Below are 111,946 nucleotides of genomic sequence, written 5' to 3'. Positions count from 1 at the left end.
GCACCCTGCCGCCAGCAGCGGGACCAGTGCCAGTCCGGCGATCGTTCGGGTCAGATCCACGTCGTCCACCCCCGGGAGAGTTCAAGCCGAATCGCTCTGTCGCTGAAAGTAGCTACCCGGATGCGGCGAGCGACACGCGGGCGGTCCCGTGCGGGGCGGCGGACGTGCCGCCTAGCCGGAAGCCGCCGCAGTGCGGGCCGACGGGGCGGGGAACGGGTGCCGGAAGGTGAAGGCCTCGGGGGTGGGGCCGTCCGCCGTCAGCCGGGCCAGCCGCTCACCGCCCTCGGCCAGTGTCGGCAGCACGCCGGCGGGGACCCACCACAGCACGAGGCCGGGCCGCCCCAGCGGGGTGAACCACTCGCGCCGCCGGCGCATGTAGTCCAGGTGGCCGTCGTCCCGGTAGGTGAAGGCGCGCAGCGATTCCAGGTCCTGCCATACCGAGAGGTTGACGATCACGTCCGGGCCGAACGGCCGGCTGGCGGTGGCGTCGTCGGTGTCCTCGTCGGTGTAGCGCCAGACGAAGCCGGGGGAGGCGTCGGCGAGGGCGTTGATCGGGGCGAGGCCGGCGACGAAGTCCGCCAGCAGGGGGGAGTCGATCGGGGCCTTGAGGGCGGCGATGTTCAGCTGGGCGAGGTGGTGGGAGGTCATGACGGACAGCAGAGCACGCCCCGATTTCTAAGTCAAGAATTATTGTTTTTAGAGATGGCGACGCAGCACCCTCCCTCCGACGGGGCCATCCGGGCGCTGAACCCGCCCCACTCCTCGACCATCCCCCGCACCAGTTCCAGGTTCATCCCGCAGGTCAGCGGAGGAAATTCGGCGGCGAGCGAGCGGAAGGGGCAGTTGCGGAACCGGACCTGGCCGTCCCCGGGCGCCGTGGTCGGCTCGTACCCGCAGGCCGCGATCGCCCCGGCCAGCTCGTCGAGCGTCCGGGGAGCCCCGCCGCCGTTCCCGCCCGCCGCCGCGCGCCGGCGGCCCTCCCCTCGTGCGGCCGCGTACAGCGCCTCCTCGGCCCCCGCGCGCTCGACCGCTTCGGCCAGCAGCCGCGCCGCCGCCTCGTACTCGCGCGGCGGGAGGTGCAGGCTGACCTCCCGGTCGGCGCGGCGGTACACCTTCGCCGGGCGCCCCGCCCCCGGCCCCTGACGCCCGGAGAGCCGCCGCCGCTCCACCTCCAGCAGGCCGGCGCCGGCCAGCCGGTCCAGGTGGAAGGCGGCCAGGGTGCGGGTCAGGTCCAGGGCCTCGGCGGCCTCGGCCCGGCCGGCCTCGCCCCGCTCGCACACGAACCGGTACAGGCGGCGGCGCACCGGGTCGGCCAGCGCCCCCGCCGCGCCGATCGCCTGGTCGCCGGATGCATCATCGGCCGTCTGTCGCGCGCGGCCGTCCGCGGAGTCCTCGGTCACCCCTCCATTGTGCGGCGCACCGCGTCGTCGGCCAGGGCGCGGCCCGCCTCCCCGTAGAGGTGGTGCACCTCGTCGGCGCCGCGCGCGTAGAGCTCGTCGATCTCCTCGGCGTGGGTGACCACCCCCGCCACCACCGGACGGTGGCCGTCGGCGCCCAGGCTCTCCAGCGCGGCGAGGTTGCCCCGCTGGTGGGGCATGGCCAGCACGACGAGGTCGACCTCGTCGGACAGGGTGAGCCGGTCCCAGAAGTCGGAGTCGGTGGCGTCGCCCTCCACGACCCGGTAGCCCGCCGCGCGCAGCCGCTCCACGGTGGCCGGGTCGTGCTCGATACCGACCGCGGCGATCCCGTACGCCTCGTGCAGCCGGTCGTAGGCGCCCCGCCCGACCCGGCCCATTCCCAGCACGACGGCCCGCGCCCCGTCCAGGTCGATGGGCCGGTCGCTCGGCAGCAGGTCCGCGCGCTCCCGCCGGCGCAGCCACGGCGCGACGGCGCGGTAGACCTCCTCCCCGCGCGTGTTCAGCGGGGCCGAGGCCAGGAAGCTCAGCGCCACGGCCAGCGCCAGCGCCACCAGCCAGTCGTCGCTCAGCCACCCCTGCTCCCCCGCCAGCGCGCCCACGATCAGCCCGAACTCCGAGTAGGTGGCCAGCGCGATCCCCGTCAGCAGGGCGGTGCGCCCGCGCAGCCGGAAGCGCAGGAACAGCGCGGCGAACAGCGCCCCCTTGACCGGTACCAGGAGCAGCAGGGCGATCGCCAGGAGCACCGTCTCCCAGGTCGGCATCCCGGTCAGGCCGATGCTCAGGAAGAACCCGACCAGGAACAGCTCCTTCAGCGAGAACAGCGTCTTGGCCAGCGGCGGGGCGTTGGCGGCGGGGGCCAGCAGGACGCCGAGGGCCAGCGCGCCGAGGTCGCCCTTGACGCCCACCAGGTCGAACAGGGCGTAGCCGAGCACGAGCGCGGCCGCCACCCCGAACAGCACCTGCATCTCGCCGTGGCCGATCCGGTCCAGCAGCCGCCGCAGCAGCGGGGCCGCGGGCACCAGCAGCGGCAGCAGCAGCGCCCACGGGGAGGGCAGGCCGCCGCCGGAGGCGGTGAGGAAGACGACCGCGAAGACGTCCTGCATGACCAGCACGCTGATGGCCAGGCGACCGTACAGCGACCCCATCTCGCTGCGCCCCTCCAGTACCTTGACCGCGAACACGGTGCTGGAGAAGGACAGGGCGAACCCGAGCACCAGCAGCCCGGTCCAGTCCGTGCCCTGGAGCAGGGACAGGCCGGTCAGCTTGATCGCTCCGAGGGCGAGCGCGCCCAGCGGCGCCGAGAGCGCCATGTGGGCGGTCGCCGAGCCCCACACCTCGGCCCTGAGCAGGCTGCGCACGTCGAGCTTGAGGCCGATGGTGAACAGCAGCAGCGTCACGCCCAGGTCGGCGACGGCGTCCAGCTCCGGGGTGAGCGTGTAGCCCATCCCGTTGAGCACGAACCCGGCGATGAGGAACCCCGCGAGCGGAGGCAGCCGCACCGCCGTGGCGGCGAGCCCGCCGGCGAATGCGGCGGCGATGAATGCGGGTTCCATGGTCCCCCTCGCTTCCGGGCGTTGCGCGTCCCGGTCGGCGCGCCGGGGGCCTGCGGTCCGGCGGTCCGGCCGATGCCGCGCGGTCTGCGGACGGGCGTCACGAGTGTTAAGAAATCGTATGGAGTCGCATCCGCCGCGTACACAGGCGGGTCCCCCGTGTACCATCCGCCGACCGAAAAGCGCGGCCGCCGGCGCCCGGTGTCCCCTCCGCGGACGCGTACGATCGGTGCCGCCTATGAGAACGATCAGCCGCGGTGGCGAGCACGAACTCGACATCAAGAAGTCCCGGTTCATCTGCGCGATGGCGCGCGTCGGCTCGGAGGACGAGGCGCGCGCCTTCATCGCCGAGCGGCGCAAGGCCCACTGGAGCGCCAACCACAACTGCAGCGCCTACGTCCTCGGCGACGACGGCGGAGTGCAGCGCTCCAGCGACGACGGCGAGCCCTCCGGCACCGCCGGGGTGCCCATGCTGGAGGTGCTGCGCCACCGCGGCGTGACCGACACGGTCGCCGTGGTCACCCGCTACTTCGGCGGCGTCAAGCTCGGGGCGGGCGGGCTGATCCGCGCCTACGGCGGCGCCGTCTCCGCCGCGCTCGACGCGTTCGGGCTGCTGGAGCGCCGCACCCTGCTCGTCGTCGCGGTGGTGGCCGACTACCTGCAGGCCGGGCGGCTGGAGAGCGAGCTGCGCTCCTCCGCCTACACCGTTCGGGAGGTGGAGTACGGGGCCGACGTGCGCATCGACGTCGCCCTGAGCGAGGACGAACTGGAGGGCTTCCGCGCCTGGCTGGCCGAGGCCACGGCGGGCCAGGCCGTCTGTGAGGTGCAGGGCAGCACCGTGGTCGAGGTGCCCCCGGAGCCCGGCGAAGGGTGAGCCCGGCAAAGGGGCGTATCCGGCCGGCGCCCGGCGTTCTAGGATGCGCCTACGGAACGTCGTCCAAGGGAGTGGGCAATGTGCACCACGCGGCGGGCCCAGGGCGCCGTGCTCCTCGCGGGAGTCGTGGCCCTCGCGAGTGCCGCGTGCACGCCTGAGGGGCCGGAGCCGCCCGACCCCTCGCCCAGCCCGCTGCCCACCGCCTTCGGCGGTGAACGGCCGCCCGGGGTCGAGGGGGATCCGGTGCGCCACCTGCACGGGTCCGGTTCCGACGGTCCCGACATCCTCGACGACGACATGGGCGTGCGCATCCAGGGCGTCGGCGGCTCCTTCCTCATCAGCTCCAACAGCGAGGAGCGCCACCTGCTCCAGCGCGCTTCGGACGGCGAGACCCTCTGGCGGGGCGGAGAACGGGTGGCCGGCTTCACCCGCGCGCCCGACGGCGGACCCGCGCTGCGCCTCGCCGGCGCCGAGGGCGACGGCGCGAGCGTGATCGACGACGAGGGCGCGACCGTCTGGGAGGGCGGTGGCCGCGACGTCTACGTGCCCGGCTTCTCGGTGCGCCGCCCTGAGGGGTGGACGCCCGAGGAGCCGTACGGGGAGTTCACGGTGACCGGCCCCGAGGGGGACGGCCCCCGATGGGAGTACGCGTTCGAGGCGCCCCCGGGGGAGCAGGAGGAGGGCGCCGGTCCGCCGGACTCCGACGTCGGACGGCTCGGTGTGCCCGTCGGTGCCGACGACGGGGTCCTGCTCCTCGACGACGGCGCGGGGCTGCTCCAGGCCCGCGACCCCGGCGACCCCGACGAGCCGCTGTGGAGCACCGCCGGGGACGCCTCCGGACTCCTCGGCGACGGTGCCGTCCCGCGCCCGGTCCCGCAGATCATCGGCCACTACCGCCTCCCCGAGCCGGACGGCCTGGACGACCCGGACGCCTCTGAAGACGCTGAGGGCACCGAGGACACCGAGGACACCGAGGACACCGAGGGCACCGAGGGCGGAACCGAGGACGGCGACGGAGACGGGGCCGCCCCTTCGGCCCCTGAGGACACGGAGGGCGCGGACGCTGAGGAGGGCGCCGAGGAGGACACCGTCCCCGCCGTGCTCGTGCGCTGGATGCGCCCTGAGGAGCCCTCCCTGCTGTCCATGCACGACCTGCACACGGGCGAGGTCGCCTGGACCCTCTCCGAGCCCGGCACCAACCCCGCCGATCCCGGCTTCTCCCCGGACCCGGTCGCCGGGACCGTCCACGACTCCGAGACCGGAACCCTCCTGCTTCCCCAGGCCGGAGGTGCGACGCCGGTGATGGCCGTGGACACCGCCACGGGGGAGCGGCTCTGGGAGTTCGAGGGCGAGGAGGAGCGGGCGCTCGCCCCGGCGTTCGCCGCGCAGGGGTTCGTCTACGGTGACGCGCGCGGCGCCGACGACACCGACAGCGCGCAGGTCGTCCTGGAGGCGCGCACCAAGGACGCCGTCGCCGAGGGCATGGACGCCTATGTCGAGGCCGTCAGCGCAGACGGGTACGCGGTGGTCGTGTACGACCGCCAGCGCTTCGTCTTCCCACCCTCCGGCGGGGGCTGACCGCCTGGGCCGGAGCGCGCCCCGCCCGGCCCCCGGATACCGGGGGCGAAGACTGAACGTGCCGCCATCGGGCACGTGGTCTCCGACACTTTCTGCGCACCCCGCTCGGTTCCTCGCAGAACCCCGTTCTATAGCATCTCGGAGTATGGACATGCCGGACAGTCAGACGGGCGGCGACCCGGTCCCGGGCTCCGCGTTCCCCCGCGCTTCCCGCGAGCAGTGGCGGTCGCTCGTGGCCGGGGTGCTGAAGAAGAGCGGTGTCGAGGTGGGCCCCGACGCCTCGGAGCCCGAGGCCCTGCTGGCTTCGGCGACCTATGACGGCATCACCCTCAGCCCGCTCTACACCCCCGAGGACGGCCTCGACTCCGGCTTCCCCGGCCTCTCCCCCTTCACCCGCGGCGGGCGCCCCGACGGCGCGGCGGCCGCCTCCGGGTGGCAGGTCCGCCAGCTGCACGCCGACCCCGACCCCGCGCGCACCCGCCGCGCCGTGCTGGCCGACCTGGAGAACGGGGTCGGCGCACTGTGGCTGCGGGTCGGCGAGGGCGGGCTGCCCCCCTCCGGCCTGCGCGAGGCGCTGACCGACGTGTACCTGGACATGGCCCCGGTCCACCTGGAGCCCGGCGCCGACCACCGCGCCGCCGCCGACGCGCTGCTCCAGGTCTGGGCCGACTCCGGCGCCCCCGGCGGCTCGGCCGTCGGCGGCCTGGGCATCGACCCGCTCGCCGCCCGGATGCGCGGGCAGGACGCCGACCCGGCCGACGCGGCCGCAACCGCCCGGGACCTCGCCGCCCGCCACCCCCGCCTGCTGCTGATGGCCGCCGACGCCACCCCCGTCCACGACGCGGGCGGCTCGGAGGCCCAGGAGCTGGGCACCGCCATGGCGGTCGGCGCCACCTACCTGCGCCTGCTCACCGAGGCCGGCCTCGGCCTGGCCGAGGCGGCCGCCCGCATCGAGTTCCGCCTGGCGGCCTCGGCCGACCAGTTCCTGACCATCGCCAAGCTGCGCGCCGCCCGCGCCATGTGGGCGCGGGTCTGCGAGGCGTGCGGGCTGGGCGAGGAGCACCGGTCGATGCGGCTGCACACGGTGACCTCGGACGCGATGATGACCCGCCGCGACCCGTACGTGAACATGCTCCGCACCACCCTGGCCTGCTTCGGCGCCGGGGTCGGCGGGGCCGACGCGGTCACCGTGCGCCCCTTCGACTCCGCGCTGGGCCTGCCCGACGGCTTCGCCCGGCGCATCGCCCGCAACACCCAGACGCTGCTGGTGGAGGAGGCGCACCTGGCGCAGGTCATCGACCCGGCCGGGGGCGCCTTCTTCGTGGAGCGGCTCACCGCCGACCTGTACGCCCAGGGGTGGGCGTTCTTCCAGGAGCTGGAGGCCGCCGGCGGCCTGCCCCGGGCGCTCGACTCCGGCCTGCTGCGCGACCGGGTCGACGAGGTGTGGGAGCGCCGCCGGGACGCCGTCGCGCACCGCACCGACCCGGTGACCGGGGTCAGCGAGTTCCCGCTGCTCTCCGAGGAGCTGCTGGAGCGCACGCCGGCCCCGGCCCTGTACACCGGGCAGGACTCCCCCTCCCTCCTGCCGGCCCGCCGCTACGCCCAGGACTTCGAGGAGCTGCGCGAGCGCTCGGACGCCCACCGCGACGCCACCGGCGCCCGCCCCGCCGTCTTCCTGGCCACCCTGGGACCGGTCGCCGCGCACACCGCGCGCGCCTCCTTCGCGGCCAACCTGCTGCAGGCCGGGGGGATCGAGGCGCTGGGCGGCGGCACCGCCGGCGGGCCGGCCGAGGCCGCCGAGGCGTTCGCCGCCGCCGGGGCCGAGGTGGCCTGCCTGTGCTCCAGCGACGCGGTCTACGACGAGCACGCCGCCGAGGCGGTGCGCGCCCTGCGCGGCGCGGGCGCGCGCAGCGTGCTGCTGGCGGGAAAGCCGCTCGACGAGTACCGGGCGGCCGGCGCGGACGGCTTCCTGTACACCGGGGCCGACGCCCTGGACCTGCTCAAGGGACTGCACGAGACGCTGGGGGTGGGCCGATGACCACGGGTGCGGGCGGGGGCCGGGAGGCGGTCCCCGACTTCAGCACGGTTCCACCGGGCGCGGTGGGGCCGCCGCCCGGGGCGGGCGGCGCCGCCGGGGCGGAGGCCTGGCGGGCGGCGCTGGCCGAGGCCACCGGCAAGGACCCGGACGCGTTCGTGTGGGAGACCCCCGAGGGCATCGGGGTGCGGCCGCTGTACACCGCCGCCGACACCGAGGGGCTGGACTTCGTGTCCGGCTACCCGGGCATCGCCCCCTACCTCCGGGGCCCCTACCCGACCATGTACGTCAACCAGCCCTGGACGGTGCGCCAGTACGCGGGCTTCTCCACCGCCGAGGAGTCCAACGCCTTCTACCGGCGCAACCTGGCGGCGGGGCAGAAGGGCCTGTCGGTCGCCTTCGACCTGGCCACCCACCGCGGCTACGACTCCGACCACCCGCGGGTCTCCGGGGACGTGGGCATGGCCGGGGTGGCGATCGACTCCATCTACGACATGCGGCAGCTCTTCGACGGCATCCCGCTGGACCGGATGAGCGTGTCGATGACCATGAACGGCGCGGTGCTGCCGGTGATGGCGCTGTACATCGTCGCCGCCGAGGAGCAGGGGGTGGCGCCCGAGAAGCTGGCGGGGACCATCCAGAACGACATCCTCAAAGAGTTCATGGTCCGCAACACCTACATCTACCCGCCGGCGCCGTCGATGCGGATCATCTCCGACATCTTCGCCTACACCTCGAACCGGATGCCCCGGTTCAACTCCATCTCCATCTCCGGCTACCACATGCAGGAGGCGGGGGCCACCGCCGACCTGGAGCTGGCCTACACCCTGGCCGACGGCGTGGAGTACATCCGCGCCGGGCAGGGCGCCGGGCTGGACGTGGACGCGTTCGCGCCCCGGCTGTCCTTCTTCTGGGCCATCGGCATGAACTTCTTCATGGAGGTGGCCAAGCTGCGCGCCGCGCGGCTGCTCTGGGCCGACCTGGTGCACGGCTTCGGCGCGCAGAACCCCAAGTCGCTGTCGCTGCGCACCCACTCCCAGACCTCGGGCTGGTCGCTGACGGCCCAGGACGTGTTCAACAACGTGGTGCGCACCTGCGTGGAGGCGATGGCCGCCACCCAGGGGCACACCCAGTCGCTGCACACCAACGCCCTGGACGAGGCGCTGGCGCTGCCCACCGACTTCTCGGCGCGCATCGCCCGCAACACTCAGCTGGTGCTGCAGCAGGAGTCGGGCACCACCCGCAGCATCGACCCCTGGGGCGGCAGCCACTACGTCGAGCGCCTCACCGCCGAGCTGGCCCAGCGCGCCCGCGCGCACCTCCGGGAGGTGGAGGAGGCCGGGGGCATGGCCGCCGCCATCGACGCGGGGATCCCCAAGATGCGCATCGAGGAGGCGGCCGCCCGCACCCAGGCGCGCATCGACTCGGGCCGCCAGCCCGTCATCGGGGTGAACAAGTACCGGCCGGACACCCCCGACGAGATCGAAGTGCTCAGGGTCGACAACAGCCGGGTGCGGGCCGAGCAGCTGGAGAAGCTGCGGCGGCTGCGCGAGGAGCGGGACGAGGAGGCGACCCGGGCCGCCCTGGAGCGGCTGACCGACGCCGCCGCGAAGGAGCCCGGCGCCGGGACCCTGGAGAACAACCTGCTGGCGGCGGCGGTGGACGCGGCGCGGGCCAAGGCGACCGTGGGGGAGATCTCCGACGCCATGGAACGGGTGTTCGGGCGGCACTCCGGGCAGATCCGCACCATCCAGGGCGTGTACCGACAGGAGGCGTCGTCGGCGAAGGGGGCCGCTGAGGCGATGGATTCCGTCGCGGACAAGGTGGAGCGGTTCGAGGAGCAGGAGGGGCGCCGTCCCCGCATCCTGGTCGCCAAGATGGGCCAGGACGGCCACGACCGCGGGCAGAAGGTGATCGCCACCGCCTTCGCCGACCTGGGCTTCGACGTGGACGTGGGCCCGCTGTTCCAGACCCCCGGGGAGGTGGCGGTCCAGGCGGCCGAGTCCGACGTGCACGTGATCGGGGTGTCGTCGCTGGCGGCGGGGCACCTGACGCTGGTCCCGGCGCTGCGCGAGGCCCTGGCCGGGCAGGGGCGCGAGGACATCATGGTCGTGGTCGGCGGGGTGATCCCCCCGGCCGACCACGACGCGCTGGTCGAGGCCGGCGCCGCCGCGGTCTTCGGCCCCGGAACGGTGATCGCCGAGGCGGCGGCGGGCCTGATCGACCGGCTCTCCGCCGAGCTGGGGCACGCGTGAGCGGGCGGCGCTTCGACGTGGACGCCCTGGCCGAAGGGGTGCTGGCGGGCCACCGCCCCACCCTGGCCCGGGCGGTCACCCTGGTCGAGTCGCGCCGCCCCGACCACGCCGAGCGCGCCCAGGAGCTGCTGGTGCGGCTGCTCCCGCACAGCGGCAAGGCGCACCGGGTGGGCATCACCGGGGTGCCCGGGGTGGGCAAGTCGACCTTCATCGACGCGCTCGGCACCGCGCTGACCGGCCGCGGCCACCGGGTGGCCGTGCTGGCGGTGGACCCCTCCTCCACCCGCAGCGGCGGCAGCATCCTCGGTGACAAGACCCGCATGGCGCGGCTGGCGGTGGACCCCGACGCCTTCGTCCGCCCCTCGCCCACCGCCGGCACGCTGGGCGGGGTGGCCCGCGCCACCCGGGAGACCATGGTGCTCATGGAGGCCGCCGGGTTCGACGTGGTGCTGGTGGAGACCGTGGGCGTGGGCCAGTCGGAGGTGGCGGTGGCCGGGATGGTCGACTGCTTCTGCTTCTTGACCCTGGCCCGCACCGGCGACCAGCTGCAGGGCATCAAGAAGGGCGTGCTGGAGCTGGTCGACGTGGTCGCGGTGAACAAGGCCGACGGCCCGCACGCCGACGACGCCCGCACGGCCGCCCGCGAGCTGGGGCGGGCGCTGCGGATGCTGCGCCCGGTGCACGAGGTGTGGCGCCCCCGGGTGCTCACCTGCAGCGGCCTGACCGGGGAGGGCCTGGACGAGGTGTGGGGGGCGGTGCAGGACCAGCGCCGCGCCCTGGAGGAGTCGGGGGAGTTCGCCGAGCAGCGCAGCCGCCAGCAGGTGGCGTGGATGTGGGCGCAGGTGCGCGAGCGGCTGATGGACCGCCTGGAGCGCGATCCGCGGGTCGCCTCCGAGGTGCCCGGCCTGGAGGAGGCGGTGCGCACCGGGGAGCGGACCGCGACGCAGGCCGCCGACCGCATCCTGGAGGGGTTCCTGCGCGGCGTCGGGGGCGCCCCGGACGCCGGAGGATGACGCAGGCCACAGCGCACACGGGGTTCACCGCGCCGTGTGCGGACGAAAATATCTTCCGAATCGGCATTCCCGTCACGCCGATCGGCTAATACCGTGGGTGGTCAGGGATGCGCGCGCGACCGGCGAGGGGAGCCGGGCGCCCGGCCGGTGCGCCGGGGCGGGCGGCCGCGGCCGAGCCGCGGTCGGGCGGCATGGGGACCCCTCACCATCAGTGGGGCTGGGAGGAGTGAACGTGCACAGGCTTGGGCTCGGCACCCGGGTCGAGAACCACACCGTGATCGTCACGGTGGAGGGCGACCTCGACATCGCGACGGCCGGGGATCTCCAGGGGCATGTCATGGAGGCCGTGGGCGAGCACGGTCCGTGGCTGATCCTGGACCTGAGCGCGTTGGAGTTCATGGACTCCAGCGGGCTCAACGCCGTCATCCACATCTACCGCGCGGTCAAGGAGCGGGGCGGCAGCCTCGCGCTCGCCGCGCCCAACGACCGCGTCACCAAGGTGGTCCGGCTGGTCGGACTGCACCGGCAGGTCCCGGTGCACCGCACCGTGCCGGTGGCGGTCAGCGCCATGAAGGCGCTGGAGGCCAAGCAGGCCGGCTGACCCCCCGAACGAGGCTCTCCCCGTGGACCTCTCCTGGAACCACAACGCGCACTACCACGGCCTGCTGCTGAGCCGTGTGCCGCGGCCGTGCACCCGCGCCCTGGACGTGGGCTGCGGCGACGGCCGGTTCGCGCGGCGGCTGGCGGCGGTGGCCGCACAGGTGGACGCGATCGACCCCGACCCCCGCATGGTCGACGCGGCCCGCGCCCGCACCCCCGAGCGGATGGACGTGCGCTTCACCAAGGCGGCGCTGGGCGAGATCGACCTGGAGCCCGGCGCCTACGGCTTCGTGTCCGCCATCGCCAGCCTGCACCACCTGCCCGCCGCCGAGTTCGGCGACGCGCTGCGCCGTCTGGAGGCGGCGCTGGCGCCCGGCGGGGTGCTCGCCGTGCTGGGGCTGTACCGCGAGGAGACCGCGGACGACCGGGCCGCCTCGGCCGCCGCCCTGCTGCCGCAATGGACGATGGGCGCGTCGCTGGCCGCCGGCCGCGCGCTGACCGGGGTGCCGGACCCGGCCGAGCCGGGGATGCCGGTGGCCGAACCGGAGATGGGATTGCGCCGCATCGCCGCCGAGGCCGGCCGCGTGCTGCCCGGGGTCCGGGTGCGGCGGCTGCTGTTCTGGCGGTACTCGCTCTTCTACACGCGGCCCTGACCCGCCGCCGGCGCCCGGCCGTGCCCCCGCCGCGCCTCGGCCGTCCCACCCGTGCCGCGAGGTAGTGTCGCCGCATGCCCACACCCGACTTCATCCTGGCGCTGCGCAAGCACGTCGGCCACGAGAAGCTGTTCCTCACCGGCGTGACGGGGGTCGTCATCGGCGACGGCGCCACCGGGCCGCGGGACCGGGTGCTGCTGCACCGCCGGGCCGACGACGGGGGGTGGTCGCCGCCGGGCGGCATCCTGGAGCCGGGCGAGCAGCCGGCGGCCGCGCTGGTCCGCGAGGTCGAGGAGGAGACCGGCGTGCGGGTGGTCCCCGAACGCGTGGCCGGCGTGGTCACCGGTGAGCCGTTCACCTACGCCAACGGGGACGTGGTGCAGTTCATCGACATCTCCTTCCGGTGCCGCCCGGTCGGCGGCGCGGCCCGGGTCGACGGCGACGAGTCCCTGGCCGTGGACTGGTTCCCGGTCGACGCCCTGCCGCCCATGCCCGACCGCGTCCTGGACCGCATCCACCGCGCCCATGAGGACGGCGAGGCCTGGTTCGTGTCGGCCGGGTAGGCGGCGACGGGGCCCCGCGCCCGTGGACTCACACCGGGACGACCGCCACCCGCTCTCCGCAGAGCCGCCTCATGTCATCGGGATCAGAGGCGAGAAGGGCGACGGGACCCGGCTGGCGCAGCGCGACCTCTGCGACGGTGGCATCGATCGCGTGTTTGTGGCCGTGGACGCCTGCCTCCTTGAGGAGGCGCGCGGCCGACACCGCCGCCTGCTCGGTCACCGGCTCGATCTTGAGTTGGGACAGGATCCAGTGCATGCGCGCCAGGTTCGTCCGTGCGTGGCTGACTTCGATGATGGTGTTGGCGCCGATCACCAGCGCGCTCTTCGCCGAGCTGAACCTCTGCAACATCGCTACGACCTTGCGGTCGTTCTCCAGCCAGGCCGAGAGCCCCTGGGAGTCCAGTACGACGGTCGCCGGGTTCGTGGTCATGCGGCCCTGTTTCCCGACTCGCCTGTGTCCTGTCGGAACGCGGAATCGATACGCTCCTGAGCTTCGGCCAGCTCCTCCTCAGTGAACTCACCGAACTCCTCTTGATGGAGCCGCAGTTCCTCTTCAAGGCGATGATGTCGGATCTGTTGAGCGATGGCCTCTGCCGCATAGGCCGAGACGTTGTCGGTCAACTCCTTCAGCGCTTCGACCTGCTCCTTCGGGACCGTCACGGTGATGCGTGTGGTGTCGGCCATGCTCTCATCATACTCAAGTAAGCGGCTCGTGTCCGGAGAACGGCGGATCGCCGGTCGAGCGGCCGCCACCCGGCCGCGCATGACCGCCCAGTGCAGGACCGCGCCGAGTGCGGCGCCCAGGATCCAGGCGAAGCCGGAGAGGAACTCCAGGGCGGGCAGCCACACCGCCGCGATCGAGAAGACCGACGCGGCCGCGAACACCGCCATGGCGCGCAGGTTCCACCCGCGCGTGTAGTGGTAGGGGCCGTCCGGTGCGGAGGAGTACAGGGCCTGCACGTCCAGGCGCTGCCGGCGCAGCAGGTAGTAGTCGGCGACGATGATCCCGAACAGCGGCGCCAGCACCGCCCCCAGCGTGTCCACGAACGCCGCGATGCCGATGCCCTCGATGAACGCCACCCACAGGCCGCCGACCACGAAGCCCACCGCCGCGGTGACCAGGCCGCCGGTGAAGGCGGTGATGCGCGAAGGCGCCAGGTTGGCCAGCGCGTACACCGGCGGGATGAAGTTGGCGACCAGGTTGATCCCCACCGTCGCGACGAAGAAGGTCAGCGCCGCCACCACGGTGAGCGCGGTGTTGTCCACCTGCTCGACGATGTCGGAGGGGTTGGTCAGGGCCTCGCCGTACAGCACCCCGGTGCCGGCGGTGATCATCAGCGCCAGGAAGGAGAACACGGCCAGGCTCACCGGCAGCCCCAGCAGGTTGCCGAGCTTCATGGGCCGCTCCGAACGGACGAAGCGGGCGAAGTCGCCGTAGTTGACGACCACCGCCGCGAAGTAGGCCACCATCGTGCCCACGACCGCGAAGAAGGCGCTCACGCCGCCGGCCTGCTCGGAGCCGCCCTGCGAGCCGGAGAAGACGGTGCCGATCTCGGCGAGCAGTCCGCCTCCGGCACGCCACCAGATCACCGCCATCAGGGCGATCATCACCGCGTAGACCGCCGGGCCCGCCCAGTTCAGGAACGTGCCGATCCACCGCATGCCGCCCACGAACAGGGCGAGCTGGAACACCGCCACGATGGCGTAGGACAGCCACCCCACCGCCGACATCCCCAGGAACGTCGCGTCCGGGCCGGGCCCGAACAGCGCGGTGATCATCAGCGCCACCGCCGTCGAGGCGAAGTAGGTCTGCGCGCCGTACCAGAACACCGCGGTGACCGCCCGCAGCATCGTCGGGAACTGGGTGCCGTAGACCCCCAGGGAGGCGCGGGCCACCACCGCGTAGGGGATGCCGTGCCGGACGCTGGGGCGGCCGACCAGGTTGCACAGCACCATGATGATGACGCCGGCGAGCATGATGCCCGCGAACACGGCCCACCCGTTCAGGCCGTAGGAGACGAAGAGGGTGGCGGCGAGCGTGTAGCCGAACAGGCTCTGGATGTCGTTCGACCACACGTTGAAGATCTCGAAGGTGCCCCAGGTGCGCTTCTTCTGCGGGAGCGGGGCGATGTCGTCGTTGTACAGCGCCGGGTCGGCGCCCGGGACGGACGCGGGCGCGGCGGCCGCCTGGTCGGTGGCGGGGGCCGGCGCCGCTGTCGTGGGGTCGGTCATGGCGGGTCCTCGGAATCGGCGGGTGGGGATGCGGCGGAGCGCCTCAGATGTCGGAGCGGGCCCGGTCCTGGGGGAGGTCGGCGACGGACGGGCGGGAGAAGGCGTCGGTCGCCGGGTCGTAGACCCAGCTCGCCCCGACGCTGGTGGCCAGGTAGTCGTCCGGGCGCTCGGCGCCGATCTCGGCCTGCGGGTGGCGCGGCAGGATCCACGCCTTCATCAGCACGAGGTAGGCGGCGAAGGCGACCGGGAAGCCGATGACGTAGGCGTAGTCGGGCTGCCAGAGCGCGATCGCTGAGGCGGAGGACCAGGCGATCAGCGCCGCCGGGTTGAACCCGCGGGCGTACCGGTACTGCCCGTCGGGGCGGTACAGGTCGGGCACGTTCACCCGGCGGCGGCGCAGCACGTAGTAGTCGGCGATCATGATCCCGGCGATGGCCGCGATGAACCCGCCGTAGTAGCTCAGGAAGGTGAACAGGTTGTCCAGCAGCAGCCAGGGCATCACCGCGGTGCCGACGGCGCCCGCCAGCACCACGCCCATCCGGTAGGACAGCCGGGGCGCGGCCGCGTTGACGAAGTTCAGCGCCGCCGGGACCACGTTGGCGGCGGTGTTGGTGGACCACTGGGCGAGCAGCACCATCACCAGGAGCACCCCGAGCACGGCCCCCGTGCTCTGCTCGCGGATGACGTCGATGGGGTTCCAGTTCCCGGTGACGATGAAGGAGACCGCGCCGATGAAGGCGATCCAGGTCTGCATCGCCGGCAGCACCGCGAACTGGGCCACGATGACGTTGCGGTTGCGCCGGAGGAAGCCGCGGTGCCCGGACGGGGCGGCCACGAACCGGGTGATGTTGGGGATGTCCACCGCCAGCGGCGCCCACACCACCATGTTCACCAGGAACAGGGCGAGCAGGGTGGTGTCGCCGTCGCCGGCGAAGGTCCAGATGTTGCGCCCCTCCAGCTCGGCGACGCCGTCCAGGGTGAGGTACATCCACAGCGAGATGGCCAGGATGCACGGGGCCGCCAGGGAGGCCAGGCGCTCCACGGCCTTGATGCCCAGCGCCACGTTGACCACCTGCACGGCCAGGAACACCGCGTACCACACCGGCCAGGAGCTGAACCCGGTCCAGTACTCGACCAGCCCGTTGACCGCCAGGGCGCCCAGGTAGGTCTGGATGCCGAACCAGCACGCGGCGACCAGGCCGCGGGAGACCGACGGGAAGTGGGTGCCGACGGTGCCGAAGGGGGCGCGCAGGTAGACGGCGAAGGAGAGCCCGTGCTCGGTGCCGATGTCGGCGGTGAGCGTCATGACCACCGCCAGCGCCAGGGTGGCGGTGAAGACCACCGCCATCACCTGTGCGAGCGGGACGCCGCCCTCCACGCCGTTGGCGCCGTACTGGAAGGTCACGATGACCACCGCCAGCCCGACCCAGATCCAGGCGAACCCCCACACCGAGATGGGGCGCTGGGTCAGCCAGGTGGGCAGGATGGACTCTTCGAGCAGGTGGTTGACGGGGCGGTGGCCGCCGCGTGCCGGGGCGCCGCGGGCGCGGCTGCCAGGGGCCGGCGCTTCCATGGGGGATCCTCGCAATCTCCGGGCGGGCCGGGGCTCTGTCTCATGCGTGCGGGGCGGGGGCGCCGTCCAGGGCGGCGCTCAGCGGCCAGTGGGTGATCTCCTTCGGCAGGGGCGGCGCATAGGCGCCCCTGCGGCCGGTGGACAGGCCCAGCCCGACCAGGGACTCGGCCAGGGCGACCCCGGCGGCCACGCCGTCGACCACCGGGACCCCGGCGGCCTCGCGCACCGCCTCGGCGAGCCCGGCCATTCCGGCGCAGCCGAGCACGATGCTGTCCGCGCCGTCCTCCTCGACGGCGCGCTCGGCCTGGGCGGCGATCGCGCGCAGCGCGGCGCCGTGGTCGCGCTCCAGCTCCAGCACGGGCAGGCCGCTGGCCCGCACCGAGGCGCACCGGGTGTCCAGCCCGGCCAGGCGGAGCCGGGCGCGGATCTGCGGGACCGTGCGCCGCAGGCTGGTGACCACCGCGTACTCCCCGCCCACCAGGCAGGCGAGCTGGGCGGCGGCCTCGGTGATGTCGACGACCGGGACCGGGCACAGTTCCTGCAGGCCCTCCCGGCCGTGCTCGCCGAACCCGGCCTGCACCACCGCGTCGTAGGGCCCCTCGTAGGAGGCGACCCGGTCCATCACCGCCACCGCCGACAGGTAGCTCTCGAAGTTCCCCTCGACCGATTCGGGGCCGAAGCGGGGGGTCAGCGCAACGATCTCGGTCCCCGGGCGGGCGGCGGACCGGGCCTCGTCGGCCAGCGCGCGGGTCACGCGGTCGGAGGTGTTGACGTTGACCAGCAGGATGCGCATGGGGTCCTTTTCGTCCGGGGCGTGGCGGCCGGTACGGGGCGGACGGGCGGGACGTGTGATGCCCGCCACGTGATGTGAAGCTATTACTTCACGAGCCATAAAGCAATGGCTTCACGCGGGCGACATCTATACTTAACAGCGCCATGGACGACTCCCCGGAAGCCCCCAACGCCGCCACGGCCCTCGCCCGCGCGGGATTCGACGAGCAGCGCTTCGGTGAACGGATCCGCGAGCTGCGCACCGGCCGGGGCCTGTCCCTGCGGGAGCTGGCCGGGCGGCTCGGCATCAGCGCCAGCGCCCTCTCCCAGATCGAGCGCGGCAAGATGCGCCCGTCGGTCACCCGGCTGTACCAGATCCTCACCGAGCTCGACGCGCCCATGTCCTCGGCCTTCGGCGAGGAGCCGGCGGACGCCGACAGCGGCGGCGACGGGGGCGCCGACGGGGGCGATACCGCCGCGCCCGGCTTCCCGCAGTTCCCCGAGGACCCCGGAGGCGCCGGCGCACCCGACGGGGTGCAGCTCGTCCGCCGGGACGAGGCCGCCACCCTGGAGCTGGACCACGGGGTGCGCTACCGCCGGCTGTCCCCCGCGGGCGTACGCGGACTGAACTATTTCGAGTCGGTGTACCCGCCCGGGGCGTTCTCCAGCCAGAACGCCGAGTACGTGCGCCACCGCGGCCAGGAGATCGGCAACGTGGTCAGCGGCGTGCTCACCGTGGACGTGGGCTTCGAGACGCACGAGCTGCACCCGGGCGACTCGATCATGTACCCCTCCACCACGCCGCACCGGATCTCCAACCAGGGCGCCGAGACCGCCGTGGCGATCTGGCTCAACCTCGGCTGAGGCCCCGCCGCGCGCACACGAAGAAGGGCGGTGCCCGCGCGCAGGGAGGGGAGGGGCGCGCGGACACCGCCCTGGGCGGAAGGACCGGAGGGGACGGGCCTTCCGCGGTCGCCCTAGAGGGCGAAGTCCAGGACCCGGCCGGCGATCGTGTACATCACCAGCATGATCAGGGCCAGGGCGATGATGTTGAGGACGGCGCCCCCGCGCATCATCTGGCGGATGCCCACGTGGCCCGAGCCGAACACGATCGCGTTGGGCGGGGTGGCCACCGGCAGCATGAAGGCCAGCGACGCGGCCAGCACCGCGGGCACGACCAGCGTCATCACGTCGGTGCCCACGCCGGCCGCCACACCGGCCATGACCGGGACGAAGGTCGCCGCGGTGGCGGTGTTGCTGGTCAGCTCGGTCAGCAGCAGCACCACGCCGGCCACGAGGAGCACCAGCACCCACACCGGCACCGGGATGCCGCCGACCTGCTCGCCGATCCAGCCGCTCAGCCCGTTCCCGTCGAACTGCCCGGCCAGGCTCAGGCCGCCGCCGAACAGCAGCAGGATGCCCCAGGGCAGCTGCGCCGCGGTCTCCCAGTCGAGCAGCCGGGAGCCGTCGCCCCTGCCGGCGGGCAGGAGGAACAGCAGCACGGCCACGGTCATCGCGATCCCGGCGTCGCTGATGTTCGCCAGCCACGGCGCCGCCCCGCCCACGGGCGAGTCGGCCAGCAGCGGCACGCCCACCCAGGAGGCGGCGGCGAGCACGAACATGCCCAGCACCAGCTTCTCCTGGAGCGACATGGGGCCCATCGCGCGCAGCTCGTCGCGGATCAGCTCCCGACCGCCGTCGAGCTCCTTGATCTGCGGGGGGAAGACCAGGCGGGTCAGCACCAGCCAGGCCGCCACGAGGAAGACCGCGGCCAGCGGCAGGCCGACCATCATCCACTCGGCGAAGCCGACGTGGATGTCGTGGCTCTCGGCCAGGTAGCCGACCATGAACGCGTTGGGCGGGGTGCCGATGACGGTGGCCACCGAGCCGATGGAGGCCGCGTAGGCGATGCCCAGCATCAGCGCGGTCGCGAAGTTCGGGTCGGTGCGCCCGCCGCGCAGCTGGGCCACCATGCCGATCACGGCGACGCCGATCGGCAGCATCATGATGGTGGTGGAGGTGTTGCTGACCCACATCGTGATGAACCCGGTGGCCAGCATGAACCCGGCGATCAGCATGACCGGGCTGCTGCCCACGGCGGCGACGATGCTCAGGGCGATCCGCCGGTGCAGGTTCCACTTCTGCATGGCCAGGGCCAGCATGAAGCCGCCCATGAACAGGAAGATGATGTCGCTGGCATAGGGGGCGGCGACGTCGCCGATGTCCGCGCCGACCAGGACCGGGAACAGCACCAGCGGGACCAGTGCGGTCGCCGGCAGCGGGATGGCCTCGGTGGCCCACCAGACGGCCATCAGCCCGGCGATCCCGGCGGTCATCCGGCCCTCGACCGGCAGCGAGTCCGGCAACGCGAGGATGAGCAGGCCCATCACGGCCGGTCCGACGAGCAGGCCGACGGCCTTGCTCGTGAACGAGCCGTTCGGGGCCGGTCCGTCGGCCGCGGGGGCCTCGGCGGCGGGGGTGTCGGAGCCCTGGGCGCTCGACATGGTGTGCAGCCTCCTCAGGAGGTGGGGCGGGGTGGTGCGGGTGCGGGGTTTCCGCGGAATCGCCCCGTTGTCTCCGCGGTCACGGGGTGAGCCTGGTCACTGTGGTCCGGCCCACGCAAACATCGCGGCAAAACTTGGGATTTCTCTGACATTCGCCGGACCGTCCGTACCCGCGGTCCCACCTGCGGTGCGCCGTGTCTATCCTGCTCGCGTGGGAGACGAACGGAGGGCGCGGCCGCCCGGGCGGCGCGCGGTGCTGCGCGGGGCCCTGGGCGCGGCCGCCGCGGGAGCGCTGGCGTCGGCGGCCCCCGGCTGCTCCGCTCCGGCCCCCGCGCCCTATCCGCGCCTGGTGCTGGCGACCGGCCCGCCGGGCGCGGTCTACCGGGAGATCGGCGCGGCCCTGGCCGAGGAGCTGCGTGCGGCCCTGCCCGACACCGAGGTCGAGGTGCGCGGGACGCGGGCCTCCACCGACAACATGCGGCTGCTCGACGAGGGCGCGGTGCAGACCGCCATGGTCAGCCTGGACTCGGTCCCCGGCGGCGCCGGGGGGACGGCCGCGCTGTGCCGCCTGTACGACAGCTACCTGCACCTGGTGGTCCCGGCGGGCTCCGGCGTCGAGGAGCTCGCCGACCTGGAGGGCCGCCGGGTGTCCTTCGGCGCCGCCGACTCGGGGACCGAGTACACGGTGCGGCGGCTCAGCGCGCTGACCGGGGTGCGCATGGACGGGATCCTGCTGAACCAGGCCGAGTCGGCCCGGCTCATGGAGGACGGGGAGATCGAGGCGATGTTCTCCCTCACCGGCATCCCCACCCCGGCGATCACCGGGCTGGCGGGCCGGATGCGGCTGCGCGCGGTGGACCTGGGCGGGGCCGCCGACCTGCTGGCGGGCGACGAGCCCGGGGTGTACCTGCCGGCGACGCTGCCGGCCAGCGGGTACGAGGGCGTGGCGGCCACCCCGACGCTGACCGTGCCCAACATCCTGCTGGCCCGCACCGACCTGCCCGACGACGTCGCGGCCGCGGTCACCGCCACGGTCTTCACCCGCTCGGCCGAACTGGCCGCCCGCCGCCCGGAGGCGGCCCAGATCAACATCCGCACCGGCATCGCCACCGGCGAGGTCCCCCTCCACCCGGGCGCCCGGAGATGGTTCCGCGAACAGAAGCTGTAGCAGGCCCCGCCGGCCCGCAGGCGGACCTACCGCCGCCGTTCCTCCTGCTGCGGGGAGGCCGGCGCCTCGGGGAGGCGGACCTCCACGTCCAGGCCGAAGCCGCCGTCGGGTCGGGGAAGGCCCGGCAGCAGGCGCAGGCTCCCGCCGGACGACTCGACCAGGTCGGCGCAGATCGCCAGACCGAGTCCGGTGCCCTCCACGTTCTGGTGGCGCGGCCCCCGCCAGAAGCGCTGCAGGGCCTTGGCGCGCTCGTCCGCGTCCAGCCCGCTCCCGTCGTCGGCGACGTGCAGCACCACCGCCCCGTCCGCGGCCGACGCGCTCAGCCGGATCCTGCCGCCCCCCGACAGCCGGATCGCGTTGCTCATCAGCTCGTCCAGGACGCTGCCCAGCCCGCCCGGGGGCGCCAGCGCGCGCAGCCCCTCGGGCACGCGCGTCTCCAGCTCCATGTCCTGCACCTCGGCCAGGGCCCGCCACCGCGCCAGCCGGGTGGCCAGCACCTCGTCCAGCTCCACCGGCTCCGAGGCGCGGAAGCTCTCCATCCGGGTGGCGGCCGTCAGCGAGTTGAGCAGCCGGTGCATCGCCTTGGCCTCCTCGACCGCGTCGGCCTGCGCCTGGCGCGCCTGCTCGCCCTGCAGCAGCGGCTCCAGGTTCTCCACCGCCAGCCGCAGGCTCGCCAGCGGATTGCGCAGCTGGTGGGAGGCGTCCGAGACGAACGCCCGCTGCCGGTGCAGGGCCCGCTCCACCGTGTCCACCATGGCGTTGAAGGACGAGGCCAGCCGGCGCAGCTCCGGCGGCCCGCCCGCCTGGTCGGCCCGGGCCGACAGGTCGCCTTCGGCGATCGCCGCGGTCGCCTCGTCCAGCCGGCGCACCGGACGCAGCACCCACCGCGACAGCGGCCAGGCCACCGCCGACAGCCCCACGAGCGGCGCCATGGACAGCGCCGCCATCATCGCCCACGAGCGCAGGATCCGCGCGCGCAGCTCCCCGGTGGGCGCGGAGAGCACCACCGCCCCCTCCACGCCGCTGTCCCGGCCGATCGGCTCGGCGATCACCAGGTCCTCGTCGGACCAGGGCCACACCGCCGTCGGCGGCGCGGGGCGGAACCCGCCCAGCGCGCGCTGGGCCTCCGGCCGCCCCTGCGCGGTCCGGGCCGCCTCCGGGGAGGAGGCCAGCACGGAGGCACCGGAGGGGTCGACCACCGCGACCCGGGCGCCGTAGAGCTCCCCGTACCGCTCCAGCTCCCCGCGCAGCCCCGCGGTGCGGCCGGTGCGCAGGGCGGTCGCCCCCAGGGAGGCGAACCGGCCGGCGTCGTTGAGCCGGTCCACGTACATCTCCTGGGTCTGGCGCTGGGCGGTGACGGCGCCCAGCGGGACCGCCAGCGAGGCGGTGAGCAGGAAGGCGATCGGGACCAGGAGGGCCAGCAGGCGGCGCAGCACGGCGCGGCCCGCTCAGCCGTCCTCGCCGGCGGGGGCCAGCCGGTAGCCGACCCCGCGCACGGTGCGGATCAGCACCGCCCCGGCGAGCTTGCCCCGCAGCGAGGCGATGTGGGTGTCCAGGGTGCGCGAGGACGACTCCCAGGAGGTCCCCCACACCTGGTCGAGGATGGCGTCCCGGCCGACCACCGCGGGCGCCCGCGCCGCCAGCAGCGCGAGCACGTCGAACTCCTTGCGGGTGAGGGTGAGCGGCGCGCCGTCCAGGGCGGCGCGGCGCAGCCCCGGGTCGACGTCGAGCGGCCCCACCGCCAGCGGGGAGTCGGGCGCCGCGGCGGCCCGCTCGGCCCGGGTCCGGCGCAGCACCGCCTCCACCCGGGCCAGCAGCTCGGCGATGCCGAAGGGCTTGACCACGTAGTCGTCGGCCCCGGCGCGCAGCCCGCGCACCCGCTCGCGCTCCTCGGCGCGGGCGGTGACGGCGATGATCGCGGTCCCGGGGCGCTCGCGCAGCCGCCGCAGCACGTCGATGCCGTCGGCGTCGGGCAGCCCCAGGTCGAGCAGGACGACGTCGGCGGGGCCGGCCTCCACCGCCCGCTGGGCCGTCGCCGCCCGCTCGACCTCGTACCGGGCGTTGCGCAGCGCCGTCACCAGCCCGCGCGCGACCCGGTCGTCGTCTTCGACCACGAGTATGCGCATCGCCGACAATCGTAGAGCCGTTCCCGGGGAACGGCCCGGGTCAGCTCCAGTGGCGGCGCATCGTCCAGTCCTCTGTGGTGCGGTCGACCGAGATGTCGGCGATGCTGGGCTCGCCCCGGTCGGACTCGGCGGCCACGCGCACCAGGTCGACCGCGCCCTCCCAGTGGCCGATGACCCGCTGGACCCGGTAGAGGCGCCCCCTCCAGGCGAAGAGGGAGGGGCGGCCGGCAGCGGTCGTTCGGACGTCGATCCGTTCGTTGAAGAGACTCACCCGGGAAGCGTATCGAACAGGTGTTCGCATTCCCAGCGCTCCGCGCCGGTGCCCACCCTAGGACGGACGCCGCACCGTATGCGGCCCGCCGCGCACCGCCGGGGCGGCCGAGGGGGCACAGCCGCTGCTCGGCAGGGCATGAGCGGATCGGGAACGATCGCCTGCCGGGCGTGTCGCGGGGAGCGGCCCGCCCGGGGGTCACGCGTGGTCGGGCTCGTACCCGCGGAGCTCGGCGGCGAGTTCGTCGAGGAACGCGTCGACCTGCGCCGGGTCGTAGCCCGGTCGCGCCCGGGTTGTGGAGAAGCGCACCCGCTCCACGTCGGCGGCGGTCAGCAGCGCCCGGTCGGGACGCCCGTTGATCAGGGCCGAGAGGGTGACCTCGGCGCTGTCCAGGAACGCGTCGACCTCGTCCTCGTTGTAGCCGGTGGTCAGGCGCGTGGTGGCGAACCTCTTGTTCCGCACGTGCTCGGGGGACATCGCCCCCTGCGGCGCCCCGGGCGACGGCCCGGCCCCGTTCGCGCCCCCGGAGGCGGGCGCCGCCGGTTCGGCGTGGGCGCGGGGCGGCTCCGGGGGAGGCGCGGGCGCGCCCCGGTCCACCGGGGCGGACGCCCCGGGCCGGGGCCGGTCGCCGGGGCGGGCCAGCCCGTGGCCGCGCAGCTCCGCGGCGACCTGGTCGAGGAAGTCGTCGACCTCGTCCTCCTTGTAGCCGGCCGTCAGCCGGGTGCCGCGGAAGACCGAGTCCTCCACCTCGGCGGCGGTGATCACCGGCTCCTCGGCGCGGCCGCGCGCGATCGCGGCGAAGGCTTCCTCCACCCGGTCCAGGAGCGCGTCGACGTCGTCCTCGTTGTATCCGGGGCGCAGGCGCACCAGGGTGAACCGCTTGTTCCTGATCTCGGCGGGTGTCAGAGGCATGTACCCATTGTGCCGACCCATCGGTCGGTACGCCTGCTCCGCCCCCGGGGACATGGGCGCGGAGCGGCTGCTCAGCGGCCCTGCAGGCGGTTCGCGGCCTGTTCCAGGTACGCGGTCACCTGGGTGCGGTCGAAGCCGCGCAGGACCACGTCGAACTCCGTGGCGCGAAGCTCCTCGGCGGTCAGGGAGGCGTCGCCGGCCAGGTAGCGGCCGACGAGCACGGCCACCTGGCCGCGGTCGAAGCCGCGCATCACGACGTCGAACTCGGGCGGCTCCGCCGCGCCGTCGGGGGACGCGGGGGGTCCGTGGGCGGCGGTGCCGCCTTCCCGGAGGTCGACGGCCTGTTCCAGATAGGCGGCCACCTGGGTGCGGTCGTAGCCGCGCAGGACCACGTCGAACTCCGTGGCGCGAAGCTCCTCGGCGGTCAGGGCGGGGTCGTCGGCCAGGACGCGGTCGACCAGCGCGCTGACCTGGCCCCGGTGGAAGCCGCGGAGGACGGTGTCGAAGACGGGGCGCCGGGGGCCGAAGTGCTCGGAGAGGCGGGCGGGAAGATCGGACATGGGGCGATCATGCCGTAGGGCGGTTCGGCGGGGGAGGGCCGGGCCGGTCCCGGTCAGCCCCGGCCGGCGTCCCCGGAGGTGAGGAAGGCGGCGACCGCCCCGGCCGCCACTACCGCGGCCTCCTCCCGCCACTGCGGGTCCTCCAGCAGCTCGGCGTCCTCGGCGTTGCGCATGTTGCCCGCCTCCAGGAACACCTTGGGCACCGTCGACAGGTTCAGGCCGCCCAGGTCGGTGCGCTCGTCCAGGCCGTCCTCGCCCAGGTAGTCGGAGGCCGGCAGGCCGGCGTCCTCGGCGAAGGCGTCGCGCAGCTCCTCGGCCAGCCGCCGGGACGGGGCGACGATCCCCTCGGTGAAGCCCTCCACCTCGCCGGGCGCGATCACGTGGAATCCGCGCCCGGACTCCGACCCGCCGTCGGCGTGCACCGACACCGCCGCGTCGGCGCCGGCCTCGTTGCCGATCGCGGCCCGCTCGTCGATGCAGGGCCCGACGCCCTCGTCGTCCTCGCGCGTGAGCACCACCTCGGCCCCGCGCTCCTCCAGCTCCTCGCGCATGTGCAGGGAGAAGTCGAGGTTGAAGGCGTGCTCGGGGTAGCCGTCCGCGCTCTCGGCGCCGACGGTGTCGCACTCCTTCTCCCCGGGGCCGGCCGGGACGGACGCGCCGATCTCCTCCGAGGCGCCGGCGTTGCCGCCGTTGTGGCCGGGGTCGATCACCACGGTGAACCCGCTGAGCGGACCGCCGTCGCCGTCCTCGGCACCGTCGTCGCCGTCCGCCCGCCCGTCCTGTGCGTCGGGCGTCCCGGCGCCGGACCCGTCCTCCTCCGAAGCGCCGGGGCGCACCCCGGCCTGCGGGTGGGGCTCGGCGCCGTCCGCGGCCGAGGTGCACCCGGCGATCGGGACGAGCAGCGCTGCGGCGAGGGCGGCGGGGCCGAGGGGGCGCATGTGGGGCATTGGGCCAAGGTAACGGGTCCGGGGAACACCACGCGCCCCCGTCGCGTCATATCGTGAGTAGGGGGTGCGACGCCCCTGACCGGAGAACGACCGAGGGGGTCGGATGCGCAAGTCCAACCGCGCCGCTGCGGGTGCCGCCGCCTGGCAGGTGGTCCACGAGGGGATCGAGCCCGGAAAGCCGACGCTGTGGGCGCGCGCCACGGCGGTGCCCCGCATGCTGGGCGGCCGGATCACCGGCCGCTACACCCAGATGCCCGCCTCCCGGGTGCTGCTGTTCCTCGCGGCGCTCGTCTACGTGCTCAGCCCCGTCGACCTCGTCCCCGAGCTGTTCATCCCGCTCTTCGGGCTGGCCGACGACGCCGTCGTGGCGGTGTGGCTGGCCTCGGGCCTGATGGGTGAGACGGAGCGCTTCCTGGAGTGGGAGCGCAGCCAGGGGCGCGAGTACGTCCAGGGGAGGGTCGTGGACTGAGCGTCCCGCCTCCCCCTCCCCGACACAGTGCGGCCCCCGCCCAGGTCACGGGCGGGGGCCGCACTGTGTCGGGGGCGGGGCCCACCCCTGCGGGGCGACGCCGCGCACCAGGAGCGTACGGTTGTCAGTTGCAAATCGTTCGCAACTAGTGGGGAAAAATGTTCCGTTCGCGATCCCTGGCCGCCGCCGGGGCCTGCCTCGCGCTCATCGCCGCCGGGTGCTCGGCGCAGGGCGGCGCCGACGACGGCGACACGCTCACCTACGCCCTGGGCGACGAGCCCGACCAGTTCAACCCGGCCCTGGTCTCCGAGCACCTGGACCCGGTCACCGAGATGGTCTTCCGCGGGCTCACCGCGCACGACGCCGACAACGAGGTCGTGCCGGCCCTGGCCGAGAGCTGGGACGTCGCCGACGACGAGCGGACCTACACCTTCTCCCTGCGCGAGGGGGTCACCTGGCACGACGGCGAGCCCTTCACCGCCGACGACGTGGTCTTCACCGTCGAGGGCGTGCGCGACGGCGACCTGCCCACGAGCAACAAGTTCGCCAACGTCGAGGAGGTCGAGGCCGAGGACGGGCACACCGTGGTGATGCGGCTCAGCGAGCCCACCCCGGCGCTGCTGGACACCCTCTCCAACGGCATCCTGCCCGAGCACCTGCTGGCCGACAGCGGCGTCGACGACCCCGGCTTCGGGGAGAACCCGGTGGGGACCGGCCCCTTCCGCCTGGACGAGTGGAAGCACGGCGAGTACGCCACCCTGTCGGCCTTCGGTGACTACTACGGCGGCGCGCCCGGGCTGGACGGCGTCACCGTCTCCTACGTGCCCGACGCCGCCGCGCGCCTGATCAGCCTGCAGAACGGCGAGGTCGACGCGGCCTACCTGGAGCCCAGCCAGGCCGACGGCTTCGACGTCGAGGGCTACCGGACCGAGCGGTTCCCCACCGCCGACTACCGGGGGATCCTGTTCAACATGACCGATGAGCGGTTCGCCGACCCCGAGCCGCGCACGGCCATGAACTACGCCGTGGACCGCGACGCGGTCATCGACAGCGTGCTGCACGGCTACGGCTCCCCGGCCTCCGGCCCGCTCGACAAGAGCCCCTTCGGCACCGACGCCGCCGACTACTCCTTCGACCCCGACCGGGTGAAGGAGATCATGGAGGACGACGGCTACGAGCTCAACGGGGACGGCGTCTGGGAGAAGGACGGCGAGCCCTACGCCTTCGAGCTGACCACGTTCGCCGAGGACGGCGTGCGCTCGGCCATGATCGAGGTCGTGGCCACCCAGCTGCGCGAGCAGGGCTTCGACGTGACCGCCGAGCCCAAGCCGCGCGACGCGGTCGACTGGGCCGGGCTGGAGGCCTTCCTCATCGGCTGGGGCACCCCCTACGACCCGGACACCTCGCTGTTCGGCCCCTTCCACTCCAGCGAGGCGCTGGACGACGGCGGCTCCAACTACGGCGGCTACGCCGACGAGGACGTCGACGCGGCCCTGGAGGACGGGCGCAGCACCAACGACAGGGACGAGCGCGCGAAGGCCTACGCCGACTTCCAGGAGGCGATCGCCGAGAACCCGCCGTACGTGTTCGTGTCCTACCTGGACGCCGTGAACGCGGTTCCGGAGAACCTGGAGGGGCCCAAGGAGAGGGCGCTGGCCCACCACGGCTACGGGTTCTTCTGGAACGCGGAGGACTGGAGCTATTCCTCCTGACCCCGGTGCCGGCCGCTGAGGGTCCGCCACCACTGATGTAGAGAAGCCCGCTCCGCGCGCCGGCCGTCACCCGCCCCTCCGGTGACGACCGGCGGCGCGGCCAGGAGAGACGAGGAGACCGCCGTCACCGGATTCGCGCTCCGCAGGGCGGGAGCGGCACTGGCCGTGCTCGCCGCCCTGTCGGTCTTCTGCTTCCTCATGCTCGACCTGGCCCCCGGCGACCCCGCGCGGTCGGTGCTGGAGGCGCGGTCGGGCGGACGCCCGGTGCCCGACGCCGAGGTGGCGGCCCTGCGCGCGTCCATGGGCCTGGACGCCCCGCTGCCGGTCCGCTACGCCGACTGGCTGGGCGGGGTGCTCACCGGCGACCTCGGATCCTCGTACATGAACGGGCGCCCGGTCGCCGACCAGGTGGCCGACGCCCTGCCGTGGACCCTGCTGCTGGCGGCGGTCGCGACGGTGTTCAGCCTGGTCGGCGCGGTGGCCCTGGGCCTGGTCGCCGGTCTGGCCCGCTCGGCGGCGCTGCGCCGGGGCATCGGCCTGGCCGTGTTCGCCCTGGGCGGCCTGCCCGGCTTCGTCGCCGCGCTGCTCCTGCTCTTCGCCGGGTCGGTCTGGCTGGGGTGGTTCCCTTCGGGGGGCATCGGACGGCCGGGACAGCCCCTGGACGCCGCCACGGTCGCCTCCTCGGTGGTGCTCCCGGCACTCGCGCTGACGCTCGGCCACCACTTCGGCGTCTACGTGCGCCTGGTGGAGAGCGGCGTGCGCCGGGTCCGCTCGTCCCCGCACGTGACGGCGGCGCACGCGCGCGGCCTCACCCCTGGGACGGTGCGGGTCCGCCACGTCCTCAAGCCGGGACTGGTCCCCTTCGCCGCGCGCTTCGGCGTCGGCGTCGCCCAGCTCCTGGCGGGGGCGTACGCGGTGGAGGTCGTGTTCGCCTGGCCCGGGATGGGACGCCTGGCGCTGGAGGCGGCTCAGACGCAGGACTACCCGGTGCTGCTGGCGGTGGTGCTCGTGACCGGGGCGATCGTCGTGGCCGCCAACCTGGCCGCCGACATCGCCGCCGCCCGCCTCGACCCCCGGGTCCGGCTCCTGAGGGAGGCATAGATGCACGATGAATCGGCCTTGCGCACCCCTCCGGCGCCGCGCCCGGCCACCCCGGCGGCGCTGCTCGCCCCCAGGATCCGGGGGCGCGCCGGGCTCGCCGCCGGGCTGGCGGTGCTGGCCCTGATGGTCCTGGCGGCGGCGCTCGCGCCGGTGCTCTCCGGCCACGACCCGATCGCCACCGACACTTCGGCCACCGGGCTGCCGCCGGGCAGCCCCGGCCACCCCCTGGGCACCGACCGGCTCGGCCGGGACCTGCTCGCCCGGATGCTGCACGGCGCCCGCTACTCGCTCCTGGTCGGCGCGGCCGCCAGCCTGCTCACCGTCGCCGCCGGAACCGCGGTCGGCGCCGCCGCCGCGCTCGGCCCCCGGTGGCTGGACACGCTGGTCACCCGCACCGCCGACGCGCTCCTGGCGCTGCCGATGATCCTGGTCGCCCTCACCCTGGCCGCCGTGGCCGGCCCGTCCCCGGCCACCGTGGTGCTGGCGATCGCCGCCACCGGCTGGATGCCCGTCGCCCTGATCGCCCGCGCCGAGGTCCGCGCCCTGCGCGAGCGCCCGTTCGTGCGCGCCGCCCGGTCCCTGGGCCACTCGCGCACCCGGATCCTCCTGCGGCACCTGGTGCCCAACGCTCTGCCGCCGATCGCCGCGATCGCCGCCTTCGAGGTCGGCCACGCCATCCTGACCGAGTCCACCCTGAGCTTCCTCGGGCTCGGCATCCCGCCGAACATTCCCAGCTGGGGCACCATGCTCACCGACGCGCGCGCCCTGCTGCTGACCGGCCAGTGGTACACGGTGGCGCTCCCGGCCGGGGCGATCGTGGCCACCATCATCGCGGTCAATGCCGTCTCCACCGGTCTGGAGCGGCCGGGGGCCGGAGAGGGGAGGACATGGTGAGCACCGCGGGAACCGTCCTGGAGATCGCCGGACTGCGGGTCCGGGTGGGCGGCCGGTCCGTGGTCGAGGGCCTCGACCTGGAGCTGCGCGCGGGCGAGGCGACCGCCCTGGTGGGGCGGAGCGGCAGCGGCAAGAGCCTGACCGCGCGTGCTCTGGCCGGCCTGCTGCCGGAGGGCGCCGAGCGCTCGGGCACGGCCCGGTTCACCGGGGCCGACGGCGCCGTCGTCGACCTGATGGCCCTGCCGCCGGCCCGGATGCGCGCCCTGCGCGGCCCGGGCATCGGCTACGCCTTCCAGGAGGCGCAGGCCAGCCTCAACCCGACCGCGGCCGTCGGCGCGCACCTGGCCGAGACCCTCAAGGCGCACGGGGTGCCCCGGGCCGAGCGCCGGGAGCGGGGGACCGACGCCCTGCGCGCGGTCGGCCTGGAGGACCCCGAGGGCCTGTGGCGGGCCTACCCCTTCGAGCTCTCCGGCGGTCAGGCCCAGCGGGTGGCGCTCGCCCTGGCCTGCGTCCTCGGTCCGCGGCTGCTGGTGGCCGACGAGGTCACCTCGGCCCTCGACCCCGTCACCCAGGCCGGCGTGCTCGACATGCTGCGCGCCCGCACCGCGGAGGGCGGCTCCCTGCTGCTGATCACCCACGACCTGGCGGTGGCCGCGCGCTGGGCCGACCGGGTCGCGGTCCTCGACGGCGGACGCATCGCCGAGTCCGGCCCCGCCGCCGAGGTGCTGCGCTCCCCCCCGCCACCCCTTCACCCGGGAGCTGGTCCGGGCCGCGGCGCCCGCCGTCGCCACGCCCTCCCCGGCGCGCGGAGGCGCCCGGTGAGCGCCGCGATCGAACTGGCAGGGGTCTCACGCCGCCTCGGCGGCCGCCGGCGCCGCGTGGAGGCGCTGAGCGGCGTGGACCTCGCGGTGGGCGAGGGGGAGGCGGTGGCCGTCGTCGGGCCCAGCGGGTCGGGCAAGTCGACCCTGGTGGGGGTGGCCGCGCTGCTCGACCGCCCGCAGAGCGGCCGGGTCGGTGCCTTCGGCGCGTCCGACGTGTGGGCGCTGCCCGAGCGGGAGCGGCGGGCGCTGCGCCGCCGCATCGGCTGGATCCCGCAGGACGCGCTGAGCTCCTTCGACCCCCGCCACACGGCGGGCCGGGCGGTGGCCGACGCGCTGCCGGCGGGGACGCGGCGCCGCGAGGCGGCGGACCGCGTGGCCGGCCTGCTGGAGCGGGTGGGGCTGGACCCGGCGATGGCCGGGCGGCGGCCCACCGAGCTGTCGGGCGGCGAGCGCCAGCGGGTGGCGGTGGCGCGTGCCCTGGCGGTGCGGCCCTCGGTGCTGCTGGCCGACGAGCCCACCAGCGGCCTGGACGTGCTCGCCCAGGAGCGCGTGCTGGACCTGCTGGCCGCCGAGTCCCGGGGGAGGACCCTGGTCATGGTCACCCACGACCTGCGGGTGGCCCGGCGCATGGCCGGTCGGCTCCTGGTCCTGGACGGCGGTCGCTCGGTGGCCGACGTCCCCGCCGCCACGGCCCCGGCCGAGGCCGAGCGGACCGCCCCGGTCCTCGCCCGCATGATCGAGGCGACCCCTTAGCCCTGCTCCACGGGTCCGCCCCCGCTCCACGCCCTGACCGGGCCCCTCCGCCCTTCGGCAACGCGGAAGCGGGCCGCCTTAGTGGCGGCCCGCCTTGCGCCTACCGGGAGGGCGGGTGGGCCCTCCCGGGGATCGGCTGCTCCCCCCGGATGCGGCACGAACCGGGGAGATCACTCCGAGCGCTGGCTGGGGATCCCTGCCAGAAGCGCCCGCACTTCCGTCTCGCGGTATCGGCGGTGGCCGCCCAGGGTCCGAATCGAGGTCAGCTTGCCGGCCTTGGCCCAGCGCGTGACGGTCTTGGGGTCCACGCGGAACATGGTCGCGACCTCGGCAGGGGTCAACAGGGGCTCCGCCTCGGGCGTGCGAGTTGACATGTGTACGGCCTCTCCTCCTGGATCTGTGTGCCGATCCTGAGCCTTAATCCTGGCACTTGGCCCGGATGTCCAATATTGCCCTCTAGGTCTATATTGGCATCACCCGAGGTGATTGCACAGCCACTTAACGCGACTTGGTCTGATGGGAGGTCCCAAAGCCGCCCAAGTGCTGCGTCACGCTGAGTGATTCTAGCGACACGTTTAGTGGCATGTGGCGTATTCGGTCAAAACTTCGTTCTCCGGCCCTGTTTTTCTCGATCCGGCAGACCGAAAGTGCTACGGCGGACCGGGCGCTAACCCCTCCGCGTCGGCGGGCTGCGCGGGATGTCCGCAGGTCGCGGCCGCGAGGGCGGTTCGGACCGGAGGCGGGTCCGGCGACCGCCGTATAGGTCTACTCCCATCGACCTCTCCCTCGCGGCATGCCCGGATCGTCGGCGTGGCACGGATTCCCGGTTACCGAGAGTGCGCTCGGTGACCGATTGGACACAGTCTATGTGGTTGTCTATCGACTGGTATGCCCAATTTCGTCAACGATGATGCCGGGATGCGTGCCTCGTCCCGGCTTCACCCGTCCTGACGTGCGAAGAAATTAGTGGCGCTGCGTGAGAAACCTGGTACACCAGGTTGTCGCCGGGCGTGGCGCGGGGTGCCGGACGTGAGGGAATCTCATGTCGGACCGCGCCGGAACCGGACCGGGACCGTGCCGACACGTGACCCTGTATTGGTCCTCCGCATGCCCGCGGCCGGTAGCGGGGGCGGTGTCAGTTGGCGTGCTCCAGCGCCTGGACGGCCTTCCAGCGCCCGGTCACCCGCTGGTACATCGCCACCGCCAGCTCCTCCTGCCCGGTGTCCAGCCCGCGCACGGCGGCGTCGATCTCGGCCACCGACTCGTCCTCGCGCAGCGCCTCGTCGTCCAGCAGGTACGCCAGCCCGCCGTAGTCCAGCTCCAGCAGCGCGGACGGGTGCGCCACCGCCGCCAGCCAGTCCTCCAGCCGCTCGGCCCCGGCCAGCGGGGCGCTGTCGCCCACGTGCTCCTGCAGGACGCCCACCACGCGCTCCAGCCGTTCGCGGGCCTGCGCCACCTCGGTCACGTACAGCAGCACCCGCGGCGGCGCGGCCACCGAGTCCGCCCCGCGCTCCAGCATCAGGCAGCGCTCCTCGGGGGCGAAGGGGGCGAACCACGGCAGCGGCACCGTCCAGGTGCTGGTCAGGATCCGGGTGCGCAGCGGTTCACCGCGCTCGCGCCAGCGGCGGAACGCCTCGTCGGCCCGCTCGCACGCCTCGTCGGGCAGGTAGGCCGGGCGCAGCCGGGCCGGGGTCTCCTCGCGGAACTCGCGCAGCCCCAGCCAGGAGCGCAGCCGCGTCTGCCACGGGCAGACATAGGTGCGCCCGCCCATCCGCCGCACGTAGGCGTCGCCGCTCTCGGCCGCCGGAGCGGGCTCGGGCGGCGACGCGACCAGGCGCCGCAGGCTGTCCCGGTGCTCAGCGGCCAGCGCCTCGACCCGGCGCGGCCGCTCCGCGGATTCGGCGTACTCCTTCCAGTACGCGCGCTCTGCGCTGGGAAACGCCTCCAAGGGCTGGTATACGCGGAGATAGGCGGTGTAGGGGAGCACGATCGCATCCTGGCACACAACCCGGCGCGGGGGCACCCGTCCCCCGGGCGGGCCGTGTGCGGTATCGCGCCCGTTAGGCGTGGGCGGCGTAGGCAGGTCGGTTGTAAACCGGGTACGGTTGTATCCGTACGTAAGCTGGCGCCAGTCGTCAGTGCGCTGACGGTCGTCAGCCCGGCATTGCGGTTTTGCTAGTGATCTGGGGTTTCGCCAAACCCAATCGTTGAGGGGGTCGAGCCAATGGGGCGCGGCCGAGCAAAGGCCAAGCAGCAGAAGGTCGCTCGGAGGCTGAAGTACAGCACCGGCGGGACCGACCTCGATCGGCTGCGGGCGGAGCTGGGTGTCGCTGAGGATGAGAACGGGGCGCCGTCGGATTCGGCGGGGGGCCCGGATCATGACCCTTACGACGACCTGGTCGAGCGCTACGCGGACCTAGCGGAGCAGTACGCCTCGCCCGACGGTCCCTCGGATGAGGAACCCGACCGCTCGGGGGACGTCCGCTAGCACCCCGCCCGAACGGGCGTCCGGACGAGCAGACAGGCATAGCCGGGCCGAACCACTCCGGTGGGTCGTTCCGGCCATGCCTGTCTGCGGAAGCGCAGGAGGGGCGCTCCCCGAGGGGAGCGCCCCTCACGCGTGCCCCCGGTAGGAGCCGAGCATGCGCACCCGGCCCGAGCCCTCGACCACGGTGCCGGCGCGCCAGGCGGGAACGCCCCGCTCGGCCAGCACCCGCAGCGCCTCGTCGGCGTCGCCGCCCTCGACCAGCGCGACCATGCCCACGCCCATGTTGAAGGCGGACTCCATGTCCGCGCGCTCCACCCCGCCCTGCTCGGCGATCAGGCCGAACACCGGCTGCGGGGCCCAGGTCGACCGGTCCACCTCGGCGTCGGCGCCGGCCGGCAGCGAGCGCTCCAGGTTGGCGGCCAGCCCGCCCCCGGTGATGTGGGAGAAGGCGTGCACCTGCACCCGCTCGGCCAGCTCCAGGCAGTCCTTGGCGTAGATCCGGGTGGGCTCCAGCAGCTCCTCGCCCAGGGTGCGCCCGAACGCGGGCACCTGCGCGCGCAGGTCCAGCCCGGCGCCCTCGACCACCCGGCGGATCAGCGAGTAGCCGTTGGAGTGCGGTCCGGACGAGGCCATCGCGATCACCGCGTCGCCGGGGCGCACCCGGTCCGGGCCCAGGACGCCGTCGGCCTCGACCACGCCGGTCGCGGCGCCGGCCAGGTCGTACTCGCCCGGGCCCATCGCCCCGGGGTGCTCGGCGGTCTCCCCGCCGATCAGCGCGCACCCGGCGCGGGCGCAGCCCTCGGCGATGCCGCCGACGATCTCGGCGACCCGCTCGGGGACCACCTTGCCCACCGCGATGTAGTCGGTCATGTACAGCGGCTCGGCCCCGGCGACCACCAGGTCGTCGACGACCATGGCGACCAGGTCCCGGCCGATGGTGCCGTGCACGTCCAGCTCCTGGGCGAGCATCACCTTGGTGCCCACGCCGTCGGTGGAGGTGGCCAGGACCGGGGACCGGTACTTGGACACGTCCAGCCGGAACAGCCCGGCGAAGCCGCTGGCGTCGGTCACCTGCTCGGGCCGGGCGGTGCGGGCCACGTGCCGCTTCATCAGGTCGACGGCGCGCTCGCCGGCGGCGATGTCGACGCCGGCGGCGGCGTAGGCCGACGGGGAGCCGGCGGGGTCAGCACCCTGTGCCACGCGAAATACCTCTCAAGCTCGTCAACGGGGGCGGTGCGCGCCGGGCCCGCGGGGCGCGGGCCGGGCGGGGCCGCTCAGGCCGGCGAGCCCGCCTTGGGCGCGCCGCAGGCCTTCTCCAGCAGGTACTTGCCGCGGGAGGCCTCGTCCACCTCGATCGGGTAGACCCCGTCGAAGCAGGCGCGGCAGAGCCGGTCCTTGGCCACGTCGGTGGCGGCGACCAGCTCGTCCAGGCCGATGAAGCCCAGGGAGTCGGCGCCGATCGAGGCGCGGATCTCCTCGGTGCTCAGGTTGCCCGCGATCAGCTCGGCCTTGCTGGCGAAGTCCACGCCGTAGTAGCAGGGCCACATCACCGGGGGGCTGGAGATGCGCACGTGCACCTCGGCGGCGCCGGCCTCGCGCAGCATCCGCACCAGCGCGCGCTGGGTGTTGCCGCGCACGATGGAGTCGTCCACCACGACCAGGCGCTTGCCCTCGATGACGTCGCGCAGGGGGTTGAGCTTGAGGCGGATGCCCAGCTCCCGCAGGGTCTGGCTGGGCTGGATGAAGGTGCGCCCGACGTAGGAGTTCTTCACCAGGCCCTGGGCGAAGGGGATGCCGCTGCCGCGGGCGTAGCCGACGGCGGCCGGGGTGCCCGACTCGGGCACCGGGATCACCAGGTCGGCGTCGGCGGGGTGCTCGTCGGCGAGCCGGCGCCCCACCTCCACGCGGGTGGAGTTGACGTTGCGCCCGGCGATGGTGGTGTCGGGGCGGGCCAGGTACACGTACTCGAACAGGCAGCCCTTGGGCTCGGCGGCGGCGAAGCGCATGGAGCGCACGCCCCGCTCGTCGATGGTGAGCATCTCGCCCGGCTCGATCTCGCGCACGAACGTGGCGCCGACGATGTCCAGCGCCGCGGTCTCGCTGGCCACGGCCCAGCCGCCGCCCAGGCGCCCCAGTACGAAGGGCCGGATGCCCTGCGGGTCGCGGGCGGCGTAGAGGGTGTCCTCGTCCATGAAGACGAGGGAGAAGGCGCCCTGCACCTTGGGCAGCAGGTCGAGTGCCGCCTCCTCGGTGGTGCGCCCGCCGTTCTGGGCGAGCAGGTTGGTGAGCACCTCGGTGTCGGTCGTGGCGCCGAGCCGGTCCCCGGGCAGCATCGCCGCCAGCTCGGGGGTGTTGATCAGGTTGCCGTTGTGCCCCAGGGCCAGTCCGCCCTCGCGCGCCGTGTAGAAGGTCGGCTGGGCGTTCTCCCACACGGGGGAGCCGGTGGTGGAGTACCGGCAGTGCCCGATCGCGAGGTGGCCTTTAAGGGACTCCAGGGTCGCCTCGTTGAAGACCTGGGAGACCAGGCCCATGTCCTTGTAGACGACGATGCGCTCGCCGTCGCTCAGGGCGATGCCCGCGGACTCCTGACCGCGGTGCTGGAGTGCGTAGAGGCCGAAATAGGTGAGCTTGCTGACTTCTTCGCCGGGTGCCCAGACACCGAACACACCGCATTCGTCCTGTGCGGGGCGCTCGACGGGGTCGAGGTCCATGCTGAGCCGGCCGTCGGGATGCGACACGCTTTCAGCTTAGTGCCTGCCTGGGCCCGGTGTGCCACCCGGGGCCCGATCACCGTCCCCCAGCGGCAGGAACGGCCCCAGGTCGGCGCGTTCGCCGCTGGCCGCGACCGCGTGGCCGTCCACGGCCGCGTCCCAGGACCGGCGGCCCGCGGCCAGCTCCAGCCAGGTGCGCGGATCGGTCTCGACCACCCCCGGCGGCGTTCCGCGGGTGTGCCGGGGCCCCTCGACGGCCTGCACCGCGCCGTAGGGCGGGACCCGGACCTCCAGGCTGTGCCCGGGGGCCCGGGCGGACAGCTCGTCCAGGGTGCCGCGGACCGCGGCGCGCACGGCGGCCCGCTCCGGGGCCGCGCCCCGGTCGTAGGCCTCCAGCACCGCCGCCACGCAGGCGTCGAGCAGCGCGGCGGGGCGGTCGGGTCCGTCGTAGGGCGCGAGGTCCAGGGCGGCGCGCTGGGCGCCGAGGGCCTCGCGCAGGGCGGCCAGGCGGCGCTGGGCGGCGGTCGGGCGGGAGGGCATGGGGGAAGGGTATTCCGCCGGGCCCGGGTGGTTGCCCTGGGCGGGGGCGTGCCGCGAAACTGTCCAGTGGCCGAACTCGTCGCGTCGCCTCGGTGAACGCCGGGCGCACCGCCGGTGGAGAGGGGGTGCCGGGACGTGTGTGCTCCGGTGTTCCCGTGTGATCCGTTGTGATCCGTGTCCCGTTCGCGAACCTCTGCCCGGGCGGCGGCCGCGGGGCGGCCCACCGCCTCCCCCGGCCGGGGACGAAGCGGGGCGGTTAGGATGATCGCGCATCCGGGACCGGGTCACCCGGCATGCGTCCGACGACCGTGCCCGCGCCGATAGTGCGACCTATATGTCCGAATAGTCCCCGTACCATCCACACGGACGACCCACCGCACTTCGGGAGTTGGATGTGCGCCTGCGCCTGACACCGCGTGATGACAGCTACTACGAGATGTTCGCGGACTCCGCGAACAACCTGGTCATCGGGGCGCGGCTGCTGGCCGAGCTGATCGGCGACGGTGGCGACCGCGACGCGATCGGCGAGAAGATGCGCGCCTGCGAGCACGCCGGCGATGAGCGGACCCACGCCATCATGCGGCGGCTCAACGGCCGCTCCGCCACCCCCTTCGACCGCGAGGACATCTACAAGCTCGCGTCGTCCCTGGACGACGTGATGGACGCGATGGACGCGGCGGTGGACCTCATCGGCCTCTACCGGCTGGAGCGGCTGCCCAAGGGCATCATCGACCAGGTCGAGGTGCTGGAGCGGGCGGCGGAGCTGACCGCCGAGGCGATGCCGCGGCTGCGCACGATGAAGGACCTGGCGCGGTACTGGATCGAGATCAACCAGCTGGAGAACCAGGCGGACCAGATCTACCGCCGGCTGCTGGCCCACCTGTTCAACGGCGGCTACGACGCGCTCACGGTGATGAAGCTCAAGGACGTGGTGGAGGAGCTGGAGGCGGCCGCCGACGCCTTCGAGCACGTGGCCAACACGGTGGAGACCATCGCGGTCAAGAAGTCCTAGCGGCGGCGCCCCGCGAGGGGAGGGCGGCCCGCGCCGCGCGGACGCTCCCACAGGTCCACGCGCGGCGCGGGCCGCGAGTCCCGCCGTACGGCCCGCACTCCGTGCGGCGGGACGGGACCGCCCTGGCGCCGTCCCCGCGGCCCCGGGGAGAGGGGCGCGGGTCGTCCGGTGGCGGCGCCCGGCGGTCCGTTCGGTCTCGCGCTAGCCGACCTGCGGCGGGCGCGAGACGGTGAGCGGCGCGGGGGTGTCGCCTTCGTGGAAGACGCGCACCCGGTCGCACCGGAAGTCCATGGTCACGGCCGAGCCCTCGGGCACGACGACGGTGGTCACCGCGGGGTTCTCCCGCTCGACCGTCGCGACGGCCTCGTGGACGTCGGCGCCCTCCAGCTCGGGCCAGGCCTGCTTGCCCGTGCACAGGGTCGTCGGGTGGGTGCCGGCGCCTTCGGCGGCCGCGGCCCCGGCGGTGGCCGGGAAGAGCGCGGCGACGACGGTCGCGCAGGCGAGGATGGAACCCGCGAGGGTAACGCGGTTCATTGGTGTTCCCTTCCAACTTGTGATTGCGAAGGACACTTCAGAATGTAGCAACGAATGGCCGGACATGCATTACGGGGCGATTACGCGACAGGTATCCGGGGCGGGTCGGCGGAAATTGGGGAACGTTCCAGGTGGCGGGCGTGCGGACCGTCATTGTCTACCGTATGGCATTGGATAGTTGAAGGTCGCACTAAATTAAGAATCCGTCGCGCTCCGTATACATGCTGGTCGTCGTGGGTGCAGGCGATGGCGGCCTGTCCGCTTCGGTGCGAGGGGGTACGGGTGTGTCCTTCTTCACACCGGGGGTCTCCGGTGTTCCGAGTCGGAGTTTCCCGGTCCTGTGAACTGCGGATGTTTTCCCGTCGGATGCTCCGGGAATGTATCCGGGCTTTATTTCTCGACGATAACGCGGATCCGCGTGCAGGTCCGCGCGCGGGATCCCGCCGTTTCCGGGAAGAGAAAAGGGCGGCGGGGTGTCCCCCGCCGCCCCGGCGCCCGTGCGCCCGGCCGTCAGCCGAAGCGGCCGGTGATGTAGTTCTCGGTCTCCTGCTCGTCCGGCTTGGTGAAGATCTTGTTGGTCTCGCCCATCTCGATCAGCCGGCCGGGCTTGCCGGTCCCCGCCAGGTTGAAGAAGGCCGTCCGGTCGCTCACCCGCGCCGCCTGCTGCATGTTGTGGGTGACGATGACGATCGTGTACTCCTCCTTCAGCTTGTGGATGAGGTCCTCGATCGCCAGCGTGGAGATGGGGTCCAGGGCCGAGCAGGGCTCGTCCATGAGCAGGACGCTGGGCTCCACCGCGGTGGCCCGGGCGATGCACAGCCGCTGCTGCTGGCCGCCGGACAGGCCCGCGCCGGGCTTGTTCAGCCGGTCCTTGACCTCCTCCCAGAGGTTGGCCCCGCGCAGGGACCGCTCCACCAGGTCGTCGGCCTTGGCCTTGCTCATGCGCTTGTTGTTGAGCTTGGCGCCGGCGATGACGTTGTCGTAGATGGACATCGTCGGGAAGGGGTTGGCCTTCTGGAAGACCATGCCGACCTCGCGCCGGACCTCGACCGGGTCCACGTCGGGGCCGTAGATGTCCATGTCGTCCAGCATCACCTTGCCGTCCACGCGGGCGCCGGGGGTCACCTCGTGCATGCGGTTGAGGGTGCGCAGGAACGTCGACTTGCCGCAGCCCGACGACCCGATGAAGGCCGTCACCGACCGGGGCTCGATGGTCATGGAGACGTCCTCGACGGCGAGGAAGTCGCCGTAGTAGACGTGCAGGCCGGAGACGTCGATTCGTTTGGCCACTGGTTGTCCTCAGGTGTCTCTAGCGGGTGTCCGTGGTTGGTCGAGCCGGTCAGCGGCCGAGTTTGGGGGCGAAGAGGCGGGAGACCAGGCGCGCGGTCAGGAAGAGCAGCATGACGATGACGATCAGGGTCAGCGCGGCGGCCCAGGCGCGCTCCATGTTGACCGCGCCCCCCATGCGGACCTGCGAGTAGATGAAGACCGGAAGGCTCATCATCTGCCCGTTGAACAGGTTCCAGTTGATCGCCACCGCCGAGGAGCCGGCGGTCAGCACCAGAGGCGCCGTCTCCCCGATAACGCGGGCCAGGGCGAGCATGATTCCCGTGGTCAGACCGGCCACGGCGGTGGGCAGGACCACCTTCACGATGGTCAGCCACTTGGGCACGCCCAGGGCGTAGGAGGCCTCCCGCAGCTCCTGGGGGACCAGCCGGAGCATCTCCTCACTGGATCGCACCACCACCGGGATCATCAGCACGGCCAGGGAGACGGCGCCGGCCGCCCCGTTGGTGTTGCCCGGGCCGAACAGCATCATCCACAGGGCCACGACGAACAGCCCGGCCACGATGGAGGGGATGCCGGTCATGACGTCGACGAAGAACGTGATCGCCTTGGCCAGCCGCCCGCGTCCGTACTCCACCAGGTAGACGGCGGTGAACAGGCCGATCGGGATGGAGATCACCGCGGCCATGCCGGTGATGGCGATGGTGCCGACGATGGCGTGGTAGACGCCGCCGGCGTCCATGCTCGGCGTCACGCCGTTCATCGAGACGGTCAGGAAGTAGCCGTCCAGCCGCGTGATGCCTTCCAGGAAGACCGTGGTCAGCAGCGACAGCAGCGGCAGCATGGCCGCGGCGAAGCAGAGGTAGACCACCGCGGTGACGAAGCGGTCCTTGGCCTTGCGGGGGTTCTCCACGGCGGCCGAGGCGCCGACGACGACCACCGTGTACAGCACGGCGGTGGCCAGGCCGGCGGTCACCAGGTGGAAGGAGCCCAGCGCCTGCAGGGCGGCGGAGGAGACCACGGCGGCGCCGGCGAGCACCGCCGCGGGCGCGTAGCGCGGCAGCGACCCGGTGCGCATGGAGCGCTGGGTCTGCGGCCCCTCACCGGCCGAGCCGGTGGACTTCGGTCGGGTCGTGGTGGTCATTTAGGAGAACTCCTTGCGCCGCGCGACGACGAACCGTGCGCCCATGTTGACGACCAGGGTGATGGCGAACAGCACCAGGCCGGCGGCGATCAGCGCGGAGACGCCGTACCCGGTGGCCTCGGGGTACTGCAGCGCGATGTGCGCCGCGATGGTCTGGTTGCCGCTCTGCAGCAGGAACGGCGAGATGACCAGCGAGGGGGACAGGATCATGGCCACCGCCATGGTCTCCCCGAGTGCGCGGCCCAGGCCGAGCATGGCGCCGCCGATGACGCCGGGGCGGCCGAAGGGGAGCACCGCCATGCGGATCATCTCCCAGCGGGTGGCGCCCATCGCCAGCGCGGCCTCCTGGTGGCCCTGCGGGACCTGCTTGAACACGTCGCGGGACATCGCGGTGATGATCGGCAGGATCATCACCGCCAGCACGATGCCGGCGCTGAGCATGGTGCGCCCGGTGGTCGAGACCGGGCCCGCGAACAGCGGGATCCAGCCCAGGTAGTCGGTGAGCAGCTCGTAGAAGCCCTGCATCTCGAAGACGAGGAACCCGATGCCCCACAGGCCGTAGACGACGCTGGGGATGGCGGCCAGCAGGTCGACGATGTAGCCGAGCACGGCGGCGATCCGGCGGGGCGCGTAGTAGACGATGAACAGCGCGATCCCGATCGAGATCGGGGTGGCGATCACCAGCGCGATCGCGGCGGCCAGCACGGTGCCGAAGGCGAGCGCCGCCACACCGAAGGCCGGGTTCTCGCGGACGTTGGCGTGCCAGTCCGTGGCCGTGAAGAAGTTCGCGGTGTTGGCCGAGAGCGAATCGAAGGACTGGATGAGCAGGAAGGCCGCCACGCCGGCCAGGATCGCCAGGATCAGGATCCCCGATCCGCGTGCGGTGTTGGCGAAGACGGCGTCGCCGACGCGGCGCTTCGCCCGGATCTGGGGGGGCGCCGTCGCTGACGGGTCCGTGGTGGTCATGTGAGACTCCGGTCGAAAAGGGTCACGGTTCGCGGCCGGGCGAACAGGGGTTGTGCTCGGTACATGCCATGACAGGGCCGTCTACATTCTGCGGTGCCGGTCGGGGAGGTTCGACCACATCCCGGCGCGGCGCGGCGCACACCCGGCAGGGCCGGGCCGGGTGCGCACGCACGCCAAGGGCGGGGACGGCGCCGCTGCGGCGCCCTCCCCACCCTGAGGCGGTCCTGCTCCGCGGGATCAGGACTCCGCGGAGATCGCGTCGATGGTCTCCTGGAGGCTCTCCCGGGTCCCCTCGGTCAGCGGGGCCGAGCCGGCCTCCTCGGCGACGGCCTCCTGGCCCTCCTCGCTGACCACGTAGGACAGGTAGCTCTTCACCAGGTCGGCCTCGCTCTGCTCCGGGTAGACCATGCAGGCGACCTCGTAGGAGACCAGGACGATCGGGTAGGCGCTGGTGTCGTCGGTGGTGTAGTCCAGCTCGATCGCGTGGTCGTTGTCGGAGTTGCTCTCGCGCTGCGGCGAGGCCTCGACGATCGCCGCGGCCGACTCGGGGGTGTACTCGACGAAGTCGTCACCGACGCCGACGGCCGCGGTGCCCAGCTCGCCGACGTGGGAGGCGTCGACGTAGCCGATGGTGCCCTGGCCGCCCTCGACGGCCGAGACCACGCCGGAGGAGCCCTGGGCGGCCTCGACCGGCTCGATCGGCCAGTCGCCGCTGATGTCGTGGGTCCAGGTGTCGCCGGCGGCCTCGGAGAGGTAGGCGACGAAGTTCTCGGTGGTGCCGGACTCGTCCGAGCGGTTCACCGGGACGATGTCGGTGTCGGGGAGCTCGACGTCCGGGTTGTCCTCGGCGATCGCGTCGTCGTTCCAGGTGGTGATGTCCTGGTTGAAGATGCCGGCGATGGTGTCGGGGGAGAGGTTGACCGAGTCGACGCCCTCCAGGTTGAAGACCACCGCGATGGGGGAGATGTAGGCCGGGAGGTTGACCACCTCGGCGCCGTTGCAGCGCTCGACGGCCTGCTCGGTCTCGGTCTCGTCCAGCGCGGCGTCGGAGCCGGCGAAGGAGACCGCGCCGTCGATGAACTGCGAGCGGCCCGCGCCGGAGCCGACCGAGTCGTACTGGACCGTGGTCCCGGAGCAGGCCCCCTCGTACCCGGCCTTCCAGGTGGCCATCGCGTTCTCCTGGGAGCTCGCGCCGGCGCCGGAGAGGGTACCGCCGCCGTCCACGCACTCGGCGGAGGCGCCGGACACGGCGCCGTTCTCCTCGGGGTCGACGGCCTGGTCGCTGCCGCAGGCGGCCAGGGCCATCGTGCCGGCCAGTGCGATGCCGGTGTAGCCCGCGAACCGGCGGTACTTGAAGAGCTTCACAGCCCCGGTGTCCTTCCTCTGGACGTCCGAACCAAGTTCTGTTCACGAGTCCGCGGCGGTTTGTCCGGTATAACCCTCAAAGCTCCGCTGACCTCGTTAAATGCGACGTTAGGGAGGCGAGGTGACCAGCGCTCCCAGTGAGGGTGAACGCACGGTGAACGCGGGGACGAGTCTGTCGGAAGGCCAGTGGGAAAGAGCGTGGACGTGAGGTTAACCGCGGCGCGCCCCCCTTGTGCGCGCCGCGGTGACCAGTCAGGCGATGCGCTCAGTCGTTCGGTGCGTACATCACGTCGCCGTCCCAGGCGGTGAATCCGAGCGACTCGTAGAGCCGCACCGCGGGCCGGTTGTCCTCCTCGACGTAGAGCAGCACCCAGGGCAGGCCGCGGTCGCGCAGGTACCGCACCCCGGCCAGGGTGAGCAGCCGGCCCAGGCCGGTCCCCTGCCAGGACGGGTCCACCCCGACCACGTACACCTCGCCCACCGGCTCGCCGTCGGTCAGGCCCGCGCCGTCGGCGTGCACCTTGGTCCAGTGGAAGCCGGCGATCCGGCCGTCGCCGACCCCGCCGCCCTCGCCCTTCCGCTCCTCGGCGACGAAGAACCCCTCGGCGTCGAACCAGGGCTCGGCCTGGCGCTGGCGCAGGTCCTCCAGGGCCAGCCCGCCCTGTTCGGGGTGGTCGGCGAAGGCCGCGGCGTTGGTGCGCAGCCAGGCCTGTTCGTCGCCGCCGGGCCGGAACGCCCGCACCCGCACCCCCTCGGCCACCGCCGTCGAGGGCGCCGGCTCGGGCAGGTCCACCGGGGCGCCGTCCGCGCCGCGCAGCGCCAGGCGCATCTTCAGCAGCCCGCGCGCCCGCCGCCAGCCCAGCGCCTCGGCCAGTCCCTGGGCGGCGGGCAGCCGCCCGTGCGCCCACACCCGCACACCGGCGGCCCCGGCGTCGGCGCGCAGCGACCGCGCCAGCGCGGTGCCGTGCCCGCGGCGCCGCCGCCCCGGCGCCACCACCAGCTCGGCCGAGTCGGGCTCGCCGCCGGACTTCTCGGCGAAGGCGAACCCCGCCAGGTCGCCCTCGTCCTCCAGCAGGTGGAAGCGGGCGGCGCCGTCGGGGGAGCCGTGGCGCACCCGGAGCACCGTCTGCTCGGAGAGCGCCTCGGCGCCGTCCAGGGTGCGGGCCTCCTCGGCCAGCGCGAGGACGCGCTCGGCGTCCTCCTCGTCGAGGGAGCGAACGATGCGGACCTCGTCCATCGGCCTGCCTTTCAGATGTACGGCCGGGTATACGGCTCTCGGGGCGTTCCAGCGGCTCTCAGCCGCGTGACAGCACTCGCTGCAGCTCCGGGAAGGCACGGGTGTATTCCTCCAGGAGCGTGCGGGCCGTGCCCACCGAGTCCACCAGAGGGTGGGTCGCGAACGCCCTCAGGGCCGTACTCCGGGAGCCGCTGCGCACCGCCTCGATCACGTCCCGCTCGACCGCCTTGACCGCGTGGACCAGCCCCTCCTGGTGGCCGCTCAGAGGCGCGGCCGCCACCGGGTGGGCGCCCGACCCGTCGACCACGCAGGGAAGCTCGGCCACCGCATCGGGGTCGAGCCCGGGGAGCGCGCCGCGGGCGCGGGTGTTGACGATCAGGCGGGTCGGGGCGTCACGGGCGGCGGCCCGCATGACCGCCAGAGCGACCTCCTCATAGCCCCCGCCGTCGAGATCCTCGCTCTCGCGCTCGAACCCGCCGGAGGCGCGGCGGTTGTCGGCCATATAGGTGCGCTCCCGCTCCAGGCGGGTCCGCTCCCACAGCCGGTACGCCTCCGCCGGGTGTTCCCGCGCCTCGGCGTAGAACCGCTCCTGCTGCTCGACCAGCTGCTCGCCCCGGGTGCGCGGGCTCTCCAGCGCCGCCTGCAGCGCCTCCCGCGCGAAGTAGTAGTAGTGCAGGTACTCGTTGGGCAGGGCGCCGACCGCGCGGATCCACTCCGCGCCGAACAGCCGCCCCTCCTCGAAGGACTCCAGGGCGCGGTCGTCGGCCAGCAGCTCCGGCAGCCGGTCGCGGCCGCCCGACCACAGGCCCCGCACCCACCCCAGGTGGTTGAGTCCGGCGTAGTCGATGTGCACGTCCGCCGGGTCCAGGCCCAGCGCGCGGGCGGCGCGCCGGCCCAGCCCCACAGGGGAGTCGCAGATTCCCACGACCCGGTCGCCCAGCACCCCGGCCATCGCCTCGGTCACCAGCCCGGCGGGGTTGGTGAAGTTCACCACCCACGCGTCCGGGGCGTGCTCGGCGATGTCCTGTGCGGCCGCGAGCGCTTCGGGAAGGGTGCGCAGCCCATAGGAGATCCCGCCGGCGCCGACCGTCTCCTGGCCCAGAACTCCGGCGTCGAGGGCGATGCGCTCGTCGAGGACGCGTCCCTGCATTCCGCCGACGCGGACGGCGGAGAAGACCATGCCGGCGCCGTCGAGCGCGTCGGCGCGGTCGGTGGAGGCGTGCACGGGGAGCTCGGCGCCGGACCGCTCGCGCTGGGCCGCCAGAACGGCCGCCACCGCCTCTAAGCGCCCGGCGTCGGTGTCGTGCAGCGCCACCTCGGTGACGACCGGGTCGCCCTTCAGAGCGTCGGCCAGCAGGGCGCGGTAGACGAGGGGGACGCGGAACCCTCCCCCTCCCAGGATCGTCAGACGCACCCCGCCAGCGTATCGGCGGGCCCCGGACCCCGTACCCGGTTCGGTGCCCACGCGCGACACCGGGGCGCCGAGTGCATAACCTGCTGGCACACACTCCGCATCCGGGCCGATGGGAGGCGCCGCACATGGAGGAGCAGAGCCGCGCGCTCGAATCCCTGCCGCTCGTGGGCGAGCGGAGGGACGTGCTGGCCGGGGAGCGGGGGCCCGAGGGTGAGGGGCCCGCGATCGACCTCGCGCTGAGCGGGACGGTGTTCTTCGACATCGTCCTGACGGGGCTGACCGCGCCGCCCGCCCCCGGGACCGAGGTCGGCGCGCAGGGGATGGGGTCGTGCCCCGGAGGCGTGGCCAACCTGGCGGTCGCCGCCTCGCGGCTGGGGCTGCGCACGGCCGTGGCGGCCGCCTTCGGGGAGGACGTCTACGGCGACTTCGCCTGGGAGACGCTGGAGCGCCAGGAGGAGGTGGACCTGAGCGCCTCCAAGCGCTTCCCCGACTGGCACTCGCCGTTCACGGTCTCGCTGGCCTGGAAGGGCGACCGCGGCATGGTCACCCACGAGCACCCGCCACCCGAGCCGGTCGAGCGCCTGGCCGAGGCGCTGCCCCAGGCCCGCGCCGCCTTCGTCGGGCTGCGGCCCGGCGGGCCCGTCCCGGAGTGGGCGGCGCGCCAGGCCGCGGGCGGGGCCCGGATCTTCGCCGACGTGGGCTGGGACGACAGCCAGACCTGGTGCCCCTCGGTGCTGGAGCAGCTCGACGACTGCTACGCGTTCATGCCCAACGCCATCGAGGCCATGTCCTATACCCGCACCGGCAGCCCCGGCTCGGCGCTGTCGGCGCTGGCCGACCGGGTTCCGGTGGCGGTGGTGACCGACGGCCCGCGCGGGGCGCTGGCGGTGGACCAGACCACCGGCGAGACGGCCGAGGCCGAGGGCGTGGTGCTGGAGGGGGTGGACACCACCGGCGCGGGCGACGTGTTCGGCGCCGCCTTCATCGTCGGCACCCTGGCCGGGTGGCCGCTGGAGCGGCGGCTGCGCTTCGCCAACCTGTGCGCGGCGCTGTCGGTGCAGCACACCGGCGGGTCGCTGTCCGCGCCGGGCTGGGCCGATGTGGCGGCCTGGTGGGGCGGGGTGCGCGGCGGGCCCGCGGGCGAGGGGTACGGGTTCCTGTCGGACCTGGTCCCCATGGAGTGGATGCCCACGGACCACCGCCGCGCCAGCGCCACGATCGGCCTGCGCGCCTGAGGAGGCGCGCAGGCCGACCGGGGGCCGCCCCTCAGGACGAGGAGGGCTCCTCCTCCTCGGCGGCGGCGGAGGAGATCTCCAGCTGGAAGTCGCCGTCGTGCTCCTGGGCGCCGGCCACGACCGCGGCCGTGACGACCTCCTCGGCCTTGGCCGACCGCAGCACCACCGGGTCGCGCCGCAGGTCGCGGACCAGGGCCACGCACAGCAGCAGCAGGATCACCGCGAACGGCGCCGAGACGATGATGGTGAGCGTCTGCAGCCCCGACAGCGCGTCGCTTCCGCCGGCCAGCAGCATCACCGCGGCCACGCCGCCGATCATCAGGCCCCAGAACACGGTGATCGGGCGCTTGGGCTCGATCGCGCCGCGCTGGGACATCGTGCCCATGATGATGGACGCCGAGTCGGCGCCGGTGATGAAGAAGATGCCGATCAGCACCATGACCACCAGCGCGACCGCGCCGAAGGCCGGGAACTCCCGTAGCAGGGCGAACAGCTGGGCCTCGGTGCCGCCGGCGCCGGCCAGGTCGGTGCCGTGCATCTGCAGGTACAGCGCGTTGCCGCCCATGATGGCGAACCAGACCAGGCTCAGGGCGCTGGGCACCAGGATGACGCCGCCCACGAACTCGCGGATGGTGCGGCCGCGGCTGATCCGGGCGATGAACATGCCCACGAACGGCGACCAGGAGATCCACCAGGCCCAGTAGAAGACCGTCCAGCCGGACAGCCACTCCTCGGCGCCCTGGGCGGTGTCGGCGGTGCGGCCGGCGTTGGCGAAGAAGTCCTCGAAGTAGGCGGCGATCGAGGTCGGGACCAGGTTGAACACGAACACCGTGGCCCCGGTGACCAGCAGGAAGAGCAGGACCCCCATGGCCAGGACCAGGTTGGTGTTGGACAGCCACTGGATGCCCTTGGCCACGCCGGAGGTCGCCGAGACCACGAAGCACAGCAGCAGCACGCCGATGATGCCGATCAGGATCGGGTTGGTGGGCGCGTCGATCCAGCCGATCTGGCGCAGGCCCTCGGCGATCTGCAGGGCGCCCAGGCCCAGCGAGGCGGCGGTGCCGAACAGGGTGGCGAAGAGCGCGAAGACGTCGATGAGCCGCCCGACGGCGCCGTTGGCGTGGCGCTCGCCGATCAGCGGGGTGAACGCGGCGCTGATCAGCTGCCCGCGGCCGCGGCGGAAGGTGCCGTAGGCGATGGCCAGGCCCACCACCGCGTAGGTGGCCCACGGGTGCAGGGTCCAGTGGAACAGGGTGGTGGACATCGCGTGGCCGACGGCGGCGCCGCCGCCCCCGCCCTCGGTCCCGGGCGGCGGGGTCAGGAAGTGCCCGAGCGGCTCGGCGGAGCCGTAGAACACCAGCCCGATGCCCATGCCGGCGCCGAACATCATGGAGATCCAGGAGATCGTGCGGAACTCCGGCTCCTCGTCGTCGCGGCCGAGGCGGATGTTGCCGTAGCGGCTGAAGGCCAGCCACAGCGCGAACACCACGAACACCGACGCGGCGAGGACGAAGCCCCAGCCGCCGTTGTGGATGAGGAACTCCAGCGCGCTTCCCGACAGGGAGCTGAGCGAGTCCTGGTTGACCACTCCCCAGACGAGGAAGGCCACCGACAGCACCGCGGCCACGCCGAACACGATCCGGTCCGTCTTGGGCTTCAGGTCCGCCTGGGAGCGCTCGGGCGGCTCCCAGAGCAGGTCCTCGGTGCTGATCTCCCCTGTGGAGGGGCCGTTGCCGTTGTCAATCGCCACAGTTCATTCCGACGCCCCCGTGTACAGGCGCGCCTCCTCCTCACTCTGACGGCTTCAGGGCAGGCGAACGGGCACCGCCTTCGGGGGAGGGGGGCGGTGCTGACGCCGTGTGCCGCCGCCGTCCGCGGGGGTCCCGCGGGGCGCCGGCGGTGGACACCCGTACCAGGTTAGGAGGTGAAAGGTAAATAAACGTCGCTAGGTGTCGTTTGTTACTGATCAGACAATTCTCGGGGGCGTCCCGGTGTCCCGGCCTCGGGCCGCCCCGACCGCCGCCCCGTGCCGTGGCCCTTGGTCAGCAGGCCTCCGGCCAGGTGCCGTCGATGCGGCGCCCGTGGCCCGGGCGGGTGCGGTCCAGCCACTCCTGGAGGCCGCGCGCGTGCTCCAGCGCCCAGCCCACCTGCTGCTCGTGCAGCTCGGGCAGGGCGAGCGCGGCGACCCCGGGACGCCGCGCCCCGATCTCCCGGGCCAGGGCCAGGCACGCGGCGGCGTCGCCCTCGGCGGTGTGCGCCCCGTTGAGCTCGACCCCGTAGAAGGCGCACAGGTCGCCGAGGGTGCGGCGCCCCTTGCGGTAGGGGTCGGCGCCGCGGTCGATCACCAGCGGGTCGATGATCGGGCCGACCCGGCCGGCCAGGCGCTCGGCCAGGGAGGGCAGGCCCAGGCGGCGCAGTTCGGTGGAGAGGATCCCCAGGTCGAAGGGGGCGTTGAAGACGGCCAGCCCCCGCCCGGCGGCGAGGTGGCCGGTGAGCGCGTCGGCGATCTCGGGCAGTACCTGCTCGGCGGGCCGGCCCTCGGCGCGGGCGCGCTCGGTGGTGATGCCGTGCACCTGCACCGCCTCCGGCGGGATCTCGCGTGGGCCGGGGTCGACCAGCCAGGTGCGGGCGGTCCCGTCGGGGGCGACCAGCGCCGCCGAGACCAGGAACGCGGTCCGCGGGTCGGGCGAGGAGGTCTCGCAGTCGTATCCGGCGAGGTCGCCGGAGTGCCAGCCCGGGTGGTCGCCGCGCGGCGGGGCCGTGGGCCGGGGTGCGTGCTCGGAGCAGTACACGCGCCAGCGGCCGTCCTCCTTGACCGCCTCGCCCTCCCGGGCGGAGACGGAGGCCCCGCAGGAGGTGCAGGTCCCCGCGTAGTTGTTGCGCATGGTGGGCCTCACTTTCCCCGTGAACGCAGGAAGCGTATCGCCGGGGTACGACGGTTCGTGCAGGTTCGTGCGGGAACGGCGGCCGCTCCCGGGGCGGCCGGGTCGCGGCCCCGGCCGCGGGCCGCCGGAGCCCCCGGGGACATGGAGGCCCGTGGGGCCGGGTACGCACAAGTAAGCCGAGGGGCTAATCGGGAGGACGAGATGAGCATGGAAGAAGCGCAGCGCCAGCTCGAAGCCGCGATCCACGATTCGCGCGTGGCGTTCGACTGCATCGCCCTCGAAGACCTGGAGCGTGCCCACACCAACGCCATCACGTCACGGGCCGCCGTCGACGCCGCAGAATACGCCATCCGCGTCGAACTCGAACGCCGGGCGGCGGAGAAGAACGGCCGGGAACAGGAACAGGACCAGGGCCAGAGCTAGCGCCGACCGGCACCGGAACCAGGCCTCGCCCCGCTCTCCGCCCTGGTCATGGCGGAGGGCGGGGCGGAGGCGGCGGGTCGGCCTCTTCCGGCGGTGCTGCCGGGCGACAGGCGTGCAGGCGGTCACCGGAAGGGGCGGCGACGGAGCAGTCGGCGCCCCGCTCACGCGTGCTCGCCGGGTGGCGGGCCACCGGTGGCCGGGGTGGAGGAGCGGCGACGGATCGGCAAGTACCCCGCTCGTGGCCGCTTCCCGGCCGCCGGGTCGCTGTTGGTCGGGGCAGAGGGCCCGGCGGCCGAGCGGGGCGGCCGGGAAACCACCCGGCCCCGTCGTCGCCGCCCTCCCACCTCGACTGGCGGCGGCCCGCCGCCCGGCAAGCATGCATGAGTGGGGGGCCAGCTGCTCCGTCGCTGCTCAGCGCCGGACCATCCGCACGCCCCGTCACTCGACAGCGCAACCTGAAAGACCGCGTCCCTCGTCGCCGCCCTTGGCTCGGGTCACCGGGAACTCGGCGGGCGGCCGGGGGAGTGCCCGGCTTCGTCGGCACCGCATCCACCCCCGACCGGCGGCGGCCCGCCACCCGGCAAGCAGGCATGGGCGGGGTACCCGCCGTTCCGTCGTTGCCGCCTTCTTCGTCTTCCTCGCTCGCCGCTTCTCCGACGGCTCTCCCCTGCGCATCACCAGAGCAACGCACGACCCATCGAACATGTGTTCGCACCTGCCGGGTATGCTGGAGGTATGTCCGACCAGCAGCTTCCCGCGGATTGGCCGGCGAGTGTGCACCCGCCCGGCGCCGAGTCGTTCGGGCAGACCGCCGTGGTGTGGCTGTTCGACCAGGTGCCCGCCGACTACCGGTTGCACGGGGTCTTGCGGCGGCACCCCGTCGCCCTGTCACGGCTGGCGCGGATCCACGTCGAGTCCTGCCTCGAAGGCGCGCGGCGCGGCTACCGAACGGCCCGTGTCGAACTGCGCGACCACCTGCAACCGCACGCCCTGGACCAGGTCATGAACGCCTACTTCGAGGAGGGCAAGCGCACGGCCGCGCTGTTGCGCCAGGTCGAGGCCGTGGACGCAGCGCTGCGTGCGCAGGCCTCCTCAGGCGGGGACGGCGGGAACGTGAGCAGTGGCGACGACGGGGAGGTCAGCCGCTGACCCGCACCACGACGGCCTCGTCCGGACCGGTGTTGACCAGCCACCGCCCGCCGCCGGAGCCCAGGGCCAGGGTACGGCCGACGGGAACCTCGCGCAGGGCGCGCATCCGCCCGTCCGGCGAGGTGGAGACCAGGTGGGCACGCCCCGCGACCAGGCGCAGCACAGTGCCCGCGGCCTCCGGGGAGCCCTCCTCGGGCCCGGGGAGCGCGGCGAAGCCGTTCGGGTCCAGGGTCAGCGCGCTCACCTTCATCCGCCCGGCGGCGTGGCGCCGGGCCGGGCGCGGTGCCGGCTGCCACCGCCCGCGGCGCCGCGGCCACAGGGAAGGGCGGGACAGCGCCGCCGCGGCCGCCGAGGCGGCGGTGGCCAGGCGGCCCGGCGTGGCGGTCGGACGGGAGGACGCCAGGTGCGGATAGGCGGAGCGGCGCCCCGCGTCGACGATGTCGCCGATGCCGTCCGGGCGGACGGCATCGGAGCGTCGGCGGTCGGTGGCGGAACGCGTCGATTCGGGTACGGCGAGTGCGGAAGCGGTGGAGTTCGACACCGGAGTCGGATCCTCGGTCGTGCGAAGACGTGCGGAGAGGCGCTGCGGAGCAGCGGCGCGGGCTGCGGACGGCAGCCGGGAGACGCGGCGCTCGGCGAAGGAGCGGCGTTCAGCTCGCGAAAAAGGGTGCGCTCAGCGACACGAGGAGCGCGTACACGGCGACGGACACACGACGGCGGCCGCACGGCGGGAGGCCTCACGGGCCTGGCGGGCCATGACCGGTCGGGTCGCCTGGGTACGCGGATGCATGCGCACAAGGAGACCAACCTGCGGGAACGCTGTCAAGCGATCCGGCGGATCCGGCGTGTCGCGTGCGTCACGGGGATTTCGGCCGAATCCATTGCGGTGCCGGGGGGTCCGGTGGTGGCATGAGAGGCCCCGCGAGGCGGTACGTGCGAGGGGGCAGACGCGAGGCGACCGAAAGGTGCGGTGTCCGTTGGCGGACGGATCGTTGGCCCGCCTCCTGGTCCGGGCGGCGATCACGGCCGCGGCCGGGGTCATGGGCGCGGGGTTCCTGGGGTGGCGGGCCGGGCTGCTCGTGGCCGGCCTCACCGCGCTCAGCTACCTGATCACCGCGGCCGCCGCGCCGCTGCTCGGCCCGGCCTGGGCCCGCGGCCGGGTGCTGCGCGGCCTGCGGCGCCGCGGCTACCGCCTGGTGGCCGACCCCGTCGGGCGGGTGCTGGCGGCCGGGACCGGAGGGGTCTACCTGCTCGAGGCGCGGCACCGCCGCAACGCGGTGGCGCGCGGCGGCGGGGCGTGGACGATCGGCGGGCGCCCGGCCGAACGGGTGGTGGAGCGGCACGCCGCGGCCGCGGCCCGGGCCGCCCGTGACCTGGGCGCGCCGGAGGTGGTGCCGGTGCTGCTGGTCTCGGGGCGGCTGCCGGAGCCGGTGATGCGCGCCGGCGGTGCGGTGCTGGCGCGTCCGCGCGCGGCGCTGCGCTTCATCATCGAGCGGGAGGCCCTGGAGTACGGGCAGGAACAGGAACCGGAGGGGAGGGAGGACTCGGCGGGCGCGCACGGCGCGGAAGAGGTCGGCGCCGATGCCGTCGCCGCCGAGGCACGGCGATTGTGGCGTCCGGTGCACGCGGTGCGGAGGCGGGACCGTCCGGAGGGTGCGGGAAAGTAGCGGAAATCAGGCCTTCGTGGCGTTTTTCGTCGAAAGTCTCCTCAATAGGGCGCCCGGACCGTACATTCAGGTCACATGATGGACCGGGACCTTGCCCTCGCCCTGAGATCCAGACGACCGTGCGCCTCCCGCGCCTACGCCCGGCTCTTCGATGCCTACGGAGAGGAGCTGTACCGGGCCTGCCGGGGCCTGCTGCGCGACCACGACTCCGCCCAGGCGGCCCTGCGTGACACCTTCATCGTCGCCGGGGCCCACGTCCACCGCCTCGCCGACGCCGGGCGGCTGCGCGAATGGCTGCTGGCCGTCGCGCTGGCCGAGTGCGAGCACCACCGGCGGCCGGGCGCGCCCCAGACCCCGCCGTACCCGGGGGACCCGCCCGAGGACCCGCCGCCGGGCCTGCGCCTGCGGGTGCTCAGCGGTGTCCTGGGGCCGGGCCTGGACGGGCACCGCGCCCACGTGGCCGACCGTGCCGACGCCTTCGACGACGACGGGTTCCCCGTGCCGCCCTCCCGGCGCAGGCGCCGACGGGCGCGCGCCGTTCTTCCGGGCCTGACCGTGGCCGTGTGCGCGGTTCTGCTGATGGTGCTGGCGGTCTACGTCGTCGCCCGCACCGAGCCCGAGCGCGTTCCCACCTGGATGGGGGTGCCCTCGATGGCGCTCCCCCGGTGACGCCGCCCTTCCGACCCCCGACCCGACTCCGCCCGGTGACCCCGCGCTCCGCCCCCGCGGCGGCCGCCCCGGGTCACCGGGGCCGGTCCGTCCGCGACCCGGCCCACCGCGCCCCGACGGCCCCGGAAAAGCGGCAGGGCCCGTGCGCTCGGCGCATGGGCCCCTCGACGGGTTCCTCGGGCGGTCCGCTCAGGAAGCCTCGTCTTCGAGCTCGATGTGCGAGCGGTCCCCGTGGGCGCCCTTCTCCTCGGCGCGCGTCACCGAGGAGACGACCTCCTGCTCGGCCTCGTGGCGCCCGACCCACGTCGCGCCCTCGACCGACTTGCCCGGCTCCAGGTCCTTGTAGACCGTGAAGAAGTGCTCGATCTCCAGGCGCTCGTACTCGTTGACGTGGTGAATGTCACGGATGTGCTCCATGCGCGGGTCCGTGGCCGGCACGCACAGCAGCTTGTCGTCGCCCCCGGCCTCGTCGCGCATCCGGAACATGCCGACCACGCGGCAGCGGATCAGGCAGCCGGGGAAGGTCGGCTGCTTCAGCAGGACCAGGGCGTCCAGCGGGTCGCCGTCATCGCCCAGCGTCCCCTCGATGAAACCGTAGTCGGCGGGGTAACTCGTAGAGGTGAACAGCATGCGGTCGAGACGGATTCGACCCGTCTCGTGATCCATCTCATACTTGTTGCGCTCACCCTTGGGGATCTCGATGGTGACGTCGAATTTCATGCTGTTCTCGGCTTCCCTTACGACTAGTGTCGCTTGTCTGTAGCGGCGGTCATACGGCGGCGGTGCCAGGAGGAAGGCAGGTGTGCGGGGTGCGGACGGTGCGGTCCAGAGTGCTCCTGGCCATGGCCATGCTCAACATATTCGTGCTGGTGGCGGGCTTCGCCGCGGCGGATCTGATCGCGTCGCGCCCCCTGCCCGCGGTGCCCTATCCTGTCGCGCACGCACAGCAGGAGACGGCCGCCCACCTGCCCGGCGCCGACGCGGTCGACCCCGGCCGCCTGGCGGACCACCTCGATGATCCCATGTCCGACTCGGGGGTGGGTGAGGGACTCTCCGCTTATGTCGCGGACGCCGCCAGTGCGCAGGAGCTCTACGACCGGGACGGCGACCGCGGCGCGGTCCCCGCCTCCACCACCAAGATCGCCACCGCGCTCACCGTGCTGGATTCGCCCGGCCCCGACGCGCGCATCGCCACCGAGGCGGTCCTGGACGGCGAGCGGCTGGTGCTGGTCGGCGGGGGCGACCCGACGCTGACCACGGACGCCGACCCCGGAGCCTACCCGCGCCCGGCCACCCTCGCGCTCCTGGCCGAGCGCACCGCGCGTGCCCTGGAGGACCAGGGCGTCGACGCGGTCGACCTGGGCTACGACGACTCCCTCTACCCCGGCTCGGCCACCGGTCCCGGCTGGAAGGACAACTACGTCTGGGAGGGCAGCGTCGCCCCGGTGCACGCGCTGATGATCGACGGCGGCCGCGAGGACGCCGGCGAGAAGTACGGCGACCGGGTCGACGACCCGCCGCGGACGGCCGCCGAGGCCTTCGCCGACCGGCTGCGCGACGAGGGCGTCGAGGTGCGCGGGGGGCCGGACCCGGCCACCGCCCCCGACGGCGCCGACCCCGCGGCCTCGGTCTCCTCCCCGCCCGTCTCGGCGCTGGTGGAGCAGATGCTGCTGCAGAGCGAGAACAACATCGCCGAGGCGCTGGCCCGCCAGGTGGCCCTCGCCGAAGGGGAGGACGCCTCGTTCGAGGGCGGTGCCCGCGCCATGACCGCGGTGCTGGAGCGCCTCGGCGTCGACGGGGTGCGGCTCTCCGACGCCAGCGGCCTGTCGGTGGACAACCGCATCTCGCCGCACGCCCTGGTGGAGATGCTGCTGGCCGCCGCCGACCCCGACCGGCCCGACCTGGGCTTCACCCTCAGCGGCCTGCCGACCGGCAACTTCAGCGGCACCCTCGCGGGTCGCTACGGCCCGTCGAGCCGGTCCGAGCAGGGGGCGGGCGTGGTGCGCGCCAAGACCGGCACGCTGAGCGGGGTGAGCACCCTGGCGGGGACGATCTACGACGCGGACGGCCGACTGCTCGTGTTCGCCTTCATGGCGGACGGGGACTCGGCCTTGGCGTCGAACCTGGACCTCCTGGCGTCGACCGTCGCCACCTGCGGGTGCTCCTGACGCGCACCCCGTGCCCGTGCGCCCCTGAGGTGCCCTCCCGTCCCTCCGCGCCCCGCCCTTCCCCCCTCTCCCCGTAGAGGGCCTGAGGGGACGACCCTGAGGAAACCCGGAAAATCGGCGCGCACCCCCTTGGCCCGGGCCCCCGCGGGTACGGTGAGGGCGTGACTGTGATCGACTGGGACGTAGCCGTCAACACCGGGATCCGCCTCGTGCGCCCCGGCCCCCAGGTGGACATCGCCGACGCGCGCCAGGCCGTCTCCCAGCTCCGGGAGCTGTCCGAGGAGGCCCGCGGACACGTGCGCGAGTTCACCGGCATGGACCCCCTGGAACCGGCCGGACCGGCGGTCATCGTCGACCGCCCGGGATGGATCCGGGCCAACGTCGAAGGGTTCCGCAGCGTGCTGGAACCCATGCTGGAGCGGGTCGGCGCCGAGCGCCTGGCCTCCGGAGCCGGCACGGCCGGCGCCCTGAGCACCGCCGTGGGCTCCCGGGTCACCGGGGCCCAGCTCGGCGCCGTGCTCGCCTACCTGGCCGGGCGGGTGCTGGGCCAGTACGAGCTCTTCCTGCCGCCCGACCCGGACGGCAACGCGCCCGCGGGCCGGCTGACCCTGGTGGCGCCCAACATCGTCCAGGCCGAGCGGGAGCTGGACGTGGACCCGCGCGACTTCCGGCTGTGGGTCTGCCTGCATGAGGAGACCCACCGCATGCAGTTCAGCTCCACCCCCTGGCTGCGCGGGTACGTCCAGGAGCAGATGCAGGACCTGCTGCTGTCCTCGGACATGGACGCGGCCGCCTTCCTCGACCGCCTGCGCGCCGCCGCCGAGGCGGTGGCCGAGGTCGTCCGGGGCGGTGAGGGCAGTCTCATCCAGGCCTTCCAGAACGAGGCCCAGGGCGAGGTGATGGACCGCATCACCGCGGTCATGACGCTGGCCGAGGGCCACGGCGACTACGTGATGGACGCGGTCGGGCCCGAGGTGGTGCCCTCCGTGGCCGAGATCCGCCGCCGCTTCCAGCGCCGCCGCGAGGGCGCCAACCGCATCGACCGCGTCATCCGCCAGCTGCTCGGCCTCGACCTGAAGATGAAGCAGTACGAGGAGGGCGCGGTCTTCGTGCGCAAGGTCGTCGCCCAGGTCGGCATGGAGGAGTTCAACAAGGTGTGGCGGTCGCCCGAGACGCTGCCCACCATGGCCGAGATCCGCGACCCCGAGTCCTGGATCGCGCGTGTCGCCGAGCCGGGCGCCCCGGCGCGGGAGGAGTGAGCGGGCCGCCCCCCGCGGTCGCCGAGGCCCGCCGCGCGGTCCGCCGCGCCCTGGCCGGGCTGGAGGAGGGTGCGCTCGTCCTCGTGGCCTGCAGCGGCGGGGCGGACTCCCTGGCGCTGGCCGGGGCCGCGGCGTTCGCCGTGCCGCGCATGGGTCTGCGTGCCGGAGGGGTGACCGTCGACCACGGGCTTCAGGACGGTTCCGGTGCGCGGGCCGATACGGTCGCCGCCGCCATGCGCGGCCTGGGCCTGGACCCCGTGGAGGTCGCCGCGGTCCGGGTGGGGCGCTCCGGCGGCCCCGAGGGTGCCGCGCGGGACGCGCGTTATACGGCTCTGGACGCCGCCGCCGACCGCACGGGCGCGGCGGCCGTCCTGCTCGGCCATACGGCGGACGACCAGGCGGAGACCGTGCTCCTCGGGCTGGCCCGGGGGTCGGGCGCACGCTCCCTGTCCGGCATGGCCCCGCGTTCCGGCCGCTATGCGCGCCCGTTCCTGGGCATGGAGCGCGCGCGGGTGCGCCAGGCGTGCGCCGCCATGGGGCTGGAGCACTGGGAGGATCCGCACAACGCCGATCCGGCCTTCGCCCGCGCGCGCGTCCGCCACGCCGCGCTGCCGGCGCTGGAGAAGGAGATCGGCCCCGGCATCGCGCCGGCGCTCGCCCGCACCGCCGACCTGCTCCGCGACGACGCCGACGCGCTGGACGACTGGGCCGCCGACGCCGCGCGCGCGGCCGACCTGGGCGGCGGCCGCCTGGACGTGCGTGCCCTGGAGCGCCTGCCGCGCGCGGTGCGCACGCGGGTGCTGCGGCGCGCCGCCCTGGCGGCGGGCAGCCCGGCCGGCGCGCTGACCGCGCGGCACGTGGCCGAGGTCGACCGCCTGGTCTCCGACTGGCGCGGTCAGGCCCGTGTCGACCTGCCCGGGGGCCTCAGCGCCCGGCGCGGGGGCGGCGCCTTGGAGTTCGGATGACTTCACCCGTTTATCCTGGTTGCGTTCCGAAGGACCGCGATCCGAGCAGCGAGGACGTACGAGCGTGGACGCCAAGGACATGGGTGACGCCCTGGAGAAGGTGCTGGTCACCGAAGAGGAGATCAAGGCGCGGCTGAAGGGGCTGGCGTCCGAGATCGACGCCGACTACGCCGGCAAGGACCTGCTGCTCGTCGGGGTGCTGAAGGGCGCCGTGATGGTCATGGCCGACCTGGCGCGTGAGCTCTCGCACGAGGCGGAGATGGACTGGATGGCGGTCTCCTCCTACGGGGCCGGGACCACCTCCTCGGGGGTGGTCCGCATCCTGATGGACCTCGACGTCGACATCTCCGGGCGCAACGTCCTCATCGTCGAGGACGTCATCGACTCGGGGCTGACGCTGTCGTGGCTGGTGGGCAACCTGCGCTCGCGCGGGCCGGCCTCGGTGGAGGTGTGCACCATGGTCCGCAAGCCGCTCGCCTTCGACGTCGACCTGGACGTCAAGTACATCGGGTTCGACCTGCCGAACGAGTTCATCGTCGGCTACGGGCTCGACTATGCCGAGAAGTACCGCAACCTGCCCTTCATCGGCACGCTCGCCCCGCACGTCTACGAAGGCTAGCGGGGTGCGGGCCGGGGGCCCGGGAACATCTCGGGGAGCGCAGGCGTTGCGCTCATGACGGCGCGTCGCAGCCGTGCGGTGGATCACGGGCGGGGTGTACCGTCGATCATCCCGGCATAGATATTGGGAATTACGTGTCCGATAGGTCCCGTTTCCGGCCCGGTGCCCTTACGCCGTGTCGGGGCAGAGGCCGCCTGGTCAGGAGGGACGGACCCAGCGGGGTTCCGTATAGATGAATCTCAAGCGTTTGTACCGCGGGCCGTGGCTGTACATTCTGGCCATCGGCGTCATACTCTTCGCCGTCTTCAACTTCACCGGCCTGGGCGGCGGCTCCGGTCCGGAGAAGAAGGACACCTCGACGGTGCTGCAGCTCATCGAGAGCGGCGACATCGACAACGCCAAGCTCGTCGACAAAGAGCAGCGGGTCGAGATCACCACCGACGACGGCAAGGTCTACGAGGCCTACTGGGTCGGCGACCAGGGGCGGCAGATCGCCGACCGGTTCGCCGAGCTGGAACAGGAGGGCAGCCTCGACTCCTACGACGTCGAGGTGCCCCAGGAGAGCATCTGGACCGGGCTGCTCTTCAGCTTCCTGCCGCTGGTCATCATCATCGCCATCTTCCTGTTCATCATGAACCAGATGCAGGGCGGCGGCTCGCGGGTGATGAACTTCGGCAAGTCCAAGGCCAAGCTGATCAGCAAGGACACGCCCAAGAGCACCTTCGTCGACGTCGCCGGGGCGGACGAGGCGATCGAGGAGCTGCAGGAGATCAAGGAGTTCCTGCAGACCCCCGCCAAGTTCCAGTCGATGGGCGCCAAGATCCCCAAGGGCGTGCTGCTCTTCGGCCCGCCCGGCACCGGTAAGACCCTGCTGGCCCGCGCCGTGGCCGGCGAGGCCGGGGTGCCGTTCTACTCCATCTCCGGCTCCGACTTCGTCGAGATGTTCGTCGGCGTCGGCGCCTCCCGGGTGCGCGACCTGTTCGAGCAGGCCAAGGCGAACGCCCCGGCGATCATCTTCGTCGACGAGATCGACGCCGTGGGCCGCCACCGCGGCGCCGGCATGGGCGGCGGCCACGACGAGCGGGAGCAGACCCTCAACCAGATGCTGGTGGAGATGGACGGCTTCGACGTCAAGACCGGCGTCATCCTCATCGCCGCCACCAACCGCCCGGACATCCTCGACCCGGCGCTGCTGCGCCCGGGCCGCTTCGACCGGCAGATCGTCGTGGACCGGCCGGACATGGAGGGCCGCAAGGGCATCCTCAAGGTGCACGCCAAGGGCAAGCCCATGGCCGACGACGTCGACATGGACGTGGTCGCCCGCCGCACCCCCGGGATGACCGGTGCCGACCTGCAGAACGTGGTCAACGAGGGCGCCCTGCTCTCGGCCCGCGCCGGCAGGGACACCATCGACATGGCCACCCTGGAGGAGGCCATCGACCGCGTCATGGCCGGCCCCGAGCGCAAGACCCGGGTGATGAGCGACGCGGAGAAGAAGGTCATCGCCTACCACGAGGGCGGCCACGCCCTGGTGGGCCACGCGCTGCCCAACGCCGACCCGGTGCACAAGATCACCATCCTGCCGCGCGGCCGCGCGCTGGGCTACACCATGTCCCTGCCGACCGAGGACAAGTTCCTCACCTCGCGCTCGGAGATGATGGACCAGCTGGCCATGATGCTCGGCGGGCGCGCCGCCGAGGAGCTCGTGTTCCACGAGCCCACCACCGGCGCCGCCAACGACATCGACAAGGCCACCTCGCTGGCGCGCAACATGGTCACCGAGTACGGGATGAGCGAGCGGCTGGGCGCCCGCAAGTTCGGCTCCGGCAACACCGAGCCGTTCCTGGGCCGCGAGATGTCGCACGCCCGCGAGTACTCCGAGGAGATCGCCTCCCTCATCGACGAGGAGGTGCGCCGCCTCATCGAGTCCGCGCACGACGAGGCCTTCGAGGTGCTCGACGAGTACCGCGACGTCCTGGACGACCTGGTGCTGCACCTGCTCGACAAGGAGACCCTCTCCAAGGAGGAGGTCCTGCGGATCTTCGCCCCGGTGAACAAGCGCCCCTCGCGCGGGTCGTTCACCGGCTACGGCAAGCGCCAGCCGTCGGGCCGCCCGCCGGTCAAGACCTCCAAGGAGCTGGCCCTGCTCGGCCCCAAGGACGTCGAGGACCTGGTGTCCGGCAACGGCCAGGTCGGCTACACCGGCGGTGAAGCGCACGGCGACGGGCACGGCGCCGACCGCGGGGACGCGCACGACGGCTCGGGCGAGGCCCCGGCCGACGGCGGTGAGCAGAGAGGGGACCGGGAGTGACCCTGCCCCAGGAGGCCGCCGGGCCGGAAGCGGGACCCGAGGCGGGCATCGACCAGGCGAGGATCGAGAAGGCCGTCCGGGAGATCCTGCTCGCCATCGGCGAGGACCCCGACCGGGACGGGCTGCAGGAGACCCCGTCCCGGGTCGCCCGCGCCTACGCCGAGCAGTTCTCCGGGCTGCACCAGCGGCCCGGGGACGTGCTCACCACCGTGTTCGAGGCCCAGCACGAGGAGATGGTGCTGGTCAAGGACATCGAGCTGTACTCGACGTGCGAGCACCACCTGGTCCCCTTCTACGGCAGCGCCCACGTGGGCTACATCCCCAACTCCAAGGGGCAGATCACCGGGCTGTCCAAGCTGGCCCGGCTGGTCGACGTGTACGCGCGCCGGCCCCAGGTGCAGGAGCGGCTCACCACCCAGGTGGCCGACGCGGTGATGGAGTACCTGGACCCGCGCGGGGTGATCGTCGTGATCGAGGCCGAGCACCTGTGCATGACCATGCGCGGCGTGCGCAAGCCCGGGGCGAAGACCGTCACCTCCGCGGTGCGCGGCGACTTCCGGAACCGCGATCGCACACGGGCCGAGGCGATGAGTCTGATCCTGGGCCACCGCTGAGCCAGCTTCTCGTAGGGTGAGGGCATGGCGTCGACGCGATGTGAGCTCCCGGGGCTGCCCCGGCGGGAGCGCTGCCTGGTGATGGGGGTCGTCAACGTGACCCCCGACTCCTTCTCCGACGGCGGGCGGTGGTTCGACCACGGCCGCGCCGTCGAGCACGGCCTGCGGCTGGCCGAGGAGGGGGCCGACATCGTCGACGTCGGCGGCGAGTCCACCCGCCCGGGGGCCCCGCGGGTCTCGCTGGAGGAGGAGCTGCGGCGGGTCGTGCCCGTCGTGCGGGAACTCGCCCGGCAGGGGGTGGCGGTCAGCGTCGACACCATGCGCGCGCAGGTCGCCGACCACACCGTGCAGGCGGGCGCCCGGCTGGTCAACGACGTCAGCGGGGGCCTGGCCGACCCGTCCATGGCCCGGCTGGTCGCCAAGACGGGCGTGGCCTACGTCCTGATGCACTGGCGCGGCCACAGCCACGACATGCAGCGGCGCGCGGTCTACACCGACGTCGTCACCGAGGTCCACCAGGAACTGCGGACCCGCATGGAGGCGATGGCCGACGAGGGCGTGGACCCCGCGCAGCTCGTGCTCGACCCGGGGCTGGGCTTCGCCAAGAAGCCCGAACAGGCCCACAACTGGCAGCTCCTCGCGCACCTCGACCGCTTCGACGATCTGGGACGCCCATTGCTGATCGCCGGCTCACGCAAACGCTTCCTCGGCAGGCTCCTGTCCGACGCCGACGGCAACGACCGCCCGTTCTCCGAGTCCGACGACGCCACCCTGGCCCTGACCGTGCTCTCGGCCGCAGCCGGAGCCTGGTGCGTGCGCGTGCACGACGTGCGGCCCAGCGCCGACGCCGTGCGGGTGCAGGCCGCCTGGCGCACCGGCGGCGCCCTCCTGGACGACCAGGGCCGCGGCGAGCCGGTCGGCCGCGGCGGGAGCGGCCGGTGAGGTCCCGCCAGGAGGTCATGGAGCGCGTGGCCGAGGCCAACGCGCAGTTCTACGGCGCCATCGAGAACGGCGACATCGACGCCATGCACCGGGTCTGGGCCGAGGAGGACGAGGCCCCCGACCTGGTGTGCGTCAACCCGGGGTGGCCGCTGCTGCGCGGCCGCGCGGAGATCCTCCGCGCCTGGGCGCTGATCATGGCCAACGTTCCCTACATCCAGTACGTGCTCACCGACACCCACATCGGGGTCAGCGGCGACGTGGCCATGGTGACGTGCGAGGAGAACGTGCTCACCGCCGAGGACGGCAGCCCCGGGTTCGTCGCGGGCGGCCAGGTGGTGACCACCAACATGTTCGTGCACACCGCCCAGGGGTGGCGGCTGTGGTCGCACCACGCCTCGCCGGTGATGCCGGACGAGGAGGAGGAAGGCGAGCAGGGAGGCGCACCCGCCGAATGAGCCCGGACCTGAGCATGGACATCAAGGGCGACCGGATCGCCCTGCGGGGGCTGCGGGCCTACGGCTACCACGGGGTGTTCCCCGAGGAGCGCAGGCAGGGCCAGTACTTCGTGGTGGACGCGGTGCTCGACGTGGACGTGAGCACCGCGGCGGCCACCGACGACGTCGCCGACACCGTGCACTACGGGGAGCTCGCCTCGCGCCTGGTGGAGGTGGTCGCCGGTGAGCCGGTGAACCTGCTGGAGGCGCTGGCCGAGCGGCTGGCCCGGGTGTGCCTGGAGGAGGGGCCGGTGCGGCGTGCGCAGATCACCGTGCACAAGCCGTCGGCCCCCATCCCGCACGAGTTCGAGGACGTCTCGGTGACCGTGGTCAGGGGGCGGCCGTGACCGCGGAGCGCCCGGCGGTGCTGGCCCTGGGCTCCAACATGGGCGACCGCATGGCGACCCTCCAGGGGGCCGTGGACGCGCTGCTGGGGCCGCAGGCCGCGCCGGGGCTGTCGCCGGTCGCCGTCTCGCCGGTGTACGAGACGGCGCCGGTCGGAGGCCCGGAACAGGGGGCCTACCTGAACGCGGTTCTCGTCGCCGCGTGCACGCTGGCCCCGCGCGAGCTGCTGGCCCGCACCCAGGAGGTGGAGAAGCGCTTCCACCGGGTGCGGGAGGTGCGGTGGGGGCCGCGCACCCTGGACGTGGACATCATCGCGCTGGGGGAGGAGGTCTCCGGCGATCCGGAGCTGACCCTGCCGCATCCGCGGGCCCACGAGCGCGCCTTCGTACTGCGCCCGTGGCTCGACGCCGATCCCGGAGCGGTGCTGCCGGGGCACGGCCCGGTGGCGGACCTGCTGGCGGCCGTGGCCGGCCAGGAGGCGGACCGCCGGGGGGACCTGCACCTGGCCCTGCCGGGACGGGAGGGCTGAGGGGTGTCCCGCGACGACCAGGACTGGGACGGCGACGAGCCGTCGCGGCCCGGCCGCCCCGGCCGGGGGGCCGGCGGCCCGGACGAGGAGGGGCGCCTGCACCCGATCGGGTGGCGGGTGCCGCTCGCCGTGGCCGTGGCCTCGGCCCTGGTCGGCTATGCGCTGGTGAACGCCTTCTACAGCACGCTTCCGCCTCTGCCGTGGACGGCGGTGCCGACCCTGCTGCTGCTGGCGGTGGGCGAGGCGATCACGGGCCACCACACGCGCCGTCGGATCCGCCGCGAGCCGGGGACCGAACCCATCGAGGCCCTGAGCGCCGCACGGCTGGTGGCCCTGGCCAAGGCGAGCGCGCTGTTCGCATCGGTGGCCGTCGGGGCGTTCGGCGGCGCGGCGGTGTACCTGGCGGGCCGCCTGAACGCCCCGCTGCCTACGGAGGACTTCTACACGTCCCTGGCCACGATGGGCGCGGGCGTCGTCCTCTTCGCGGCGGCGGTCTTCCTGGAGTGGTCCTGCAGGGTCCCCGACGACGACACGGAGGGCGAACCGGGAGCGGCGTAAGGCGGCAGGGCCTGTTTCCGGTCCGCCGTCCCTGGCCGTCGGCCCCTTCCACGCCCCCGTTCACGGCGCGACGTGTCCAAGGCCGCCGTGCCTGTGGGCTCCGGAGCGGCCCTCCGGTGCTCAGTCCTCCCGCGCCCGGGGACGAGCGCATGGTCCGCCCTGAGCGTGGCTCCCGCCGTCGGCCCCGTCTGACGGGGTGATCTGTCCACAGGGTGTGGACATCTCCGGGCGTTCCGCAGACCGTGCCCGGACGGACGCATATGGGGACGGAACGCGTGCGCATGGGAACGCGGGGCGTGCGGCGACACGATGAACGCATGACTCAACGAACGGTTCTCGTCATCGGTGGCACCGGCACCGTCGGCAAGCGCGTCGCCTCCCGGCTCCGGGACCGGGGGGTTCCCGTGCGGACGGCGTCGCGCAGGGGCGACGTGCACTTCGACTGGGAGGACCCTGCGACCTGGGGCCCCGCGCTCGACGGAGTCGGCTCCGTGTACATCACCCCGCTCGACGCGCCTCCCCCGCGAACGCCGGCGCTGGTGGAACGGGCCGTGGCCGCCGGGGTGCGCCGCCTGGTGCTGCTGTCGGCGCGCGGCGTGGACGTGCCCGGACACTACGGCCCCGACACGGTCATCTCCAGGGTCCACCTGGAGGGGGAGCGGGCGGTCCGGGAGTCGGGGGTCGCCTGGACCGTGCTGCGGCCCTCCTGGTTCGCGCAGAACTTCAGCGAGGGGGCGTTCCGCGACGGGGTGCTGTCGGGGGAGCTGTCGCTTCCGGTCGGGGAGGGCCGTTCGGCCTTCATCGACGTGGACGACATCGCCGACGTCGCGGTCGCCGCCCTGACCGGGGAGGGGCACGACGGCCGGGTCTACGAGCTGTCCGGCCCGCGCGCGCTGACCGTCGCCGAGGCGCTGGGGGAGATCTCCCGTGCGGCCGGCCGGCCGGTGCGCCACCGGGACGGAGGCGAGGAGGAGTTCATCGGCCGCATGGCGCAGTGGGGCCTCTCCGCCGAGGAAGCGCGCATGTGGGTGAACGCCCTGACCCCGATCCGCACCGGCCGGGACGCCGTGATCGCCGACGGGGTGGAGCGCGCGCTGGGGCGCAGGCCCCGGGACTTCGCGGACTTCGCCGACACGGCGGCCGCGGCGGGCGCTTGGAAGGACTGACCTTCGGCCGCCCGACGGCTGTTCGCCTGCCGACACAGCGCGCCCGGTCTGCGGAAGACCGGGCGCGTGCTCGCCCGGGGTGGAGGCGAGGCCGGAGCCGCGTCATCCGGCAGGGGTGACCGTCTCCTCCGGCTCCTCTACGGGGGAACGGCGGTATGCGGTGGGGCTCACCCCTTGGACGCGCTTGAAGGCGGCACTGAAGCCGAACGCGTCCGCGTACCCCACCCGGCGCGCCACCGCCGCCACCGTCATCTCCGGGCGGCGCAGCAGGTCCGCCGCCAGGGTCATCCTCCAGCCCGTCAGGTACGCCACCGGCCCCTCGCCGACCACGTCGGTGAAGCGCTTGGCGAACGTCGACCGCGACGTGCCCCCGCGCGCCGCCAGCGACGCCGTCGTCCACGCATGCGCCGGGTCCCCGTGCATCGCCCTCAGGGCCGGCCCCACGACCTCGTCGCCCAGCGCGCGGTACCACCGGGGCGGCGCCGCCTCCGGAAGGTCGAACCAGTCCCGCAGCGTGCACACCAGCAGCCAGTCCAGCAGCCGGTCCAGCACGATCTGTCGCCCCGGCCTGCCGCACACCAGCTGCGTCTCCAGGTAGCCCCGCAGGGCTGCGCACTCCTCGTTCTCGTCCGGCACGACCAGAACCGCCGGAAGCGCCTGCAACAACCGGCGCGGAACCTGCTCCCGAACGTCATAGGCCGCGGCGAGGACCACCGTCTGCGCGTCGAGGCCGTCCTCCGCGCCGGGGCCCGCTTCGCCGTCCCCGAGGCAGTACACGTCCCGCCGCACGGCGGATCGGTCGGCGTTCGGATCGTCGGTGAGCGTGAACGGCTCCGGCCCTTGGACGACCGCCGCCTCACCCTCTGAGACCCTGCGCGCCTCCCCCTCATGCGGCACGATCCACGCGGACCCGCGCATCGGGATGCACAGGGTCAGGAAGGCACCGTCGGTACGGCGCCTTCCCGACCTGAAGCGAAGCGACCACGGCGGCCTCAGCGCCGAGCGCCCGAACACCGCGCCCTGCCCGTGCACGCCCCGCAGGAGATCGTCGAACACGTCCATGGCGCAACCCTACGGCGGGGCTGGTTCGTGGTCCCCGGGGCCTCGGACACGAGGACCAGGCCCACAGGCAGCCGTCGTCTGCCCGTGGCCGAACTGGAAGAGTCCGGGCTGAACGGCCACCGGACGCCGGAGTTCGCGGAGCGTGCCCCGGCCCCTGCCGGTGTCCAGGCGCGAGGGCGCATGGCCTAACGCTGGCGTCGCGCCCGCAGGACGGTGTCCCGGGTGTGGTGGGCGCCCTCGGGGACGGAGGGGCGCGGCCGGACCTCGTCGGTCAGGACGGTCCACTCACCGTCGGGCATCGCCTTCAGCACCTCGGCGACGTCGGCGGGCCAGTAGTAGTCGGTCGGGTCGACCTCGCGCCACTGCTGCGGCCCCAGGTCCTCGATGTGGTGCCCGACGTACAGCAGCGTGCCGCCGGGTGCCACCGCGGCCAGCAGGGCCTTGAGCGCGGCGTGCCCCTCCTCCTTGGGGAGCGGGAAGTACTGGGCCGACACCAGGTCGAACGGGCCGGGAGGCGGCGGCTCGGCGGTCAGGTCCGCTCTGGTCCAGGCGATCCGGTCGCCGAGGCCCTCAGCTGCGCCGTCCGCACCTGCCGCCTCGGCGGCGCGGTCCAGGGCCACCTGGGAGATGTCGACGGCGGTGACGTGCCACCCGCGTTCGGCCAGCCACACCGCGTCGGCGCCCTCGCCGCATCCGAGGTCGAGCGCCCGCCCCGGGGCGAGGCCCTCCACCTCCGCGATGAGCACCCCGTTGGGGTTGCCGCTGAAGAGCCTGTCCTCGCTGCTGTACCTGTCGTCCCAGGCCTGTGCGTCCATGGCCCGCCTTCCCCGTGTGCTTCGTCCACCGACGGCCGTCGGCCACCGTGTTCCGAATGTGCCGTCGAAGGCGGTAGAACGGCAAAGTTCGTTGCCGGACCGGCAAATCCCAAGGCAGCGCCTGGAGGATCGCCCGCAGGACCACCCGCAAGGCCGGCAGGGCGGGCCACGTCCCCCGCGTGCCTTGCCCCGCCTCAGATCGCGATGAGTCTCCGCGCCTCCCCGTCCTCCAGGGACGCGCGGGGGCCCGCGTGCACCACGCGCCCGGCGTCGATCACCGCCACCTCGTCGGCCAGGCGCAGAGCCACGTCCATGTACTGCTCCACCAGCAGCACCGCCACCCCGCGATCGGCGACCTTGCGGATCACCCCCTCGATCTCGGCCACGATCGACGGCTGGATGCCCTCGGTCGGCTCGTCGAGCACCAGCACCTTCGGGTCGGTCACCAGCGCGCGGGTGATGGCCAGCTGCTGGGCCTGGCCCCCGGACAGGAGGCCCGCACGCCGGTCGAGCAGGGGCCGCAGGCGGGGGAAGAGCTCCAGCGCCTCCTCCACTGCCTCGGGTCCCGCCCGTCCTGCGGCCTCGCGCGCTACGGCGATGTTCTCGGCGACGCTCAAAGGGGCGAACGTCCCGTGCCCCTGAGGGGCGTATCCGATGCCCGCCCGGACCCTGCGGTGCGGGCGGGACCGCGTGACGTCCCCGCCGTCCAGGGCGATGCGCCCCGACATGGCCGGAAGCAGGCCCGCGACCGTGTTCAGCAGCGTCGTCTTGCCGACCCCGTTGCGCCCCATCACACAGGTGACCGCCCCGCGCTCGGCGTGCACCGAGACGTCGAACAGCACCTGGGAGCGTCCGTAGCCGGCGCAGACCTCCTCGACCTCAAGCATCGGCGGTCTCCTTGACGTCCGCGGCTCCCCGTACCCCGGTGTGCTGCTCCCCGTCCCGCTCTGCGGCGGACCGGCCCAGGTACACCTCGGCCACCCGCTCGTCGGCCCGTACCTCCTCCAGGGTCCCCTCGGTCAGCACCCGGCCCTCGTGCAGCACGGTCACCGTGCGGGCGTGCCGCCGCAGGAACTCCATGTCGTGCTCGACCACCAGCACCGTGGTGTCCTGAGCGATCTCCCCGAGCAGCTCCCCGGTGCGCTCGCGCTCGGCGGCGCTCATCCCGGCCACCGGCTCGTCGAGGAGCAGCAGCCGGGGCCGCTGCGCCAGCAGCATGGCGATCTCCAGCCACTGGCGCCGCCCGTGCGACAGCTCCCCGGCCCTGCGGTCGGCCAGGTCGGCCATGCCGACCCGTTCCAGGGCCTCGGGCACCGCCGACCGGTCGCGCCGCCGGAGCAGCCGGTGCGGGGCCAGCCGGAACGAGGCGGCCAGGTCGACGTTGTCGGCCACGGTGAGCGCGTCGAACACGGCGGCGGTCTGGAAGGTGCGGCCGATGCCCGCCCGCACCGCCTTGTGCTCGGCCAGGACCGTCACGTCCGCCCCGCCGAAGCGCACGGTGCCCGCCGTGGGACGGGTCCGGCCGGTGACGACGTCGATCAGGGTGGTCTTGCCGGCCCCGTTGGGGCCGATGAGGAATCGCAGCTCCTTCTCCTCCACGGCCAGGTCGACCCCGTCGAGGGCGGTGAAGGAGCCGAAGGAGACGGTGAGTCCGGACACGGTGAGTAGCGCGGTCATCGGTTTCTCCTCACGAGGGGCACGAGGGATTCGGCGAGCCCGGCCAGGCCGCGCGGCGCCAGGGCGATCACCGCGACGAACAGCGCGCCCTGGAGGTAGAGCCAGCCTCCGGCGAAGCTCTCCGAGAACGCGGTCTCCGCGGCGCCGAGGGCGATGGCGCCGATCGCGGCGCCGGTCAGGGAGTGGCGGCCGCCCAGGGCCGCCATGAGCACCAGCTGGATGGAGGGGATCACCCCGACGAGCGCGGGGGTGATGATGCCCGTCGCGGGCACGAACAGCGCACCCGCGATCCCGGCGGCGACCGCCGACAGGGCGTAGGCGGAGGTCTTGACCCAGATGGGGTCGTAGCCGAGGAAGCGGACGCGCTCCTCCGAGTCGCGGACCGCGATCAGCAGCGCCCCGTACCGGGAGTCCATCACCCGCGCGTAGGCCGCCCACACCGCCAGCAGGAAGCCGGCCACCACGAAGTAGAGGCCGGTCCGGGCGGCCCCGGTGGTCAGGTCGGCCCCGGCGAGGGTCGGCAGGTCGGTCAGGCCCGAAGAGCCGCCGGTGAGGTGCTGCTGGCCGATGAGCAGGATCGCGAAGGCGGCCGCCAGCGCCTGGTTGAGGATGGCGAAGTAGGCGCCCCGGACGCGGCGCCGGAACACCGCCCACCCGAGCAGCGCGGCGATGGCGCCGGGCAGGAGGGCCACGACGACCAGGGTGGCTGCGAGGCTCTGGAACGGCACCCACAGGGCGGGGAGGGAATCGATCCCGTTCCACACCATGAACTCGGGGAGGGAGCCCTCCGGTGTGTCGGCCAGGGTCATGTGCGCGGCCATCGCATAGGCGCCCAGGCCGAAGAAGACCCCGTGTCCCAGGGTGAGCATCCCTCCCCGCCCCCAGGCCACGGCGATGCCGACGGCGACGATGGCGTAGCAGAGGTAGCGGGTCAGCAGGCCGAGCCGGAACTCGCTCAGCAGCAGCGGCATCACGGCCAGGGCCACGGCGGCGGCGATGCCGATCGCCAGTGTGGGCGGGACGCCCCCGAGGCTCCGAGCGCGCGCGGCGGGCGCGGAAGGGTCGGCGGGGCCGGTCGGCTCGTGCGGGGGCGCCTGTGCCCCGGTCGGTCCGGTCGGGTGCGCGGCGGTCATGCCAGTGCCCTCGTTCTGACGGAGAACAGGCCCTGCGGCCGGGCCTGAAGGAACGCGATGATCGCGGCGAAGACGACCACCTTGGCCAGACTGGCGTCGGTCCACAGCTCGCTGTAGGCGTTGAGCGCGCCGAGCCCGAACGCCGCGACGACCGCTCCGCGCAGGCTGCCCAGCCCGCCGACCACGACCACCAGGAACGCGTCGACGATGTAGGAGGTGCCGATCGACGGGCCGATCGGGCCGATGAGCGCCAGCGCGACCCCGGCCACCCCGGCCAGGCCGGACCCGACCGCGAAGGTCGCCGCGTCCACCCGGCCCACCGGGATGCCCGAGACCGCGGCCAGGTCGCGGTCGTGCAGCACGGCGCGCATGTACCGTCCCGAGCGCGAGCGCCCGATGTACAGGGCGATCGCGACGACCGCCAGCGCCGCCAGGGCGATGATGAACAGCCGCGAGTGGTGCAGCCACACGCCGAGCACCCGGGTGCCGCCGGCCAGCCAGGCCGGTGCGGTCACGTCCACGTTGGGCGCGCCGAACACGTCCCGGGCCAGCTGCTGGAGCACCAGGCTCACCCCGAAGGTGAGCAGCAGGGTGTCCAGGGGCCGCCCGTAGAAGTGCCGGATGAGCCCGCGCTCCAGGGCCAGGCCCATCAGCGCGGTGAGGGCGAAGGCGGCCGGCAGAGCCAGGAGCACGGCGCCGCCGCCGAGCCCGGCCCAGGCCTGCAGGGCGAACGCGGTGTAGGCGCCCACCATCAGGAACTCTCCGTGCGCCATGTTGATCACGCCCATCTGCCCGAACGTGAAGTTCAGGCCGAGGGCGGCCAGCAGCAGGACCGCGCCGACGGCCGCGGCGATCGGTAGCTGCGCGAGTAGGGCGTCCATGCGTCCCTTCTTCCAGGGGGCCAGGGAAAGGCGGGGGCCGTCAGGGGCGGATCGGCGCCGCCCAGTCGTATCCGGCCAGGTAGGGGTCGGGGGTGATGGGGCCGCCCGAGTTCCACACCTCGGTGATGGCGCCGTCGCGGCCGATCCGGCCCACGCGCGCGGTCTTGGACAGGTGCTGGGACTCGGCGTCGAAGGTGATCGGCCCCTCAGGGGCGTCGAGGGTCAGGCCGGCCGCTGCGGCGCGCACCTCGTCGGTGCCGAACCCCCCGGCCGCCTCCGCGGCGGCCGCCCACATGTGCACGCCGTTGTACGCGGACTGCATCGGGTCCGAGGTGACGCGTCGCGCCCCGTACTCGTCCCTGAAGGCCCGCACGAAGTCCTGGTTCCGGGAGGTGTCGGTGGTCTGGAAGTAGTTCCATGCCACGAGGTGGCCGTCCAGGACCTGCGGACCGATGCCGCCGACCTCCTCCTCGGCGACGCTGACGCTGAGCACCGGCATGTCGTCGGCGGTGATGCCGCTGGAGCGCAGCTGTTTGAAGAAGGCGACGTTGGAGTCGCCGTTGAGGGTGTTGAACACCGCGTCGGGGCGCGCGCGGGAGATCTTGGCCGTGATGGTGGTGTACTCGGTGTGCCCGAGCGGTGTGTAGTCGGTCCCGGTGATCTCGATGCCGTGCGCCTGGGCGTAGGCGGTGATGACGCGGTTGGCGGTGCGCGGGAAGACGTAGTCGCTGCCCACCAGGTGGATCCGCGTGTGCCCTTGGTCGCGCAGGTAGTCGAGGGCGGGGACGATCTGCTGGTTGGTGGTGGCGCCGGTGTAGACGATGTTGGGGGAGGACTCCATGCCCTCGTACTGCACCGGGTAGAACAGCAGCCCGTCCTCGGCCTCGAACACCGGGAGCATCGCCTTGCGGGACGCCGAGGTCCACCCGCCGAACACCGCGGCGACGCGGTCGCGCATCAGCAGCTTGCGGGCCTTGTCGGCGAAGGTGACCTCGTCGGAGGCGCCGTCCTCCACGACCGGGGTGATCCGCCGCCCGAGGACCCCGCCGGCGGCGTTGATCCGCTCCACGGCCAGCAGGACCGCGTCGCGCACGGTGACCTCGCTGATGGCCATGGTTCCGGAGAGCGAGTGGAGCATGCCCACCCGCACCGTGCGGTCCGTGGCCGTGGGCCCCGCGGGGGCGCATCCGCCCGCCAGCGCCGTCCCGGCCCCGGCCAGGGCGGCCGCCAGGAACGTTCGTCTTCGCACCGTTCTCCTTCCCTCTTCCGGTCCGTCGCCCCCTGCTCCGGGGAGTGTGGACGCGGGCTGTTTCCCGGGAAGGGCGCCTCCGTTACGCGCCGGTTTCCACCGGAACGGGCCCGGGGAAGGGCGCGGAAACAGGTCGGGCCCGCGCTCGGAAGCGCGGGCCCGAGGGGACTGCGGGGGCAGGGCGGTCTGTGGGGTCCTGTCGGTCAGGGCCTGGAAGGTACGGCGTGTTCAAGAGCGGACCGCGGGGCGGCTGAGAGCCCGGTCCCCGGCGCGCCGGGCGGGCTGTGCGCCGCGGGCTATGCGGCGATGACCGCCGTGTTGCCGGCCTTGTCGTGCAGCGCCTGCTCGCGCGGGTCGAACAGGATCCACAGGCAGCTGATCCAGCCCAGCAGGAAGTAGATCAGCGCCCGCAGGAAGGACTTGCCCTTCTGGGGGTTGCCGAGCGTCTGCAGGTCGATGACGCGGAGCCTCATGGCGCGCTTGCCGATGGTGGCGCCGCGCTTGGACTCGGCCAGCGCCTTGTAGATGAACGGCGTGAAGAACATCTGGGCGTATCCGACGAGCATCCCGATGATGCCCAGAGCGATGAGGATGCCGGACGGGTCCCCGCCGTTGGCCTCCGCGGAGGCGCCCATGGCGATCATGGGGAGAATGCCGATCACGAACATGATCGCCATCGCGACGAGCCCCACGACGAGACCGTCGATGATGGCCGCGGCGATGCGCTTGCCCTTGTCGGCGGCGACGGTCCCGGGCGGCAGCGTCTCCTGCCCGGGGTACACGTACCCCTGCTGGTAGTAGCCGCCCTGCTGGTACTGGTTCTGGTCGTAGCCCTGGTAGCCGTACCCCTGCTGGCCATAGCCCTGCTGTCCGTACCCGGGCTGCTGCGGGTACTGCTGGCCCGGGTAGGGCTGCTGCCCATAGGGGGGTTGCGGCTGCTGGGGAGAAGGTTCCATGAGCAGGGTCGCTCTCTTCTTGAGGAGTCATGGGATGGAGGTCCTGCCATTGTCGCATTTGGGCCTTACGGTCCCCACGCGTCTGTGACAGGCTCACCGTGCTCTTTTCCGACACCGGGCCCGGAGGGCGCTCCCCCCCATGCCTTTCACGCGTATCGGTCTGAGGACCCTACTCGTCACCTCCGTCACCGCCTCCCTCACCGCCGCCCTCCTGATCCCGCCCGCGACCGCCGAGGCCCGAGGCGCCCCGGTCGAGAGCGGTGCCGCGGGGACGGCCGAGGCGTCGACCGCCGACTGGATGGCCGGGCTGCCCGACGGCGCCTCGCTCGCCTCCCTGTCGGTTCCCGGCACGCACGACACGGGGGCCTGGACCGGGACGGTGTGGAGCCGCACCCAGGACATGGAGCTGAGCCGGCAACTGGAGTCGGGGGTGCGCGCGCTCGACGTCCGGACGCGGCACTACCGCGACGCCTTCCCCATCCACCACGGCGCCGAGTACCTGCACCTCAACTTCACCGACGTGGTGACCGACACGGCGGCGTTCCTGAGCGAGCATCCGACCGAGACGGTGCTCATGCGCCTGAAGAAGGAGCACACCGAGGAGGAGAACACCCGCACCTACGAAGAGACCCTCGACCACTACATCGAGTCGGACCCGGAAACGGCCCCGCTCCTGGCCGATCACCTGTGGCGCCCCTCAGGCGGCGAGCGCGTTCCGGACCTGGGGGAGGTGCGCGGCAAGATCGTCATCCTGCAGGACTTCGACGCCGGCAAGGGGTACGGGATCCGCTGGGGCGGCGCATCCACCGACATCCAGGACGACTACCGGGTGCCGACGCTCTTCGACATCCCGGACAAGTGGGAGAAGGCGCGGAGCCACTTCGAGAGGACCGCCGACGGGGCCCCGGAGACGCTGTACATCAACCACCTCAGCGGGTCGGGCGCGCCGTGGGCCAACCCGCGGGAGGTGGCGACCGGCGGCCCGGGCTTCCGCGGCGTGAACGACCACGCGCGGCCCTACCTGAGCCGGAGCGCGGCCGAGGGGACGCTTCCGCGCACGGGGGTGGTGATGGCGGACTTCCCCGACCAGGAGCTCATCGGCGCGGTCATCGGCCACAACCGGACGGCGGCGGCACAGCGGTCGTGACCGCCTGAATCGGGGCGCTCTCCCGCCGGTAGACTTCCTCCGCCATACGGCCCCCGCCCCCTTCGAGAGGTCACCCGTGGACTCGTCCCGCGAGCAGCTCGTCGCCAGCATCTCCGCAGTGGTGGAGGCGACGCCCTCCGATCCCGTCCTGCGCCTGCACTTGGCCGAGCTCCTCCTCGACGGGGGCGACACGGCGGCGGCGATCCCGCACATCGCCACCGCGCTCCAGCAGGACCCGGCCTCGGAGAAGGCGAAGGCGCTGATGGGCAGGGCACTGGGCACCCCGGCCGCGCCCGCGGCGCCGACCGCACCGGAACCCGCCCCGGAACCCGCCCCCATCCCGGAACCGCTCGCCGAGGTGGGGCCCGAGCCGGCGGGCGGCCACGGCTTCGGGTTCTCCGAGGGCGGCGGCACGGCGACCCTCGTGCGCGACGACGGAGCCGACGGAGCCGACGGAGACGACGGAGCCGGCAAGGCGCGCGGCACGGGGGCGGCGCGACCGGGGGCGTGGGACCCGGAGGTCCCCGACCCCTTGGACGACGACGACTTTCCGACCGAGCGCGAGAAGATCACCCTCGCCGACGTGGCCGGGATGGAGAAGGTCAAGGAGCGGATCAACGCGGCCTTCCTGATGCCGATGCGCAATGAGGAGCTGCGCAAGGCGTTCTCCAAGAGCCTGCGGGGCGGCCTCCTGCTCTACGGGCCCCCGGGGTGCGGGAAGACCTACATCGCCCGCGCCATCGCCGGCGAGATGGGGGCGCGCTTCCTCTACGTGTCGGTCGCCGACATCCTCGACGGCAAGAGCTCGCGCAACGTCCAGGCGCTCTTCCGCCAGGCGCGGCAGTACAGCCCCTGCGTGGTGTTCATGGACGAGCTCGACGCCATGGGCGGGCGGCGCGGCAACATGGCGTCCTGGCTGCGCCCGGTCGTCACCCAGCTGCTGACGGAACTGGACTCGGTGGAGGACGACAACGAGGGCGTCTTCTTCCTGGCCGCCACCAACCACCCGTGGGACATCGACAGTGCCCTCAAGCGTCCCGGCCGCCTGGACCGCATGCTCTTCGTGCCCCCGCCGGACGCCGAAGCGCGCGCGTCGATCGTCGGGATGGAGCTGAAGGAGCGGCCTTCCTCGGACATCGACGCCCGGAAGATCGCCAAGCACATGGACGGGTTCTCCGGCGCGGACATCAGCCACCTGGTGGAGAGCGCGGCCGAGCGCGCGCTGCTGGAGTCGGCCCGCGCGGGCAGGGTGCGGCCGATCGTCATGGACGACTTCCGCGCCGTGCTCGGCGAGCTGCGCCCGTCCACAGGTCCGTGGATGGAGACCGCGCGGAACATGGTCGAGTTCGGGTCGGCGGACGGTGCCTACGACGAGCTCGCCGCGTACATCCGCAGCAACCGTTCGCGCAGGTGACCGCGGCCGATGTCCGTCACCGACCCGGGAACCGGCCTCGGCGAACTGCTGCGCCGGGCCGATATGCGCCTGGACATGGGCAAGCCCGAGGAGGCGCTGAAGCTCACCGAGCGGGGCTTGGCCTCCCATCCTGAATCGGACGCCCTCTGGACGCTCAGGGCGTGGGCCCAGGCGAACCTGGGCGCCCACCAGGAGGCCATCGAATCCGCCCAGAGGGCGATCGCCCTGAACGGGGACAACCAGGAGGCTTACGTCCGCCTGGGGTTCTCGATCAGGGACGCAGGGAGGGCCTTCGAGGCCTATGCGGCGGGGGCGGCCGTCCTCAGGATCGACCCCGATTCCGTGCGCGGGCACATCATCGTCGCCTCCTCCCTCGCGGACTGCTGGCGCAAACGCTTCCCGAACTCCGGCCACTTTCCCGCGCAGGCCCGTGCCGCGCTCCAGCGTGCGGTCGAGCTGGCCCCGGAGGACCCCTGGGTGCAGGTGCAGTGCGGCGTCCTCCTGCGATGGCTGGGGGACGACGCGTCCGCGGTCCCCCACTTCCGCGAAGCGCTCCGGCTGAACCCGGACCGGACCCAGGCCCTGCGCAACCTCGCCGAGATCGACCTCAAACGCCACCGGAGGATCCGGGCCCTCCGCTCCCTGCGGGCCGTCCTCGCCTTGGAGCCCGGGGACTCCCGGGTGGTCCGCTTCGCCTACGTCCTCTGCCGCAAGACCACCCGCGCCGTGGTGGCGGCCTCGGTGGTGATCGCCGCCATGTCGGCGGTGATGGCGCTGATCGCCTTCGATCCGTCGTCGGGGGAGTCCGACTCCTCCGCGCTCTTCTGGACGCGGACCGTGGTCGCGGGGATCGCCACGGCGCTGACCGCGGGGGCCTTCGTCTACCTGGGGCGGATCCCCGTGGAGTTCCGGAGGTCCCTCCTCCGGCGCCGGGCGGGCGTGCCGTGGGCGGCGGCCTTCGCGCTGGTGCCGGTGTCCGCGTCGGCGATCGGGTGGACGCCGCCGTCCTGGTCCGGCGTGCCGCTGCTGGTGTTCATCGGGGCGCTGGCGTGCGAGATCGTCCTGGCGCGCACCGTGGACGGGGACGCGTTCTCCGAAGGCGGGGCCGAGCCCGTGCCCGGCTGGGGCCGGCCGGACCAGGCCCCGCTCCCGGCGCCGCCGGTCCGGCGCCTCTGGGCGCTGGTGCTCGACGGGACCATGGTCGCCCTGGCGTGCCTGCTGGTCTACCTGGCGCTGGCGACCTGCCTGGTGATCGCGGTGCAGCTGACCCCGATCCCGCAGGGGCCTGCCGCGCTGTACACCGGTTCGACCCTCGTCGTCCTCGGGGTCCTGGCGACGCCGGTCGGCTACTTCTGGCTGCCGACGGCCCGTACGGGGCAGACCGTCGGCAAGTGGGCTGCGGGGATCCGGGTCGTGGATCCGGAGACGGCGGAGCCGCCGACGAGGAGGGCGGCGGCGGTCCGGACGGGGCTGGCGCTCGGCTTCGGGGCCGTCCTGGGCCTCGGGCTCGCGGTCGATGCGGCGTTCCTGCTCAAGGACAGGCCCTACTTCCGGTCGCTCAAGGACCAGATGGCCGGGACCTGGGTGGTGCGGGCATAGTCCGCGGCGCCTCCCCGGCCTAGGAGTGGTACCAGGGGCCCCAGCGGCCTTCGTAGAAGGCCCGGCCGTTCCCGCTCACGGCGAGCACGATGATGAGGACCGCCACCCCGAACCCGACGAGGCTGAGGGTGATCAGGTTGAAGAAGGCCGAGATCGAGTAGAGGACCACGATGGTCCACATGATGCCCTTGCCGGGGCGCCCCGCTCTGACGCCCAACCAGGTCATGAGCCCGCCGATCGTCACGATCACCAGCCCGAAGCCCAACACGAGCCCGCGCGCGGACCCCTCCATGTCGAGGTCGGCGGCGACGTCCGGCGAGAGCAGGGCCCCGGTCGCCATGCCGGTGAGGATCAGGCCGATCAGATAGGCGAATCCCGCGCTGATGAACACGAACACCCGGATCGCCGTCACCGCCCCGGGGCGCTTCTTCATCGGCGGATGGCCGTACGAGGACGCGTAGGGGTTTCCGGGAGGCGCGTATCCGGGGCCGTACTGGACGCCGGGAGGCAGCCCGTACCCAGGGGGAGGGGGAGGGGCGTACCCGGGCGGCGGCGGGGGCGCGTGTCCGCTGCCGGGGTGGAGCGGCTCATAGCCGCCGCCGGGCGGCTGGTGCGGGGGAGGGGGCTGCACGTGCTCGTCCCTTTCTGGCAGTACTTCCGGCAATGGCGGATCTGGAACGTGGCCGGTCCGAATCTATCTGTGGTCGCCGACTCCGCGGCCGTGGGGCGGCCTCGCGACCGGATGCGGCCGACCGGCGACCACTCGCGCCCCGAAGGTGGTCTCCCCCTCGTCGTTGAGATGGAGCGTCGGTGACATCCCCCGGTACCCCCAGACGGCGTCCGGTAGGGAGACCTGGGCGAGCGTCTGGAAGGCGTAGGCGGCCTTCTGGGAGGTGCAGCCGGCGGTCGTCTCCACGGGGGTTCCGGTGGGGACGGTCAACGGGATCCCCGCGTCCGCCGACCATCCGTCGGGGCAGTCGGTGAAGCCGTCGCCGGCGTTGTGGCGCTCAAGGCGGGCCTTGAGTTCGATCGCGCCGTCGCCGCCGTTCTCCAGGCGGACGAAGTGTTCGAGGTGCGTGTCGGCGTCGCGGATGCAGGTCCACCAGTCCACGCGGCCGATCGTCCGGGGGGAGCTGCACGCGGTGATGGAGGCGTCGACCTCGCCGGCCGCGGCGGTGGTGTTCTCCATGGCGTCCGGGGGAAGTTCGGCGGAGGGCTCGCCTTCGTCGGCCTGATCCGGGGAGGCCTCGGGGGACGCGACCGCGGACGCGTCGGTGCCGGCCGACGGGTCGGGCGTGGGTGCGGGCGGTGACGGCGTGGGCGACGGTTCGGCCTCCCCGGAGGGCCCGGCGGGACCGGCGTCGGCCGTGGTTCCTTCGCCCGACCAGTGCAGTCGAGGGGCGAGCCGGACGGCGGTGAGGGCGGCGGCCGTGCTCGCGGTGAGGAGGGCCAGCCCGATCACGATCGCGGTGACCAGGCGTCTGCGCGGTGTCCGCCGGGCCTTGGGCGGCGCTAAGTAGACGTCGCCGTAGATGTCGCCCGCCTGAATGAGGTTGCCGTCGTTGTGCGAGCCGTGGTTCTGCTGCTTCCGGGGCGCGGGACGGTCTTCAGGGGGATGGGCGGCACGGTCGTCGTCCATGGGAGGTCCCGAGAAGTGGTGAGGGGAAACCGAGAGGCTCGGGATAATACAGGGAGTAGGTGTTCGGTAACGGAAAATGGGCGACTCGTCTCCCGCATAGGACGGTGACCTGCGGGTTCGTTGCTACAGGGGGGTGGAGGCGCGCGGATCGTCAGTGCCTTAGGCCTGGTGTCGGACACCCCTGAGACGCAGAAGCCCCGGCGGTGGGACCCGTCGGGGCGAGGCTCTGCGAGGCGTCATGCTTCCTGGAAGCCGTTAGAGCCGATCATGTTTGATGCCTTCGAGGAAGGCGTGCCACTCGGCGACAGCGAACATGAGGTGGCCGGCCTCTCGGTGCTTGCTGTCGCGGACCGCGCTCGCTTGAGGGAGGTCGGCGACCTCGACGCAGTTCTGGCCGTGTGAGCTGCTGTAGCTGCTCTTCTTGAAGACGAGATCGTTGGATGTGGGCAGCGGAGGCATGGTTAGGAACCCTCGCGCTTCAACGCGTCCACTCGAGGCGGACGATCTTCTCCAAGCAGACCCCATCAGAGCTGGTCGCGTCTGGTTCCTGCTAGGAAGGCGTGCCACTCTGCACTCATGAAGGAGAGATGACCCTGGTCGGGGTGCTTACTGTCTCGGACGGCCGTGGTCGCTGGCGCGGTAGCCACTTCGACGCATGCTTCGGCGTTGCCGCTGTAACTGGACTTGCGGAAGTGCAGTGTCTCCACGGGTACCACTTGGGACTCTCTAGGTCTGGACGGTCTCTTCCATCAGCTTCTGGATGAACTCGATCGAAGGGTCGGGGCGCAGCGCAGCCCCCAGCAGGTGACCGTATACCTCGGTGTATCTGTCCAGTTGGTGCGCTTCTTCGACGATAAGTCTAGTTCCTACACCCTCAGTAAAGGCGAGAGCCGGGTCCAGGGGATCCTCGAACTCCAGGATGATGAACGAACCGAGCACAGCAGCATGAGCGCCCGCGCTGAACGGCAGCACGCGAATGTCGATGTTGGGGCGTGGTGCGAGGTTGAGAAGGTGCTGTAGCTGTTCGGACATGACGTCGGGCCCGCCGACGAGGCGCCGAAGCGCACCTTCATCGATCACTGCGTCTACCTTCGCGGGGTGGACGCCTTCGATTATTCGCTGTCGTTCGAGCCGGGCCTGCACATGCCGCTGGATCACCTCAGGGGCGTGTGCTGCCCCACCACGGAAGATCGCTTCGATGTAGCGCGGCGTCTGGAAGAGGCCAGGGACTACCTGTGCTTCGAAGCACCTGATGGTTGACGCCTCTGCCTCGAAATCGGGCAGTGCGCCGGGGCTGAAGACATCGCGATAATCGGCCCACCAGCCGCGTTGCTTGGCGTCGCGTGCAAGCTGGAGGAGACCGTCGCGCAGTGAGCCGTCGTGCACGGAGTACAAGTCCATCAGCTGTTCAAGGTCGTCCAGTCTGACGCCCTGATCAGCCTTCTCGATCCGTGTGAGCTTGCTGTGTTGCCACCCCAGCTCCTTCGCGGCAGCTTGGCCGGTCATGTTCGCCTGTTCGCGGAGTCGTCGCAGCTCGGCCGCGAGTCGCCGCTTGCGCACGGTGGGGCTTGGAGTCGGGAGGCGTGGCATGTCCCGATGGTAGCGCTGGCCTACAGCTCAACTTGAAAGAATTTGCTGTCAACGCTCCACAAAATCGCAGTTTGCGATTACTGTGTGAGGTCAACGGTAACCTTCTGGTCGCTTCGGCGGCCCATACGAGGGAGTCGTCCCATGTCCGTCATCTACCGTGCTCTCGTTGCGCTCTTTGCGCTGATCGGCCGTCGGGGAAAGCCCTGCCAGGTCGCGCGACTGGAAGCGGCCGTCGCCCAGGCCCGGCGCTACACCCCGCCCCCGCGTGTGCCGACGCCCCTGGCCCCGGTGCACCGGCCCCCGGCACGCGCGCCCGCGCCCCTACACCGCCCCGCTCGCCGTCCCGGACTACGCCCGGTTCTGCGAGGCCGCCGTGCGCCACCGCGCCCTGTGGCGCCTGACCTACGAGCCCGCCGACCGCGCCCCCTACCAGGCCCACCACCGTGCCGAAGAGGACACCACCCTGGCCGCCACCGACATCGAGGCCCTGGATTTCGCCCTGAGCGAGTTCACCCCGCCCGGCCACGCCCGCGCCTACCTGCGCCCGCGCGCCACCGGCCCCAAGGCCACGCCCAACCGCGCCACCGCTGCCACCGCTGTGACCGGCGCTCGGGCTGTGGGCGCGGTGAACGGTCCGGCCCTGCCCTCCGGCAGGCCCCGCCCGCCCGGCGACCTGCTCGCCCCGAAGCCCGCCCTGCCCACCGGCCCCGCCGGACTTTCGGGAGGGCCGCGATGACCGCCCGCCCGTCCGGCTCCGGCCCCGAGCCCGCCCCCGGATCCGACCCTGCTCCCGATTCCGGCGGGCACCGAAGCCTGTCCCGGCTCAGCCCGGACCAGATCCGCATCGAGGAGAACGGCGACCGGATCACCCTCACGCTCTCCCCGACCACCGAGATCGTGCTCGACCGCAGCGCGCCGGACCGCGACGTCCAGCACGACTACGTCCAGCACCTGGCCTGTGCGGCCCGCATCGCCCGGACCCTCATGCGCCGAGCGAGCCCGTGACCCCGCCCGACCCCGACAGACACCTGCAGACCCCACCCGCCACAGCCCAGAGCGGGGCCCTCCCCGAAGGAGGGCCCCGCGGGCGGTCGCCGGGACTTCAGTCCCCCTTCACCGAAGGCCCATGCGTCGGTCGTGCGCCCCGCCGAACATGTGCCCCATGTACCCACGCCTCCTCGCGGCCGCGACCGCCTTCGTGTCGGCGGCGGCCCTCTCCGTCCCCGCCGCGGCCCACGCCGCTCCTGCCTCCCACCGCCATCTCGACCTCCAGGCCCACCGCGGCGGCCTGGGGCTCGTCGTGGAGAGCACCCTGCCCGCCTTCGAGAACGCCCTTCGGCTCGGCGTGACCACGCTGGAGCTCGACGTGCAGATCACCAAGGACGGGGAGGCGGTCGTCACGCACGACCGGCAGATCAGCGCCGCCAAGTGCCTGGACACCGGACCCGCCTACCCGGACGATCCCCTCTACCCGTACGTCGGGCGCTACATCAAGGACCTGACCCTGGAGCAGGTGAGGACGCTCGACTGCGGCTCCCAGACGCTCCCGCGGTTCCCGGACCAGCGCGCTGTTCCGGGCGCACGGATGCCGCTGCTGAGCGAGGTCTTCGACCTCGTGCACCGCTACCGGGCCTACAAGGTCAAGCTCAACGTCGAGACCAAGGTCGAGGCGGGCGCCCCGGAGGAGACCGCACCCCGGGAGGAGTTCGTCCAGGTGGTCGCCTCCGAGGTGCGGTCGGCCCGCATGCTCCGCCAGGTGACGATCCAGAGCTTCGACTGGGGCGCGCTGATGCGCATGCACGAGGTCGAGCCGCGCCTGCCGCTCGTTGCGCTCACCAACCATGACTTCCTTGAGACGGGGGAGCCGGGGGCCTCCCCGTGGCTGGGCGGGATCGACATCGACGACTTCGGCGGGGACCCCGTCGCCGCCGTCGACTCCTTCGGCGCGGACGCCTTCTCCCCGGTGCACGGGTTCCCGCAGGACGGGACGGTGGACGACCCGGACTACGAGCCCTACGTGACCGAGGAGATGGTGGAGCGGGCGCATGGGCGCGGCATCGAGGTGATCCCGTGGACCGTGGACGACGAGGCGACCATGCACAAGCTCATCGACGACGGCGTGGACGGGCTGATCACCGACTACCCGGACCGGCTGCGGGAGGTCATGGCGGACCGGGGCTTCAAGCTGCCGAAGCGGTATCCGGGACCGCGGCCCTGGCCCCGCCCGTGACCCCGGCGGCCTCGGCGCGGTCCATGCGCGCCGAGACGGCGGCGAGCACGAGCGCGCTCGCCGGCAGCAGGGCGCCGGCCCAGTTGGGGGACGTGTAGCCGAACCCCAGGTCGATGACGAATCCGCCGAGCCAGGCGCCGATGGCGTTGCCCAGGTTGAAGAAGCCGATGTTGACGGCGGAGGCCAGGGTCGGGGCGCCTGAGGCCTTGTCCATGACGCGCTTCTGCAGGGGCGGCACGGTTGCGAAGCCGAAGACGCCGATCAGGAACACGAATACGACCGAGGCCGCCATGCTGTGCGCGCCCCAGGTGAACCCGAAGAGGGTGAGGCTCAGCGCGGTGAGCGATGTGAACAGCAGCGGCATCAGGGCCTTGTCCGCCAGACGGCCGCCGACGGTGTTGCCGACCACCATTCCGACGCCGAACGCGATCAGGACCCAGGTGACGCTGGAGGGTCTGAAGCCCGCCACCTCGGTGAGCATGGGGGCGATGTAAGTGATCGACACGAACACGCCCCCGAAGCCCAGGACGGTCATCGCCATGGCGAGCACGACCTGCGGGCTGCGCAGGGCGGCGATCTCGGGCATCAGTCGGGCGCCCTGAGGGCGCGGGATCCGGGGGATCAGGGCGAGCACGCCCGCGAGGCCGACGACGCCGAGCAGGGCGATGGCGCCGAAGGTGGCCCGCCAGCCCAGGTGCTGGCCGAGGAACGTCCCGGAGGGCACGCCGACCACGTTGGCCAGGGTGAGGCCGGTGAACATGAACGCGATCGCGGCGGCTTTCCGCTGCGGGGCGACCAGGTCGGCGGCGACCACGGCGCCGATGCCGAAGAACGCGCCGTGGGTGAGCGAGGCGACGACGCGGCCGGCCAGGAGCAGGCCGAACGCGGGGGCCAGGGCGGTGAGCAGGTTGCCCACCACGAACAGGACCATCAGGGCGGCGAGCATCGGCTTGCGGCCGAAGCGCGTCCCCAGGGCGGTGGTGACGGGGGCGCCGAGGAAGACGCCGGTGGCGTAGACGGTCGCCATGTGGCCGGCGGTGGAGACGGAGACCCCGAACTCGGCGGCGATCCCGGGCAGGAGGCCGGTGACCACGAACTCGGTGGTCCCGATCCCGAAGGCGCCGATGGCGAGCGCCCAGAGGGCGAGCGGCATGGCCGCCGTCCCTCCGGTGCGAGGGCGGTGTGGAGAAGGCATGCGCCGACATTAGATGCACGCGCGGACTACTTGCAAGCGCGGGCTATATGATCACGCGCATTATATGCTTACGCCTCTTCTGTCCCCACGCGGTCAGTTGCAGCCGGAGCTACCCTGGGGGCGGGCAGTGAGCGCGCAGGAGGCAGGCGATGGGCACCGACGCCGTGGAAGAGGCCCCGAGGAGCGGCGGGGCGGGACTCGCGCAGGGGTGGTGCGCGCTGTCGCTCCTGCACGGGACCATCGAGACGCATGTCGAGAAGGCCCTCCAGGCCGGCCACGGGCTGAGCGTGCGCGAGTTCTCGGTCATGGCGGCGCTGAGCGACCGGAGCGGGTCGAAGATGCGGATGAACGAGGTGTCGGAGGCGGTCGTGCTGAGCCAGAGCGCGACGACCCGCCTCGTCAATCGCTTGGAGGACCGAGGACTACTGGAACGGGTGATCTGCCCGAACGACAGGCGCGGGATCTACACGGCGATCACCGACAAGGGACGGTCGCTCCTGGCCGAGGCCAGGCCGACCAACGAATCGGCCCTTGAAGAGGTCTTGGACGCGGCCGAGAAGAATCCCGAGCTGGCGCCTCTTGTGCACGCCCTGCGCACGCACCGCACCGGAATCTGACAGGAGGCCGAGGGGCGCATCTCCCGGGGGAGCGGACTGAGAGAGGATCATCCCCCATGAGAAGAGTGACGCGACTCCTCACCCCTGAGGACGCCCCGGCCCTGGCCGAGTGCCTGACGGAGAACCGAGAGTTCATGCGGCCGTGGGACGCCCTCAGGGACGATCGCTACTTCACACCCGAGGGGCAGCGCGAACAGATCGAGGAGGCCCTGAGGGCCTACACGTCGGGGGCCGGGGCCCCGTTCGCGATCCTGGCCGACGACGGGTCGGTGGTCGGCCGGATCAACATCAACGGCATCATCCGCGGGGCGTTCCAGTCCGCGGCCATCGGCTACTGGGTCTCCAAGAGCCACAACGGCAGGGGGCTGGCGACGGCCGCGGTCGCCGAGGTCAAGCGGTACGCCTTCGGCCCCTTGGACCTGCACCGCCTCCAGGCCGAGACCCTGCTGCACAACACCGGCTCCCAGCGCGTACTGCGGCGCAACGGATTCACCCCGTTCGGGGTCGCACCGCACTACCTGAAGATCGCCGGCGAATGGCAGGACCACGTCCTCTTCCAGGCGCTCAACCCGGAGGCGGTGTAGAGGCCGGGTTATCAGTGCCGGCCGGAGTAGAAGGACTTGTTGGCGCCGGCTCCGGCGATCATGGCGATGGAGACCATGAGCGGGAAGAGGGCCGGCTGATTCCCGGTATCGGCGGCCAGGTTCGACAGGAAGCTGAGGACCCCGACGAGAGCGGTCAGACTGTAGGTCAGGATGATGGCCCACATCACCCACAGCTTAGGGGTCGCCGCCTTCGCGCCGAGGAAGAACTGCCAGGTGCTCATTACGGCGAAGACGATGGCGAGCACCCCGAAGAGGACCAGGAACCCCTCCTCATCAGGATCGGCGACGAAGAACCCTGTGACCACCAGTCCCGTGAAGATCAGGGTGAAGAGGGTCGAGAAGCCCGCAAAGATGAAGATGAAGACCCTGAGCGCGGTCACAGAGCCCGGCCTGGCCTTCGTATAGGGCTGGACATAGGGCCCGTACGGATACGCCCCGGGCGGGGGAGCCTGATAGCCGGCACCGTAAGGAGGCGCCGGAGCGGCCTGGGCGGCCTGGGGATGTCCCCCGGGGTTCTGGTAGGGCCCGGGAGAAGGATGCCCAGGCGGCCCGTGAGGCGGTCCCGCCTGCGGTTGCACAGGAGGATGCGCTCCCTGCTGCCACCTCTGCTGCCCACCCGAGGGAGCCTGGCCAGGAGGATAGGGATTCATGGTGTCCTAACAATGATGGGGGTCGGATGACCGACGCACGAACTTACCGTCATCACCCCGTCACTCGCACAGCCGCCTGATCGGGTCCAGGTGAAGAGGCCACTTCCGGCCGGACGACATGCGTCCCCGAGCGCCGGGACGGGGCGCAAGACGCCCAGGAAAAATCACTTTCCATCCATGGAATACGCCGGTAGCGTGTTCCACGTCCTCCCGGTGTGAAGGCGACGGATACTTCTGGTGTGAAATCACGCGGGCTCGCCATGGCCTGTCAACTCGCTTCTCAGCGGGGAAGACCGTCGTCGGCAGTGATCTCGGCAGGAGCGGATGCAGAGGGGTGCGCCCGGTGCGCAGACAGCGGTTACTTCGACTGAAAATCGAGTGGTCGCAGGTTCGAGTCCTGTCACCGGCACCGCCGGTGTAGCTCAATTGGTAGAGCGCTTTTGTGCCCGCCGTCGACCTTGATCTCGGGTGCACCCTTCTGGTTCGAGACTCCTCCCGGTACAGAAGGAGTCCCCGACCATGGCCACGTTCAATCGGCCCGAAAGTCGCCCCTCCGGCCGTGGCCCCGTCACCTCCGATCAGGCCCCGTCCGGGCGCACCCATGAGGGCGCCCCCGGATACGCGCGTGACGCCCGGTCCGAGCTGTTCCTGCTGGCCGTGACCAACATGGTCGGCGAGAACACCTTCTACGAAGCGGCCGGCGGCCGCGACGCGCGCTTCCGCGGCCTGGTCCATCAGGTCGCCGTCGAGGACCCCCAGTGGCTGACCGGCATGGTCCGGTGGCTGCGCAAGGAGGGGAACATGCGCTCGGCCGCGCTCGTGGCCGCTCTGGAGGGGGCCAAGGCGCGCGTGGACGCGGGCGCCCACGGCCACTCCCGCCAGATGGTCGACGCGGCCCTGATGCGCGCCGACGAGCCCGGAGAGGCACTGGCCTATTGGACGTCCCACTTCGGGCGCGCCATCCCCAAGCCCGTCAAGCGCGGCATCGCCGACGCGGTTCCCCGCGTGTACAACGAGCGGACCCTGCTGAAGTACGACACCGACAGCCGCGGCTTCCGCTTCGGCGACGTGCTGGAGCTCGTACACCCGCCCCCGGCGCTCGGTGCGCCCTGGATGGGAGAGCTGTTCAAGTACGCCATCGACCGGCGCCACCGTCCGGATGCTCCGATCCCCGAGCGTCTGGACGTCCTGGTCCGCAATGCCGAGCTGCGGGACCGGGCCGGTGCCGACCCGATGGCGCTGATGGACGCCGAGGAGCTGCGCAAGGCCGGAATGACGTGGGAGACGGCGCTGTCGCTGGCCGGTGACAGGGTCGACAAGGCCCGGCTGTGGGAGGCGCTCATTCCCTCCATGGTGTACATGGCGCTGCTGCGCAACCTCCGCAACTTCGACCGGGCCGGAGTGAGCGACGCGGTCGCCGAGCAGGTCGCCGACACGCTCGCCGACCCCGTTCGGGTGAAGCGCTCCCGCCAGCTGCCCATGCGGTTCCTGTCCGCATTCCGGGCCGCCCCGTCCCTGCGATGGGGCCAGGCCCTGGAGAAGGCGCTGCAGGCCTCACTGGCCAACGTGCCCCGGCTGGAGGGGAGCACCCTCGTCCTCGTGGACCGGTCCGTCTCGATGCGGGCTCCCCTGTCCGCCCGGTCCGACCTGAACCGCGCGGACGCCGCGGCGGTGTTCGGCGCGGCGCTGGCGATGCGGTGCGCGGACGCCGACCTGGTGGAGTTCGGCACCGGGTCCCGGCAGGTGCGCCTGGAGCCCGGTGCGGCGCTGCTGCGTGTCACGGAGCGGTTCGGCGACATGGGCGGCACCGACACCGCCGCTGCGGTGCGGTCGCACTTCCGCGGCCACGACCGGGTCGTCATCGTCACCGACGAGCAGGCGTGGGGCGGGTACCGGGGAGAAGAGCCGACCCGGCAGGTGCCGGAGTCCGTCCCGGTGTACACCTGGAACCTCGCCGGCTACGAGCACGGCCACGGTCCTTCGGGTGAGGGCAACCGGCACGTCTTCGGGGGGCTCAGCGACGCGGCCTTCAGGATGATCCCCCTGATCGAGGCGGGCCGGACCGCGAATTGGCCGTGGGAGAGCCGCTGATCCTCGCGGGAGCAGTGAAGGCCGCCCCGTCTTTCGGGGCGGCCGATGCCCCCTCCGCAAATCGAGAGTGGTGACATCGCATGCGACGGGTGTACTCGGCCCGCCTCAGCCCCTTCTCTGCGTGACCTTCCGGAAGGTGCGCACCGCGCTTCGGGCGAGGCGGTTGGACGGGAGTTCGGCCAGGGCGGTCAGCTGCTCCTCATATCCCCCTGCCAAGCCCGCCGGGCCGCGACTCGGGGACGGGACGGCGTTCTCCTGAGCGGGTGGTTCGGTCGCCCGTTCCTTGGGCTCCTTCTTGGCCTTGGCCTTGGACTTCTTCGGCTTCGGTTCGGCCTCCCGCCTTGCCTTCCGCTCCCGCTTCTCCTTCTTCTTTCGGTCGGCCTTCTCATCGTCGGCGGGGGGCTGGGGGCCGCTCGGGCCTTCGAGGAAAGCGCGCGCGGCATCCGAGCCGGCGACGACCGTTGGGCGCGCGGGAGCCGGATCCGTCGTGCGTCCAGGCAGGCCTCCGGCGGCACTCGGTGGCGGTGCAGACGGTCGGCCGTGCCCCTGTGGTGGGCGGAGCGGCTGCTGAGGCGGGGCCTCCTGGGGCCGCGCCTCCGGCCTTCTCGGCGGCTGCGTGCCCGCGGGCCCGGGCGGCCCAGGTGGTCGCTGCTGAGGACGCTGAGGTCCGGACGGGTTCCCGTTCTGGGGCGGTCCGGGGTTCCCCGGCGGAGGAGTGTTCGTCATCGTGCGGCCCTCTTCAGCGCCTCAAGGGCGATCCGGGTCGCCGCCGCATGTGTGGACGCGGACAGGCGGCGGGGCTCCAGACCGTCCGTGTGGGCGAGGTGTCTGTCGTAGCCGACGCGCACGACCTCGGCCCCGCTTTTGCGCAGCACCTCGGCGGCGCCCTCGTGGTCGAAGCGCGGATCCTCGTCGGGGGACTGCTCCACCAGGACCACGACGATCCGCTTCGGCAGGGACGCGTCCCCCTGAGTCGTCATCCAATCGAACCCCCGGCCGATGTCGGCGGCGCCCTGGGCCGTGGCCGGGGCCACGAGCACATGCGCGTGGGCGCTCGCCTGGGCGGCCCGGTTGAACCCGTCGAAGACGTCGGCACCGCGGTCGATGAGCGTGACCCCGAAGTAGCGCGTGATGGGAAGGAGGGTCTCCTGGAAGGCGCCGGCGTCGAGCGAGGTCGCCTCAGGGCCGCTGTGCACGGCCGGAAGCATCCACAGCCGGTCCCGCACATGGGCCAGGTGCGGCGCCAGCTCCTCGAAGGAGGAGGCGGAGACACGCTTCCGGGCGACCTCACCGAGCGACGACGACGGCGTCACGCCCAGCCTGCGCGCCAGGGAGTTCGACCCGGGCGTGATGTCCAGCGTCAGCACCCGGTCGTGGCGGTAGTGCGCGAAGACCGACGCGAGCAGCGCCGTCACCGTGGCCTCGTCCGCGCCCGCGCGCGGGCGGGTGACCACGATCCTCCGGCCCGTGGTGATGGCCCGCTGCAGGGCCTCGCCGGTCTCAAGGAAGCCGCGTGTGTGGTCCGAAGGGAGGAACGGCAGCGCCAGCCCCCGGCCGATGCGGCGGAGCAGCGGGTCGCCATGGCGGCCCGGCCGGGTGACGGGCCGGCGATCCGAGTCGGACCGGGCGTCGGTTCGGGTGTTCACGGCTGCCTCCTTCCTCGAACCTCGCTCAGAACGTGGCCAGCAGGCGTTCATAGGTGCCGAGCGCCCCGATGGCGACCGGGACGCAGACGACCACGGCCACCGCTTCGAGGCGGCCGGCGTTGCGGCGGAGCATGGCGCGCGTGTGCTCGGCGGGCTCGGCGGCCAGCACGACGACCGGGATGACCAGGGCGGCCAGGAGCAGCGCCAGCCCCGGCAGCGGCGCCCACGGTACGGCCGCGGTCAGTGCGGCGGCGAGGGCGATCACGGCCGCGACGGCGGCCGCGAGCAGCGGCGCCTTCTCCGTGACGAGGGGGAACATCCGTGAGCGGCTGGCGAGGACGACCGCCAGCAGGGCGGCGAGCACCATGGTCCAGGGGGACGGGGCGGTCGACAGGCCGTAGCCGGCCGCCCCGGCGCTCACGCCGACCGCGGCGACCGTGACGACCATGCTCCGGTGGGCCCCGGCCAGCGTCGTCCGGACGTCCTCGCGGGCGACCTCCTCGCCTCCGGCGCGGCGGTCGTCGAGCACCGTCAGGCCGGAGAAGGCGAGGGCGGCGCGGAGCACGACGTTCACGGCGACGACACACGCGACCGCCGCCAGGGCGGACGCCTCGGCGAAGTCCAGACCGAACGCGAAGCAGGCGATCCACAGCAGGGACAGGCCCAGTGCGGCGGTGCCGCCGACGATCCCTCCGCGCCCGAGACGCGACGTGAGCCCCAGCAGCAGCAGGGCCAGCGAGGCGACGACGGCGGGGAGCGCCCACCCGGCCCATCCGGGGAGGCCGAAGTGGTTCGCTCCGGCCCACGACGCGAGCATGCCCAGCGGGGCGCCGCCCAGCGTCAAGGCCGTGCCCAGGGACTCCTTCCATGCAGGGCCCAGAATCGCCCCCGCCCCGAGCAGCAGCCCGGCCATGACGGCGGCCGCTGCGACGGCGGCACCATCGGGAAGCGCGCTCTGGAAGAGGAGCCCCGTGCCGCTGAAGAGGGCGACGACCGCGACCGTCGCCGTCCACCTCGCGGCCGTCGGCGACCAATAGGAAGGGTGCTCTTCTAGGGCGCTCCCCACCGCCTCGGGGACTTCATGGACGATCGGGGCGGGCACCGGGTCGTCGGACCGGATGAGGCGCAGGACGGCGCCGTCGGAGATACCGCGTTCCGCCAGTGAAGTCCCGCCTTCGAGGAGGTCACCGCCGACCGTGCTGAGGTGCCGGGGCAGGGCGGGGCCGTCGGGGGCGTCGCCCAGCATGCGCAGGACGTCCGGCATGAGCGCGCCGATCGGCTCGTCGGCCGGCAGGACGGCGTCGACCCTGCGGCGCTCGCCCACGAGCGTCACGCGGCTCCACGTGGTCATCGCGGTCCTTCTCCACTGTCGTCATCGGTCGGGCGGGGGCGGACGGCGTCAGTCCGGCACGTCTTCGGCCTCGACGCGCTCCAAGTAGCCGTTGCGGAGGAGCCAGCGGATGCTCGGCAGCTCGGGGGGTTCGGTGAAGCCGCCGGGGTCGATCCGGAAGCGGAGCCCGCCGCCGGGGCCGTCCTCCGAGCGCGGAGAGTGCGACGCTGAGACCTGGAACGGGTAGGTGACACGGTATCGGTGGTAGGCCTCGGAACCTTCGGCGGCCCGGACGAACTCCGGCAGTCCGCGCTCCTCGAACGCAAGGCCGTCGGGGAACAGGAGCGATCCGCTCTCGTGCCCGTAGGCGTCGACGAGCTGTCCCCGCTCCAAGGTGACCTTCGCCGACTCCCCTCCGCCGGACAGGCTCTCTTCAGCGGAGGTGAGCAGCTGGTCGTCGAGCTCTCGAGCCTCCTGCCGCTCCTGCCCTGAGAGGGGCCGCGGGGCGGAGTCGAGGATCACCAGCTCTTGGAAGAGCCAGCGCGCGGCCTCGTCCTCGGAGGTGAACTCCAGGCCGGTGCGGCCCTGCTCGTATTCGACGATTCCTGCGGAGATGTATCCCTCCTCTTCTTGGGTGAAGAGGAAGTAGGAGTCGACCTCGCCGGGGTCGGGGCGTTCGTCGCCCGGCAGGACGTACATGTCCGGGGGGACGCCGGCGTCGTCCAGCTCGGTGCGGAGCATGTCGAAGGAGACCTCGCTGCCGACCCAGTCGGCGGGGAAGGGGGCGGATCCGACCGCGGGGGGACCGGCCTCGGCCTGGGCCTGTTCCTCCTCCTGCGACTCCAGGTGGCTCTGCAGGTAGGACCAGCCGACCGAACCGGCGCAGCCGACGGCGGTCAGGACCAGGCCGGCGACCAGCTTGGTGATGTGCTCGTCGAGGCGGCGCCTGCTGCGGTGCGGGCCGAAGACGACGGCCTCCCGGAGCCGCTTGCGGCGCACCGCGATGGACTCCAGGAGTTGGCTGTCGTAGTCGCGCGCCACGAGGGGAGTTCCTTCTGTTCTTCTCTACGAGCAGGACGGCCTCCCGCACCGTAGCGGAAGGCCGTGACAGAGACGATCCGGAGGGGACGAGCGCGGGCCCCGCCCCTGCGGCGCCTGAGGACGGACGCCGTAGGGGCCTTAGATGGACTGGACGGCGGAGTTCGCGCGGCTGAGGGCGTTCTGCGCGGTGCCGTCGTTCTCTTCCAGGGTGGTGCGCACGAGCCGGATGATCTCGCGGACCTCGTTGGCGGCGTTGTGCCACTTGAGCTCTTTGGCGCTGTACTCGTCGGAGACACCGGTGGCCTCGAAGTCGGCCATCGCGTTGGAGACGTCGGTGTCGCGGTCGCCGATGATCTGCTCGAGACGGCTCATCACGGCGTGGATGTTGCCCTGCGCCTCGGCGGAGGCGCCCATGTCGTAGCTGTTGCGTCCGTTACCGCTCATGCGGTGGTGCTCCTAAGCCGGGGTCGGGGCCGCTGATCGTGTTCGGGGCCGGGGGCGCCTACTTGAACTTGGCGGCGTCGAAGTTGGCCGTGGACATGTTCCGTCCGGCGTCGTCGGCCATGGTCTGCGACCCGGTGCGGAACGCACTGTCCATCCCGCGCTGGCCCTCGTTAATGGAGCCGAGCCCGGCGTTCAGGTCCGCGGTGATCTGCTCCGAGCGGGCCTTGAAGGAGTCGAAGGCGGCCTTGCCGGCACCGTTGAACTTCCCGGCCAGCGGCTCGGCAGCGGAGATCAGCTGCTGGATCAGCCCGCTGAGCTCGTCACCGGAGGTGGAGGTCCGGCTGGCCAGCGTGGTCAGCGTCTGATCGCCGACGTCCCAACGTGACATCTGTTCGCTCGCTCCCCAGTTCGTCTCTATCGCACCTGACGGGACCAACCGGCTTGGACGCACCGAGTGCCCCACCGGTTGCAGACGGTTTCGGACATCCCTCATCGCGTAGGGGAGCCCTCACCTTTCGTGGTCAAGCATAGGCATAATGCGCCCCACGGGACAGTCGGGAGCATCCGCCGCGTCCAGGCGGCAACGGGGAGTACTGGGATGAAGTTTGAGCTGGTGGAGCCGGACGACGACCACGTTCAGGCGACCTCTCCCGCTTCTCTTGAGCCAGAGGAGCGACCTGCAGGGGACGACCGAGCGGGAACCCCCCAGGCGGCGCCCCCTCCTGACACACAGGAACAGGCCATGCGCAGCATAAACGCCACGCTGAGCACACTCAGGTCGTCACTGGCGCAGCTCGATGCCCGGGTGGTGCAGTACCAGGCGGAGATGGCCGAAACCGGTCGGACAGGTCGCGAACAACCGCCGAACGGTTTCCGTGCGAACCGGTTCAGTCGGCCGCGAACAGACCAGCGCCGAGACAGCGTGGCCAGTGGAACGGAGGAAGAACGATGAGCGGATGGGACATCGACTCCGCCGGAGTCGGCGAAATACTCGGGAAAATCGGGACGATCCTCGGAGACGGCACGGGTGACGGGCTTGCCGGATCAACGAACGGCGGGTTCAGCTCCCTCGGTGAAGCCACGACTGCCGCCGGCAGCGGGATCGTGGAGGTCGCTCTCAGCGAGTATTTTCAGCACTTCAGTAGCCAGAGCCAGCTGATGTTCTCGAAGACGGTAAGTGCGTCCGTCGGATGCAGCCAAGCCGTGCAGGCGTACTTGAACGGTGACATCGAGATGGCCGAACGCGCTCAGGGACGAGTCTCTGGAGTCGGTGACATCGGGCTCGAGGAACACTAGAAGGAGCAAGATGGAAGCCCCTCCGACTTCGGGCACCTCGGGTTCGGGCACGACGAGCATGCAGCTCCTCAACCCCGATCCTGGAGCGTTGATCGTCCCTGAAGCGATCCCGCTGCCTGGAACGGCTCCCCAACTTCTTTACGACTCGGCCTCAGGTGTACGGAAGAACGGCGAGGAGATCGGCGAAAACGGTCAGGACATCCGGACTGTGTGGCAGGCTCTGGGAGGGGTTTACTCGGCTCCGGAAGTCGACCTCCTTCTGCGGGCGGTCGATCCGGTGGCCAATTTGGGAGACGAGATTGCTGGAAAGATGGTCGCCGTGGCCGGCGCCTTGCAAGATTTCGCGGTCTCAGCGTCCCACCTCAAGGCGCAACTCGTCGATCTCCGTAAACGGGCCCGCAGATTCGTGGAATTGGTTGACGATGACTGGAAGAGTGACAGCGCTGCTGTTGAGATCAACATTCAGTTGAAGTCATTTTCGAACTCCAGGATCATCGCATTTCAAGAGGCTGAGCGTGAGTGTGCGAACAAGATCACCTCTCTCTTCGGTGGTACGGAGTTCGTTCCGAGCGGCTCACCGAAAAAGCAGGGAGAGGTGGAGTATGGAACTACCGCCGAAGCATACAATGCAAAAATTGAGGAAATGGGTGCCGATATTGTAAACCCGACCCTGAGGTTCGTGGACGGCGTCGGGAGGATGCTTTCCGACAACGTCACAGTCAATTTCTGGTGGGATATGGGCGCGGTTGCTATGACCGCGTCCGGATACTACCACCCCGAGAACGGTTGGACGATTGATCCATTCGAAAGATCAGCGAACAGCGCAGTGTTCTTCGCGGACCTCGGACAGTCGACTGTAAAAGGTACTGCGAACCTTTTCGGTGTCGACTTCGTCGACGGAACGCTCATGCCTAAGGGAATGAGTGCCGAAGTTGCCAAGGAAGCGTGGGCGGGGCACCTTCATGACTTCTTTCCCTACACAATGGTCGATGAAGACCCGGGATACGCCTATGGAACCTTGGCCTTCAATTTGGCGACCATCGGCATCGGCGGTGTCGTTGGGAAGGGGCTTAAGGGGCTGAAATCAGCAGCGGGGGTCGATCAGCATCAGGATGGCGGTAACAACGGTCAAGATGATCCCGGTACGGCAAAAGACTCTGAAAAGCGTGGGCTTTTTCCTGGAGATAAGCGTCTTACGCAGAAGCAGTATCAACAGCAATTCAAAGACCTGTCGACTGGTGAATCTCTAAACAACGCCACTCCCCAAGATATGGCGAAGGCCGCAGTTCCGAGTGGTGCGACTTCTCAGATCAATGATGCCGCGGCCCTAGCTAAGGGTGGTAACCCAAACGGCGGCGACACCTATTCGGATGCCGGTGCCAAGGAGCCTGCGAAGGCGGGGGCAAGTTCCAGTAGCTCCAATACAGATGGAAGTGGGAGCAGCACTGAAGGTGGATCGGGCGGTGGGAGCGCTTCGGCCGCCAATAGTACCGGTAACGCCCAAGGCAATAATAGCATCTGGGGTGGTTCAGGATTAAGCGGCGACGATACCAAGATCTTTGGGGAAGATCCGGCAAATCTCCCAGGGAGGATTGCCCCCGACGGTACTCGCTATTTTGATGACAATAGGTCCGGACACGAGTACGGCGAGAGTCTCTTGGGCGACCCCAAGAAAAACCCGAATGCATATGACAACTTGCCGGCCAACCAGAAGAACGCAGCTTACCACTACACGGTCCAATCGTGGTTGAATCCCCTTGCGCGAACAGGAGATTGGAATAGAGCGAAAAATCTTATCGACGCATGGAAGGGACATTACGAGGGATGGCAAGTATATGAAATGAATGGCGGTAAGACGCCGACCTTGGACGATATCAAGGGTGCAAATAAACGAACAGACTTGACTTCTAAACAGAGGGATTTGGTTAATGAAATTCTGAGGTCGCCAAACCCGCGAGAAGCCTTGGAAGGTATTAAGAATTCAGCGGGGCCGCTCCGTAGAATGACGGAATCGTTCGGCGGGGTATTTCCTACGAATGCAGAGTTGGAGGGTAAGGTCAGGGGAAGAGTTGAAGAGATGAATGCCGCCACCCAACGTCCTCTTCCGGAACAGGTTCAAGTAGTTAGAGGAGTGGGGGACGTCCATTTCATGGAAGGTTACGACGGCCTGGACGTGCGTTCGATTCGCAATACGGTGCAGACAGAAACTGGATTCATGTCGACAGCTTTGGGGAAGACGCCTCCACCCATTGACAATAAGGATCATCCCATTAGAATGTATATTACGGTTCCTCGCGATGGTGGAGGGTTGTGGATGGGAAGTAAAAGTGCATACCCTTCCCAGCGAGAGTTGATATTGCCTCGGGGAACGCAGTATTTTATCAGGAATGTATGGGACGGTATGGACGGGTATACTTATATCGACGCCGTCGTTCGGAGTAAGGTTGACCTGCCATTCTAGATCTAATTTCTCTCGTTCATTGTAAGGTGTAAATTGTGTCTACATATCCCACAAGATGTCACGGTCCGATTGTATTCAACACGGTGACTCGGAATGGACGTGCCATTGGTTACATCTGGTCTGCAATCAATGAGAACGCACTGAATTATTGGAATTTGGTGGATGTATTGGAAATCGACGAAAGCGTAGATGTATCGGAGGGGTGGAACGATAGGATCGAGGAGTGTTATGCGCGGGGCATGCCAGCCCTTGAGGCGTTCGACCATCTGAGCAGGCTCCCGGCTGATTCGATGCTTGGAGGTGTCGAACCGACCAGTGAACGCGGCGAACGTGCCAGTCTCGAAGAGTTCCATCTGGAGGTGACAGGACGGAGACTTCCAGAGCAACGACGTGTTCCTGTGGGGTACTTTGAGGACGGAACTCCACTGGACCGTGCATATGGTTGGGGCGATCTATCTCCGTTCACGCTGAGCACGAAGACTTATAATGCAGCGGGGTCACACCCAGTTCATTACCTGCCTGTCGAGATGAACGAAAACGTAATCGGGTACCTTTGGGCTTCGGATGCCGATTGGGCTGCCGGTTTTGTCTGGGTAAGCCGTTGGAGTGAATTTGGGTTTCCGGCAGCAGGGTTGTGGGATGAATGGCTCGTCGACTGCTACTCAGCAGGGATGGGGCCCCTGGATGCAATGAGAGCGGCCCGAAATGCTCCGTTTGAAGCGAAGAGGGGAAGAGTCGTGCCCGGGAGTGAGGAGAAGACGGTGGGGGCGTTTCATGAATTGAGGAAACTCGCCGCCCGAGGTAATGGATAGAAGAACGGCGGAGGGGTATAACGGCTATTTCTGCTCGAGGGCAGCGTCCTCGGTCCGCTTTCATCGTGCCGATCTGGGTTGATGGTTGAGCGTCTGTTCCGGTTAGTAATTAACAGAGGGGGGTCAGCCCCTGTCCATTTCTTGGAGTGAAAGTAAGGTCTGGGCGCGCGGTCCCGGCGTAGCAGTTTATGCTATCGATTCCGTAATTCGCCTTGATCTCCAGGAGCTTGGGGGTGACGATTTTTACTAAAGGGTGGTTTTCCTGTTTGGCGCTCACAATAAAAGCGAGCTTTTTGCGTGAGTTTGCCCTGGATTTCTTTTGTTGGGCGATCCCGATAAGCAATGCCATTGGCGATGAAGAATTGAAGAGGACCGGCGCTCGCAGATTTAGTATGCGTTCGCGGGAATCCTCGTGTTTTTTCCAGTGGAGTCCCATGGGTTCCGTTGGCCCCCAGGAGGCTGGCGGGAGGCCCGTGAGGGTGCCGGTCAGAAATGCTACTACTTCGTCCAGTTCTGGATCCTTGGCAGTGCCGGCGTCGGAAGAGAAGACCAGTTCTACCTGGACCTGGGGATATCCTCGCGGTTCTGGTCTCAGGAAGCCTTCGGCGGGGGTAAGATAGCTGCCTTCTAGGACGTCCGGAACGTAGCCTGAGGAGTCCAGCCACTTGAGTGCGTGGCTTCTGATGCCGTCGTAGACACCGTGCTCGCGGTCGTCGACGACCCATGTGAAAAGCGGGTTCGTCAGTGCATAGCGGAGAGGGAACGTAACCCTGGACGTCGGGGGCGTCACCAGTTGGAATTCGAGGTTCTTCGCAATGCATTCGTGCATGGCGTCGGCGATCCACTGTGTGTAGGGCACGACCTGACGACTTTGGTGCATGACCACGGCCTTGCCTGTGATCAGGTCAAGCGCAGGGCTGGTGTCCATGAGATCGGAGACGGTGGGGGCCATCGGGGGTCAGAGCTCCTCGTTCGAGTCTGCGGACGTCCAGACCGCGCCGCCGAGTCTCCAGGCCAGTGACTCGGCGAATCGGTTCGCGTGCGGGGGGCCCACCTCCGGGTCTGCGTGGGCCTCGATCCACCAGCATGGAGAGGTCAGCCCCTCGGTCAGATTCGGCCCGAGGAGGCGGTCGATTTCACTGAGAACCTCGATCAATCGAGGCGGCTCGATCGTGAGCAGGACCTTCTCGTCTTCTGGTGACAAGAGTTGCATGATGCGGCCACCACTTCTCGGCTGGATCAATAGGTCCTTGCCGGTGTCGACCATCGCATCCGCAATGAGCCGCTGATCGGGCTCCTTGGTCACGAGCGCGACGACGTCGTAACTCATAGATTCTCCAGGGGAAGCCGGGGTGGGGAATGTTTTCGGGGTTCTACGAGCGCAGCGCCGTCTGCATCAACTGCGGGGACTTCCCCCGCCGGATCCATTTGCCTCGGCCTGCGGGCTGGGCCTGGGCGTAGATCCTCGGGAAGATCTGGCCCTCGCCCCTGTCGCCGGACATCAGCAGCGCGCTGGTGCCGATCTCGCGCATGGACTGGATCAGCGGGTCGTACATCCCCCTGGCCGCGCCTGCGACCCTGCGGGCCACGACGAAGTGGAGGCCGATGTCCCTGCCGTTGGAGACGAACGGGACGAACGGTGCCAGCGGCTTCTGGCCGGCGGTGGTGAGGAGGTCGTAGTCGTCCACCAGGACGATGATCCTCGGGCCCTTAGGGCCGGACTCCGCGTCCAGGTCGGCGTCGTCGGGCAGGCGCTCCTCCAGCTCCTTGGCGACCCCGCCGGCGAGCCCCGCGCACACGCGGGCGTTGCTCGCGTAGCCGCCCATGTAGGGCTCCGGCACCACGTTCTTGAGGGTGCGCCTCGGGTCCATCACCGCGAAGACCAGTTCCTCGGACGTGAAGCGCTCCGTGAGGCCCTCGGCGATGAGGCGCAGCAGGTTCGTCTTCCCGCACTCTCCGTCGCCCAGCACCAGCAGGTTCTGGTCGTCGTTGAACAGGTCCAGTCCGACGGGTGCCAAGTGCTTCTCGTCCAGGCCGATGGGGACCGTGCTCGGGAACTGCGACGCGGAGGGAAGCTCCGTCGTGTGGAGCAGTGAGGGGAGCACGCGCACCTGCGGGGCCGCCGACCCGGTCCACGCCCCCGCGACCTCGCGGGCCGTCTTCTCGACCGCCTCGCCGAGGTCGGAGGCGTCCGTCCGGCCGTCGATCCTCGGCAGCGCCACCTGCCCGAACAGCTTGCCGTCGGTCAGCGCCCGCCCCGGGGTGTCCGCCGGGAACGTCTCCGCCAGCTTCCGGTCGACCGTGGAATCCGTCGGGTCGTTCAGCCTCAGCTCGACCCGCTGGCCGAACGTCGACTGCACCGCCATCCGCACGTCGTTCCACCGCAGCACCGCCGCGACGATGTGGACGCCGTACCCGCCCCCGCGCTGCAGGAGCTCGGTCACCTGCTCGTCCAGCTCCTCGAAGTCCTTGCGGATCGTCCCGAACCCGTCGACGACCAGCACGACGTCCGCGACGGGGATCTCGGGCACCTCGCCCCGGGCGTGCATGCGGCGGAACCGCTCCACCGAGTCGATCCCGCGCTCCCGGAACACCTCGGCCCGGTGCTCCATCATGCCCCGCACCTCTTCCACGGTGCGCCGCACGCGCTCACGGTCGAGGCGGCCCGCCACCCCGCCCACGTGGGGTAGCTCGGACAGGGCTTGGAGCCCGCCCCCGACCAGGTCGAGGCAGTACACCGCCGCCTGCGCGGGCGTATGGGTGAGCGCCAGGGACGTCACCAGTGTGCGCAGCAGGGTCGTCTTGCCCGTCTGGGGCCCGCCGATGACGGCGACGTGCCCGCCGGCGGCCGTGAGGTCCAGGCTCCATTCCCCCTGCCATTGCTTGGACGGGTCGTCCAGGAGGCCGATGGGGGGCTGCATCTGCTCGCGCGCGCCGGGGAGCTTGAGCCCCTCAGGGCCGGGTGCGGGAGCGCCTGAGAGCGCGTCCAGCGGAGTCGCGGCGGGGAGCGGGGGAAGCCACACGCCGCGCACCGGTGAGCCGTGGCGCGAAAGCTGGCCGACCATGACGTCGAGCAGCGAAGGTCCGGTCGAGCGCTCCGGCATGACCGGGCCGTCCTCCCCGGGCTCGGGCCCGGTGGAGGTCTCGGCATTGTAGGCGCCGAAGGGCTTGACGGTCGGTTTCGTCTCCGTGTCCTCCCTGGCCGAGGCGAGCGTGCCCTTGAAGGGGCCGGACACGTAGCCCGCCTTGAAGCGCTGGTAGACGGTCGTGTCCACCTTCAGGTAGCCGAAGCCCGGGAGCGCGGGCAGGTGGAACGCGTCCGGAGTGTCGAGGACCGTGCGGCTCTCCTCCTCGGAGAACGTGCGCAGCCCCAGGCGGTAGGAGAGGTAGGTGTCCAGGCCCCGCAGCTTTCCGCCTTCGATGCGCTGGCTGGAGAGCAGCAGGTGCACGCCGATGCTCCGGCCGATCCGCCCGATGGAAAGGAACAGCTCGATGAAGTCCGGGCGCGCGGTCAGCAGCTCGCCGAACTCGTCGATGATGACGAACAGGTGCGGCAGCGGCGGCAGCGACGGGTCCTTCGAGCGCAGGAACGCGTAGTCGCCGATCCCCGCCACGTTCCCCGCGTCCTTCAGCACCTGCTGGCGCCGCTGCACCTCGCCGGACAGGCTCGCGTACGCGCGCTCGATCAGCGCGGTGTCGTCCTCCAGGTTGGTCATGATGCCGGCGACGTGCGGCAGCTCCTCGAAGGGCGCGAACGTCGCCCCGCCCTTGTAGTCGACCAGCACCATGGACAGGTCGTCCGGCGAGTGCGTGGACGCCAGCGCCAGGACGAGCGTGCGCAGCAGCTCGCTCTTGCCGGAACCGGTCGCCCCGACGCAGAGCCCGTGCGGCCCCATGCCCAGCTGCGCCGCCTCCTTGAGGTCGAGCACCAGCGGCTGCCCCATGCCGTCGAAGCCGATCGGCACCCGCAGGAAGGCGCGCTCGCTCCGGGACGCCCACAGCCTGGGGATGTCCATCGCGCCCGGATCGGGAACGCCCAGCGCGCCGGTGAAGTCGACGGACCCGGCGTCCGCTTCGGCCTCCTCGGCGGCCTCGGCCGACAGGCGCAGCGGCGTCAGCATCCGGATCAGGCCGCCGAGGAGGTCGGGGGTGACGTCGTCGGCGGTGCCGGCGGCGGCCGTCGGGTCGTCCGGGCGCAGGTCCGCGACGGTGGCCTCGCGGCCGTCGACGGTGATCCGCAGGGACACGTCCCCCGGCTCGTCCACCTGCCGCTCGACCAGGTGCAGCACGGTGGCGCCGAGCGCCGCCGGGGCGATCGCGTCGTCGGGGCGCGCCAGGTCGCGGGCGACCCCGCCGTGGGTGTCGTGCACGACGAGCAGCCGCCGCATGGCCGCGTAGGCCTCCTTGCGCCCCATGCCGCGCCGGATCTCCCCGGCGAGGTCGGTGCGCGACCGGAGCTCGTCGGCGAGCAGGGCACCGAGCCCCGACGGGTCCTGGGCGATGAGCCGGGTGTCGCCCTCGGAGGCGTGCGGGAGCCACTTGAGCCACTCCCAGTCGTCGGCCCGGTCGGCGGAATAGGCGGCGGCGAGGGCGAGGTCCTCAGGGGCGTGGAAGACGCACACCTGGGCGAGCAGGGCGCGGACGACCCGCAGGCAGTCCTCGCGTTCACCGATGATGCTGACGTTGCCCGCCCGGTCGAGCGGGACCGACAGGGGCATGTCCGGTGCGCTCTCGAAGCGCCGGATGACCGCCGAGGCCTCGGAGGCCATGAACGGGTCGGTGGGCGTCAGGGCGCTGCCCCGGTCGGCCAGCCGGAGGGGACGGGCGGGCACCTCGCCGGATCCCAGGCGCACGCGGAGGAAGTCGCGGTCCCTGCGCCGCCGCTCCCACAAGCGCGCGGGGTCGCGGACGATGTCGTAGAGGGCCTCGGGCGGGGGTGCGAGGAGCCGGGCCTTGGCGCGTGCGTCGCGCTCGGCGGCGCTCAGCTCGTCCCGCAGCTCCTCCAGGTATTCGAGGTACAGCTCGCGCTGGTGCCGCCGCTGGCGCCCGGCCTGGCCCCGGCGGGAGAAGAACATGCCCAGGGCCGCGAGGAGGGCCACCACGAGGATCACGGCGCCGAAGACGATGAACGCCGGGTTGCGCATCACCATCATGATGGTCAGCGACGCCATCATGCCGACCATCGGCAGGATGGTCATCAGCGGGCTCTGCTGGGCATTGCCGTCGGGCAGCGTCGGGGGCGCCTCGACCTCGCGCGGCTCCTCGGGAGCGGGCGGGTGCACGGTCCTGGCCGGGCGGTGCACGATGCGGGTCGTCACCGGCGCTCCTCTCGAAACGGGCTGACCGCTTTTGTCCTACCGCGGTGTGAACATCCCTTGACGCAGCGGATCCTACGGGACACAGTCCCCATGCCTTGTAGAGAGAGGAAGCCATGTCCGCTTGGGAACTCGGTCCGGAAGGAGAGCGTGAGCTCCTTGTGGAGACCGCTCGGGAGCTCGTCGAGGGTGCCCCTGAGGGGGCCGCGTCCGTCCGGCTGGTGTGCGGCGGTCTGGGGTATGCCGAGGAGGTCCGGGCGTACGCCGAGATGGAGGACGGGGAGCGCCTGACGGTGAAGGTGCCGCCGCTCGCCCAGTTGAACCTGCAGAAGCTCCGGCGCGGCATGTACCGGGAGGGGCGGGGGACATGGTTCTCGCTCGACCTCACGGTCTCCGACGGGAGGTTCGACGTCTCCTTCGACCACGAGCTAGAGCCGCCCTACTTCGAGTCGCCGCCTGCGCGGGAGCTGATCGCTGCGGAGGAGCGGCGCTTCCCGCGTGACGCCGAATGGACCCCTGGGTGGTTCCTCCCGTGAAGGCGGCCCCCGGGCAGCGTGCCGCGCGCGCTCAGGTCGACAGGCTCCTGGCGATCGACTGGAGCGTCCGGCCGGAGTCGGCCACGTCCAGGGTCGGCCTGATGCGCGAGTACCTGAGGCGTGCGGCCCTGTGGCGGAGGGCCCTCCAGGCGGGCCGCTGGCCGTTCCTGGACGCGGCGGGGATCGCCGCCCCAGGTGGTGAAGACCTGCCTGTGGTCGGTGACCTTCGAGGCCGCTCTCGGCTCCGGCGCTCCGCTCCCTGATCTGCCCCACCTGTTCGCGCCGCTCACCGCGATGTACGAGTGCGGTGGGGCGTTCTCCCTGGACCCGACCGGGATGATCGATCTCGGGGGTGCGGCGATCCGGAAGGGGACGCTCCTCGACCACCTCGGTACCGAGCCGGTGGTGGTCGTCGGTCCGGCCGGACCGGGCGAAGGCTCGTAGGAAAGAGAGCGGCGATCCCACCGCCCCCGAGGAGGCACCGCCCGGCCCGACCGAGGACCTCAGCCGAGCCGCGAGTCGTCGACGGCGGCCTTGTGCTCGGGTGGGAGCAGGCCGTACCAGTGGTCGGCCTCGTCCGCCTCGCCTCGCTGGCGGAGGGTCAGGACCAGGTGGCGCATGGCCTCCCAGTCGGCGTGCTTGGCGGCGTTACGCAGCAAGGGAAGTGCTTCGTCCGGCTTGTCCTGCTTCAGTAGGGCGATCCCGAGGCCCGCCTCCGCATTGGAGAGGCCCGCCTCACGGGCGCGGTTCAACCAGTGCTCCGCCTCGAGGAACCGGCCCTCGTCCGAGAGGTGCCGACCGAGGACCAGCGCCGCGCGCTTGCGGCCCTTGCCCCAGGACCATTCCAACCAGTTCTCGGCCATGTCCCCCTCGCCGAGGGCGATCAGCGCCTCGCCGAGCGCCACGCCCGCCCGGGGCCACCCCTGCTTGACCGCCTTCTCCAGCCACGGCTTCGCCTCCTGGAAGAGCCCCTTGCGGACCAGGGCCTCCCCGTAGGCCGACATCCCCCGGTCGTATCCGCCCTCGGCGGAGACGCGGAAGTAGTGCTCGGCCTGTTCGGGCAGGCCCAGCTTGTCTTCGAGCACCAGTCCGAGGTTGTAGGCCGCCGTGGGGGTGCCGGCGTCGGCGGCGGGCCGCAGCCAGTCGTGCGCCTCCCGGTAGCGCTTGAGCTTGACCAGGATCATCCCCGCGTTGGTGTTGCCCTCCGGGTTGCCCGACCGCGCCGCGCGCTGGGCCCAGTCGAGGGCCTCCTCCAGGTGCCCGAGGTCCACTTTGAGTGCGCTCAGGTACACCATCGCCGTGGTGTCGCCCGCCTGCGCCGCCGGGAAGTACCACTGCTCGGCCTCTTCGAGCCGCTCCAGCTTGTCGAGGGCGGTGCCGGCCATGCGCATCGCTTCGAGGTCGCCCGAGGTGGACGCCTCCTGGAACCAGGGCAGGGCCTCCTCGAAGCGCCTCTGCCCGTACAGGGACTTGCCCAGGAAGAACGAGAAGTTCCGATCAGGGGCGCCGAGCTCCTTCGCCCGGCGGAGGAACCCCTCGCCCTCTTCGAAGCGCTTGAGGCGGTTCAGGCACTCGCCCGTATAGCCCATCGCCTCCGAGTCGCCCGATGCCGCCGCCTCCTGGAGCCAGGGCAGCGCCTCCTCGTAGCGGTTCTGGTTCATGAGGACCTTGCCGAGGTTGGTCCTGTAGAGCGTTCGGTCGGGGTCGAGTTCCACCGCCTTGCGGATGTAGGGCTCGGCCTCTGCAGGGCGGCCTTCGCGGAAGATCCGTACGGCCTCGGAGTAGCTCTGGGCGGCCGAGGCGGAGTCGGGGGTGGGGGGAGAGCTGCGGTCCATTGCGCCAGTCTGCCGGAAAGTGGCGAAAACGGTTTCCTTCGTGGTTTCGGTCCAGGTCAGGGACGGATTCGGTGCCCTCGCGGGGTGAGGGGCGTCCCGCCAGGGGGTATCGCCTGACCGGGGGAGTGGGTACAAGGGGGTCCTATGCGCGACGGCGACTGGGTGGCCGAGACCGGAGCCGACATCCGGGGAGTACTGAAGGTGATGGTCGACGCCGGGTGGCTGCCCGGCGGCGCGGCGGTGGTCGGTACGGGGAGCATGTGGGAGTTCGTCGCCGTCGGCGGCGTCACCGAGGGCGGGGACGATGTGCAGGCCGCCCCGGATGTCCTCTACGACGTCGCCAGCCTGACCAAGATCATGGCCACCTGGCCGCTGGTGGGGACCGCGGTCGCGGAGGGGATCCTGTCACTGGACACGCCCCTGGGGCGCTATGTGTCCGGCGGCCCCTACGCCGGAGGGGAGGTCACCGCACGGCAGGTCCTGACGCACACGTCCCGGCTGAACCCGGTCGCGTGGCTGGAGTGCTACGTCGGCACCGACAGGGACCTCGTGGAGTCGATCCTGGCCGAGCCCTTGGAGGAGGAGGGATACCGCTATATCGACCGCGGGTTCATCCTGCTGGGTCTGATCCTGGAACGGCTCCTGGACACCCCGCTGGACCTGGCCCTGTCCACCTACTGGAGCGCGGCCGGCATGACCGCCACGACCTACGGCCCGCTGCCGCGCTCACCGGCCGTGGCGCCCACCGAGTGCCGGATCCCCGGCACGGCGCCGGTCTGGGGCGTGGTGCACGACGAGGCCGCCGCGCTGATGGGCGGCGTCGCCGGGCACGCCGGGGTCTTCAGCACCGCGATCGACCTGGGCGCCTTCGCCCGCGAGCTGCTGCGCAGCGCCTCGGGGGAGGAGGGGGCGCTGCTCCCGCCGCACTACGTGCGGCAGAGCTGGCGGCCCGCCGTGCGGGTCGCCGACGGCGTCGCCCGGGGCCTGGGCTGGCTCGTGGGCGACGACGGGGTGGTCTACCACCACGGGTTCACCGGCACTAGCATGTTCCTGCAGCCCGACACCGGCCGCTACGTGGGGCTGCTGACCAACGCGGTGCACTTCGGCCGGCGCCGGACCGGCCTGGACGACCTCCGCGCCGCGGTCCGCGCCTGCTTCGGGGAGTGAGGGAATGGGCGGAGTCGGGTCCGTCATCGGTGCGCTCTTCATGGTCCTGTTCCCGCTCTTCTTCGCCGTCCTGGGCGCCTGGCTGCTCTCCGACGTCCTGCGGGTGCGGCGCACGGGCGTGCGCGTCCCGGGCGTCGTCGGCGGGCGGCGGACCCTGGTGCACCTGCGCGCGGGCGAGCACAGCCTCAGCGCCACGAGCAGCAGCGCGGCGCGCTTCTCCTTCCGCACCCTGGACGGCCGCGACGTCGAGGCGGTGCAGAGGATCCGCGTCACCACCAACCTCATGCGCACCGGGCGGCAGGTCACCGTCGCCTACGACCCGGACCGGCCCGAGCGGGCCGAGATCATCGAGGCCTGGTCCCAGGTCCTCGGCGCCCTGCTGTTCCTGGGGGTGGGGACGGTGCTGCTGCTGGGCGCCCTCCTGCTCGGCCTGCCGGCCTACCTGGGATAGCCCGGCCTCAGGGGAGCAGGGACTCCAACAGGTCGGCGATGCCGCCGGGCCCGTCGACCACCAGGTCCGCCTGCTCGGCCAGGGCGGTCTGCTCCGCGGAGCCGCTGCACACCGCGACGCCGGCGACGCCCCGGCCGCGCAGACTGCGCACGGCCGCGAACGCGGGCAGGTCGCCCAGGTCGTCCCCGGCGAACAGCAGCGCCCCGGGCCGCCTCTCCTCGACCAGGGCGGTCAGCGCCGCCCCCTTGTCCATGCCCGGGGGCCGCAGCTCGATCACCATGCGCCCCGGCTCCACCGCCAGCCCCGCGCGTTCGGCCAGCAGGCGCAGCGGTTCGCGCAGCGCCTCCAGGGCCGCGTCGGGCCGGGCCGCGCGGCGGGTGTGCACCGCGAGGGCCTTGCCCTTGTCCTCGACGTGCACCCCCTCGGCGAGCGGGCCCAGCTCCGCGAGCAGCGCCGGGACCCCGGCGCGCGCCTCGTCCAGGCCGCGCACCTCGCCGGGCGAGGTGAGCCGCCCGCCCTCCCAGCGCTCCAGGCCGTAGTGGCCGAGCACCACGGCGCCGGGCAGGGCGTCCAGGCCGCCGTACTCCACGGCGGTGGCCGCGGGCCGCCCGGTGACCACGGCGACGCCGCCCGCGCGCGGGGCCAGGGCGCGCAGCGCGGCGAGGGCGCGCGGATGCGGCCGCGCGTCGCGGGGGTCGGGCACGATCGGGGCCAGGGTCCCGTCGAAGTCGAAGGCGAGCAGTGCCGCCGAGGGACGTTCGGCGATCGCGCTCAGCGCGGCCGCGCCGTCGGCGGTGCACGGGCCGGGGAACGGCCTCACAGGTGGATGCCGAGGCGGCGGGCGGTGCGCTGGCGGCGCCGGTCGGCGCGCAGGCGGCGCACCCGCTTGACCGTCATGGGGTCGAAGGCGAGCGCCTCGGGGCGGTCCACCAGGCCGTTGAGCAGCTGGTAATAGCGGGTGGGGGAGAAGCCGAACTCGTCGCGGATCGCCTGCTCCTTGGAGCCTTCGAGCTTCCACCACTGGCTCTCGAAGGCGAGGATGCGCCGGTCGCGCTCGGCGAGGCCCGGCGCGCCGTCGGTTGAGGGGTCGGGTTGTTCCCGGATTTCTGGCATTGCACGTCTCCTCTTCGGGATCGGCGCGAAACATCGTAGCGACTCGTCCCGGGGCCGACGCAGGGGACCGCGCAGGTTCGGCCCGTGGGGTAAGCAGCCCCTTACCGGGTGGCCGCCGCGTTCGCATACACGTGCGAAGCTGGCAGAATTGCCCGTGCACGCGGCCCTGACCAGCGCTTCGGCGGTACAGCGCCGCGCAGGCCTCACAACCGGAAACGTCACGGGGGGACACTCCATGCGCACCAGCCACGCCGGCTCCGGACTGTGCGCGCTGCTGCTGGCCGCCGGCGCGGTGGCCGCGCCGTCCGCGCCGCCCGCGTGGGGCGACGCGCTCATCGACCAGTGGGGGCTGGAGGCCGTGGGCGCCCGCGACGCCTGGCCGGCGGTCCAGGACGAGGACGGGGGCGGCCGGGGCGGCGGCGCCACGGTCGCCGTGGTCGGCACCGGCGTCGACGCCGACAACCCGAACCTGGGCGACGGGGTGACCGAGGGCACCGACTTCTCCGGCGCCGACGGCGGGGCCGAGGGGGCGTCCACCGCGATCGCCGGTGTGGCCGCGGCGACCGGCTACGGCGTCGAGCACACCGCCCGGTTCCAGGGCGTGGCGCCCGACGCGCGGGTGCTCTCGGTGCGGGTGGCGCCCGAGGGCGGCGCGGCCGGGGACGGCGACGCCCTGGAGAGCGGCATCCGGTACGCGGCCGACGAGGGCGCGCAGGTGGTCGCCGTCGCCGACGGTGTCGCCGGGGGCCAGGACATGGAAGGCGTCGCCGAGGCGGTCGCCTATGCCGCGCATGAGGGCACGCTGGTGCTGCTCCCGGCGGGCGACCCTGCGGCCGAGGCGGCTTCGGCCTCCGATGGCGCGCTCACCGTCGGCCCGGTGGGCCGCGACCTCTCCCCGTCCCAGGCCTCCCCGTCCCAGGACGCCGGGGCGATCGACGTGTACGCCCCGGGTGAGGACGTGGAGGCCCCCGCCCCCGGCGGCGGTTACGAGCAGGCCTCCGGCTCCGGTATCGCGGCCGGGTTCGCCGCGGGCACCGCCGCGCTGGTCCGCGCGGAGCACCCGCAGCTCCTGCCGGACCAGGCGGCCGAGGCGCTGACCGGCTCCGCGCAGGGCGGCGTGGTGAACGCGCCGGCCGCCCTGGAGCAGGCAGAGGGCGCCGCCGAGGACATCCCGCTGTACAACGAGGACCTGGTCGCCGAGGACGACGGCCTCCCGATCCCCGCCTGGACGCTGTGGGCGGCCGGGGGTGCGCTGGTGCTGGCGCTGCTGGTCGTCCTCGTGCTGGTGATGCGCCGCAACGCCAAGAACCCTTACGGGCTGCCCGAGCGCGAACCGGAGGACCGGCCCGGCCGCGAGGGTGCCGCCCGCCCGTCGGGCCGCCGCCGCAAGGGTTCCGGCCGTCGCCGTAAGTAGCGGGGCGGGTCGGCCCGGGTGTCCTGAAGAGAGACCGGGTTGACGTGCGCGGCGCAGGTCATGAGACTCCCCCCATGTCCCCCACCAGTGAATCCCCCGGACGGCTGCCTGTGCGCGGTGAGGCGCGGGGCAGCCACTTCGACCGTTCGGAAGAGCGCGTGGTCCTGACCGAGTACGACCCCAAGTGGCCGTACCTGTTCCAGCGCGAGGCCGAGCGGGTCCGCGAGACCCTGGGCGATGCCGTCTTGGCCGTCGAGCACGTCGGTTCCACCGCCGTGCCCGGCCTGGCGGCCAAACCCTGTGTCGACGTGCTGCTGCTGGTAGGCGACCCCGCCGAGGAGGACGCCTACCGCCCCGCGCTGGAGAAGGCGGGCTACACCCTGCACTTCGCCGAGCCGGACTTCCACGACCACCGGGTCTTCAAGGGCCCCGGCGTCACCATGAACCTGCACGTCTTCGCCGACGGCGCGGAACCGCGGCGCATGCTGGCCCTGCGCGACCGGCTCCGCGCCGACGCAGGGGACCGCGGCCTCTACGAGCGCACCAAGCGCGAGCTCGCCGAGCGGTTCCGGGACAGCGTCCAGGACTACTCCGAGGCCAAGACCGGGGTGATCGAGGAGATCCTCAGCCGAGCGCCCGGAGCTGGTCGCTGAACCAGCGCGCGGGCGGCAGCGCGGACGCCCGCTCCACCAGGCGGGAGCAGCGCGCGCTGCGCTCCTCGGCCGGCATCGCCAGGGCCCGGTGCATCGCCTCGGCCGTCTCGCTCACGTCGTAGGGGTTGACCGTCAGGGCGTCGTCGGCCAGCTCGTCGGCGGCGCCCGCCTCGGACGACAGCACCAGCGCGCAGCCGTCCCGGGACAGCACCGGCCCCTCCTTGGCCACCAGGTTCATCCCGTCGCGGATCGGGTTGACCACCAGGACGTCGGCCATGGAGAAGGCCGCCAGCGAGCGCGGGAAGTCGTCCTGAACCTCCAGCACCAGCGGCGTCCAGTCGGCGGTGCCGAACTCGTCGGCGATCTCCTTGGCCAGCATCCGGACCTGCTCGGTGTACTCGCGGTACTCGGGCACGTCGGTCCGGCTGGGGTAGGCGAACGCCAGGTGCGTCACCCGCCCGTGCCACTCCGGGCGGGTGCGCAGCAGCTCCCGGTAGGCCTCCAGGCCGCGCACGATGTTCTTGGACAGCTCGGTGCGGTCGACCCGGACGATGAGGCGGCGGTCGCCGACCCGCTCGCGCAGCGCCTCGGCGCGCTCGGCCACGTCCGGCTCGGCCGCGCGGCGCTGCAGTCCTTCGGCGTCGGCGCCCAGGGCGTGCACGCCCACCGAGATGATCCGGCCGCCGTACTCGATGGTGCGCCGTCCCCGGTCGACCTCGGCCCGCAGGAACTCGGCGCAGCAGCGCAGGAAGGCGTCGGCCCAGCGCGGGCTGAGGAAGCCGAGGTGGTCGGCGCCCAGCATCCCCTCCAGCAGTTCGCGGCGCACCCCGGTGGGCAGCATGCGGAAGTACTCGGGCGGCGCCCAGGGCGTGTGGGAGAAGTGCGCGATGCGCAGGTCGGGGCGGCGCCCCCGGAGCATCCGGGGCAGCAGGGCCAGGTGGTAGTCCTGCACGGCGACGCGCGCTCCGTCCGCCGCGCCGGTCAGCAGCGCCTCGGCGAAGGCCGCGTTGTAGGACCGGTAGTCCTCCCAGCGCTCCTGGAACCCGGCGTCGAAGGCGGGCTTCGACGGCGTCTCGTAGAGCATGTGCTGGACGAACCACAGGGTGGAGTTCGCGATGCCGGTGTAGGCGTTGTCGAAGACGTCCTGGGGGATGTCGATCATCTTGACCCGGAGGCCGCCCAGGTCGGTGGTGCGGTCGATACGGCCGTCGGGGGCCTGCGATGCGGCCGTGCGGTCGGCGCCGGAGAGCGCGGCGCACACCCACAGGGTGTCGCCCTGCTCGGCCGCGGCGCTCAGACCGGAGACCAGCCCTCCGCCCCCGCGCCGGTGCGAGAGCGCTCCGGCATCGTCGACCGAGTAGGACACCGGTCCTCTGTTGGACGCGACGAGGATCTGTGCCTTGTCCACCTGAACGTTCACCTCTCGGGAAAGCCGGTTCGGGGTGTTGTAGGTCTCGCCGTGCGCGCAGGAGCGCAAACCCGCTGCAGGCCTCGGGAGGCCGACAGGGGTGTGGCGTGCGCCATGAGTGTTATCCGGGTCACCATGGATGGAAAACCGGGCGGAAGGTCCGTTACAGTCATGAGCGGATTCCCAACCGAATCCGTCGACAACAGTGTGACCACAACCGAATATCGCTCATCCAGAGGGGTGGAGGGACCGGCCCTGCGAAGCCCCGGCAACCATCCCGGCTCAATGCGCTCGTGAAAACCGCGAGGCGGCCGGGGCAGGTGCCAACTCCGGCCTGGGGCCAGATCGGTCGCCAGGAAAGATGAGAGGAGATGCCTCGCGATGGCGATCAGCGCCCCGGAAGCCGCGACCGCCGGCACCGCCGC

At 72.2% G+C, this 111,946-nt stretch carries 111 protein-coding genes, 1 tRNA gene and 1 riboswitch (2 of these 113 cut by a window edge); of the genes, 54 read left to right on the top strand and 58 right to left on the bottom strand.

Going from position 1 to position 111,946, the window contains the following annotated elements; translation table 11 throughout:
• The 4 genes from C892_RS0104635 to C892_RS0104620 all read right to left on the bottom strand — a co-directional run.
• Positions 1–69, bottom strand: partial view of a superoxide dismutase family protein gene (locus tag C892_RS0104635; RefSeq protein ID WP_017556267.1) — the 5' portion only. It extends 594 nt beyond the left edge of the window; 69 of the gene's 663 nt are visible here — the first part of the coding sequence; the start codon lies at positions 67–69; the stop codon falls past the left edge of the window.
• Positions 70–171: 102 nt separating this feature from the next.
• Complete coding sequence (locus tag C892_RS0104630; RefSeq protein WP_017556266.1) at positions 172–648, bottom strand: DUF3291 domain-containing protein; 477 nt, start codon at positions 646–648, stop codon at positions 172–174.
• Between the two features lie 32 nt (positions 649–680).
• Positions 681–1,400 carry a helix-turn-helix transcriptional regulator gene (locus C892_RS0104625; RefSeq protein ID WP_017556265.1) on the bottom strand — a complete coding sequence of 240 codons (720 nt, stop codon included), beginning with the start codon at positions 1,398–1,400 and terminating at the stop codon, positions 681–683.
• Entirely contained in the window at positions 1,397–2,971 is a 1,575-nt protein-coding gene (locus C892_RS0104620) for a cation:proton antiporter family protein (protein WP_017541324.1), read from the bottom strand. The genes C892_RS0104625 and C892_RS0104620 overlap by 4 nt, the downstream gene beginning before the upstream one ends.
• Before the next feature lie 235 nt (positions 2,972–3,206).
• Between C892_RS0104620 and C892_RS0104615 the strand changes: the two genes are divergently transcribed.
• The 8 genes from C892_RS0104615 to C892_RS0104580 all read left to right on the top strand — a co-directional run bounded on the left by C892_RS0104615 (position 3,207) and on the right by C892_RS0104580 (position 12,539).
• A complete protein-coding gene (locus C892_RS0104615; RefSeq protein WP_017541325.1) occupies positions 3,207–3,842 on the top strand; it encodes a YigZ family protein in 636 nt (211 codons plus the stop codon).
• A gap of 78 nt (positions 3,843–3,920) precedes the next feature.
• Positions 3,921–5,420 carry a hypothetical protein gene (locus C892_RS0104610; RefSeq protein WP_017556264.1) on the top strand — a complete coding sequence of 500 codons (1,500 nt, stop codon included), beginning with the start codon at positions 3,921–3,923 and terminating at the stop codon, positions 5,418–5,420.
• Between the two features lie 145 nt (positions 5,421–5,565).
• Positions 5,566–7,458, top strand: a complete 1,893-nt coding sequence (locus C892_RS0104605; protein WP_017556263.1) for a methylmalonyl-CoA mutase family protein — start codon at positions 5,566–5,568, stop codon at positions 7,456–7,458.
• Complete coding sequence (gene scpA, locus C892_RS0104600) at positions 7,455–9,710, top strand: methylmalonyl-CoA mutase (RefSeq protein WP_017556262.1); 2,256 nt, start codon at positions 7,455–7,457, stop codon at positions 9,708–9,710. The genes C892_RS0104605 and scpA overlap by 4 nt, the downstream gene beginning before the upstream one ends.
• Positions 9,707–10,723, top strand: coding sequence for a methylmalonyl Co-A mutase-associated GTPase MeaB (gene meaB, locus C892_RS0104595; RefSeq protein WP_017556261.1), 1,017 nt, complete (start codon positions 9,707–9,709; stop codon positions 10,721–10,723). Before scpA ends, meaB begins: the two co-directional genes overlap by 4 nt.
• A gap of 232 nt (positions 10,724–10,955) precedes the next feature.
• Positions 10,956–11,324: an STAS domain-containing protein gene (locus C892_RS0104590; protein ID WP_017541330.1), complete on the top strand. Its 369-nt coding sequence runs from the start codon at positions 10,956–10,958 to the stop codon at positions 11,322–11,324.
• 22 nt (positions 11,325–11,346) lie between these two features.
• Positions 11,347–11,976, top strand: a complete 630-nt coding sequence (locus C892_RS0104585) for a class I SAM-dependent methyltransferase (protein WP_017541331.1) — start codon at positions 11,347–11,349, stop codon at positions 11,974–11,976.
• Positions 11,977–12,050: 74 nt separating this feature from the next.
• On the top strand, positions 12,051–12,539 hold the full coding sequence (locus C892_RS0104580) for an NUDIX hydrolase (protein WP_017556260.1): 489 nt from the start codon (positions 12,051–12,053) through the stop codon (positions 12,537–12,539).
• Positions 12,540–12,567: 28 nt separating this feature from the next.
• Here the strand turns inward: C892_RS0104580 and C892_RS0104575 are convergent, their stop codons facing one another.
• The 4 genes from C892_RS0104575 to C892_RS0104560 are packed head-to-tail and all read right to left on the bottom strand — an operon-like array spanning position 12,568 to position 17,137.
• Positions 12,568–12,969, bottom strand: coding sequence for a PIN domain-containing protein (locus C892_RS0104575; protein ID WP_017556259.1), 402 nt, complete (start codon positions 12,967–12,969; stop codon positions 12,568–12,570).
• On the bottom strand, positions 12,966–14,771 hold the full coding sequence (locus C892_RS0104570) for a cytosine permease (protein WP_017556258.1): 1,806 nt from the start codon (positions 14,769–14,771) through the stop codon (positions 12,966–12,968). The genes C892_RS0104575 and C892_RS0104570 overlap by 4 nt, the downstream gene beginning before the upstream one ends.
• A 43-nt stretch (positions 14,772–14,814) precedes the next feature.
• Complete coding sequence (locus C892_RS0104565) at positions 14,815–16,344, bottom strand: NCS1 family transporter (protein WP_017556257.1); 1,530 nt, start codon at positions 16,342–16,344, stop codon at positions 14,815–14,817.
• A 40-nt stretch (positions 16,345–16,384) separates the two neighbouring features.
• Positions 16,385–17,137, bottom strand: coding sequence for an aspartate/glutamate racemase family protein (locus C892_RS0104560; RefSeq protein WP_017556256.1), 753 nt, complete (start codon positions 17,135–17,137; stop codon positions 16,385–16,387).
• A gap of 143 nt (positions 17,138–17,280) precedes the next feature.
• On the opposite strand from C892_RS0104560, the gene C892_RS0104555 reads away from it, so the two are divergent.
• The gene (locus tag C892_RS0104555; RefSeq protein WP_017556255.1) at positions 17,281–17,979 is read left to right on the top strand and encodes a type II toxin-antitoxin system RelB family anti-toxin; all 699 of its coding nucleotides are present in this window, start codon (positions 17,281–17,283) and stop codon (positions 17,977–17,979) included.
• A gap of 113 nt (positions 17,980–18,092) precedes the next feature.
• Here the strand turns inward: C892_RS0104555 and C892_RS0104550 are convergent, their stop codons facing one another.
• Positions 18,093–19,619 (bottom strand): SLC13 family permease, encoded by a 1,527-nt coding sequence (locus tag C892_RS0104550; RefSeq protein WP_017556254.1) that lies wholly within the window; start codon positions 19,617–19,619, stop codon positions 18,093–18,095.
• Positions 19,620–19,872: 253 nt separating this feature from the next.
• Between C892_RS0104550 and C892_RS0104545 the strand changes: the two genes are divergently transcribed.
• Positions 19,873–20,787, top strand: coding sequence for a TAXI family TRAP transporter solute-binding subunit (locus C892_RS0104545; protein WP_017541340.1), 915 nt, complete (start codon positions 19,873–19,875; stop codon positions 20,785–20,787).
• A gap of 26 nt (positions 20,788–20,813) precedes the next feature.
• Here the strand turns inward: C892_RS0104545 and C892_RS0104540 are convergent, their stop codons facing one another.
• From C892_RS0104540 to C892_RS0104515, 6 genes are all read right to left on the bottom strand, one after another.
• The gene (locus tag C892_RS0104540) at positions 20,814–22,223 is read right to left on the bottom strand and encodes a sensor histidine kinase (RefSeq protein ID WP_017556253.1); all 1,410 of its coding nucleotides are present in this window, start codon (positions 22,221–22,223) and stop codon (positions 20,814–20,816) included.
• Between the two features lie 12 nt (positions 22,224–22,235).
• Positions 22,236–22,913, bottom strand: coding sequence for a response regulator transcription factor (locus C892_RS0104535; RefSeq protein WP_017541342.1), 678 nt, complete (start codon positions 22,911–22,913; stop codon positions 22,236–22,238).
• A gap of 40 nt (positions 22,914–22,953) precedes the next feature.
• Positions 22,954–23,184 carry a DUF6504 family protein gene (locus tag C892_RS0104530; RefSeq protein WP_017541343.1) on the bottom strand — a complete coding sequence of 77 codons (231 nt, stop codon included), beginning with the start codon at positions 23,182–23,184 and terminating at the stop codon, positions 22,954–22,956.
• Between the two features lie 198 nt (positions 23,185–23,382).
• Entirely contained in the window at positions 23,383–24,096 is a 714-nt protein-coding gene (locus C892_RS0104525; RefSeq protein WP_017556252.1) for a DivIVA domain-containing protein, read from the bottom strand.
• 71 nt (positions 24,097–24,167) lie between these two features.
• Positions 24,168–24,656: a DivIVA domain-containing protein gene (locus C892_RS0104520; protein WP_017556251.1), complete on the bottom strand. Its 489-nt coding sequence runs from the start codon at positions 24,654–24,656 to the stop codon at positions 24,168–24,170.
• Between the two features lie 53 nt (positions 24,657–24,709).
• Positions 24,710–25,603 (bottom strand): N-acetylmuramoyl-L-alanine amidase, encoded by an 894-nt coding sequence (locus C892_RS0104515; protein WP_017556250.1) that lies wholly within the window; start codon positions 25,601–25,603, stop codon positions 24,710–24,712.
• Positions 25,604–25,706: 103 nt separating this feature from the next.
• Here C892_RS0104515 and C892_RS0104510 point away from each other — a divergent pair, with 103 nt between their 5' ends.
• The 5 genes from C892_RS0104510 to C892_RS32100 all read left to right on the top strand — a co-directional run bounded on the left by C892_RS0104510 (position 25,707) and on the right by C892_RS32100 (position 31,353).
• On the top strand, positions 25,707–26,072 hold the full coding sequence (locus tag C892_RS0104510; RefSeq protein ID WP_017541347.1) for a YkvA family protein: 366 nt from the start codon (positions 25,707–25,709) through the stop codon (positions 26,070–26,072).
• 158 nt (positions 26,073–26,230) lie between these two features.
• Complete coding sequence (locus C892_RS0104505) at positions 26,231–27,784, top strand: ABC transporter substrate-binding protein (RefSeq protein WP_017556249.1); 1,554 nt, start codon at positions 26,231–26,233, stop codon at positions 27,782–27,784.
• Positions 27,785–27,865: 81 nt separating this feature from the next.
• The gene (locus tag C892_RS0104500) at positions 27,866–28,885 is read left to right on the top strand and encodes an ABC transporter permease (RefSeq protein WP_239647256.1); all 1,020 of its coding nucleotides are present in this window, start codon (positions 27,866–27,868) and stop codon (positions 28,883–28,885) included.
• A complete protein-coding gene (locus C892_RS0104495) occupies positions 28,886–29,779 on the top strand; it encodes an ABC transporter permease (RefSeq protein ID WP_017556247.1) in 894 nt (297 codons plus the stop codon).
• On the top strand, positions 29,773–31,353 hold the full coding sequence (locus C892_RS32100) for an ABC transporter ATP-binding protein (protein ID WP_017556246.1): 1,581 nt from the start codon (positions 29,773–29,775) through the stop codon (positions 31,351–31,353). The genes C892_RS0104495 and C892_RS32100 overlap by 7 nt, the downstream gene beginning before the upstream one ends.
• A gap of 170 nt (positions 31,354–31,523) precedes the next feature.
• Here the strand turns inward: C892_RS32100 and bldC are convergent, their stop codons facing one another.
• Positions 31,524–31,727, bottom strand: a complete 204-nt coding sequence (gene bldC / locus C892_RS0104480; RefSeq protein ID WP_011293174.1) for a developmental transcriptional regulator BldC — start codon at positions 31,725–31,727, stop codon at positions 31,524–31,526.
• A gap of 761 nt (positions 31,728–32,488) precedes the next feature.
• Positions 32,489–33,340 carry a DUF8083 family protein gene (locus C892_RS0104475; RefSeq protein ID WP_017556245.1) on the bottom strand — a complete coding sequence of 284 codons (852 nt, stop codon included), beginning with the start codon at positions 33,338–33,340 and terminating at the stop codon, positions 32,489–32,491.
• Positions 33,341–33,577: 237 nt separating this feature from the next.
• On the opposite strand from C892_RS0104475, the gene C892_RS0104470 reads away from it, so the two are divergent.
• Complete coding sequence (locus C892_RS0104470) at positions 33,578–33,841, top strand: DUF3073 domain-containing protein (RefSeq protein ID WP_017542061.1); 264 nt, start codon at positions 33,578–33,580, stop codon at positions 33,839–33,841.
• Positions 33,842–33,967: 126 nt separating this feature from the next.
• Here C892_RS0104470 and purM read toward each other — a convergent pair whose 3' ends face one another.
• The 3 genes from purM to C892_RS0104455 form a co-directional block, all read right to left on the bottom strand.
• Positions 33,968–35,041, bottom strand: a complete 1,074-nt coding sequence (gene purM / locus C892_RS0104465; RefSeq protein ID WP_017556244.1) for a phosphoribosylformylglycinamidine cyclo-ligase — start codon at positions 35,039–35,041, stop codon at positions 33,968–33,970.
• Between the two features lie 74 nt (positions 35,042–35,115).
• The gene (purF, locus tag C892_RS0104460) at positions 35,116–36,579 is read right to left on the bottom strand and encodes an amidophosphoribosyltransferase (protein WP_026124134.1); all 1,464 of its coding nucleotides are present in this window, start codon (positions 36,577–36,579) and stop codon (positions 35,116–35,118) included.
• 9 nt (positions 36,580–36,588) lie between these two features.
• The gene (locus tag C892_RS0104455) at positions 36,589–37,092 is read right to left on the bottom strand and encodes a sterol carrier family protein (RefSeq protein ID WP_017556243.1); all 504 of its coding nucleotides are present in this window, start codon (positions 37,090–37,092) and stop codon (positions 36,589–36,591) included.
• A 394-nt stretch (positions 37,093–37,486) separates the two neighbouring features.
• Here C892_RS0104455 and C892_RS0104450 point away from each other — a divergent pair, with 394 nt between their 5' ends.
• On the top strand, positions 37,487–38,104 hold the full coding sequence (locus tag C892_RS0104450; RefSeq protein WP_017542057.1) for a DUF47 domain-containing protein: 618 nt from the start codon (positions 37,487–37,489) through the stop codon (positions 38,102–38,104).
• Positions 38,105–38,305: 201 nt separating this feature from the next.
• Here the strand turns inward: C892_RS0104450 and C892_RS0104445 are convergent, their stop codons facing one another.
• From C892_RS0104445 to C892_RS0104415, 7 genes are all read right to left on the bottom strand, one after another.
• The gene (locus C892_RS0104445; RefSeq protein ID WP_017556242.1) at positions 38,306–38,638 is read right to left on the bottom strand and encodes a serine protease inhibitor; all 333 of its coding nucleotides are present in this window, start codon (positions 38,636–38,638) and stop codon (positions 38,306–38,308) included.
• A gap of 510 nt (positions 38,639–39,148) precedes the next feature.
• A complete protein-coding gene (gene pstB / locus C892_RS0104440; protein ID WP_017542055.1) occupies positions 39,149–39,928 on the bottom strand; it encodes a phosphate ABC transporter ATP-binding protein PstB in 780 nt (259 codons plus the stop codon).
• A gap of 49 nt (positions 39,929–39,977) precedes the next feature.
• The gene (pstA, locus tag C892_RS0104435; protein WP_017556241.1) at positions 39,978–41,069 is read right to left on the bottom strand and encodes a phosphate ABC transporter permease PstA; all 1,092 of its coding nucleotides are present in this window, start codon (positions 41,067–41,069) and stop codon (positions 39,978–39,980) included.
• Positions 41,070–42,035, bottom strand: a complete 966-nt coding sequence (pstC, locus tag C892_RS0104430; protein WP_017556240.1) for a phosphate ABC transporter permease subunit PstC — start codon at positions 42,033–42,035, stop codon at positions 41,070–41,072. It lies immediately after the preceding gene.
• A 237-nt stretch (positions 42,036–42,272) separates the two neighbouring features.
• Positions 42,273–43,400 carry a phosphate ABC transporter substrate-binding protein PstS gene (gene pstS, locus C892_RS0104425; protein WP_017556239.1) on the bottom strand — a complete coding sequence of 376 codons (1,128 nt, stop codon included), beginning with the start codon at positions 43,398–43,400 and terminating at the stop codon, positions 42,273–42,275.
• A 265-nt stretch (positions 43,401–43,665) separates the two neighbouring features.
• Positions 43,666–44,637, bottom strand: coding sequence for a mycothiol synthase (mshD, locus tag C892_RS0104420; RefSeq protein WP_017556238.1), 972 nt, complete (start codon positions 44,635–44,637; stop codon positions 43,666–43,668).
• A gap of 58 nt (positions 44,638–44,695) precedes the next feature.
• Complete coding sequence (locus C892_RS0104415; protein ID WP_017556237.1) at positions 44,696–46,051, bottom strand: 6-phospho-beta-glucosidase; 1,356 nt, start codon at positions 46,049–46,051, stop codon at positions 44,696–44,698.
• Positions 46,052–46,176: 125 nt separating this feature from the next.
• Between C892_RS0104415 and C892_RS0104410 the strand changes: the two genes are divergently transcribed.
• A complete protein-coding gene (locus tag C892_RS0104410; protein WP_017556236.1) occupies positions 46,177–47,286 on the top strand; it encodes a carbohydrate kinase family protein in 1,110 nt (369 codons plus the stop codon).
• Positions 47,287–47,317: 31 nt separating this feature from the next.
• Here C892_RS0104410 and C892_RS0104405 read toward each other — a convergent pair whose 3' ends face one another.
• Both C892_RS0104405 and C892_RS0104400 read right to left on the bottom strand, forming a co-directional pair.
• Entirely contained in the window at positions 47,318–49,036 is a 1,719-nt protein-coding gene (locus C892_RS0104405; protein WP_017556235.1) for a BCCT family transporter, read from the bottom strand.
• Positions 49,037–49,328: 292 nt separating this feature from the next.
• A complete protein-coding gene (locus C892_RS0104400) occupies positions 49,329–50,171 on the bottom strand; it encodes an exonuclease domain-containing protein (protein ID WP_017556234.1) in 843 nt (280 codons plus the stop codon).
• A gap of 201 nt (positions 50,172–50,372) precedes the next feature.
• Here C892_RS0104400 and C892_RS0104395 point away from each other — a divergent pair, with 201 nt between their 5' ends.
• Both C892_RS0104395 and C892_RS0104390 read left to right on the top strand, forming a co-directional pair.
• On the top strand, positions 50,373–50,594 hold the full coding sequence (locus tag C892_RS0104395; protein WP_017542046.1) for a hypothetical protein: 222 nt from the start codon (positions 50,373–50,375) through the stop codon (positions 50,592–50,594).
• Positions 50,595–51,329: 735 nt separating this feature from the next.
• Positions 51,330–51,743 (top strand): hypothetical protein, encoded by a 414-nt coding sequence (locus tag C892_RS0104390; RefSeq protein ID WP_017538611.1) that lies wholly within the window; start codon positions 51,330–51,332, stop codon positions 51,741–51,743.
• Here C892_RS0104390 and C892_RS0104385 read toward each other — a convergent pair.
• A complete protein-coding gene (locus C892_RS0104385; protein ID WP_017556231.1) occupies positions 51,733–52,284 on the bottom strand; it encodes a hypothetical protein in 552 nt (183 codons plus the stop codon). The two genes, C892_RS0104390 and C892_RS0104385, sit on opposite strands and share 11 nt — an antisense overlap.
• A 436-nt stretch (positions 52,285–52,720) precedes the next feature.
• Here C892_RS0104385 and C892_RS0104380 point away from each other — a divergent pair, with 436 nt between their 5' ends.
• Both C892_RS0104380 and C892_RS0104375 read left to right on the top strand, forming a co-directional pair.
• On the top strand, positions 52,721–53,410 hold the full coding sequence (locus C892_RS0104380; RefSeq protein ID WP_239647255.1) for a hypothetical protein: 690 nt from the start codon (positions 52,721–52,723) through the stop codon (positions 53,408–53,410).
• A 75-nt stretch (positions 53,411–53,485) separates the two neighbouring features.
• Positions 53,486–54,079, top strand: a complete 594-nt coding sequence (locus tag C892_RS0104375) for an RNA polymerase sigma factor (RefSeq protein ID WP_017556229.1) — start codon at positions 53,486–53,488, stop codon at positions 54,077–54,079.
• A gap of 189 nt (positions 54,080–54,268) precedes the next feature.
• Here C892_RS0104375 and C892_RS0104370 read toward each other — a convergent pair whose 3' ends face one another.
• Complete coding sequence (locus C892_RS0104370) at positions 54,269–54,799, bottom strand: inorganic diphosphatase (RefSeq protein WP_017556228.1); 531 nt, start codon at positions 54,797–54,799, stop codon at positions 54,269–54,271.
• Positions 54,800–54,897: 98 nt separating this feature from the next.
• Between C892_RS0104370 and dacB the strand changes: the two genes are divergently transcribed.
• From dacB to C892_RS0104310, 12 genes are all read left to right on the top strand, one after another.
• Positions 54,898–56,247: a D-alanyl-D-alanine carboxypeptidase/D-alanyl-D-alanine endopeptidase gene (gene dacB / locus C892_RS0104365; protein ID WP_338040828.1), complete on the top strand. Its 1,350-nt coding sequence runs from the start codon at positions 54,898–54,900 to the stop codon at positions 56,245–56,247.
• Between the two features lie 167 nt (positions 56,248–56,414).
• Positions 56,415–57,506 (top strand): Rv3626c family coenzyme F420 biosynthesis-associated protein, encoded by a 1,092-nt coding sequence (locus tag C892_RS0104360; protein WP_017538616.1) that lies wholly within the window; start codon positions 56,415–56,417, stop codon positions 57,504–57,506.
• Positions 57,503–58,471 carry a tRNA lysidine(34) synthetase TilS gene (gene tilS, locus C892_RS0104355; protein WP_017556227.1) on the top strand — a complete coding sequence of 323 codons (969 nt, stop codon included), beginning with the start codon at positions 57,503–57,505 and terminating at the stop codon, positions 58,469–58,471. The genes C892_RS0104360 and tilS overlap by 4 nt, the downstream gene beginning before the upstream one ends.
• A 64-nt stretch (positions 58,472–58,535) precedes the next feature.
• Positions 58,536–59,090 carry a hypoxanthine phosphoribosyltransferase gene (gene hpt / locus C892_RS0104350; RefSeq protein WP_017538618.1) on the top strand — a complete coding sequence of 185 codons (555 nt, stop codon included), beginning with the start codon at positions 58,536–58,538 and terminating at the stop codon, positions 59,088–59,090.
• Between the two features lie 232 nt (positions 59,091–59,322).
• Entirely contained in the window at positions 59,323–61,401 is a 2,079-nt protein-coding gene (ftsH, locus tag C892_RS0104345; RefSeq protein WP_026124132.1) for an ATP-dependent zinc metalloprotease FtsH, read from the top strand.
• Positions 61,398–62,015, top strand: coding sequence for a GTP cyclohydrolase I FolE (folE, locus tag C892_RS0104340; RefSeq protein WP_017538620.1), 618 nt, complete (start codon positions 61,398–61,400; stop codon positions 62,013–62,015). Before ftsH ends, folE begins: the two co-directional genes overlap by 4 nt.
• 24 nt (positions 62,016–62,039) lie before the next feature.
• The gene (gene folP, locus C892_RS0104335) at positions 62,040–62,957 is read left to right on the top strand and encodes a dihydropteroate synthase (RefSeq protein WP_026124131.1); all 918 of its coding nucleotides are present in this window, start codon (positions 62,040–62,042) and stop codon (positions 62,955–62,957) included.
• A complete protein-coding gene (locus C892_RS0104330; RefSeq protein ID WP_017556224.1) occupies positions 62,954–63,412 on the top strand; it encodes a nuclear transport factor 2 family protein in 459 nt (152 codons plus the stop codon). Before folP ends, C892_RS0104330 begins: the two co-directional genes overlap by 4 nt.
• Entirely contained in the window at positions 63,409–63,798 is a 390-nt protein-coding gene (gene folB / locus C892_RS0104325) for a dihydroneopterin aldolase (RefSeq protein WP_017556223.1), read from the top strand. The genes C892_RS0104330 and folB overlap by 4 nt, the downstream gene beginning before the upstream one ends.
• On the top strand, positions 63,795–64,325 hold the full coding sequence (gene folK, locus C892_RS0104320; protein WP_017556222.1) for a 2-amino-4-hydroxy-6-hydroxymethyldihydropteridine diphosphokinase: 531 nt from the start codon (positions 63,795–63,797) through the stop codon (positions 64,323–64,325). Before folB ends, folK begins: the two co-directional genes overlap by 4 nt.
• Before the next feature lie 3 nt (positions 64,326–64,328).
• Positions 64,329–64,883 carry a DUF3180 domain-containing protein gene (locus tag C892_RS0104315; protein ID WP_017556221.1) on the top strand — a complete coding sequence of 185 codons (555 nt, stop codon included), beginning with the start codon at positions 64,329–64,331 and terminating at the stop codon, positions 64,881–64,883.
• Between the two features lie 317 nt (positions 64,884–65,200).
• Complete coding sequence (locus C892_RS0104310) at positions 65,201–66,049, top strand: SDR family oxidoreductase (protein ID WP_017556220.1); 849 nt, start codon at positions 65,201–65,203, stop codon at positions 66,047–66,049.
• Positions 66,050–66,151: 102 nt separating this feature from the next.
• Here C892_RS0104310 and C892_RS0104305 read toward each other — a convergent pair whose 3' ends face one another.
• The 8 genes from C892_RS0104305 to C892_RS0104270 form a co-directional block, all read right to left on the bottom strand.
• Positions 66,152–67,111: an AraC family transcriptional regulator gene (locus C892_RS0104305; RefSeq protein ID WP_017556219.1), complete on the bottom strand. Its 960-nt coding sequence runs from the start codon at positions 67,109–67,111 to the stop codon at positions 66,152–66,154.
• Positions 67,112–67,296: 185 nt separating this feature from the next.
• Positions 67,297–67,926 carry a class I SAM-dependent methyltransferase gene (locus C892_RS0104300; protein WP_017556218.1) on the bottom strand — a complete coding sequence of 210 codons (630 nt, stop codon included), beginning with the start codon at positions 67,924–67,926 and terminating at the stop codon, positions 67,297–67,299.
• Positions 67,927–68,120: 194 nt separating this feature from the next.
• Positions 68,121–68,813 carry an ATP-binding cassette domain-containing protein gene (locus C892_RS0104295; protein ID WP_017556217.1) on the bottom strand — a complete coding sequence of 231 codons (693 nt, stop codon included), beginning with the start codon at positions 68,811–68,813 and terminating at the stop codon, positions 68,121–68,123.
• Positions 68,806–69,603, bottom strand: a complete 798-nt coding sequence (gene urtD, locus C892_RS28565; RefSeq protein ID WP_017556216.1) for an urea ABC transporter ATP-binding protein UrtD — start codon at positions 69,601–69,603, stop codon at positions 68,806–68,808. The genes C892_RS0104295 and urtD overlap by 8 nt, the downstream gene beginning before the upstream one ends.
• Positions 69,600–70,736, bottom strand: a complete 1,137-nt coding sequence (gene urtC / locus C892_RS0104285) for an urea ABC transporter permease subunit UrtC (RefSeq protein ID WP_017556215.1) — start codon at positions 70,734–70,736, stop codon at positions 69,600–69,602. Before urtC ends, urtD begins: the two co-directional genes overlap by 4 nt.
• Complete coding sequence (urtB, locus tag C892_RS0104280) at positions 70,733–71,617, bottom strand: urea ABC transporter permease subunit UrtB (RefSeq protein WP_017556214.1); 885 nt, start codon at positions 71,615–71,617, stop codon at positions 70,733–70,735. The genes urtC and urtB overlap by 4 nt, the downstream gene beginning before the upstream one ends.
• A 40-nt stretch (positions 71,618–71,657) precedes the next feature.
• The gene (gene urtA / locus C892_RS0104275) at positions 71,658–72,866 is read right to left on the bottom strand and encodes an urea ABC transporter substrate-binding protein (RefSeq protein ID WP_017556213.1); all 1,209 of its coding nucleotides are present in this window, start codon (positions 72,864–72,866) and stop codon (positions 71,658–71,660) included.
• Positions 72,867–73,162: 296 nt separating this feature from the next.
• A complete protein-coding gene (locus tag C892_RS0104270; protein WP_017556212.1) occupies positions 73,163–73,822 on the bottom strand; it encodes an RDD family protein in 660 nt (219 codons plus the stop codon).
• A gap of 139 nt (positions 73,823–73,961) precedes the next feature.
• On the opposite strand from C892_RS0104270, the gene C892_RS0104265 reads away from it, so the two are divergent.
• The 3 genes from C892_RS0104265 to C892_RS0104255 all read left to right on the top strand — a co-directional run bounded on the left by C892_RS0104265 (position 73,962) and on the right by C892_RS0104255 (position 77,982).
• The gene (locus C892_RS0104265) at positions 73,962–74,969 is read left to right on the top strand and encodes a phosphatidylinositol-specific phospholipase C (RefSeq protein WP_017556211.1); all 1,008 of its coding nucleotides are present in this window, start codon (positions 73,962–73,964) and stop codon (positions 74,967–74,969) included.
• A gap of 76 nt (positions 74,970–75,045) precedes the next feature.
• A complete protein-coding gene (locus C892_RS0104260) occupies positions 75,046–76,383 on the top strand; it encodes an ATP-binding protein (protein WP_017556210.1) in 1,338 nt (445 codons plus the stop codon).
• Between the two features lie 9 nt (positions 76,384–76,392).
• On the top strand, positions 76,393–77,982 hold the full coding sequence (locus C892_RS0104255) for an RDD family protein (protein WP_017556209.1): 1,590 nt from the start codon (positions 76,393–76,395) through the stop codon (positions 77,980–77,982).
• 19 nt (positions 77,983–78,001) lie between these two features.
• On the opposite strand, the gene C892_RS0104250 is transcribed toward C892_RS0104255, so the two are convergent.
• The 5 genes from C892_RS0104250 to C892_RS0104235 all read right to left on the bottom strand — a co-directional run bounded on the left by C892_RS0104250 (position 78,002) and on the right by C892_RS0104235 (position 81,211).
• Positions 78,002–78,613 (bottom strand): hypothetical protein, encoded by a 612-nt coding sequence (locus tag C892_RS0104250; RefSeq protein ID WP_239647253.1) that lies wholly within the window; start codon positions 78,611–78,613, stop codon positions 78,002–78,004.
• 63 nt (positions 78,614–78,676) lie between these two features.
• Positions 78,677–79,621 (bottom strand): hypothetical protein, encoded by a 945-nt coding sequence (locus C892_RS29915; RefSeq protein WP_026124130.1) that lies wholly within the window; start codon positions 79,619–79,621, stop codon positions 78,677–78,679.
• 255 nt (positions 79,622–79,876) lie between these two features.
• Positions 79,877–80,080, bottom strand: coding sequence for a DUF397 domain-containing protein (locus C892_RS0104240; RefSeq protein WP_017538633.1), 204 nt, complete (start codon positions 80,078–80,080; stop codon positions 79,877–79,879).
• Between the two features lie 65 nt (positions 80,081–80,145).
• On the bottom strand, positions 80,146–80,328 hold the full coding sequence (locus C892_RS30345) for a DUF397 domain-containing protein (RefSeq protein WP_338040827.1): 183 nt from the start codon (positions 80,326–80,328) through the stop codon (positions 80,146–80,148).
• A 19-nt stretch (positions 80,329–80,347) separates the two neighbouring features.
• Positions 80,348–81,211 (bottom strand): helix-turn-helix domain-containing protein, encoded by an 864-nt coding sequence (locus C892_RS0104235; RefSeq protein WP_083932597.1) that lies wholly within the window; start codon positions 81,209–81,211, stop codon positions 80,348–80,350.
• A gap of 265 nt (positions 81,212–81,476) precedes the next feature.
• Here C892_RS0104235 and C892_RS0104230 point away from each other — a divergent pair, with 265 nt between their 5' ends.
• The 3 genes from C892_RS0104230 (at position 81,477) to C892_RS0104220 (ending at position 83,441) form a co-directional block, all read left to right on the top strand.
• Positions 81,477–81,947 carry a hypothetical protein gene (locus tag C892_RS0104230; protein ID WP_017556207.1) on the top strand — a complete coding sequence of 157 codons (471 nt, stop codon included), beginning with the start codon at positions 81,477–81,479 and terminating at the stop codon, positions 81,945–81,947.
• The gene (locus C892_RS0104225; protein ID WP_017556206.1) at positions 81,944–82,216 is read left to right on the top strand and encodes a hypothetical protein; all 273 of its coding nucleotides are present in this window, start codon (positions 81,944–81,946) and stop codon (positions 82,214–82,216) included. The genes C892_RS0104230 and C892_RS0104225 overlap by 4 nt, the downstream gene beginning before the upstream one ends.
• Positions 82,217–82,373: 157 nt before the next feature.
• Entirely contained in the window at positions 82,374–83,441 is a 1,068-nt protein-coding gene (locus C892_RS0104220; RefSeq protein ID WP_017556205.1) for a glycerophosphodiester phosphodiesterase, read from the top strand.
• Here C892_RS0104220 and C892_RS0104215 read toward each other — a convergent pair.
• The gene (locus C892_RS0104215) at positions 83,392–84,594 is read right to left on the bottom strand and encodes an MFS transporter (RefSeq protein WP_017556204.1); all 1,203 of its coding nucleotides are present in this window, start codon (positions 84,592–84,594) and stop codon (positions 83,392–83,394) included. The two genes, C892_RS0104220 and C892_RS0104215, sit on opposite strands and share 50 nt — an antisense overlap.
• Positions 84,595–84,785: 191 nt before the next feature.
• On the opposite strand from C892_RS0104215, the gene C892_RS0104210 reads away from it, so the two are divergent.
• Positions 84,786–85,253 carry a MarR family winged helix-turn-helix transcriptional regulator gene (locus C892_RS0104210; protein ID WP_017556203.1) on the top strand — a complete coding sequence of 156 codons (468 nt, stop codon included), beginning with the start codon at positions 84,786–84,788 and terminating at the stop codon, positions 85,251–85,253.
• Positions 85,254–85,318: 65 nt separating this feature from the next.
• Positions 85,319–85,837 carry a GNAT family N-acetyltransferase gene (locus C892_RS0104205; protein ID WP_017556202.1) on the top strand — a complete coding sequence of 173 codons (519 nt, stop codon included), beginning with the start codon at positions 85,319–85,321 and terminating at the stop codon, positions 85,835–85,837.
• An 11-nt stretch (positions 85,838–85,848) separates the two neighbouring features.
• Here the strand turns inward: C892_RS0104205 and C892_RS0104200 are convergent, their stop codons facing one another.
• Positions 85,849–86,238, bottom strand: a complete 390-nt coding sequence (locus tag C892_RS0104200) for a hypothetical protein (protein ID WP_017556201.1) — start codon at positions 86,236–86,238, stop codon at positions 85,849–85,851.
• A 608-nt stretch (positions 86,239–86,846) separates the two neighbouring features.
• Between C892_RS0104200 and C892_RS0104195 the strand changes: the two genes are divergently transcribed.
• Positions 86,847–86,917: transfer RNA gene (locus tag C892_RS0104195), tRNA-OTHER, on the top strand.
• Positions 86,918–87,027: 110 nt separating this feature from the next.
• A complete protein-coding gene (locus C892_RS0104190) occupies positions 87,028–88,599 on the top strand; it encodes a TROVE domain-containing protein (RefSeq protein WP_017556200.1) in 1,572 nt (523 codons plus the stop codon).
• Positions 88,600–89,321: 722 nt separating this feature from the next.
• On the opposite strand, the gene C892_RS0104185 is transcribed toward C892_RS0104190, so the two are convergent.
• The 5 genes from C892_RS0104185 to C892_RS0104165 all read right to left on the bottom strand — a co-directional run bounded on the left by C892_RS0104185 (position 89,322) and on the right by C892_RS0104165 (position 93,448).
• Complete coding sequence (locus C892_RS0104185) at positions 89,322–90,245, bottom strand: MinD/ParA family ATP-binding protein (RefSeq protein ID WP_017556199.1); 924 nt, start codon at positions 90,243–90,245, stop codon at positions 89,322–89,324.
• A gap of 25 nt (positions 90,246–90,270) precedes the next feature.
• Positions 90,271–91,596 (bottom strand): type VII secretion integral membrane protein EccD, encoded by a 1,326-nt coding sequence (gene eccD, locus C892_RS0104180; protein ID WP_017556198.1) that lies wholly within the window; start codon positions 91,594–91,596, stop codon positions 90,271–90,273.
• A 48-nt stretch (positions 91,597–91,644) separates the two neighbouring features.
• A complete protein-coding gene (locus C892_RS0104175) occupies positions 91,645–92,616 on the bottom strand; it encodes a TNT domain-containing protein (RefSeq protein WP_017556197.1) in 972 nt (323 codons plus the stop codon).
• Between the two features lie 138 nt (positions 92,617–92,754).
• Positions 92,755–93,060: a pore-forming ESAT-6 family protein gene (locus tag C892_RS0104170; RefSeq protein ID WP_017538647.1), complete on the bottom strand. Its 306-nt coding sequence runs from the start codon at positions 93,058–93,060 to the stop codon at positions 92,755–92,757.
• A gap of 58 nt (positions 93,061–93,118) precedes the next feature.
• Positions 93,119–93,448, bottom strand: coding sequence for a WXG100 family type VII secretion target (locus C892_RS0104165; RefSeq protein ID WP_017556196.1), 330 nt, complete (start codon positions 93,446–93,448; stop codon positions 93,119–93,121).
• Between the two features lie 560 nt (positions 93,449–94,008).
• On the opposite strand from C892_RS0104165, the gene C892_RS0104160 reads away from it, so the two are divergent.
• The 3 genes from C892_RS0104160 (at position 94,009) to C892_RS31155 (ending at position 97,629) form a co-directional block, all read left to right on the top strand.
• On the top strand, positions 94,009–94,356 hold the full coding sequence (locus tag C892_RS0104160) for a DUF6507 family protein (RefSeq protein WP_017556195.1): 348 nt from the start codon (positions 94,009–94,011) through the stop codon (positions 94,354–94,356).
• A gap of 10 nt (positions 94,357–94,366) precedes the next feature.
• Positions 94,367–96,817 (top strand): ADP-ribosyltransferase, encoded by a 2,451-nt coding sequence (locus C892_RS30340; RefSeq protein WP_083934314.1) that lies wholly within the window; start codon positions 94,367–94,369, stop codon positions 96,815–96,817.
• 155 nt (positions 96,818–96,972) lie between these two features.
• A complete protein-coding gene (locus tag C892_RS31155; RefSeq protein WP_152513338.1) occupies positions 96,973–97,629 on the top strand; it encodes a hypothetical protein in 657 nt (218 codons plus the stop codon).
• A gap of 109 nt (positions 97,630–97,738) precedes the next feature.
• On the opposite strand, the gene C892_RS31150 is transcribed toward C892_RS31155, so the two are convergent.
• Genes C892_RS31150 through C892_RS0104150 form a run of 3 tightly spaced genes read right to left on the bottom strand, consistent with a single transcriptional unit; the run spans position 97,739 to position 102,947 of the window.
• Positions 97,739–98,581 (bottom strand): DUF6177 family protein, encoded by an 843-nt coding sequence (locus tag C892_RS31150; RefSeq protein WP_152513337.1) that lies wholly within the window; start codon positions 98,579–98,581, stop codon positions 97,739–97,741.
• A 6-nt stretch (positions 98,582–98,587) separates the two neighbouring features.
• Positions 98,588–98,959 (bottom strand): hypothetical protein, encoded by a 372-nt coding sequence (locus tag C892_RS0104155; protein WP_017556194.1) that lies wholly within the window; start codon positions 98,957–98,959, stop codon positions 98,588–98,590.
• Positions 98,960–99,002: 43 nt separating this feature from the next.
• The gene (locus tag C892_RS0104150; RefSeq protein WP_017556193.1) at positions 99,003–102,947 is read right to left on the bottom strand and encodes a type VII secretion protein EccC; all 3,945 of its coding nucleotides are present in this window, start codon (positions 102,945–102,947) and stop codon (positions 99,003–99,005) included.
• Positions 102,948–103,060: 113 nt separating this feature from the next.
• Here C892_RS0104150 and C892_RS0104145 point away from each other — a divergent pair, with 113 nt between their 5' ends.
• Positions 103,061–103,480 carry a hypothetical protein gene (locus C892_RS0104145; protein ID WP_017556192.1) on the top strand — a complete coding sequence of 140 codons (420 nt, stop codon included), beginning with the start codon at positions 103,061–103,063 and terminating at the stop codon, positions 103,478–103,480.
• Between the two features lie 195 nt (positions 103,481–103,675).
• Positions 103,676–103,924, top strand: coding sequence for a hypothetical protein (locus tag C892_RS0104140; protein WP_017556191.1), 249 nt, complete (start codon positions 103,676–103,678; stop codon positions 103,922–103,924).
• A 59-nt stretch (positions 103,925–103,983) separates the two neighbouring features.
• Here C892_RS0104140 and C892_RS0104135 read toward each other — a convergent pair whose 3' ends face one another.
• Entirely contained in the window at positions 103,984–105,315 is a 1,332-nt protein-coding gene (locus C892_RS0104135) for a tetratricopeptide repeat protein (RefSeq protein ID WP_017556190.1), read from the bottom strand.
• A 144-nt stretch (positions 105,316–105,459) separates the two neighbouring features.
• On the opposite strand from C892_RS0104135, the gene C892_RS0104130 reads away from it, so the two are divergent.
• Together C892_RS0104130 and C892_RS0104125 are read left to right on the top strand one after the other, a co-directional pair.
• The gene (locus C892_RS0104130) at positions 105,460–106,482 is read left to right on the top strand and encodes a serine hydrolase domain-containing protein (protein WP_017556189.1); all 1,023 of its coding nucleotides are present in this window, start codon (positions 105,460–105,462) and stop codon (positions 106,480–106,482) included.
• Positions 106,483–106,486: 4 nt separating this feature from the next.
• Positions 106,487–106,933, top strand: a complete 447-nt coding sequence (locus tag C892_RS0104125) for a DUF3592 domain-containing protein (protein ID WP_017556188.1) — start codon at positions 106,487–106,489, stop codon at positions 106,931–106,933.
• Between the two features lie 7 nt (positions 106,934–106,940).
• On the opposite strand, the gene otsB is transcribed toward C892_RS0104125, so the two are convergent.
• Both otsB and C892_RS0104115 read right to left on the bottom strand, forming a co-directional pair.
• Entirely contained in the window at positions 106,941–107,753 is an 813-nt protein-coding gene (gene otsB / locus C892_RS0104120) for a trehalose-phosphatase (RefSeq protein ID WP_017538660.1), read from the bottom strand.
• Positions 107,750–108,046, bottom strand: coding sequence for a DUF3263 domain-containing protein (locus tag C892_RS0104115; RefSeq protein ID WP_017556187.1), 297 nt, complete (start codon positions 108,044–108,046; stop codon positions 107,750–107,752). The genes otsB and C892_RS0104115 overlap by 4 nt, the downstream gene beginning before the upstream one ends.
• Positions 108,047–108,281: 235 nt before the next feature.
• Between C892_RS0104115 and C892_RS0104110 the strand changes: the two genes are divergently transcribed.
• Both C892_RS0104110 and C892_RS0104105 read left to right on the top strand, forming a co-directional pair.
• A complete protein-coding gene (locus C892_RS0104110) occupies positions 108,282–109,460 on the top strand; it encodes a S8 family serine peptidase (protein ID WP_017556186.1) in 1,179 nt (392 codons plus the stop codon).
• 74 nt (positions 109,461–109,534) lie between these two features.
• Positions 109,535–110,113: a GrpB family protein gene (locus C892_RS0104105; RefSeq protein ID WP_026124128.1), complete on the top strand. Its 579-nt coding sequence runs from the start codon at positions 109,535–109,537 to the stop codon at positions 110,111–110,113.
• Here the strand turns inward: C892_RS0104105 and C892_RS0104100 are convergent.
• Positions 110,085–111,521, bottom strand: coding sequence for an alpha,alpha-trehalose-phosphate synthase (UDP-forming) (locus C892_RS0104100; RefSeq protein ID WP_017556184.1), 1,437 nt, complete (start codon positions 111,519–111,521; stop codon positions 110,085–110,087). The two genes, C892_RS0104105 and C892_RS0104100, sit on opposite strands and share 29 nt — an antisense overlap.
• Positions 111,522–111,746: 225 nt before the next feature.
• Positions 111,747–111,889, top strand: a riboswitch (SAM riboswitch).
• A gap of 13 nt (positions 111,890–111,902) precedes the next feature.
• Between C892_RS0104100 and thrC the strand changes: the two genes are divergently transcribed.
• Positions 111,903–111,946 carry the beginning of a threonine synthase gene (thrC, locus tag C892_RS0104095; RefSeq protein WP_017556183.1) on the top strand. The gene runs 1,228 nt beyond the window's last position, so the window shows 44 of its 1,272 coding nt (coding positions 1–44); it begins with the start codon at positions 111,903–111,905; its stop codon lies beyond the right edge, outside the window.

The organism is Nocardiopsis baichengensis YIM 90130 (genome assembly GCF_000341205.1).
In the GTDB taxonomy this organism is placed as follows: domain Bacteria; phylum Actinomycetota; class Actinomycetes; order Streptosporangiales; family Streptosporangiaceae; genus Nocardiopsis_A; species Nocardiopsis_A halophila.
The sequence above is the reverse complement of the archived record's forward strand: the minus strand, read 5'-3'. Positions and strand labels throughout refer to the sequence as shown.

Excerpts from the sequence above, each read along its gene's own strand:
- C892_RS0104630 (WP_017556266.1), bottom strand. The coding sequence starts at position 648 with ATGACCTCCCACCACCTCGCCCAGCTGAACATCGCCGCCCTCAAGGCC.
- C892_RS0104620 (WP_017541324.1), bottom strand. The coding sequence starts at position 2,971 with ATGGAACCCGCATTCATCGCCGCCGCATTCGCCGGCGGGCTCGCCGCC.
- C892_RS0104615 (WP_017541325.1), top strand. The coding sequence starts at position 3,207 with ATGAGAACGATCAGCCGCGGTGGCGAGCACGAACTCGACATCAAGAAG.
- C892_RS0104610 (WP_017556264.1), top strand. The coding sequence starts at position 3,921 with ATGTGCACCACGCGGCGGGCCCAGGGCGCCGTGCTCCTCGCGGGAGTC.
- C892_RS0104605 (WP_017556263.1), top strand. The coding sequence starts at position 5,566 with ATGGACATGCCGGACAGTCAGACGGGCGGCGACCCGGTCCCGGGCTCC.
- scpA (WP_017556262.1), top strand. The coding sequence starts at position 7,455 with ATGACCACGGGTGCGGGCGGGGGCCGGGAGGCGGTCCCCGACTTCAGC.
- C892_RS0104580 (WP_017556260.1), top strand. The coding sequence starts at position 12,051 with ATGCCCACACCCGACTTCATCCTGGCGCTGCGCAAGCACGTCGGCCAC.
- C892_RS0104575 (WP_017556259.1), bottom strand. The coding sequence starts at position 12,969 with ATGACCACGAACCCGGCGACCGTCGTACTGGACTCCCAGGGGCTCTCG.
- C892_RS0104570 (WP_017556258.1), bottom strand. The coding sequence starts at position 14,771 with ATGACCGACCCCACGACAGCGGCGCCGGCCCCCGCCACCGACCAGGCG.
- C892_RS0104565 (WP_017556257.1), bottom strand. The coding sequence starts at position 16,344 with ATGGAAGCGCCGGCCCCTGGCAGCCGCGCCCGCGGCGCCCCGGCACGC.
- C892_RS0104560 (WP_017556256.1), bottom strand. The coding sequence starts at position 17,137 with ATGCGCATCCTGCTGGTCAACGTCAACACCTCCGACCGCGTGACCCGC.
- C892_RS0104555 (WP_017556255.1), top strand. The coding sequence starts at position 17,281 with ATGGACGACTCCCCGGAAGCCCCCAACGCCGCCACGGCCCTCGCCCGC.
- C892_RS0104550 (WP_017556254.1), bottom strand. The coding sequence starts at position 19,619 with ATGTCGAGCGCCCAGGGCTCCGACACCCCCGCCGCCGAGGCCCCCGCG.
- C892_RS0104535 (WP_017541342.1), bottom strand. The coding sequence starts at position 22,913 with ATGCGCATACTCGTGGTCGAAGACGACGACCGGGTCGCGCGCGGGCTG.
- C892_RS0104525 (WP_017556252.1), bottom strand. The coding sequence starts at position 24,096 with ATGCCTCTGACACCCGCCGAGATCAGGAACAAGCGGTTCACCCTGGTG.
- C892_RS0104520 (WP_017556251.1), bottom strand. The coding sequence starts at position 24,656 with ATGTCCGATCTTCCCGCCCGCCTCTCCGAGCACTTCGGCCCCCGGCGC.
- C892_RS0104515 (WP_017556250.1), bottom strand. The coding sequence starts at position 25,603 with ATGCCCCACATGCGCCCCCTCGGCCCCGCCGCCCTCGCCGCAGCGCTG.
- C892_RS0104510 (WP_017541347.1), top strand. The coding sequence starts at position 25,707 with ATGCGCAAGTCCAACCGCGCCGCTGCGGGTGCCGCCGCCTGGCAGGTG.
- C892_RS0104505 (WP_017556249.1), top strand. The coding sequence starts at position 26,231 with ATGTTCCGTTCGCGATCCCTGGCCGCCGCCGGGGCCTGCCTCGCGCTC.
- C892_RS0104495 (WP_017556247.1), top strand. The coding sequence starts at position 28,886 with ATGCACGATGAATCGGCCTTGCGCACCCCTCCGGCGCCGCGCCCGGCC.
- C892_RS32100 (WP_017556246.1), top strand. The coding sequence starts at position 29,773 with ATGGTGAGCACCGCGGGAACCGTCCTGGAGATCGCCGGACTGCGGGTC.
- bldC (WP_011293174.1), bottom strand. The coding sequence starts at position 31,727 with ATGTCAACTCGCACGCCCGAGGCGGAGCCCCTGTTGACCCCTGCCGAG.
- C892_RS0104470 (WP_017542061.1), top strand. The coding sequence starts at position 33,578 with ATGGGGCGCGGCCGAGCAAAGGCCAAGCAGCAGAAGGTCGCTCGGAGG.
- C892_RS0104455 (WP_017556243.1), bottom strand. The coding sequence starts at position 37,092 with ATGCCCTCCCGCCCGACCGCCGCCCAGCGCCGCCTGGCCGCCCTGCGC.
- C892_RS0104445 (WP_017556242.1), bottom strand. The coding sequence starts at position 38,638 with ATGAACCGCGTTACCCTCGCGGGTTCCATCCTCGCCTGCGCGACCGTC.
- pstA (WP_017556241.1), bottom strand. The coding sequence starts at position 41,069 with ATGACCACCACGACCCGACCGAAGTCCACCGGCTCGGCCGGTGAGGGG.
- pstC (WP_017556240.1), bottom strand. The coding sequence starts at position 42,035 with ATGACCACCACGGACCCGTCAGCGACGGCGCCCCCCCAGATCCGGGCG.
- mshD (WP_017556238.1), bottom strand. The coding sequence starts at position 44,637 with ATGGACGAGGTCCGCATCGTTCGCTCCCTCGACGAGGAGGACGCCGAG.
- C892_RS0104410 (WP_017556236.1), top strand. The coding sequence starts at position 46,177 with ATGGAGGAGCAGAGCCGCGCGCTCGAATCCCTGCCGCTCGTGGGCGAG.
- C892_RS0104400 (WP_017556234.1), bottom strand. The coding sequence starts at position 50,171 with ATGCGCAACAACTACGCGGGGACCTGCACCTCCTGCGGGGCCTCCGTC.
- C892_RS0104395 (WP_017542046.1), top strand. The coding sequence starts at position 50,373 with ATGAGCATGGAAGAAGCGCAGCGCCAGCTCGAAGCCGCGATCCACGAT.
- C892_RS0104390 (WP_017538611.1), top strand. The coding sequence starts at position 51,330 with ATGTCCGACCAGCAGCTTCCCGCGGATTGGCCGGCGAGTGTGCACCCG.
- C892_RS0104375 (WP_017556229.1), top strand. The coding sequence starts at position 53,486 with ATGATGGACCGGGACCTTGCCCTCGCCCTGAGATCCAGACGACCGTGC.
- C892_RS0104370 (WP_017556228.1), bottom strand. The coding sequence starts at position 54,799 with ATGAAATTCGACGTCACCATCGAGATCCCCAAGGGTGAGCGCAACAAG.
- ftsH (WP_026124132.1), top strand. The coding sequence starts at position 59,323 with ATGAATCTCAAGCGTTTGTACCGCGGGCCGTGGCTGTACATTCTGGCC.
- folP (WP_026124131.1), top strand. The coding sequence starts at position 62,040 with ATGGCGTCGACGCGATGTGAGCTCCCGGGGCTGCCCCGGCGGGAGCGC.
- folB (WP_017556223.1), top strand. The coding sequence starts at position 63,409 with ATGAGCCCGGACCTGAGCATGGACATCAAGGGCGACCGGATCGCCCTG.
- C892_RS0104310 (WP_017556220.1), top strand. The coding sequence starts at position 65,201 with ATGACTCAACGAACGGTTCTCGTCATCGGTGGCACCGGCACCGTCGGC.
- C892_RS0104305 (WP_017556219.1), bottom strand. The coding sequence starts at position 67,111 with ATGGACGTGTTCGACGATCTCCTGCGGGGCGTGCACGGGCAGGGCGCG.
- C892_RS0104300 (WP_017556218.1), bottom strand. The coding sequence starts at position 67,926 with ATGGACGCACAGGCCTGGGACGACAGGTACAGCAGCGAGGACAGGCTC.
- C892_RS0104295 (WP_017556217.1), bottom strand. The coding sequence starts at position 68,813 with ATGCTTGAGGTCGAGGAGGTCTGCGCCGGCTACGGACGCTCCCAGGTG.
- urtD (WP_017556216.1), bottom strand. The coding sequence starts at position 69,603 with ATGACCGCGCTACTCACCGTGTCCGGACTCACCGTCTCCTTCGGCTCC.
- urtC (WP_017556215.1), bottom strand. The coding sequence starts at position 70,736 with ATGACCGCCGCGCACCCGACCGGACCGACCGGGGCACAGGCGCCCCCG.
- urtB (WP_017556214.1), bottom strand. The coding sequence starts at position 71,617 with ATGGACGCCCTACTCGCGCAGCTACCGATCGCCGCGGCCGTCGGCGCG.
- C892_RS0104270 (WP_017556212.1), bottom strand. The coding sequence starts at position 73,822 with ATGGAACCTTCTCCCCAGCAGCCGCAACCCCCCTATGGGCAGCAGCCC.
- C892_RS0104265 (WP_017556211.1), top strand. The coding sequence starts at position 73,962 with ATGCCTTTCACGCGTATCGGTCTGAGGACCCTACTCGTCACCTCCGTC.
- C892_RS0104255 (WP_017556209.1), top strand. The coding sequence starts at position 76,393 with ATGTCCGTCACCGACCCGGGAACCGGCCTCGGCGAACTGCTGCGCCGG.
- C892_RS29915 (WP_026124130.1), bottom strand. The coding sequence starts at position 79,621 with ATGGACGACGACCGTGCCGCCCATCCCCCTGAAGACCGTCCCGCGCCC.
- C892_RS0104240 (WP_017538633.1), bottom strand. The coding sequence starts at position 80,080 with ATGCCTCCGCTGCCCACATCCAACGATCTCGTCTTCAAGAAGAGCAGC.
- C892_RS0104235 (WP_083932597.1), bottom strand. The coding sequence starts at position 81,211 with ATGCCACGCCTCCCGACTCCAAGCCCCACCGTGCGCAAGCGGCGACTC.
- C892_RS0104225 (WP_017556206.1), top strand. The coding sequence starts at position 81,944 with ATGACCGCCCGCCCGTCCGGCTCCGGCCCCGAGCCCGCCCCCGGATCC.
- C892_RS0104220 (WP_017556205.1), top strand. The coding sequence starts at position 82,374 with ATGTACCCACGCCTCCTCGCGGCCGCGACCGCCTTCGTGTCGGCGGCG.
- C892_RS0104215 (WP_017556204.1), bottom strand. The coding sequence starts at position 84,594 with ATGCCGCTCGCCCTCTGGGCGCTCGCCATCGGCGCCTTCGGGATCGGG.
- C892_RS0104210 (WP_017556203.1), top strand. The coding sequence starts at position 84,786 with ATGGGCACCGACGCCGTGGAAGAGGCCCCGAGGAGCGGCGGGGCGGGA.
- C892_RS0104190 (WP_017556200.1), top strand. The coding sequence starts at position 87,028 with ATGGCCACGTTCAATCGGCCCGAAAGTCGCCCCTCCGGCCGTGGCCCC.
- eccD (WP_017556198.1), bottom strand. The coding sequence starts at position 91,596 with ATGACCACGTGGAGCCGCGTGACGCTCGTGGGCGAGCGCCGCAGGGTC.
- C892_RS0104170 (WP_017538647.1), bottom strand. The coding sequence starts at position 93,060 with ATGAGCGGTAACGGACGCAACAGCTACGACATGGGCGCCTCCGCCGAG.
- C892_RS0104165 (WP_017556196.1), bottom strand. The coding sequence starts at position 93,448 with ATGTCACGTTGGGACGTCGGCGATCAGACGCTGACCACGCTGGCCAGC.
- C892_RS0104160 (WP_017556195.1), top strand. The coding sequence starts at position 94,009 with ATGAGCGGATGGGACATCGACTCCGCCGGAGTCGGCGAAATACTCGGG.
- C892_RS30340 (WP_083934314.1), top strand. The coding sequence starts at position 94,367 with ATGGAAGCCCCTCCGACTTCGGGCACCTCGGGTTCGGGCACGACGAGC.
- C892_RS31150 (WP_152513337.1), bottom strand. The coding sequence starts at position 98,581 with ATGGCCCCCACCGTCTCCGATCTCATGGACACCAGCCCTGCGCTTGAC.
- C892_RS0104155 (WP_017556194.1), bottom strand. The coding sequence starts at position 98,959 with ATGAGTTACGACGTCGTCGCGCTCGTGACCAAGGAGCCCGATCAGCGG.
- C892_RS0104145 (WP_017556192.1), top strand. The coding sequence starts at position 103,061 with ATGTCCGCTTGGGAACTCGGTCCGGAAGGAGAGCGTGAGCTCCTTGTG.
- C892_RS0104135 (WP_017556190.1), bottom strand. The coding sequence starts at position 105,315 with ATGGACCGCAGCTCTCCCCCCACCCCCGACTCCGCCTCGGCCGCCCAG.
- C892_RS0104130 (WP_017556189.1), top strand. The coding sequence starts at position 105,460 with ATGCGCGACGGCGACTGGGTGGCCGAGACCGGAGCCGACATCCGGGGA.
- C892_RS0104125 (WP_017556188.1), top strand. The coding sequence starts at position 106,487 with ATGGGCGGAGTCGGGTCCGTCATCGGTGCGCTCTTCATGGTCCTGTTC.
- C892_RS0104115 (WP_017556187.1), bottom strand. The coding sequence starts at position 108,046 with ATGCCAGAAATCCGGGAACAACCCGACCCCTCAACCGACGGCGCGCCG.
- C892_RS0104110 (WP_017556186.1), top strand. The coding sequence starts at position 108,282 with ATGCGCACCAGCCACGCCGGCTCCGGACTGTGCGCGCTGCTGCTGGCC.
- C892_RS0104105 (WP_026124128.1), top strand. The coding sequence starts at position 109,535 with ATGTCCCCCACCAGTGAATCCCCCGGACGGCTGCCTGTGCGCGGTGAG.